General features: G+C 32.9%; 107 protein-coding genes, 5 tRNA genes and 3 other annotated features (1 of these 115 running past the window's edge). Of the genes, 78 read left to right on the top strand and 34 right to left on the bottom strand.

What is annotated here, in order from left to right; genetic code table 11:
* From N4T77_RS13295 to N4T77_RS13225, 15 genes are all read left to right on the top strand, one after another.
* Window positions 1-731, top strand: partial view of a M23 family metallopeptidase gene (locus N4T77_RS13295; RefSeq protein WP_261672295.1) — the 3' portion only. The gene continues 211 nt to the left of window position 1, outside the view; the window shows 731 of its 942 coding nt (coding positions 212-942); its start codon lies beyond the left edge, outside the window; its stop codon occupies window positions 729-731.
* A gap of 190 nt (window positions 732-921) precedes the next feature.
* Window positions 922-2,004, top strand: a complete 1,083-nt coding sequence (locus N4T77_RS13290; protein ID WP_261672294.1) for a nitronate monooxygenase family protein — start codon at window positions 922-924, stop codon at window positions 2,002-2,004.
* A 20-nt stretch (window positions 2,005-2,024) separates the two neighbouring features.
* Complete coding sequence (locus N4T77_RS13285; protein ID WP_261672293.1) at window positions 2,025-2,501, top strand: MarR family winged helix-turn-helix transcriptional regulator; 477 nt, start codon at window positions 2,025-2,027, stop codon at window positions 2,499-2,501.
* Entirely contained in the window at window positions 2,494-3,474 is a 981-nt protein-coding gene (locus N4T77_RS13280) for a beta-ketoacyl-ACP synthase III (RefSeq protein WP_261672292.1), read from the top strand. Before N4T77_RS13285 ends, N4T77_RS13280 begins: the two co-directional genes overlap by 8 nt.
* A gap of 24 nt (window positions 3,475-3,498) precedes the next feature.
* Window positions 3,499-3,723, top strand: coding sequence for an acyl carrier protein (acpP, locus tag N4T77_RS13275; protein ID WP_261672291.1), 225 nt, complete (start codon window positions 3,499-3,501; stop codon window positions 3,721-3,723).
* Window positions 3,724-3,780: 57 nt separating this feature from the next.
* Window positions 3,781-4,728 carry an enoyl-[acyl-carrier-protein] reductase FabK gene (fabK, locus tag N4T77_RS13270; protein ID WP_261672290.1) on the top strand — a complete coding sequence of 316 codons (948 nt, stop codon included), beginning with the start codon at window positions 3,781-3,783 and terminating at the stop codon, window positions 4,726-4,728.
* Window positions 4,729-4,742: 14 nt separating this feature from the next.
* The gene (fabD, locus tag N4T77_RS13265; protein ID WP_261672289.1) at window positions 4,743-5,678 is read left to right on the top strand and encodes an ACP S-malonyltransferase; all 936 of its coding nucleotides are present in this window, start codon (window positions 4,743-4,745) and stop codon (window positions 5,676-5,678) included.
* A gap of 15 nt (window positions 5,679-5,693) precedes the next feature.
* Window positions 5,694-6,440, top strand: a complete 747-nt coding sequence (gene fabG, locus N4T77_RS13260; RefSeq protein WP_261672288.1) for a 3-oxoacyl-[acyl-carrier-protein] reductase — start codon at window positions 5,694-5,696, stop codon at window positions 6,438-6,440.
* A 27-nt stretch (window positions 6,441-6,467) separates the two neighbouring features.
* The gene (gene fabF / locus N4T77_RS13255; RefSeq protein ID WP_261672287.1) at window positions 6,468-7,700 is read left to right on the top strand and encodes a beta-ketoacyl-ACP synthase II; all 1,233 of its coding nucleotides are present in this window, start codon (window positions 6,468-6,470) and stop codon (window positions 7,698-7,700) included.
* A gap of 1 nt (window position 7,701) precedes the next feature.
* Window positions 7,702-8,232, top strand: a complete 531-nt coding sequence (gene accB, locus N4T77_RS13250) for an acetyl-CoA carboxylase biotin carboxyl carrier protein (protein WP_261672286.1) — start codon at window positions 7,702-7,704, stop codon at window positions 8,230-8,232.
* 31 nt (window positions 8,233-8,263) lie between these two features.
* Complete coding sequence (gene fabZ, locus N4T77_RS13245) at window positions 8,264-8,719, top strand: 3-hydroxyacyl-ACP dehydratase FabZ (protein ID WP_261672285.1); 456 nt, start codon at window positions 8,264-8,266, stop codon at window positions 8,717-8,719.
* A 24-nt stretch (window positions 8,720-8,743) separates the two neighbouring features.
* A complete protein-coding gene (locus N4T77_RS13240) occupies window positions 8,744-10,090 on the top strand; it encodes an acetyl-CoA carboxylase biotin carboxylase subunit (RefSeq protein WP_261672284.1) in 1,347 nt (448 codons plus the stop codon).
* Window positions 10,091-10,128: 38 nt separating this feature from the next.
* Entirely contained in the window at window positions 10,129-11,004 is an 876-nt protein-coding gene (accD, locus tag N4T77_RS13235; RefSeq protein WP_261672283.1) for an acetyl-CoA carboxylase, carboxyltransferase subunit beta, read from the top strand.
* 30 nt (window positions 11,005-11,034) lie between these two features.
* Window positions 11,035-11,883 carry an acetyl-CoA carboxylase carboxyltransferase subunit alpha gene (locus N4T77_RS13230; RefSeq protein WP_261672282.1) on the top strand — a complete coding sequence of 283 codons (849 nt, stop codon included), beginning with the start codon at window positions 11,035-11,037 and terminating at the stop codon, window positions 11,881-11,883.
* 172 nt (window positions 11,884-12,055) lie between these two features.
* Window positions 12,056-13,003: a phosphoglycerate dehydrogenase gene (locus N4T77_RS13225; protein WP_261672281.1), complete on the top strand. Its 948-nt coding sequence runs from the start codon at window positions 12,056-12,058 to the stop codon at window positions 13,001-13,003.
* A gap of 95 nt (window positions 13,004-13,098) precedes the next feature.
* Here the strand turns inward: N4T77_RS13225 and N4T77_RS13220 are convergent, their stop codons facing one another.
* The 7 genes from N4T77_RS13220 to N4T77_RS13190 all read right to left on the bottom strand — a co-directional run bounded on the left by N4T77_RS13220 (window position 13,099) and on the right by N4T77_RS13190 (window position 18,917).
* The gene (locus N4T77_RS13220) at window positions 13,099-13,608 is read right to left on the bottom strand and encodes a ferritin (protein ID WP_261672280.1); all 510 of its coding nucleotides are present in this window, start codon (window positions 13,606-13,608) and stop codon (window positions 13,099-13,101) included.
* A gap of 209 nt (window positions 13,609-13,817) precedes the next feature.
* Window positions 13,818-15,017, bottom strand: a complete 1,200-nt coding sequence (locus N4T77_RS13215) for a S8 family serine peptidase (RefSeq protein WP_261672279.1) — start codon at window positions 15,015-15,017, stop codon at window positions 13,818-13,820.
* Between the two features lie 92 nt (window positions 15,018-15,109).
* The gene (locus N4T77_RS13210; RefSeq protein WP_261672278.1) at window positions 15,110-16,003 is read right to left on the bottom strand and encodes a selenium metabolism-associated LysR family transcriptional regulator; all 894 of its coding nucleotides are present in this window, start codon (window positions 16,001-16,003) and stop codon (window positions 15,110-15,112) included.
* 178 nt (window positions 16,004-16,181) lie between these two features.
* Window positions 16,182-16,613, bottom strand: coding sequence for a DMT family transporter (locus tag N4T77_RS13205; protein ID WP_261672277.1), 432 nt, complete (start codon window positions 16,611-16,613; stop codon window positions 16,182-16,184).
* A gap of 106 nt (window positions 16,614-16,719) precedes the next feature.
* Window positions 16,720-17,208, bottom strand: coding sequence for a dUTP diphosphatase (locus N4T77_RS13200; RefSeq protein WP_261672275.1), 489 nt, complete (start codon window positions 17,206-17,208; stop codon window positions 16,720-16,722).
* 245 nt (window positions 17,209-17,453) lie between these two features.
* A complete protein-coding gene (gene hydF, locus N4T77_RS13195; RefSeq protein WP_261672274.1) occupies window positions 17,454-18,653 on the bottom strand; it encodes a [FeFe] hydrogenase H-cluster maturation GTPase HydF in 1,200 nt (399 codons plus the stop codon).
* An 18-nt stretch (window positions 18,654-18,671) separates the two neighbouring features.
* Window positions 18,672-18,917: a TM1266 family iron-only hydrogenase system putative regulator gene (locus N4T77_RS13190; RefSeq protein ID WP_261672273.1), complete on the bottom strand. Its 246-nt coding sequence runs from the start codon at window positions 18,915-18,917 to the stop codon at window positions 18,672-18,674.
* Between the two features lie 350 nt (window positions 18,918-19,267).
* On the opposite strand from N4T77_RS13190, the gene N4T77_RS13185 reads away from it, so the two are divergent.
* Window positions 19,268-19,987 (top strand): alanyl-tRNA editing protein, encoded by a 720-nt coding sequence (locus tag N4T77_RS13185; protein ID WP_261672272.1) that lies wholly within the window; start codon window positions 19,268-19,270, stop codon window positions 19,985-19,987.
* A gap of 85 nt (window positions 19,988-20,072) precedes the next feature.
* Here N4T77_RS13185 and asnS read toward each other — a convergent pair whose 3' ends face one another.
* The 3 genes from asnS to adhE all read right to left on the bottom strand — a co-directional run bounded on the left by asnS (window position 20,073) and on the right by adhE (window position 25,120).
* Window positions 20,073-21,464 (bottom strand): asparagine--tRNA ligase, encoded by a 1,392-nt coding sequence (gene asnS, locus N4T77_RS13180; protein WP_261672271.1) that lies wholly within the window; start codon window positions 21,462-21,464, stop codon window positions 20,073-20,075.
* Between the two features lie 61 nt (window positions 21,465-21,525).
* Window positions 21,526-21,774, bottom strand: a binding site (T-box leader).
* Window positions 21,775-21,841: 67 nt separating this feature from the next.
* Window positions 21,842-22,309 (bottom strand): methylated-DNA--[protein]-cysteine S-methyltransferase, encoded by a 468-nt coding sequence (locus tag N4T77_RS13175; RefSeq protein ID WP_261672270.1) that lies wholly within the window; start codon window positions 22,307-22,309, stop codon window positions 21,842-21,844.
* Window positions 22,310-22,495: 186 nt separating this feature from the next.
* A complete protein-coding gene (gene adhE, locus N4T77_RS13170; RefSeq protein ID WP_261672269.1) occupies window positions 22,496-25,120 on the bottom strand; it encodes a bifunctional acetaldehyde-CoA/alcohol dehydrogenase in 2,625 nt (874 codons plus the stop codon).
* A gap of 750 nt (window positions 25,121-25,870) precedes the next feature.
* Here adhE and N4T77_RS13165 point away from each other — a divergent pair.
* Together N4T77_RS13165 and N4T77_RS13160 are read left to right on the top strand one after the other, a co-directional pair.
* The gene (locus N4T77_RS13165) at window positions 25,871-27,661 is read left to right on the top strand and encodes an indolepyruvate ferredoxin oxidoreductase subunit alpha (RefSeq protein ID WP_261672268.1); all 1,791 of its coding nucleotides are present in this window, start codon (window positions 25,871-25,873) and stop codon (window positions 27,659-27,661) included.
* 12 nt (window positions 27,662-27,673) lie between these two features.
* Window positions 27,674-28,243 (top strand): indolepyruvate oxidoreductase subunit beta, encoded by a 570-nt coding sequence (locus tag N4T77_RS13160; protein WP_261672267.1) that lies wholly within the window; start codon window positions 27,674-27,676, stop codon window positions 28,241-28,243.
* 109 nt (window positions 28,244-28,352) lie between these two features.
* On the opposite strand, the gene N4T77_RS13155 is transcribed toward N4T77_RS13160, so the two are convergent.
* From N4T77_RS13155 to yqeC, 6 genes are all read right to left on the bottom strand, one after another.
* The gene (locus tag N4T77_RS13155; RefSeq protein ID WP_261672266.1) at window positions 28,353-28,730 is read right to left on the bottom strand and encodes a RidA family protein; all 378 of its coding nucleotides are present in this window, start codon (window positions 28,728-28,730) and stop codon (window positions 28,353-28,355) included.
* A gap of 108 nt (window positions 28,731-28,838) precedes the next feature.
* Entirely contained in the window at window positions 28,839-29,858 is a 1,020-nt protein-coding gene (locus N4T77_RS13150; protein WP_261672265.1) for a molybdopterin-binding protein, read from the bottom strand.
* A gap of 40 nt (window positions 29,859-29,898) precedes the next feature.
* A complete protein-coding gene (locus N4T77_RS13145) occupies window positions 29,899-30,708 on the bottom strand; it encodes an XdhC family protein (RefSeq protein ID WP_261672264.1) in 810 nt (269 codons plus the stop codon).
* The gene (gene yqeB, locus N4T77_RS13140) at window positions 30,665-31,528 is read right to left on the bottom strand and encodes a selenium-dependent molybdenum cofactor biosynthesis protein YqeB (protein ID WP_261672263.1); all 864 of its coding nucleotides are present in this window, start codon (window positions 31,526-31,528) and stop codon (window positions 30,665-30,667) included. Before yqeB ends, N4T77_RS13145 begins: the two co-directional genes overlap by 44 nt.
* A gap of 12 nt (window positions 31,529-31,540) precedes the next feature.
* The gene (mocA, locus tag N4T77_RS13135; RefSeq protein WP_261672262.1) at window positions 31,541-32,116 is read right to left on the bottom strand and encodes a molybdenum cofactor cytidylyltransferase; all 576 of its coding nucleotides are present in this window, start codon (window positions 32,114-32,116) and stop codon (window positions 31,541-31,543) included.
* Window positions 32,109-32,861 carry a selenium cofactor biosynthesis protein YqeC gene (gene yqeC / locus N4T77_RS13130; RefSeq protein ID WP_261672261.1) on the bottom strand — a complete coding sequence of 251 codons (753 nt, stop codon included), beginning with the start codon at window positions 32,859-32,861 and terminating at the stop codon, window positions 32,109-32,111. Before yqeC ends, mocA begins: the two co-directional genes overlap by 8 nt.
* Before the next feature lie 376 nt (window positions 32,862-33,237).
* On the opposite strand from yqeC, the gene N4T77_RS13125 reads away from it, so the two are divergent.
* The 10 genes from N4T77_RS13125 (at window position 33,238) to N4T77_RS13080 (ending at window position 49,263) form a co-directional block, all read left to right on the top strand.
* A complete protein-coding gene (locus N4T77_RS13125) occupies window positions 33,238-34,989 on the top strand; it encodes a sigma 54-interacting transcriptional regulator (RefSeq protein ID WP_261672260.1) in 1,752 nt (583 codons plus the stop codon).
* A gap of 333 nt (window positions 34,990-35,322) precedes the next feature.
* The gene (dpaL, locus tag N4T77_RS13120) at window positions 35,323-36,534 is read left to right on the top strand and encodes a diaminopropionate ammonia-lyase (protein WP_261672259.1); all 1,212 of its coding nucleotides are present in this window, start codon (window positions 35,323-35,325) and stop codon (window positions 36,532-36,534) included.
* A gap of 27 nt (window positions 36,535-36,561) precedes the next feature.
* A complete protein-coding gene (locus tag N4T77_RS13115) occupies window positions 36,562-37,749 on the top strand; it encodes a YgeY family selenium metabolism-linked hydrolase (RefSeq protein ID WP_261672344.1) in 1,188 nt (395 codons plus the stop codon).
* A 15-nt stretch (window positions 37,750-37,764) separates the two neighbouring features.
* Window positions 37,765-39,351 carry an amidohydrolase family protein gene (locus tag N4T77_RS13110; RefSeq protein WP_261672258.1) on the top strand — a complete coding sequence of 529 codons (1,587 nt, stop codon included), beginning with the start codon at window positions 37,765-37,767 and terminating at the stop codon, window positions 39,349-39,351.
* Between the two features lie 29 nt (window positions 39,352-39,380).
* Window positions 39,381-40,703: a putative aminohydrolase SsnA gene (ssnA, locus tag N4T77_RS13105; protein ID WP_261672257.1), complete on the top strand. Its 1,323-nt coding sequence runs from the start codon at window positions 39,381-39,383 to the stop codon at window positions 40,701-40,703.
* Between the two features lie 18 nt (window positions 40,704-40,721).
* Window positions 40,722-42,083: a nucleobase:cation symporter-2 family protein gene (locus tag N4T77_RS13100; RefSeq protein ID WP_261672256.1), complete on the top strand. Its 1,362-nt coding sequence runs from the start codon at window positions 40,722-40,724 to the stop codon at window positions 42,081-42,083.
* 141 nt (window positions 42,084-42,224) lie between these two features.
* Entirely contained in the window at window positions 42,225-43,619 is a 1,395-nt protein-coding gene (gene hydA, locus N4T77_RS13095; RefSeq protein WP_261672255.1) for a dihydropyrimidinase, read from the top strand.
* A 3-nt stretch (window positions 43,620-43,622) separates the two neighbouring features.
* Window positions 43,623-46,178: a selenium-dependent xanthine dehydrogenase gene (xdh, locus tag N4T77_RS13090; protein ID WP_261672253.1), complete on the top strand. Its 2,556-nt coding sequence runs from the start codon at window positions 43,623-43,625 to the stop codon at window positions 46,176-46,178.
* A gap of 132 nt (window positions 46,179-46,310) precedes the next feature.
* Window positions 46,311-48,044 carry a 4Fe-4S dicluster domain-containing protein gene (locus N4T77_RS13085; protein WP_261672252.1) on the top strand — a complete coding sequence of 578 codons (1,734 nt, stop codon included), beginning with the start codon at window positions 46,311-46,313 and terminating at the stop codon, window positions 48,042-48,044.
* A complete protein-coding gene (locus N4T77_RS13080; protein WP_261672251.1) occupies window positions 48,037-49,263 on the top strand; it encodes an amidohydrolase in 1,227 nt (408 codons plus the stop codon). Before N4T77_RS13085 ends, N4T77_RS13080 begins: the two co-directional genes overlap by 8 nt.
* A 65-nt stretch (window positions 49,264-49,328) precedes the next feature.
* Here N4T77_RS13080 and N4T77_RS13075 read toward each other — a convergent pair whose 3' ends face one another.
* From N4T77_RS13075 to N4T77_RS13040, 8 genes are all read right to left on the bottom strand, one after another.
* Complete coding sequence (locus N4T77_RS13075; RefSeq protein ID WP_261672250.1) at window positions 49,329-49,679, bottom strand: DUF2200 domain-containing protein; 351 nt, start codon at window positions 49,677-49,679, stop codon at window positions 49,329-49,331.
* A 162-nt stretch (window positions 49,680-49,841) separates the two neighbouring features.
* Window positions 49,842-50,321 carry a 23S rRNA (pseudouridine(1915)-N(3))-methyltransferase RlmH gene (gene rlmH, locus N4T77_RS13070; RefSeq protein ID WP_261672249.1) on the bottom strand — a complete coding sequence of 160 codons (480 nt, stop codon included), beginning with the start codon at window positions 50,319-50,321 and terminating at the stop codon, window positions 49,842-49,844.
* Between the two features lie 102 nt (window positions 50,322-50,423).
* Window positions 50,424-50,927: an SEC-C metal-binding domain-containing protein gene (locus N4T77_RS13065; RefSeq protein WP_261672248.1), complete on the bottom strand. Its 504-nt coding sequence runs from the start codon at window positions 50,925-50,927 to the stop codon at window positions 50,424-50,426.
* A gap of 117 nt (window positions 50,928-51,044) precedes the next feature.
* Window positions 51,045-51,206, bottom strand: a complete 162-nt coding sequence (locus N4T77_RS13060; RefSeq protein ID WP_261672247.1) for a CxxH/CxxC protein — start codon at window positions 51,204-51,206, stop codon at window positions 51,045-51,047.
* Window positions 51,190-51,756, bottom strand: a complete 567-nt coding sequence (locus tag N4T77_RS13055; protein WP_261672246.1) for a GerMN domain-containing protein — start codon at window positions 51,754-51,756, stop codon at window positions 51,190-51,192. The genes N4T77_RS13060 and N4T77_RS13055 overlap by 17 nt, the downstream gene beginning before the upstream one ends.
* A gap of 13 nt (window positions 51,757-51,769) precedes the next feature.
* On the bottom strand, window positions 51,770-52,555 hold the full coding sequence (locus N4T77_RS13050) for an MBL fold metallo-hydrolase (RefSeq protein ID WP_261672245.1): 786 nt from the start codon (window positions 52,553-52,555) through the stop codon (window positions 51,770-51,772).
* Between the two features lie 20 nt (window positions 52,556-52,575).
* Complete coding sequence (locus N4T77_RS13045; RefSeq protein ID WP_261672244.1) at window positions 52,576-53,838, bottom strand: UDP-N-acetylglucosamine 1-carboxyvinyltransferase; 1,263 nt, start codon at window positions 53,836-53,838, stop codon at window positions 52,576-52,578.
* A gap of 237 nt (window positions 53,839-54,075) precedes the next feature.
* Entirely contained in the window at window positions 54,076-54,243 is a 168-nt protein-coding gene (locus tag N4T77_RS13040) for a DUF1540 domain-containing protein (protein ID WP_261672243.1), read from the bottom strand.
* A gap of 278 nt (window positions 54,244-54,521) precedes the next feature.
* Between N4T77_RS13040 and N4T77_RS13035 the strand changes: the two genes are divergently transcribed.
* The 7 genes from N4T77_RS13035 (at window position 54,522) to N4T77_RS13005 (ending at window position 61,138) form a co-directional block, all read left to right on the top strand.
* Window positions 54,522-55,070, top strand: coding sequence for a 2'-5' RNA ligase family protein (locus tag N4T77_RS13035; RefSeq protein ID WP_261672242.1), 549 nt, complete (start codon window positions 54,522-54,524; stop codon window positions 55,068-55,070).
* Window positions 55,071-55,244: 174 nt separating this feature from the next.
* Entirely contained in the window at window positions 55,245-56,177 is a 933-nt protein-coding gene (gene rbsK / locus N4T77_RS13030) for a ribokinase (RefSeq protein ID WP_261672241.1), read from the top strand.
* 3 nt (window positions 56,178-56,180) lie between these two features.
* On the top strand, window positions 56,181-56,576 hold the full coding sequence (rbsD, locus tag N4T77_RS13025; protein ID WP_261672240.1) for a D-ribose pyranase: 396 nt from the start codon (window positions 56,181-56,183) through the stop codon (window positions 56,574-56,576).
* Between the two features lie 21 nt (window positions 56,577-56,597).
* Window positions 56,598-58,097, top strand: a complete 1,500-nt coding sequence (locus tag N4T77_RS13020; RefSeq protein WP_261672239.1) for a sugar ABC transporter ATP-binding protein — start codon at window positions 56,598-56,600, stop codon at window positions 58,095-58,097.
* Window positions 58,098-58,136: 39 nt separating this feature from the next.
* Window positions 58,137-59,066 carry an ABC transporter permease subunit gene (locus N4T77_RS13015; RefSeq protein ID WP_261672238.1) on the top strand — a complete coding sequence of 310 codons (930 nt, stop codon included), beginning with the start codon at window positions 58,137-58,139 and terminating at the stop codon, window positions 59,064-59,066.
* 52 nt (window positions 59,067-59,118) lie between these two features.
* Complete coding sequence (gene rbsB / locus N4T77_RS13010) at window positions 59,119-60,039, top strand: ribose ABC transporter substrate-binding protein RbsB (protein ID WP_261672237.1); 921 nt, start codon at window positions 59,119-59,121, stop codon at window positions 60,037-60,039.
* Window positions 60,040-60,139: 100 nt separating this feature from the next.
* Window positions 60,140-61,138 carry a LacI family DNA-binding transcriptional regulator gene (locus tag N4T77_RS13005; protein WP_261672236.1) on the top strand — a complete coding sequence of 333 codons (999 nt, stop codon included), beginning with the start codon at window positions 60,140-60,142 and terminating at the stop codon, window positions 61,136-61,138.
* Between the two features lie 42 nt (window positions 61,139-61,180).
* Here N4T77_RS13005 and N4T77_RS13000 read toward each other — a convergent pair whose 3' ends face one another.
* Window positions 61,181-63,079, bottom strand: coding sequence for a glutamine synthetase (locus tag N4T77_RS13000; RefSeq protein ID WP_261672235.1), 1,899 nt, complete (start codon window positions 63,077-63,079; stop codon window positions 61,181-61,183).
* Window positions 63,080-63,374: 295 nt separating this feature from the next.
* On the opposite strand from N4T77_RS13000, the gene murI reads away from it, so the two are divergent.
* The 4 genes from murI (at window position 63,375) to N4T77_RS12980 (ending at window position 65,852) form a co-directional block, all read left to right on the top strand.
* Window positions 63,375-64,157 carry a glutamate racemase gene (murI, locus tag N4T77_RS12995; RefSeq protein ID WP_261672234.1) on the top strand — a complete coding sequence of 261 codons (783 nt, stop codon included), beginning with the start codon at window positions 63,375-63,377 and terminating at the stop codon, window positions 64,155-64,157.
* A 112-nt stretch (window positions 64,158-64,269) separates the two neighbouring features.
* Window positions 64,270-64,785, top strand: coding sequence for a peptidylprolyl isomerase (locus tag N4T77_RS12990; RefSeq protein WP_261672233.1), 516 nt, complete (start codon window positions 64,270-64,272; stop codon window positions 64,783-64,785).
* 11 nt (window positions 64,786-64,796) lie between these two features.
* Window positions 64,797-65,168: a DUF3783 domain-containing protein gene (locus tag N4T77_RS12985; RefSeq protein WP_261672343.1), complete on the top strand. Its 372-nt coding sequence runs from the start codon at window positions 64,797-64,799 to the stop codon at window positions 65,166-65,168.
* Between the two features lie 15 nt (window positions 65,169-65,183).
* Window positions 65,184-65,852, top strand: a complete 669-nt coding sequence (locus N4T77_RS12980) for a helix-turn-helix transcriptional regulator (protein ID WP_261672232.1) — start codon at window positions 65,184-65,186, stop codon at window positions 65,850-65,852.
* A 150-nt stretch (window positions 65,853-66,002) separates the two neighbouring features.
* On the opposite strand, the gene N4T77_RS12975 is transcribed toward N4T77_RS12980, so the two are convergent.
* Complete coding sequence (locus N4T77_RS12975) at window positions 66,003-66,902, bottom strand: radical SAM protein (protein WP_261672231.1); 900 nt, start codon at window positions 66,900-66,902, stop codon at window positions 66,003-66,005.
* 68 nt (window positions 66,903-66,970) lie between these two features.
* Window positions 66,971-68,020, bottom strand: coding sequence for a transporter (locus N4T77_RS12970; RefSeq protein WP_396125128.1), 1,050 nt, complete (start codon window positions 68,018-68,020; stop codon window positions 66,971-66,973).
* Window positions 68,021-68,188: 168 nt separating this feature from the next.
* Here N4T77_RS12970 and N4T77_RS12965 point away from each other — a divergent pair, with 168 nt between their 5' ends.
* The 3 genes from N4T77_RS12965 to N4T77_RS12955 all read left to right on the top strand — a co-directional run bounded on the left by N4T77_RS12965 (window position 68,189) and on the right by N4T77_RS12955 (window position 71,049).
* A complete protein-coding gene (locus tag N4T77_RS12965) occupies window positions 68,189-69,322 on the top strand; it encodes a hypothetical protein (protein WP_261672229.1) in 1,134 nt (377 codons plus the stop codon).
* A gap of 37 nt (window positions 69,323-69,359) precedes the next feature.
* Window positions 69,360-70,280 (top strand): TIGR01212 family radical SAM protein, encoded by a 921-nt coding sequence (locus N4T77_RS12960; RefSeq protein ID WP_261672228.1) that lies wholly within the window; start codon window positions 69,360-69,362, stop codon window positions 70,278-70,280.
* A 61-nt stretch (window positions 70,281-70,341) separates the two neighbouring features.
* Window positions 70,342-71,049: a 2-phosphosulfolactate phosphatase family protein gene (locus tag N4T77_RS12955; protein ID WP_261672227.1), complete on the top strand. Its 708-nt coding sequence runs from the start codon at window positions 70,342-70,344 to the stop codon at window positions 71,047-71,049.
* A 62-nt stretch (window positions 71,050-71,111) separates the two neighbouring features.
* Here the strand turns inward: N4T77_RS12955 and N4T77_RS12950 are convergent, their stop codons facing one another.
* Window positions 71,112-72,287: a class I SAM-dependent rRNA methyltransferase gene (locus tag N4T77_RS12950; RefSeq protein WP_261672226.1), complete on the bottom strand. Its 1,176-nt coding sequence runs from the start codon at window positions 72,285-72,287 to the stop codon at window positions 71,112-71,114.
* 165 nt (window positions 72,288-72,452) lie between these two features.
* Between N4T77_RS12950 and N4T77_RS12945 the strand changes: the two genes are divergently transcribed.
* Window positions 72,453-74,009, top strand: a complete 1,557-nt coding sequence (locus N4T77_RS12945; protein ID WP_261672225.1) for an ABC-F family ATP-binding cassette domain-containing protein — start codon at window positions 72,453-72,455, stop codon at window positions 74,007-74,009.
* Between the two features lie 91 nt (window positions 74,010-74,100).
* On the opposite strand, the gene N4T77_RS12940 is transcribed toward N4T77_RS12945, so the two are convergent.
* The 6 genes from N4T77_RS12940 to murC all read right to left on the bottom strand — a co-directional run bounded on the left by N4T77_RS12940 (window position 74,101) and on the right by murC (window position 78,890).
* Complete coding sequence (locus N4T77_RS12940; protein ID WP_261672224.1) at window positions 74,101-74,505, bottom strand: hypothetical protein; 405 nt, start codon at window positions 74,503-74,505, stop codon at window positions 74,101-74,103.
* A 133-nt stretch (window positions 74,506-74,638) separates the two neighbouring features.
* Complete coding sequence (locus N4T77_RS12935) at window positions 74,639-75,292, bottom strand: HAD family phosphatase (protein ID WP_261672223.1); 654 nt, start codon at window positions 75,290-75,292, stop codon at window positions 74,639-74,641.
* Window positions 75,293-75,395: 103 nt separating this feature from the next.
* Window positions 75,396-76,742 (bottom strand): [Fe-Fe] hydrogenase large subunit C-terminal domain-containing protein, encoded by a 1,347-nt coding sequence (locus N4T77_RS12930; RefSeq protein WP_261672222.1) that lies wholly within the window; start codon window positions 76,740-76,742, stop codon window positions 75,396-75,398.
* Window positions 76,743-76,908: 166 nt separating this feature from the next.
* A tRNA-Pro gene (locus tag N4T77_RS12925) sits at window positions 76,909-76,984 on the bottom strand.
* A gap of 133 nt (window positions 76,985-77,117) precedes the next feature.
* Window positions 77,118-77,432, bottom strand: coding sequence for a hypothetical protein (locus N4T77_RS12920; protein WP_261672221.1), 315 nt, complete (start codon window positions 77,430-77,432; stop codon window positions 77,118-77,120).
* A 72-nt stretch (window positions 77,433-77,504) separates the two neighbouring features.
* Window positions 77,505-78,890, bottom strand: coding sequence for a UDP-N-acetylmuramate--L-alanine ligase (gene murC, locus N4T77_RS12915; protein WP_261672220.1), 1,386 nt, complete (start codon window positions 78,888-78,890; stop codon window positions 77,505-77,507).
* A gap of 226 nt (window positions 78,891-79,116) precedes the next feature.
* On the opposite strand from murC, the gene purR reads away from it, so the two are divergent.
* The 35 genes from purR (at window position 79,117) to murD (ending at window position 114,933) form a co-directional block, all read left to right on the top strand.
* Window positions 79,117-79,932 (top strand): pur operon repressor, encoded by an 816-nt coding sequence (gene purR / locus N4T77_RS12910; RefSeq protein ID WP_261672219.1) that lies wholly within the window; start codon window positions 79,117-79,119, stop codon window positions 79,930-79,932.
* Between the two features lie 101 nt (window positions 79,933-80,033).
* Window positions 80,034-80,327, top strand: coding sequence for a septation regulator SpoVG (spoVG, locus tag N4T77_RS12905; RefSeq protein ID WP_261672218.1), 294 nt, complete (start codon window positions 80,034-80,036; stop codon window positions 80,325-80,327).
* A 191-nt stretch (window positions 80,328-80,518) separates the two neighbouring features.
* A complete protein-coding gene (glmU, locus tag N4T77_RS12900) occupies window positions 80,519-81,889 on the top strand; it encodes a bifunctional UDP-N-acetylglucosamine diphosphorylase/glucosamine-1-phosphate N-acetyltransferase GlmU (protein ID WP_261672217.1) in 1,371 nt (456 codons plus the stop codon).
* A gap of 20 nt (window positions 81,890-81,909) precedes the next feature.
* Entirely contained in the window at window positions 81,910-82,869 is a 960-nt protein-coding gene (locus N4T77_RS12895; protein ID WP_261672216.1) for a ribose-phosphate diphosphokinase, read from the top strand.
* Between the two features lie 246 nt (window positions 82,870-83,115).
* Complete coding sequence (locus N4T77_RS12890) at window positions 83,116-83,802, top strand: response regulator transcription factor (protein ID WP_261672215.1); 687 nt, start codon at window positions 83,116-83,118, stop codon at window positions 83,800-83,802.
* Window positions 83,803-85,212: a cell wall metabolism sensor histidine kinase WalK gene (locus N4T77_RS12885; protein ID WP_261672214.1), complete on the top strand. Its 1,410-nt coding sequence runs from the start codon at window positions 83,803-83,805 to the stop codon at window positions 85,210-85,212. It abuts the gene before it with no gap.
* Window positions 85,213-85,295: 83 nt separating this feature from the next.
* Window positions 85,296-86,477, top strand: a complete 1,182-nt coding sequence (locus tag N4T77_RS12880) for a S1C family serine protease (RefSeq protein ID WP_261672213.1) — start codon at window positions 85,296-85,298, stop codon at window positions 86,475-86,477.
* Between the two features lie 105 nt (window positions 86,478-86,582).
* Complete coding sequence (pth, locus tag N4T77_RS12875; protein WP_261672212.1) at window positions 86,583-87,146, top strand: aminoacyl-tRNA hydrolase; 564 nt, start codon at window positions 86,583-86,585, stop codon at window positions 87,144-87,146.
* Window positions 87,147-87,177: 31 nt separating this feature from the next.
* Complete coding sequence (mfd, locus tag N4T77_RS12870; RefSeq protein WP_261672211.1) at window positions 87,178-90,699, top strand: transcription-repair coupling factor; 3,522 nt, start codon at window positions 87,178-87,180, stop codon at window positions 90,697-90,699.
* A 78-nt stretch (window positions 90,700-90,777) separates the two neighbouring features.
* Window positions 90,778-91,800, top strand: a complete 1,023-nt coding sequence (locus N4T77_RS12865) for a peptidylprolyl isomerase (protein ID WP_261672209.1) — start codon at window positions 90,778-90,780, stop codon at window positions 91,798-91,800.
* 159 nt (window positions 91,801-91,959) lie between these two features.
* Window positions 91,960-92,514 carry a stage V sporulation protein T gene (spoVT, locus tag N4T77_RS12860; RefSeq protein WP_261672208.1) on the top strand — a complete coding sequence of 185 codons (555 nt, stop codon included), beginning with the start codon at window positions 91,960-91,962 and terminating at the stop codon, window positions 92,512-92,514.
* 202 nt (window positions 92,515-92,716) lie between these two features.
* A complete protein-coding gene (locus N4T77_RS12855; RefSeq protein WP_261672207.1) occupies window positions 92,717-94,252 on the top strand; it encodes a polysaccharide biosynthesis protein in 1,536 nt (511 codons plus the stop codon).
* Window positions 94,253-94,266: 14 nt separating this feature from the next.
* Window positions 94,267-95,718 carry a nucleoside triphosphate pyrophosphohydrolase gene (gene mazG / locus N4T77_RS12850; protein WP_261672206.1) on the top strand — a complete coding sequence of 484 codons (1,452 nt, stop codon included), beginning with the start codon at window positions 94,267-94,269 and terminating at the stop codon, window positions 95,716-95,718.
* A gap of 87 nt (window positions 95,719-95,805) precedes the next feature.
* The gene (locus N4T77_RS12845) at window positions 95,806-96,099 is read left to right on the top strand and encodes an HU family DNA-binding protein (protein WP_261672342.1); all 294 of its coding nucleotides are present in this window, start codon (window positions 95,806-95,808) and stop codon (window positions 96,097-96,099) included.
* Between the two features lie 77 nt (window positions 96,100-96,176).
* Complete coding sequence (locus N4T77_RS12840) at window positions 96,177-96,440, top strand: RNA-binding S4 domain-containing protein (RefSeq protein WP_261672205.1); 264 nt, start codon at window positions 96,177-96,179, stop codon at window positions 96,438-96,440.
* Window positions 96,441-96,488: 48 nt separating this feature from the next.
* Window positions 96,489-96,779 (top strand): sporulation protein YabP, encoded by a 291-nt coding sequence (gene yabP, locus N4T77_RS12835; RefSeq protein ID WP_261672204.1) that lies wholly within the window; start codon window positions 96,489-96,491, stop codon window positions 96,777-96,779.
* 8 nt (window positions 96,780-96,787) lie between these two features.
* Window positions 96,788-97,198: a spore cortex biosynthesis protein YabQ gene (gene yabQ, locus N4T77_RS12830; protein WP_261672203.1), complete on the top strand. Its 411-nt coding sequence runs from the start codon at window positions 96,788-96,790 to the stop codon at window positions 97,196-97,198.
* Between the two features lie 84 nt (window positions 97,199-97,282).
* The gene (locus N4T77_RS12825) at window positions 97,283-97,555 is read left to right on the top strand and encodes a septum formation initiator family protein (protein WP_261672202.1); all 273 of its coding nucleotides are present in this window, start codon (window positions 97,283-97,285) and stop codon (window positions 97,553-97,555) included.
* 63 nt (window positions 97,556-97,618) lie between these two features.
* The gene (locus N4T77_RS12820; protein ID WP_261672201.1) at window positions 97,619-98,029 is read left to right on the top strand and encodes a S1 domain-containing RNA-binding protein; all 411 of its coding nucleotides are present in this window, start codon (window positions 97,619-97,621) and stop codon (window positions 98,027-98,029) included.
* A 188-nt stretch (window positions 98,030-98,217) separates the two neighbouring features.
* Window positions 98,218-98,306: transfer RNA gene (locus N4T77_RS12815), tRNA-Leu, on the top strand.
* Between the two features lie 4 nt (window positions 98,307-98,310).
* A tRNA-Met gene (locus tag N4T77_RS12810) sits at window positions 98,311-98,386 on the top strand.
* An 11-nt stretch (window positions 98,387-98,397) separates the two neighbouring features.
* Window positions 98,398-98,474, top strand: a tRNA-Met gene (locus N4T77_RS12805).
* 332 nt (window positions 98,475-98,806) lie between these two features.
* Complete coding sequence (spoIIE, locus tag N4T77_RS12800) at window positions 98,807-101,194, top strand: stage II sporulation protein E (protein ID WP_261672200.1); 2,388 nt, start codon at window positions 98,807-98,809, stop codon at window positions 101,192-101,194.
* Between the two features lie 163 nt (window positions 101,195-101,357).
* Complete coding sequence (tilS, locus tag N4T77_RS12795) at window positions 101,358-102,746, top strand: tRNA lysidine(34) synthetase TilS (protein WP_261672199.1); 1,389 nt, start codon at window positions 101,358-101,360, stop codon at window positions 102,744-102,746.
* 1 nt (window position 102,747) lies between these two features.
* On the top strand, window positions 102,748-103,284 hold the full coding sequence (gene hpt / locus N4T77_RS12790; protein ID WP_261672198.1) for a hypoxanthine phosphoribosyltransferase: 537 nt from the start codon (window positions 102,748-102,750) through the stop codon (window positions 103,282-103,284).
* Between the two features lie 81 nt (window positions 103,285-103,365).
* Window positions 103,366-105,168 carry an ATP-dependent zinc metalloprotease FtsH gene (ftsH, locus tag N4T77_RS12785; RefSeq protein WP_261672197.1) on the top strand — a complete coding sequence of 601 codons (1,803 nt, stop codon included), beginning with the start codon at window positions 103,366-103,368 and terminating at the stop codon, window positions 105,166-105,168.
* A 122-nt stretch (window positions 105,169-105,290) separates the two neighbouring features.
* Window positions 105,291-105,677 (top strand): thioesterase family protein, encoded by a 387-nt coding sequence (locus N4T77_RS12780; RefSeq protein ID WP_261672196.1) that lies wholly within the window; start codon window positions 105,291-105,293, stop codon window positions 105,675-105,677.
* Window positions 105,678-105,842: 165 nt separating this feature from the next.
* Window positions 105,843-106,631 (top strand): type III pantothenate kinase, encoded by a 789-nt coding sequence (locus N4T77_RS12775; protein ID WP_261672195.1) that lies wholly within the window; start codon window positions 105,843-105,845, stop codon window positions 106,629-106,631.
* Complete coding sequence (gene dusB / locus N4T77_RS12770; protein ID WP_261672194.1) at window positions 106,631-107,608, top strand: tRNA dihydrouridine synthase DusB; 978 nt, start codon at window positions 106,631-106,633, stop codon at window positions 107,606-107,608. Before N4T77_RS12775 ends, dusB begins: the two co-directional genes overlap by 1 nt.
* A gap of 70 nt (window positions 107,609-107,678) precedes the next feature.
* The gene (locus tag N4T77_RS12765; RefSeq protein ID WP_261672193.1) at window positions 107,679-108,506 is read left to right on the top strand and encodes a hypothetical protein; all 828 of its coding nucleotides are present in this window, start codon (window positions 107,679-107,681) and stop codon (window positions 108,504-108,506) included.
* 171 nt (window positions 108,507-108,677) lie between these two features.
* Window positions 108,678-109,157: a transcription elongation factor GreA gene (gene greA / locus N4T77_RS12760; protein WP_261672192.1), complete on the top strand. Its 480-nt coding sequence runs from the start codon at window positions 108,678-108,680 to the stop codon at window positions 109,155-109,157.
* 15 nt (window positions 109,158-109,172) lie between these two features.
* On the top strand, window positions 109,173-110,681 hold the full coding sequence (lysS, locus tag N4T77_RS12755; RefSeq protein WP_261672191.1) for a lysine--tRNA ligase: 1,509 nt from the start codon (window positions 109,173-109,175) through the stop codon (window positions 110,679-110,681).
* Between the two features lie 173 nt (window positions 110,682-110,854).
* Window positions 110,855-110,929, top strand: a tRNA-Asn gene (locus N4T77_RS12750).
* A 141-nt stretch (window positions 110,930-111,070) separates the two neighbouring features.
* Window positions 111,071-111,237 (top strand) — a binding site (T-box leader).
* 85 nt (window positions 111,238-111,322) lie between these two features.
* Window positions 111,323-111,490 (top strand) — a binding site (T-box leader).
* Window positions 111,491-111,562: 72 nt separating this feature from the next.
* Window positions 111,563-112,954 (top strand): glycine--tRNA ligase, encoded by a 1,392-nt coding sequence (locus N4T77_RS12745; RefSeq protein WP_261672190.1) that lies wholly within the window; start codon window positions 111,563-111,565, stop codon window positions 112,952-112,954.
* A 602-nt stretch (window positions 112,955-113,556) separates the two neighbouring features.
* The gene (gene murD / locus N4T77_RS12740; RefSeq protein ID WP_261672189.1) at window positions 113,557-114,933 is read left to right on the top strand and encodes a UDP-N-acetylmuramoyl-L-alanine--D-glutamate ligase; all 1,377 of its coding nucleotides are present in this window, start codon (window positions 113,557-113,559) and stop codon (window positions 114,931-114,933) included.
* Window positions 114,934-115,343 lie beyond the last annotated feature (410 nt).

The following is a 115,343-nucleotide window of genomic DNA, read 5'->3' as shown; positions in this document are numbered from 1 at the left end:
ATAAATTAAAGGATAAAAATGAACTTAGAAAAGATATTGTAAAGGTTAGTAATACTACTATATCAGCATTTTTAATGAAGTCTGACGGGAAACCAGTAGGCATTCTTGCTAGTGAGGAAGAGATGAAAAAGGTTTTAGACACTATTAAAGATACATATTCACAAGGAAGTAGTGGTGAAAAGTTCAGGTTAAAAAGTAAAGTTACCTATATTAAGCAAAATGTTACTATATCTCAGTTACAAACTGTACAGGAAATTGTTAATAATCTAAAAGAAAGTAAAAATTCATCTATAATAGCATTTTCAAAGGAAAGTGATAAGGATAAATCACAAAATGTAAGACCTTCTAGATCCTCATCATTAACTAATATAATGCAGACTCCATCCAGAGGAGTTATAACTTCGAGCTTTGGTGCAAGATGGGGAAAGATGCATAATGGAATAGATATAGGGTCTCCTATGGGCGATCCTATACATGCAGCAATGGATGGTAAAGTATATTATGCTGGATGGGAAAATGGATATGGCAATATTATAAAAATAGAGCATGAATCCGGGATACAAACATTTTACGGTCACTGCAGTAAAATAAGTGTAAAAGAAGGGCAGTATGTAAAAAGTGGTGAAAAGATAGGGGAAGTTGGAAGTACAGGAAGAAGTACAGGACCACATGTACATTTTGAGGTAAGAGTTGAAGGCGTACCGAAGAATCCTCTAGCATACATAAAATAATTGATGTATTTTAATATTAATAAAAGTATCCTAGGTAGTTTAAGTTCACTATCGAAGATACTTTTATTAATGTAATATTTTTGAAATAATTCCTTTTTATGAAATTATGTTGACATAAAAAACATTTTCCTATATACTTTGATTATCAAAATATTTGATTATCAAAAATAATTTTAAAGGGGACGATTAAATGAAACTACCTCCATTAATTATTGGGGAGTTAAAGGCAGAAGTACCTATCATTCAAGGTGGAATGGGCGTAGGAGTATCTGGATGGAAACTCTCATCAGCAGTAGCAAATGAAGGTGGTATTGGTGTTATATCTGGAGTCCAAATAGGATACAGGGAGCCAGATTTTGAAACTAATACTAAAGAAGCGAATATTAGAGCGTTAAAAAAAGAAATTAGAAAGGCAAGAGAGATAAGTCCTAAAGGTATATTAGGAGTAAATCTTATGGTTGCCATTACAAATTATGATGATATGGTAAAAGCTTGTGTAGAAGAGCAAGTTGATATAATAATTTCAGGTGCAGGACTTCCTTTATCATTACCTAAGCTTGTTGAAGGAAGTAACACAAAGATAGCTCCTATAGTCTCCTCAGGTAAGGCAGCTATGGTTATCACTAAGCAATGGACTAAAAAGTACTCTAGAATTCCGGATGTCGTTATAGTAGAGGGACCAGAGGCAGGTGGGCACTTAGGATTTGATTTAGAACAATTAAGCAGTGGCAAAAGTTCCTTAAAAGACATAGTTCCAGAGGTAATAGAGGCTTTAAAGCCTTTTGAGGAGGAGTATGGAAAGAAAATTCCTGTTGTGGCAGCAGGGGGAATTTATACTGGTGAAGACATTGCTGAATTTTTAAAACTTGGAGCAGCAGGTGTACAAATGGCTACACGTTTTGTTGCAACTGAGGAATGTGACGCCGATATAAATTATAAAAAAGCTTATGTTAACTCAGATGAGAGCAATATTAAAATAATAAAAAGCCCTGTAGGTTTACCAGGAAGAGCTGTAAAAAATAATTTCATTGATCATGTAGAAAAAGAGAGAATCAAACCTGACAAGTGCTATAATTGCTTAAAAAAGTGCAACCCGAAGGATACTCCTTATTGTATTTCTAAAGCATTGATTGAAGCTGTAAAAGGTAATGTTGAACAAGGGCTTATATTTGTAGGAAGCAGTGCTTATAAAATAGACAAAATTACTACCGTAAAAGATTTAATCAGTGAGTTAGTTGGAGATGCTGAAAAGTATTTACAGAAAGGACTTTAAAGATTAAAGTGGTGATTCCGTTGAGTAAATGTATAACTATTTTAAATGAACTTTTAGTAGATACCTTCAATGACATACTAGAAATAGAGCAAAAAGCGCTTCAAGCCGGTGCGTTCAATGATTTATCAGTTACAGAAATGCATACTATTGAAGCAATAGGAATGTATAAACCGAGGACAATGACTGAAGTTTCCAGCGCTCTTAATATAACATTGGGAACTCTTACAACAGCAATAAGTAACTTAGTTAAGAAGGGTTATGTGGGAAGAAAAAGAAGTGAAGAAGACCGAAGAATAGTTCACATACAGTTAACTAAGAAAGGAAAACTTGCCTATAGAATTCATAAAAAGTTTCATTCAGATATGATTAAAGCGACTATAGAGGGACTTACAGAATATGAAGAGGATATCTTAGTTAAAGCTTTAGAAAAATTGAATGATTTTTTTAAGGAAAAATATAATTTAAAGCATAGCTTAAAGGAGATAGAGGATGAATAAGGTTCGCATTATAGGTACAGGAAGTTATGTGCCAGAAAAAATAGTAACTAATGAAGAACTATCCTGTATTGTAGATACTAGTGATGAATGGATAAGCAGTAGAACGGGCATAAGGGAAAGAAGAATATCAGAAGGGGAAGATACATCTCATATGGCTTCAAGGGCAGCGCTAAAAGCTATAGAGAATGCAGGAGTAAAGGCTGAAGATATAGATTTGATTATTTTAGCCACAGCAACACCTGATAGTTTTATTCCTTCTACAGCATGTATAGTTCAGGACAATATTAAGGCTATAAACGCTACCTGTTTTGATATATCAGCAGCTTGTTCTGGCTTTGTTTATGGCATAGATATAGCTACTCAATTTATAAGAACAGGGAGTGTAAAAACTGCATTGGTCATAGGTGCAGAAACTCTTTCAAAGGTTCTTAATTGGAAGGATAGGAATACTTGTGTGTTATTTGGTGATGGTGCATCAGCAGCTGTTTTAAAAGAATCTGATGTAGAAGGTGTTCTTTCTATTTATAGAGGCTCAGATGGCAGTAAAGGAAAGTTTCTAACTTGTAACGCAGTACCTGTAAAGAATCCATATATAGATAGTAAAGAGACTATGGGTGACATAGATAACGCAATAACTATGGATGGTAAAGAGATATTTAAGTTTGGAGTTAAAATTATAGTACAGGGTGTAGAAGAGCTTTTAAAGGACACAACATACTCTTTAAAAGACATAAAGTATATAGTGCCTCATCAAGCCAACTTTAGAATAATAGAGTCGGCTGCTAAAAGACTAGGTGTAAGTGAGGAGAAATTTTACTTGAACTTAGATAAGTTTGGAAATACATCAGCGGCTAGCGTTGGCATAGCGTTGGATGATATGGTACAAAAAAATTTACTACAATCAGGGGATAAAATTCTACTAATCGGTTTTGGTGGTGGATTGACCTATGGTGGTTTAATAGTTGAATGGTAAATATATTGTGTGGAGGAAAGAAAAATGGTATTTGAAAAAATAAAAAAAATTATGGCAGAACAATTAGGATTAGATGAAAATGACATAACTATGGATACTTCTTTCGAGGAACTTGGGGTAGATTCATTAGATCTTTTTCAGATAATAATAGAGATAGAAGAAGAATTTGGGCTTCAGATAGAAGATGCAGAAGCAATTAAAACTGTAAGTGAAGCAGTGAAGTTTGTTGAGGATAATATTGAACAATAGAAAGTAGTGTTGAGTGATAGAAGATTAGTTTATTATTGAGAGGCAGGAGGATGAATTATGATTAATTCCACGTTTTCTGATATGGTTGGAATAAAATATCCTATTATCCAAGGAGGAATGGCTTGGATTGCAGATAGTTCTTTAGCAGCTGGAGTATCAAATGCAGGAGGACTTGGTATTATTACAGGAAATGCTCCTGTAGATTGGGTAAGAGATGAAATAAGAAAGGCTAAAAGTTTGACAGATAAACCTTTTGGAGTAAACATAATGCTTCTAGGTGAAACTGCAGAGGCAATAGCAAAGCTTGTATGTGAAGAAGGAGTAAAAGTTGTAACTACTGGAGCCGGTAATCCAGGTAAGTATATAGAAATGTGGAAACAACATGATATCAAAGTTATACCAGTTGTTCCTTCAGTAGCATTAGCTAAGAGAATGGAGAGAGCAGGCGTAGATGCTGTTATAGCAGAGGGATGTGAATCTGGTGGACACGTGGGAGAGCTTACTACAATGGCTTTAGTTCCTCAGGTTGTTGATGCTGTAAATATTCCTGTAATAGCAGCTGGTGGTATAGGCGATGGAAGAGGAGCAGCAGCAGCATTTATGTTAGGAGCTTCAGGAATACAAGTTGGAACAAGATTTTTAGTTGCTCATGAGTGTACAGTTCATGATAACTATAAGAAAAGAGTAATAAGCGCAAAGGATATAGATACACAGGTTACAGGTAGACCTACAGGCCACCCTGTACGTGTTATAAGAAATAAACTAACTAGACAATTTCAATTACTAGAAAAAGAGGGAGCAGCATTAGAAAGATATGAGGAACTTGGAAGAGGTGCACTTTCAAAGGCTGCTCGTGAAGGTGATATAGATAATGGTTCTGTAATGGCTGGTCAGATTGCAGGATTAATTGGCAAAGAGCAGAGTTGTAGTGATATAATAGAAGAGATATTTAATGAAGCAGAAATAAACTTAAGAAGAGTAGAAAAGATATTCCAAATAGGATAATCTTGGAGGAAGATATGGGTAAGATAGCATTTTTATTCTCAGGTCAAGGGGCACAATATGTAGGCATGGGAAAAGAATTATATGAAAATATAGATGAATGTAGAAAGGTTTTTCAGGAAGCAGATACAGCTTTAGGATTTCCTATAAGTAAAATATGCTTTGAAGGCCCTGAAGAGGACTTAAATAGCACAGAAAATACACAGCCAGCTATATTAACTGTAAGTATAGCTGTACTTAAGGCTTTGGAGAGTAAAGGGATAAAGGCTGATGTTACTGCAGGATTAAGCCTAGGTGAATATTCTGCATTAGTTTATAGTGGTGTACTGGAATTTCAAGAGGCAGTTAAGTTAGTAAAAAAGAGAGGAAGATACATGCAGGAAGCAGTGCCACAGGGAATTGGTGCTATGGCAGCAGTACTTGGTGTAGATGAGGAAAAGATAAGAGAAGTCTGTAATGAATGTTCCAATCTGGGTGTAGTTGAACCTGCTAACCTAAACTGTCCAGGACAAATAGTAATTGCTGGTGAAGTGAAGGCTGTAGAGGCTGCCTGTGAAAAGGCTAAGGAAAAGGGAGCTTTAAAAACTGTAATGCTTTCTGTAAGTGGCCCATTTCACACATCAATGCTAAAGCCTGCAGCGGATAAGCTAGAGAAAGAATTAGACCATATTGTAATTAAAAATTTAGATATTCCTGTAATAACTAATGTTACAGGAGAAATTATAGATAGCAAAGAAGATATAAAACCATATTTAAAGCGACAAGTAATGAGCTCTGTATTATTTGAAAAGAGCATAAGAACCATGATGGACATGGGAGTAGATACTTTTATAGAGATAGGACCTGGTAAAGCTTTAAGTGGATTTGTTAAAAAGATAAATAGAAAAGCGGTTATTTTAAATGTTCAGGATCTAAAGTCTTTAGAGAACACTTTAGAGAAACTGGGAAAATAGAATGGAGAAGGAAGTATGGAAAGTTTGAAGGGAAAAACAGCTGTAGTAACAGGGGCAAGTCGTGGTATTGGTAAAGCTATAGCTTTAAGATTAGCAGAGTTAGGAGCAAATATAGTTATTAATTATAGAAGTAATTCAAGTTCTATTGAAGAATTGATAAAAGAAATAAGTGAAAAAGGAAGTAAAGCTATAGCAATCCAAGGGGATGTAAGCATTTTTTCAGAGGCGGAAGGTATTATGAAAAAGGCTTTAGAGACTTTTGGTACTATAGACATACTTGTTAATAATGCAGGCATAACAAAAGATGGATTAATAATGAGAATGAAGGAAGAGGATTTTGACAAGGTTATAGAAGTAAACCTAAAGGGTGCATTTAACTGTTTAAGACACGTAACACCTATAATGGTTAAACAAAAGGGTGGAAGGATCATAAACATATCTTCTGTGGTTGGTGTATCAGGTAATGCTGGTCAAGTTAACTATTCAGCAGCAAAAGCAGGATTGATAGGTATGACTAAGACCGCTGCTAGAGAACTTGCTTCAAGAGGAATTAATGTAAATGCTGTAGCACCTGGTTTCATTCAAACGGATATGACAGAAGTTTTATCAGATAAGGTAAAAGAGAGTACTTTAAATAATATACCTTTAAAGAAATTTGGTAGAGCTGAGGATGTAGCAAATGCAGTAGCGTTTTTAGCTTCCTCAAATTCAGACTATATCACAGGTCAAGTAATACACGTAGATGGCGGGATGGTAATATAAATTTAATTAAGGGTTGGTGAATTGTTTATGAAAAGAAGAGTAGTTGTTACAGGATTAGGAGCAGTAACCCCGGTAGGAAACGACGTAGAAACATTCTGGAATAATATAAAAAGTGGAGTTCATGGTATAGATTTTATAAAATCTTTTGATACAGAAAACTTCAAGGCAAAACTTGCTGCTGAAGTTAAAGATTTTGACCCTATAAAATATATTGATAAAAAAGAAGCTAAGAGAATGGATACATTTTGCCAATTTGCATTAGCTTCAGCTGTTCAAGCGGTAGAAAATTCTAAATTAGATTTAGAAAATATAAATCAAGATAGATTTGGAGTTATTGTTGGTTCAGGAATTGGTGGTATAGGAACTATAGAAAAAGAGCAAACAAAACTTCTAGAAAAGGGACCTGGAAGAGTTCAGCCACTATTTATACCTATGATTATAGGTAATATGGCTGCAGGTAATATAGCAATTAGATTTGGAGCTAAAGCAATATGCTCAACAGTAGTTACTGCTTGTGCTACAGGAACAAACTCTATAGGAGAGGCATATCGTACTATTCAAAATGATTTAGCAGATATAATGATAGCTGGTGGAACAGAAGCATCAATTACTCCATTATCTATAGCAGGTTTCACTTCGTTAACAGCTTTATCTAGAAGCACAGATCCTAATAGAGCATCAATTCCTTTTGATAAGGAGAGAAACGGATTTATTATGGGAGAGGGAGCAGGAATATTAGTACTAGAATCTCTTGAACATGCACAAAAAAGAGGAGCAACTATATATGCCGAAGTAGTTGGGTATGGATCAACTTGTGATGCATATCATATAACTGCATCAGATCCACAAGGTGCTGCAAAGGCTATGGAGCTTGCTATAAAGGAAGCTGGAATAAGCAAAGAAGAAGTATCTTATATAAATGCACATGGAACTAGTACTGAAGTTAATGACAAATCAGAAACTGGTGCAATAAAAATGGTGTTTGGAGAATTTGCAAGAAATATACCGATAAGTTCTACAAAATCAATGACAGGTCACTTATTAGGAGCTGCAGGAGCTATAGAAGCTATAGTATGTATCAAGTCTCTAGAGGAAGACTTTGTTCCTCCAACAGTTGGATATGAAGTACCAGACGAAGAGTGTGATCTTGACTATGTACCTAATAAGGGAAGAGCAGCGAAGGTTAACTACGCTATGTCTAATTCCCTTGGGTTCGGAGGCCATAATGCAGTAATTTTATTAAAAAAGTGGAGTGAGTAATATGGATTTTAAAGCGATTCAAGATATGATAAAAACTATGGATGACTCTAAATTAGGTTATCTAGAAGTTAACTGGCATGGAATCTCTATAGTTATGAGAAAAGAAGGAGAAGAAGACTTCTCAAGACAGCCAATAATACAGTCAAAGCTTGAAACAGAGGAACAAAATAGTCCTGAAAAAGAGATTATAGAGGATAAAATAAACTCTAGAAGGGAACTACAAAAAGAAGAAGTAACAGAAATTAAAAAAGAATATGTAGAAGATACTAATGCAAAGAATGTAGATGAAAATTTAGTAGAAGTAGCATCACCTATAGTTGGAACTTTTTATGCTTCTTCTGGTCCTGATAAGCCTCCTTACGCAAAGGTTGGTACAAAGGTTAAAAAAGGAGATACCCTCTGCATTATAGAAGCTATGAAGCTTATGAATGAAATTCAAAGTGAAATAGATGGAGAAGTGGTAGAGGTATTGGTAGAAAATGAGCAAATGGTTGAGTATGGTCAATTAATGTTCAAAATAAAAGCCCAATAGTAAATTATTATAGCATTTAGGAGAAATTAAAATGGAGAATACAGATTTTACTGTTAATTATAGCATAAAAGAAATACAAAAAATCATTCCTCATAGATATCCTTTCTTACTAATAGATAAGGTGACTTATATGGAGCCAGGTAAAAAAGTTACTGCCTATAAAAATGTAACAATGAACGAGTATTTCTTTCAAGGTCATTTTCCTGAAGAACCAGTTATGCCTGGAGTACTTATTATAGAAGCTTTAGCTCAAGCAGGAGCAGTAGCTATTCTAAGTGAGGAAAGATTTAAGGGTAAAATTGCCTTCTTTGGTGGTATAAATAAAGCAAAATTTAGAAAGAAAGTAGTACCTGGTGATACTTTAAGATTAGAAGTAGAGATTATAAAGATTAAAGGACCAGCAGGCATTGGAAATGCAGTGGCTTATGTAGATGACAAGAAGGCTGCTGAGGCAGAAATAATGTTTATGATAGGCGATAAAAACTAAAGTGCTGGGAGTGGAGATTTAAAAGTGTTTAATAAAATATTAATTGCAAATAGAGGGGAAATAGCAGTTAGAATAATAAGAGCCTGCAGAGAAATGGGAATAGAGACTGTAGCAGTTTATTCAGAAGCAGATAAAGATGCCATACATACTCAGATGGCAGATGAAGCTGTCTGTATTGGGCCACCTGCTGCAAAGGATAGCTATTTAAATATACAAAATATAATAAGTGCTACCGTTTTAACAGGGGCACAAGCTATTCATCCTGGATTTGGATTTTTATCTGAGAATAGTAAATTTGCAAAGATGTGTAAGGAATGCAATATAACATTTATAGGACCAGATCCAGAATGTATTGAGAACATGGGAAACAAATCTAATGCAAGAGAAATAATGATTAAAGCAGAAGTGCCTGTTGTTCCTGGATCAAAGGGTGTAATAGAGGATGAAAAGGAACTAATAGCAATTGCTAGACAAATAGGTTACCCTGTAATGATTAAAGCTTCTGCTGGAGGCGGCGGAAGAGGAATAAGAATAGTTAACGAGGAAAGTGAACTTATAAAGTCTTACGAAAATGCCAGAGCTGAAGCAAAGGCTGCCTTTGGTGATGAAACCATATATATGGAGAAATTCATAGAAAATCCAAAGCACGTGGAAATTCAGATATTAGGGGATAGTTTTGGTAATATCGTATATTTAGGAGAAAGAGACTGTTCAATGCAAAGAAGAAATCAGAAGGTTTTAGAAGAGGCTCCATGTCCTATTATGACAGAGGAACTTAGAAAAACTATGGGAGAAACTGCAGTAAGAGCAGCTAAGGCTGTAAATTATAATAATGCAGGGACTATAGAGTTTTTATTAGACAAAAACAATAAGTTTTATTTTATGGAGATGAATACTCGAATCCAGGTAGAGCACCCTATAACTGAAATGATTACAGGAATAGACTTAATAAAAGAGCAAATTAAGATAGCAGCTGGAGAAAAGTTAGATTTTACACAAGAAGATATAGTATTAAATGGTCATTCTATAGAGTGCAGGATAAATGCAGAAGATGTAAACAGAGGTTTTATGCCTTCACCTGGAAAGATAGAAGATTTATACTTACCTGGTGGATTTAATGTAAGAATTGACAGTTCAGTGTATTCTGGATATGTGATACCTCCTTATTATGATTCGATGATAGCAAAGCTTATAGTACATGGAAAAAACAGAGAAGAAGCTATATGTAAAATGAGAAGAGCATTAGGAGAATTTTTAATAGAAGGAGTTCATACTAATATAGATTTTCAATTTGAGCTTATAAATAGTGAAGCGTTTATAAAAGGGAATTATGATACTAAATTTATAGAGAAAAGTTTCAAGATTTCATAGCAAGCTTTCTATGGATTCCTGACTGGAGGTGAGCTAAGTTGTTAAATAAGTTTTTTAAAAAGACAAAATATATTACAGTAAGCCAAGAATCACTTCGAAGAAATGAGGAAGTAGATAAAAAGCCTAGTATTCCAGATGGAATGTGGGTAAAATGTGATGGGTGTGGAGAAGTACTATATAAAAGTGACCTTGAGGACAATAACAGAATATGTAGTAAGTGTAACCATCATTTTAGACTAACTGCTAAAGAGAGAATTAACCTTATAATAGATAAAGATACCTTTGTAGAATTTGATAAAGGCATGAAAACAGCTAATCCTATAGCATTTGAAGGATACGAAGAAAAAATTCAAAAAATGAATAGGAATACAAACATTAATGAAGCTGTGATAACAGGGACAGGAGATATTTTTGGAGAACAGATTGTAATCTGTGTTATGGACAGTTTCTTTATGATGGGAAGTATGGGATCTGTAGTAGGTGAAAAAATTACAAGAGCTGTTGAAAAGTCAATAGAACTAAAGCTTCCTTTAATTATATTTACGACTTCAGGTGGAGCTAGAATGCAAGAAGGAATGTTTTCACTTATGCAGATGGCTAAGGTAAGTGCAGCACTTAGTAAATTGGATAAAGAAGGACTATTATATATTACTGTATTAACAGATCCTACTACTGGTGGTGTTACAGCGAGCTTTGCCATGCTTGGAGATATTATTTTATCAGAACCAAAAGCTTTGATTGGTTTTGCTGGAAAGAGAGTTATAGAGCAGACCATAAGACAAAAGCTGCCAGAGGGCTTCCAAAAGGCAGAATTTTTACTAGAGCATGGATTTATAGATAAGATAGTTTCCAGAAATGATTTAAAGAATACATTAAAGAAAATTCTACTAATTCATAATAGAAGTAGGTATTGATTTATATTGTAAAGAAGGGGAGCTGTTGGTATGGAGAAATTAGAAAAAGTACAGCAAATGATAAGTAAGAAGCTTGACAATAAAACTGCATGGGAAAGATTATCCTTGGCAAGAATGATTGAAAGACCTACAGCACTTGATTATATTGAGAAAATATTTGACTCTTTTATAGAGTTTCATGGAGATAGATATTTTGGAGATGATCCTTCTGTAGTAGGGGGAATTGCCTTATTGAATGGAGATCCTATAACTATAGTAGCACATCAAAAAGGAAGAAATACCACAGAAAACATAAAAAGAAACTTTGGCTCTCCCCATCCAGAAGGTTACAGAAAAGGCTTAAGACTTATGAAACAGGCAGAAAAGTTCAATAGACCTATTTTATGCTTTGTGGATACACCGGGAGCTTTTTGTGGCACAGGTGCAGAAGAAAGAGGACAGGGAGAAGCTATAGCAAAAAACCTTATGGAAATGTCAAGTTTAAAGGTTCCTATTATAACCATAGTAATAGGAGAAGGTGGAAGTGGTGGTGCTTTGGCCTTTGCGGTGGCAGATAAGGTTTGGATGCTTGAGAACTCCATATACTCAATACTATCGCCTGAAGGATTTGCAAGTATACTATGGAAGGATGCCAGCCGTGCCAAGGAAGCTGCAGAAATAATGAAAATAACTGCTGGTGATCTAAAGGAATATGGTATTATAGATAAAGTTCTTAAAGAACCTTCCGGAGGAGCTCATAAGGATTTAGATAAAATGTCTGCAGTTATTAAAGGCGATTTAATAGAGTGCTTTGGAATATTAAAAAAACAGTCACCAGAAGAATTGGTAGAAAAAAGATATAACAAATTTAGAAATATGGGAAAATATATTGAAATATAATAACTGCAAATGAATTTTAACGTTTTTGCTTAAGATATCATTTAAGTTAGATATATCTAGTTTGTTGTAATATATATATTTAAGTGTTAAAATATAACATATAATTAGAGTTTTAAAGTAGCTTTTAATCAAAAGCTGCTTTATATTTTTATCTAAAAATGGGGTGATATATGTGAAAATTAAAGCATTGTTTACGTATGATTACGGAAAAGAAAACATAAAGAAGATTGAACAATTAGGATATGACATAAAAATTATAAATGAAAAAGAAGTTGTATATAGTGATGAACTAAAAGACATAGAAGTTTTAGTATGCTACAATCCCTTCCAAACTCTTGACATAGACAAAATGAAAAGGTTGAAGTGGATTCAGTTATCTAGTGCAGGAATAGATCAGCTTCCCTCAGGTTATACAGGAAAAAGTGATATCATTGTAACTAATAATAGAGGCGGATATAGTATTCCAATGGGAGAATGGATAGTATTAAAAATACTAGAACTATTAAAACATAGCGGTAAGCTTTATGATAATCAAAAAAATAAAGTTTGGAAAATGGATACTAATATTTTAGAACTTTACGGAAAGACTGTAGGGTTTATTGGTACAGGAAGTATTGCAGAAGAAGCTGCTAAAAGGCTAAGCGGATTTGATGTAAATATTATGGGTCTAAATACTAATGGACGGGACAGTAAGTATTTTCATAGATGCTTTCCAGCAAGTAGCATAGATGAAATGTTAGCTTTAAGTGATATTGTAGTAATTACCATTCCCTATACAAAGGAAACCCACCATATGATTAATGAGGATAGACTTAAGAGTATGAGAGAAGGGGTGTATATTGTAAATGTTGCTAGAGGTTCTATAATAGATGAAAAATCCTTAATAAAAAATATACAGAAGGGTAAAGTAGCTGGGGCAGCTCTAGATGTGGTAGAAGAGGAACCGTTAAGTTCCGATAGTCCTCTTTGGGAATTACCTAATGTAATAATTACTCCTCATAATTCATGGATATCTGAATTAAGAAATGATAGAAGGTTTAATTTAATATATAACAATATGGAGAGATATGCTAAGGGGCAGGGTTTAGTTAATCTAGTTAATCTAAATAAGGGATACTAGCAAAATAGTGGAGATGCAGTTACTGTGAAATCTTATAGTAAAGTATAAGTTTTTCACAGTAACTTTTTTATAACTAAAGGATAACTGCTGTTAAATTAGGCTGTTGTAGGGGGAGTAAATACTCTAGATGCAAGCTCTGCATCTAAAGCATAAAGGGCAGCGGCGTCTTCGGAAACTCTCTCAAGTCTTTTAACTATGTTATTGAAGGTAGTTTCTTCTTCTACCTGCTCATCTATGAACCACTTTAATAAGCTTATAGTAGCGTGCTCTCTTTCATCTGTAGCAATATCCATTAGATTATAAACTCTTTTAGTAACGTTCTTTTCATGTTCTAGTCCTTCCTTAAAAGCGTGAAGAATAGATTCAAAGTTATTTTCCGGTGATGGAAGTGCTTCTATTAAAACTCTACCGCCTACCTGATTTAAATAGTTAAAAAATTTCATAGCATGAAAATTTTCTTCCTGAGCTTGAACGTTAAAAAAATTGGCAAAGCCATCTAAATCTTTCGAAGCACAATATGCTTGCATAGCAAGGTAGGCATTTGCAGAGTAAAGCTCATAGTTTATTTGATCATTAATAGCCTTCATTAGGTTTTCACTTAACATCATATTTCCTCCAATTCATTATATAATGATTATTACGTAATATTTCGCATAATGATTATAATTATGCGCATTATGTAGTCCAAATATATTATTTATAATTCATTAAATTAGTATAACTAATTGGCCTTTAAAATATAATTAATTTTTTATTGGATAAACAGTAAAAGCAGCTAATGAATGGTTTCATCAGCTGCCTTTATAAAATTCCTTTATGGCAAGAGCTTGTTTAAATCTAAGATACCTGCACCTTGAATCCACTTAGACATATCTGCTAGGTTACAAGATACTTTCAATAAGGATAATAAGTCTTTAGGAGTTAAATCAGGGTTATTTTCATATAAAAGGGCGCAAACTCCAGCTACATATGCTGCAGAACAAGAAGTACCGCTTATATTTATATAGGGGGTGTCTAGAGAGCTAGGATATATCTTTAATCCATTTTTTTCAGAAATATAATCTGTGTTACTATTTGTAGATAATATGTTAACTGCCGCTGCTGATAAATCTGGTTTGTCTAATTTAGCAAAAGGGCCTGTTGATGAGTATTTGTAAGGTTTTGGTTGTATGTGACTAGTATCTATTCCAGCAACGGTAATACAATTCTCTAGTGTTGCAATCCCTATTATGCTTCCCTCATCATTCCCGTTATGACCTGCAGGAACTACAATAGTCACATTATAGCTTGCTGCTACATCAAATATTTTAGAAAATAAGGAAACAATAAAATAATCACTAGATAACAACTCAAAAGGAAGACATATTACCTTTATATTAAATTCTTCTCTATCATTTATAAGAGTTTCTATTGAATATAAAATATCAGATACATAACCTCTACCTAAACTATTAAAGGCCTTTATAACATATAGGTAACTATTTTCAGCAACGCCCCTATTTACTCCCTTTGAAAGATAACCACTGCCACCTAGGATACCAGCAATAGCAGTTCCATGACCGTTATCATCATAGGGATATCTACACTCACTTAACACATCAGTAAACTTTTTTATTCTGTTTCTAGGATTTAAAAAGTCTGCATGAGGATATACTCCGCTATCTATTAGACCTATGCAAATATTTTTTCCCGTTAGCTTGTATCGCTCTTGAAACATTATGCCATTAGAAGGTAAGACAGATTTTCCACCACATAATACTGCATAAGTATCTAAACTTATATAGTTTACTTGCGGAAACTCTAATACTCTTTCTATAGCAGTAGCAGATAAAACAGCACATATACAGTTTATTATAGGAATAAAGTGTACTACTCTACCTTTATAGCTCTTAATCTTTTTTTCAATGCTTTCCGGTAGGTTTTTACAGTGAATTATGACCCTATAATTTTTATAGTATTTTTTATCTATGGCTACTTTTAAATTAGGATCTAATTTGCTTTTAAAGGAAAACATCTGCCGCTCCTTAAAAATTAATTCCAATATATATTATAATATTAACGTAGAATATATGTGCTATTGGAAAATTAAATTTTATATATTTACAATTACTTCAGGTCAAAATGATCTTTACAGAGATTGAAGAATGCTTTAGCTGTTGGAGTAAGAGTTCTTTTAGAACTAGTAATTAAATAAATATATCTTTTAAGAAAAAGATTTTCTATCTTACTCTCTTTTATAAGACCAAGTGATATGTAATCTCTTAAAACATGTTTCGAAACTACAGATATACCTAGTCCACTTTTTACAAACTGAAAGAGGGTATCTAAATTATTTACCTCAAAATGAACATCTATTTCAGAAGGATCAAAGCCTTCTTTTCTAAGTGCATATTCGAAGGTTTTACGAGTGGCTGAGCCCTCTTCTCTTAAAATAAATTTATAATTTAAAATATCTTCAATATAAACTGAATCTGCAATATTAAGAGCAGGGGAGGAAATTATTACAAGGTCATCCTCTATAAGTTTATAACTTTTTATTTTCTCGTCATTTACCAATTCACCTACAAGTCCTATTTCACAATCAAATTTAATAATGTCTTCAATTATTTCGCCAGAACTTTGCTCAATAACATCAAATGAAACTTCAGGATATGACTTATAGAACTTCTTTATAAGTGAAGGTACTATAGTATTACAAGGTGTAGTGCTGGCAGCTAGCTTAAGCTTACCATTTATAGTTTCATTAAAATTCACAATGTTATAAATGGCTTTATCTCTAGTATTTAGTATATCCAAGGCATATTTTAGAAATGATTCGCCAGCTGGTGTTAAAAGAACTTCTTTAGAAGTTCTATCAAAAAGTTGAACATTCAAATCCTTTTCTAAGCTAGCAATATGAGAGCTTATAGCGGGTTGAGATAGAAAGCAGGAAGTTGCAGCTTTTGAAAAACTTTTAAATTTAGCTACATTAATAAAAGCTTCTATTTGTTTAAAATCCATAAGGTTATCCCCCCAAGTAAATCTATTTAAAATGTTATTTATTAAGTTACAATAAAATTGATCAAATAATAAACATTTACATAACTATTATATATATAGTTTGTTAACTTTAAAAGCAAATATTAAAAGTAATTATATAAAATAAATTAAGGCTAATAAGAGAATCAGCCTTAATTTATTAACACTTATATTTAAATATTAATATACCTATAACCATTATAATAACACCAATAATTTTTGTAGTGCCAAATTTAACTTGAGGACTATCAAAAAGACCAAAAGCATCGATTAGTGCTGCAGCTGTTAGCTGAGCTACTAGTATAATAGCGATAGAACAAGTTGGACCTAAGGATTTAATTCCCTGCATTACAGTGTATATTATTACAGCCCCAAGTACTCCACCTAGCAAGTATAGTTTGTTAGCGTTTTTTATATTCTTAAAATTACCATTACCTAATATAAGCATAATTACTACTGTTACTACTAACCCAATTCCCTGAACAAGTACATTAGTTTCCCAGGTACCTATTTTATCTCCTAATCTAGTGTTAAAAACTCCCTGAAAGCTCATGGCAATTCCAGCAATTATTGAGGATATTATACCAAACATTTTTTTATCACCTTCCCTAATCTAGTTTAACCACAGGGATAGGTTATTATTAAAAAATCCAAATAAAAAACCTATGCTAATCAATGCATAGGGATTTTTTCTTAGGTTAATATCCTTCAACTTGTCGTTTGTGGTTCACATCATTTTTTTTATAATATGCTTCTTCTATTTCACTAGGCATAAAGCTTAACATTTTGCCAAGTGTTATAAAGTCTTCAAAAAGTGTTATATATTGATCCCTAGAAGAACAGGTTACAAAGTCATTTATGTCTATATAGAGATTTAAAAATTGAGATGTTACATCATATTGGATAGGTTCTTTATTATCAAGCTGAACATCCGTGAATCCTTTTTCTAAACCTAACGTCAGGATGAAATGAAGACAATCAACATATTCTTCTAAGATAACTTCCTTATTAGATGGTTTTTTGTCGCTCCAAAATTTAAAACATCTTGTTTCATTAGCGAGTTCAGCAAGTTCTACTTGTAGAGCTAAGATTTTTTTTGAAAGTAATGATTGACCATAGAGATTATGTTTTTCTTTTATGTGTTCATCCAAGTTTTCCTGTAGTTCAAATAGTTTTGATAGATTCATATAGTAAGGCCGCCTTTCTATATCCTTATGGTAGATAAAACTTTATTATAGACGTACTTTTAATAATCAATACATCCTATATATATTTTATCTAAACTTAAGAAATATTGAAATATCGTACAATCGATTACATAAAATTTTTTTAAATTATTAAAAAGTTTTAACTTCTAACAAATATATCCATTAAAATTAAATAAAAAGTCGAAATCCTTCACAATAATTTGTAAAGGATTTCGACCTCTTATTTAATGGGAAATATTAAATGCTTCAATAACTCTAGGGAGCATCCCATTTAAATGAGCTATGGCTATCCCGTAATTAGTTATAGGTATGTTTTGTTCAGAAGCTCTTATAAGTCTTGTCATAAATTGCTTTCTATTAAACATACAAGAACCACAGTGAATTATAAGTTTATAGTCAGATAGGTCCTCAGGAAAATCGACACCAGCGTTAACGACTATATCTAAATCTCCTCCAACTTTATTCTTAAGCCAGTTTGGGATCTTCTCCCTACCTATATCATTTTTTAATGCATGGTGAGTGCATGCTTCTGATATTAATACCTTATCTCCTGGCTTTAGATTATCTATAGCCTTTGCACCTTTTGCTAGTATTTCAAGATCGCCTTTATACCTTGCCATAAGAATGGAGAAAGAAGTTAAAGGAACATCTTTAGGGATTAAATCATTAACTTTTTTAAAAACCTGGGAGTCTGTTACAACTAAATCTGGGTTTCTATTCAATGATTCTAATATATCAACAAGCTCTGTATCCTTAACAGTAAGAGCTAAGGCATCATTATCAAGTACATCTCTAATTACTTGAACCTGTGGTAGTATTAATCTTCCTTTAGGAGCCTGTATATCTTGAGGAGCTACAAGTACTATAAGATCTTTAGGTTTTATTATATCTCCTAGTATAGTTGGCAGCTCAAAATCCATAGGTGCATTAATTTGAATTGATTCTTTTAGTTTTCCTATATTTTTTTTATCTTTAGCACTAACCTTTATAAAAGGAATATCAAAGTATTGATTTAGATAGTCTAAATTTACATCTTCTAAATCTATTTTATTTATAACACCTATGACCGGTATTTCTCTTTCACGAAGTTCTTTAAACCATTCCTGCTCAAGAGATAAGTCATAACAATCAGGGGTGAAAATCAGTAGTGCCAGGTCTGTTTTATCCATAACTTCCTTAGTTTTCTTTACTCTAAGATCTCCAATTTCTCCGGTATCATCTAAGCCAGCGGTATCTATAATAACTACAGGGCCAATAGGTAGAAGCTCCATTGCTTTATACACAGGATCTGTAGTAGTACCAGCAAAGTTTGATACAACAGCTATGTCTTGTCCAGTTAATGCATTTATTAGACTAGACTTGCCAGCATTTCTTCTGCCGAAGATAGAAATATGAAGTCTATTAGCTTTAGGGGTATCTTGCATTTGTTTCCTCTCCTTTAATTACTTTTTTGTTATTGCAGATTTAACATTTACTCCTTCAATCTTTCCAAGTTTACCTGTCATAGCACTTATTTCATCAGAAGTACCATCTACTATTAATGATATAACTGATATACTTTTTTCTTTATAAGGGATGCCCATTCTTCCTACAATGATATGTGCAAAAGAATGCAATATGTCATTAACATTTGGGGCACTTTTAATATCCTCTATTACTATTCCTACTACACCAATTCTTTTATCCATAAATTACCCTCCAAAACAAAAAAACTTTGGCAAAAGGCCAAAGGTGTATTAATATTTCCTTCATCCTTTTTGCTTAGACTACTCCTTGCAATTAGGTTAGGTTACTTATTAAAATTGTATATCCAACATAATAGAAAAATCCATTATATTCGATTTATTATACTAATTATAGTTTATATTATTAATTGCTGTCAAACAAATAATAGGTTGTTATAGTAAAATTAGTGAATTTTTTAATTATTTGATTAATTATGAAAAAAGGTGATATAATGACTTTATATACAAATGGAACAGATTAAATAAGATACAGTTGAAGAATTAAATTTTACTTTATTGGAGGGATATTTACGATGACTGAACTACTTTATCAGAAGGATAGCTACCTAAAGGAATTTGAGGGAGAAATTATTGAAGTAAATCGTGAGGATAAAACTGTGATTCTTGACAAAACAGCCTTTTATCCCACTGGTGGAGGACAGAAAAGTGATACTGGAGTATTGGTTTCTGGAGATAAAAATTTTAAGGTTATTAATGTAAAGAAAAAGGGAGATAAGGTATTACATTACATAGAAGAAGAACTACCAACAGTAGGAATGAAGGTAATTGGCAAAATAAATTGGGATAACCGTTATAAGTTTATGAGAACCCATACAGCCATGCATGCACTTTGTGGAGTAATATGGAATGAATATAAAGGTGTAGTTACTGGTGGAGATATGGAACCACTAAAAGGAAGAATGGATTTTGAATTAGATAATTATAGCTTCGACAAAGCCTTTGTAGAAGATGTAGAAAAAAAGGTTAATGAAGAAATACAAAGAGACAGAGCAGTTAAAGTTAATATACTTCCAAGAGAAGAAGCCTTTAAGATTCCAGATCTAATAAGAACTAAGGTGAATCTGTTACCTGAGGGGATAACTGAAATAAGAACTGTGGAAATAGAAGGACTTGATTTACAGGCAGATGGAGGAACCCATGTAGCATCTACTAAAGACATAGGTAGAATTAAGTTAGTAGACTATAAGAGTAAAGGCAAAAATAATAAAAGAATTTATCTGGAGATAGAGTAGTTTTATTACATTACTCTTATGGTGCAAGTATTCAAATTATAATACCCCTAATATAATTTATATTAGGGGTTAACTATTAATAGTTTTAGAATTCAGCAGAACCAGTAGTTCTTGGGAATGGGATTACGTCTCTTATATTAGACATTCCAGTTAAATACATAAGTATTCTTTCAAATCCAAGACCAAAGCCTGAGTGCTTAGTTTCTCCATATTTTCTTAACTCCAAATACCACCAGTAGTCTTTTTTGTTTAAGCCCATTTCTTCTATTCTCTTCTCAAGTACGTCTAATCTTTCTTCTCTTTGGCTTCCACCTACTATTTCACCAACTCCAGGAACTAGTAAGTCAGCAGCTGCAACAGTTTTTCCATCTTCATTTACTCTCATATAGAAAGCTTTTATGTCTTTAGGATAGTCTGTAACGAATATAGGCTTGTTAAATACCTTTTCAGTCAAGTATCTTTCATGCTCTGTCTGAAGGTCGATTCCCCATTCAACAGGATATTGGAATTCATGACCGGACTTTTGTAATATATCAACTGCTTCTGTATAAGTTATTCTTCCAAAGTCTGAATTTGCCACATTATCTAGTCTTGTAAATAGGCCCTTATCTACAAAGGAATTAAAGAATTCCATCTCTTCAGGAGCATTTTCTCTTACGTATTTTATAATATATTTAACTAAGGCTTCAGCCACATCCATGTAATCCTTTAATTCTGCAAAAGCCATTTCAGGCTCAATCATCCAGAATTCAGCAGCGTGTCTTGCTGTATTAGAATTTTCAGCTCTAAATGTTGGACCAAAGGTATAAACATTTCTAAAAGCAAGAGCAAGAGTTTCAGCAGAAAGCTGACCACTTACAGTAAGGTTAGTTTCTCTTCCAAAGAAGTCCTGTGAAAAATCTATATTTCCTTCTTCTGTCTTTGGAACATTGTGCATGTCTAGTGTAGTTATTCTAAACATTTCACCAGCACCTTCGCAGTCGCTGCCAGTTATTATTGGAGTGTTAACATACACAAATCCATTTTCATTAAAGAATTTATGAACCGCATATGCTGCTAAAGAACGAACTCTAAATACTGCAGAAAAAGTATTACTTCTTGGTCTTAAGTGAGCTATAGTTCTCAAATATTCAAGTGTATGTCTTTTTTTCTGTAGAGGATAATCTGATGATGAAGTTCCTTCAACTGTTAACTTAGTTGCCTTTATTTCAAAAGGTTGTTTTGATTCAGGAGTAAGTACTACTGTACCTTCTACAGCTAATGTAGTGCTTATAGGAAGTCTAGTCATTTCTTTGAAGTTCTCTAAGCTATCCTCAAAAACTATTTGAACATTTTTAAAGAAACTTCCGTCATTTACTTCTATAAAACCAAAAGTTTTAGAGTCTCTTACTGTTCTTACCCAACCTGAAATCTTTACATTCTTATCTGCAAATTTCTCAGTTTCTCTGTAAAGTTGTTTTATTAATGTTAATTCCATTTGTTTTCTACCTCCGACATAAGATTATTTTATGTATAAAATAAAAAAAGCCTTTAATCCTCAAAGGGACGAAAGACTTAAATTTCGCGGTACCACCCAATTTGCCAAAATATGACCAACTTTAATAAACAAGTTTAATAACCTATTTCCCAATTGTAAGGTATTGGACACCTCTAGGCCTACTCTTAAATAATAATTTCGGTTAGAAACTCGGAGATGTTCTTCAATATAGCCTTAGTTATTGGTCTTGCACTATCACCAACTCGCTTTAAACAAGTTCTATACCTACTCTTCTCGTCATTGTTTTTAGGCATTATACTTTTATTTTAAAATTATAATATTTTTAGAATTATATGTCAATAACCTTGTTGATTTATTTACTTTTTAAAATTCTTCTCATGATTAAGGAGCCACTCTTTTCTCCAAAGGCCACCACCATAGCCAATTAAGTTGCCATCAGATCCAATAACTCTGTGACAAGGTATAATTATGCTAATTTTATTGTTATGATTAGCGCCACCTATGGCCCTTACTGATTTTGGATTTCCAATAGTTTTTGCAATGTCTAAGTAAGAACGAGTCTCACCATAAGGTATGTCGAGGAGTTTTTGCCATACCTTTTCCCTAAAAGCTGTTCCTTTAATATCTAGCCTTATTGTAAATTCTTCCCTAATGCCACTGAAATATTCATCCAGTTGGCTAAAACATTCCCTTAAACAATCATGTACTTCAGTATTTTCAAGTTTTTCTTCTATAAACTCTAATGAAGAAATACCTTGATTAGAACCTTTAAGTTCTATAGTACCAATTGGTGAAAGATAATAGGCTGTATATATTTCATTCATAATTTATCACCTGACTAACTTTAGATTTTAACAATAGTTTATAATAAAGAAAATAAAGTTGTCTATATGATTTTGCAAAAAAATAATGTTAATCATTAGTAAGAATGTGATTCTTGGCTTTTTGACGGATATATTATAACTTAAATGTAAAAGCTGAGGCAAAGCCCCAGCTCTTATGTTTGATTATTAATTTTCTTCTTTTGATATAGCAGCTTCTTCAATTACCGCAGCTTTATCAAAAACATTTATATACATTTGTTTAAGTTCACTTATTAATGGGTATCTTGGGTTAGCTCCTGTACATTGATCATCGAAAGCCTGCTCTGACATATCATCTAAACTAGCGTAGAATTTTTCTTCTGTAACTCCAGCAGCTTTGATAGTCATTGGAATATTAATTTTAGCCTTTAATTCATCTATAGCCGCGATTAATAATTCAACTTTTTCATCTTCACTATTTCCACCTAATCCAAGGAAATCAGCAATTCTAGCATATCTACTCTTAGCATTTGGATATTTGTATTGAGGGAATGCAGCTTGCTTTCTTGGGTTGTCTACAGCATTGAATCTGATAACTTCATTTATTAATAATCCGTTAGCAACTCCGTGTGGTATGTGGTGAGCAGCTCCTAATTTGTGTGCCATTGAGTGACATACACCTAAGAATGCATTGGCAAATGCCATACCAGCTATAGTTGAAGCGTGAGCCATTTTCTCCCTTGCTTCTATATTAGTTGTTCCTTCGCTATAAGCTATTGGCAAGTAGTCGAATATTAATTTTATTGCTTCTAGCGCTAAACCATTAGAGAACTCTGAAGCCATTACTGATACATAAGCTTCAAGTGCGTGAGTTAAAGCATCTATACCAGATGCAGCAGTTAAGCCTCTTGGCATACCCATCATTAATTCAGCATCAACGATAGCCATGTCTGGAGTTAACTCGTAGTCAGCTAGTGGATATTTAGCACCTGTTTTTTCGTCAGTTATAACTGCGAAAGGAGTAACCTCTGAACCAGTACCAGCGGATGTTGCTACTGATATCATCATAGCCTTTTCGCCCATCTTAGGGAATGTGTAGACTCTCTTTCTTATATCCATAAATCTCATTGCTAAGTCTTCAAATCTTACTTCTGGATGTTCGTACATTACCCACATGATCTTAGCAGCATCCATAGCAGAACCGCCACCAACTGCTATAATAGTATCTGGGTTGTAGTTTAATAACTCAGCAGCACCTTTTTTAGCTGTTGCTAAAGTTGGATCTGGTTCTACATCTGTAAATATTTTGTAGTCTACTCCGATTTCATCAAGAATTTTTGTAACTTTGTCAACATATCCTAACTCATAAAGAACTTTGTCTGTTACTATAAATGCTTTCTTCTTATTTAAGTCTTTTAATTCTTTTAATGCAACTCCTAAGCTGCCATATTTGAAGTAAACTTTTTCTGGAACTCTAAACCAAAGCATATTTTCTCTCCTCTCAGCTACACTCTTGATGTTCAATAGGTGTTTTGGACCAACGTTTTCTGATACAGAGTTTCCGCCCCATGATCCACAACCAAGTGTTAATGAAGGAGCTAGTTTAAAGTTGTAAAGATCACCGATAGCACCTTGTGCTGAAGGCATGTTTATTATTGTTCTTCCTGTTTTCATTGCAGCACCAAACTTTTCAACCTTATCTTTAGCTGTCATCGTATTAGCATATAATACTGAAGTGTGTCCAAATCCACCTAATTCAACAAGTCTTTCAGCTTTTTTAAGAGCTTCATCAAAATTCTTTGCTCTATACATAGCTAGTACTGGGGATAACTTCTCGTGTGAGAACTCTTCTTCTAATTCAACAGATTCTACTTCTCCGATAAGAACTTTGGCATCTTCAGGAACTTCAACAGCAGCTAGTTGAGCTATTTTGTAAGCTGATTGACCAACAATGTTAGCGTTTAGTGAACCATTTATTAATATTACTTTTCTAACCTTTTCTATTTCATCTTTCTTAAGAAGGTAAGCTCCTCTTTCTTCAAATTCTTTTCTTACTTGGTTGTATACTGAATCTAAAGCTATAACTGATTGCTCAGATGCACATATAACACCGTTATCGAAAGTTTTTGAAAGAAGTATTGAGTTTACAGCCATTTGAATATCCGCAGTTTCATCGATTATAGCTGGAGTATTACCTGCACCAACACCGATTGCTGGTTTGCCAGATGAATAAGCAGCTTTAACCATTCCAGGGCCTCCTGTAGCAAGTGTTATGTCTGCTTCTCTCATTACGATTTGTGAAAGTTCAACGGATGGCTCGTCTATCCATGCAACTATGCCTTCTGGAGCACCAGCTTGTACCGCTGCATCAAGAACTAATTTAGCTGCAGCAATAGTTGATTTTTTTGCTCTAGGGTGAGGTGAGAAGATTATTCCATTTCTAGTTTTTAAGGCTATTAGGGCTTTAAAGATTGCAGTGGAAGTTGGATTAGTTGTTGGAACAACAGCGGCGATAACCCCTATAGGTTCTGCGATTTTTTTCATACCGAAAGCTTGATCTTCATCTATAACTCCGCAAGTTTTCTCATCTTTGTATTTATTGTATATATATTCTGAAGCAAAGTGATTTTTTATAACCTTATCTTCAACTATTCCCATTCCAGTTTCTTCTACGGCCATTTTAGCAAGTCTTATTCTAGCACTGTTAGCTGCCATCGCTGCTTGTCTAAAAATTTCATCTACCTGTTCTTGAGTGTAAGTAGCAAATTGCTTCTGAGCAGCTCTTACCTCTTCTAATCTTTTCATTAATTGATCAACATTAGTTACCTTCATGAACAGCACCTCTTTCATATATTTATAATTAATATTTACGTTATTTTCGTTATGGTAATAAGGTAGGTATTCTGATTATAAAAATTGTCTAAAATATTTTTATCTTTTATGTTTTCTGTACTCAACCTTATGACATTATTATGCATCATAGTTTGTTAAATGTCAATCAATTTTCTAAAATATTTAACTAAATTATGTAAAAAACGTTTTCAAATTGTTTATCTAAGGGCTATAACATAGTTGTATATTTATTTATAACTTTATGCTAGGATGGCTAAAGAGAGACTTTAATAATGATGTTGAAAGTTAAAAAGAACCTATATGTCTGTTGAGTTATGCTAAATAGCGAAAAGGACTGTCTAGTAACTTTCGTATAGTTTTCTAAAAAATATATGGAGCAATCCTGAGCAGGAAACTAATCAATGAAATATTATTGTTAAAAAAATAACTACATATCTACTTTTAGTAGGTTAATAATTTAACAATAATACGCTGATTGGAATAACAAACTAGCTTTAATATACAGATCAATGTTTATTTTATTGCAATGATAAGTGATAAACTTAGTTATTTAAAGCTGTATTAATTTTAATAAAAAAGAATTATAGTTTTATCTTTATGATAAGTAATGCTAAAGCTTATTTAACTTTAAAACTACCGAATGTTATATAAAGTTATTTGCTTTAGAATAGTAATTTTTTGATAATATTAAAAATATCATATAAAGGTAGATTACATGGGGGTGTTATTTTGAATGAAAAAGCTGTTTTGACCGGAAATGAAGCTGTAAGTAGAGGCTTTTGGGAAGCCGGAGGAACCATAGCATCAAGTTATCCCGGATCACCAACGGTTCAAATTTTAGAATCCTTAGGTAATTATAAGGAGATTTTCAGTGAATGGGCTGTAAATGAAAAAGTTGCTTTTGAAATTGCTATGGGTGGAAGTTTTGCAGGAGCAAGAAGTATGGTCTCTATGAAACATGTAGGCATAAACATAGCATCTGATCCTTTTATGACATTTACAGAGGTAAAAACAAAGGGTGGATTTTTATTAGTGGTAGGAGATGACCCAGGGCTTACAAGTTCACAAAATGAACAGGATAGTAGATTCTGGGGTAAGTATGCCAATATACCTGTGATAGAACCTTCAAATCCTCAAGAAGTTAAGGAATATGTTAAAGAGGGTTTAAAAATAAGTGAGGACTTTAATACTCCTGTTTTAATAAAGCTTACTAGCAGGCTTTGTCATTGTAGAGGTATTGTAGAGTTAAATGAAAGACAGGAAAGAGAAATAGAAGGTTTTGTTGAAGATCAGTCAAGATATTGCATGCTGCCTCCTTTTGCTAATAAGCAGCAATACTTTATGAAAGAGAGAATGGAAAAACTTCAAGCATTTAACGATTCTACAACTTTAAATAAGCTGGAAGAAGCAGAAAATTCTCAAGTGCTTATTATTACTAGTGGTATGCCATATGAATGCTTAAAGGAAATAGAGCCAAAGGTTTCTGTACTAAAGCTTGCCATGGTATGGCCAATGCCTATAGATAAGATTAAGGAATTAAGTAAGAACTACAAGAGAGTTATCGTTATAGAAGAACTTATGCCGTTTATGGAAGAAACCTTAAAAAGTAATGGAGTAAAAGCAGAAGGAAAAGAGTATTTCTCCTTTACAGGAGAATTGACAGTAGATAGCATAAGAGAAGGTCTTGAAAAGGCTGGTGTATTATCTAATAGTGGAAAAGATATTCTACCACAAGAGGAGGGAAATATCCCACCACGGACACCTATGTTATGTTCCGGATGTCCTCATAGACCTATATTTCATATATTAAAGATGGCAAAAGCTACCGTAATGGGAGATATAGGCTGTTACTCTTTAGGAATACTAGAACCTTTTGAAGTTCATAAAACCAATATAAGCATGGGTGCTTCTTTGGGAAATGCACTAGGTGTTGCTGCGGCTCAGAGCAAGGCCGGAAAAATAAAGCCTATTGTTGCTACGATTGGAGACGGAACCTTCTTCCACTCTGGAATGACGGGAATTCTTCAATTAGCAAAGACAAAGGAAAATATAACAGTAATAGTTATGGATAACAGGACTACTGCTATGACTGGTGGTCAGGAAACACTTACAACTGGAGACTATTTTAAAGAAAGAGATATTTATAGTGTTAGTATTCCTGAGGTCTTAAAGACCTTTGGTATAAAAGACATAACAGTAGTAGATCAGTTCAAATATAAAGAAACTAAGGAAGCAATACATGCTGCAATGAAAAGAGAAGGCTTATCAATAATAGTCACCACAAGGCCTTGTGCTTTGAATTTTAAGATAAAGCAGCCGCATTTTTATGTAGATGAAAACATCTGTATTAGTTGTAGAAGTTGTATTAGAACAAACTGCCCTCCTATATCTATGAAGCTTTACCCAGGAAAGGATAAAAAGAACTCCTATATTAATCCAGATATGTGTGTAGGTTGTTCTGTTTGTTCTCAGGTCTGTCCTGTAGGAGCAATTAAAAGAAGTTCAGATGAGAATAATTAAGGAGGTAGTAGTATGGATATAACTAATATTCTAATTACCGGTGTTGGCGGACAGGGATTAGTAGTTGCTACAAAAATATTGGCTGAAACCGCATTTAGAGAAGGATATGATGTTAAGACTAGTGATGTTATAGGTCTTTCTCAAAGAGGTGGAATGGTATGGGGAAGTGTTAGATTCGGAAAGAAGGTTTATTCTGCATCAATGCCTAAAGGTCAAGGTGACATAATGGTTGCAATGGAGAGGCTAGAAGGTCTTAGGTGGGTTAAAGAAATGAAAGAAAATGCAAAAATTATAATGAACAATGAAACTACCTATCCTAACAGAGTGTTAATTGAGAAAGAAGAGTATCCAGAAGACATAGAAGAGGTATTAAAGAATAAAAGCTTTGAAGTCATACCTGTAGATGCAAAGGAGTTAGCCAGAAAGTCTGGAAATATAAAAACAGCTAATATAGCACTCTTAGGAGTTCTATCAAAATATCTGCCTTTCAAAGAAGAAAGTTGGGTTCAGGTAATTAAGGAGAATGTACCTAAGAGTACTATAGAAGTAAATATAACTGCATTTGATGCAGCAAGAAAGTAAAGTTTAAAAAGGCATCTTAAAGTAAATAATTACTTTGAGATGCTTTCTTATATAGAAAAGTATAAATTTTAATACTTTCTATTAGCACTGAAAAATTGGTTTTTTGTAATTAAACTAAAGCGATTACTTCTATTTCAACTAAAGCATCCTTTGGAAGTTTAACTTCTACGCAGGATCTTGATGGTAATTGTTTTTGAAAGTACTTAGCATAAACTTCGTTAACAGCAGCAAAGTCAGCCATGTTTTTTACAAATACAGTTGTTTTTATAACTTTTTCAAAGCTTGTACCAGCTTCCTCTAGTATTGCTTTAACATTTTCTAAAGATCTTTCTGTAGCTTTTGTTATGTTTTCTGAAACTAATTCACCAGTTGTAGGATCAAGTGGAATTTGACCGGATGTAAATAAAAGATTTCCCACCTTAATAGCTTGAGAATAAGGTCCTACTGCAGCAGGTGCTTTCGTTGTGCTTATTATTTGTTTTTCCATAATGTAAAAACCTCCTGTAATTTTGATAATTTGTTTTATATATTTAATTTACAAGAATGTTTTAGTAATCTTGTAAATATATTAAGCTAAGTATAAGTGTTAGTATAACTATACACCTTTACCGAAGGTGCAATTTGGAAATGTGCATTCTTCACATCCCATACATAATCCTCCGTGACCATAAGCAGCTAAGTCGCTGTGATTTAGCTTTTCACCTGCCAGTATTCTTGGGAATACTAAGTCAAAAGCAGTTCTTTTAGAGTGAATAGCTCCACCAGGCAAGCCTAACACAGGAATATCTCCGTTGTAAGCTAACAGAAACATAGAACCAGGTAGAATCGGAGTTCCATAACTTATGATTTCTGCTCCTGAGTTTCTTATAGCTGTAGGAGTAACATCATCTGGGTCTACAGACATGCCACCTGTACAGATAACTATTTCAGCACCTTTATCTATCCAATTATTGATGGCAGCTGTAATTTTATCTAGGTTATCAGGTAATATAGTTTGGCCTAATATTTCACAGTTATATTCTTCTGCCTTTTTCGATATAGTTGGTCCAAAGGCATCCTTTATTCTTCCATGGTAAATTTCATTTCCAGTTGTAACTATTCCTATTTTTTTAGGAGTGAAAGGAATAACCTTAACTATCTTTTCTTTAATAGTTTTTTCTGCAATTTTTATCTTTTCTTCCTCTATTAATAAAGGGACTACTCTTGTAACTGCAACCTTTTGCCCCTTCTTAACAGGTAGGTTATTATGAAGTGTAGATAATATAGTTTCACCTAAGGAATTTAATTGGAATAATTGCTGAACATTTACTTTTAGCAATCCATTTTCTGAAGCTATAAATTCTATTTTTCCCTCTTTAACATCACTAAAGCTCAAGCCCTTACCGGCAGTTAAGTTTTTTAATCGCTCAGCAGCATCATTTTCATGCAGCATTCCTTCCTCAGCTTCCCATACATAAATATGATCTTTACCAAGGGATAGTAAGAGTTGAATATCATCCTCTTTTATAACATGACCTTTTTTAAAAGCTACACCTTTTTTTCCACCAGGCACAATTTGTGTAATATCGTGGCATAGCACGAAACCTACAGCGTCCCAAGTGCTTATCTTTTTCATATTTTCATCTCCTGTATCAATTAGCAATTTTATACACTATCTATAGTTTAAGGTTTTTTAAATCTTTTCTGTGATTTAAAGAACCTTTATTTTTAATTAGCATTATTTCTGCTAATATACCGAAAGCTATTTCTTCTGGTGATTCTCCAGAAATATTTAATCCAATAGGGGTATATATCTTTCTTAATTCCTCTTTAGCTATACCTTCAGCAGATAGTTTTTCTGCAACTAGTATAGTTTTTCTAGCACTGCCCATCATTCCTATATATGCAGCACCTCTTCCAATTACTGCTCTAAGAGAATCAATATCAGTTTTATGACCTTTGGAAACAAGAACAATATAGGTATCTTCTGTTATATTGTAATTAGATAAGTTAGAGGCTAAGTCTCCGGCAATAATTTCATCTGCATCTTCAAATCTCTCTTTATTTGCAAATTCCTCTCTGTCATCAAAGATTGCAATATAAAACCCCATTGTTTTAGCTAGCTTAAACAAGTGTTTGCCAGTATGTCCACCACCAACTATTATTAGTCTTGGTTTGGGTTTGAAAACTTTTATAAAACCTTTGGCATCACCGCCGCACTGCATACCTAATTCTCCCTGTTCATTTAATTTGTAGTCAAAGTAAGTATCCTCATTTTTTTTCATACATTCCAGAGCTCTGGCTATAACTACGCTTTCAATTTTTCCACCACCTACAGAACCAAGAATTCTGCAATCTTCCCAGATAGCCATAATAGAGCCTGTTTTTCCAGGAGTGGAACCTACTGCTTGAGTTATAGTAGCTAAAGCTACTTTTTTCCCTTTACGAAGGCTTTCGTAGATTTGTATTAATATTTCCTCTTCCATAATCTATGCACCTCTCATAATTTTTCTCTGCTTGTAAATATAATATTGCTTCTAAAACTCCACCGGCAATAGCTCGGGCTTTATCCGAGATTGTGTAACAATTTTGCAGTTCAGATATTCTTGGATCTATATCAGCTATTTTAAGACCTATAGATACTTTGCTGTGGTCTCTTATAATGCCTCTAAGTAATCCATTCATGGTTGCACGTACCTCGATACCATTCACATAAGCAATAGGTTCACCAGCTTCAACTATATCACCAATTTCTTTAGCATTTTTTATAAGTCCGCTACTAGGGCTATATATAACTCTTTCCTTAGAAAACCCCTTTATTTCTCCAGGTACTCCTGTATTGGCAATGGCTTGTCTTTCAAAGATAAGTCTTCCAAGATTATGTCCACGCATAGTCTCTATAACTATATGGGCATCTTTACCTGCTTCAAAACCAGGTCCAAGAGCTATGGTAATATGGGACATGTCTATTTTGGTGCCTAAGTTTTTTTTAGCTAGTATTGCATCTACTACAACACTAGGCTTTATAGTATCTATATAAGTACCTTGTGGATCAATTACCACTGGTATCTTATTTTCATTCCAAGCATTTTCTATATCTTTTATATCTTTAGCAAAGACAGATGAAGTGTTTTCAACAGTAAATTCACCTTCGTATATACATTCGCTGTAACATACAGATCTTCTTATGGAGGTAGGTGATGGAACTTCAAGAACTAATACCTTAAAACCACTTCTATGGAGCTTTTGTATAGTACCTGAGGCGATGTCACCTCCACCTCTTATGATTACAATATCATTAAGCATATAATATCACCTCTAGATTATAGTAAGGAGAGTTTCGTAATCTTCAGGAGTATCTACATCAAAGAAAAAGTATTTGTCCGTAATATCAACAAAAGCTATTTCGTTTTTATGATTGTTGATGACAGCTCGCCCGCCAATATCACCTTCTAATTTTAATAACTCTTCTTTATATTTATTTGGAAAAATAACAGGGCTGCCTCTTCTATAATTGTATTTTGGTATTATAATTAAATCTTTGTTTTCTTCAAACTTTACTAAGAGCAATTTTATAAGTTCTGCTTGAATTAGAGGTTGGTCACCAGTAAAAAACATGTATCCACTGGAAGTAATGCTGTCTTTTATTCCTAACTTTACTGCTTCACTTTGTCCTTTTTCCGAACTTTTATTGATAATAGTTTTTATGCCTTTTCTTTTGCCTAAATTTAAAACATAGCTATCTTTACATATTAAAACGATATCATTAAAATTACAGCTTAGTACTACATCAATCACATGTTCAATTATAGGTTTATCTCTATAGGGAAGAAGAAGTTTATTTTCTCCCATTCTATTTGAGAAACCAGAAGCTAATATAATTGCGCTAATCACTGCATATCCTCCTAGGATACTTTTTGTAATTTTTATTCAATAAACTTCCTGAAATAATTCTGCTTAAACTAAAATTAGTTTGGGTACGTATCATTTCTAGTAGGTTGTTCGCTAATAATATTTCCTCAGAATTTTCAACCTTATTAATAAAAAGTATTTTCTCACCAAAGGAATTTTTAAATAAACCTTCTGGATGACATATTAGATTGAATAAGTGATTTATGGTTATAGGTTTATTTACATCAGCATTAGTTAGCATTATGAATTTATCTAATCTATGAACGTTAACTTCTTTTGCTAATTTTCCTACTACAGTTATATCTAAAACTCCAATAGTTTTATTTGTTTTAGCGTAAACTACAGGCTCATCTTTTCTCCAAGCTTTTATAGGTTTTTTCTTAGAGCCATCAGCTTCTATTAGTATGTAGTCAAAATACTGATAAATATTATCTAAATATGAAAAGTTAACTCCAATTATCTTATTTTCCTCATTTACACTACTTCCCAATAAGTAAGTTCCTTTAGATTTACTGTTTATATACAACTTATTTTCGTTTTTAGACATATGAGTAAAATCATAAAGTTTTTTATTAGGTATATAAATCTTTGTAGTTGTAGTAACCAAGACTTTATGAGAGTATCTTAACTCTTCGGCTAAAGAAAACATAAGAGTAGTCTTTCCACCAGCACCTACTATAGAAACTATATCACCTTTATTTAAATCTAATAATTTATTTAATTTCATAAATTACCTGCCTTTAGTGATAAGAATGTTTTATCTTACTATATAAAGGTATAAGCAAAAAGCATTCCAAATAACCTTAATTTATAATAAATGCTACTCATAAAGCTTGAAGAATAAGAAAAAGTCTGTGTTTTAGAAAAAAATATATATCAAGGTTTAAGCTAAAGGCATGTTAATAATTTTAATTTAAGAATAAAATCATTAATATTCTTATCATATTGATAATTTCGTATCATTTTGATAATATACTAAATAAGAAACAATTGAATAGAGAAATAATCTGTTTAAAATTATTATTTTGATAAATCATAGAATAATCAGATTAAGGTTTATAGACTGAATTAACTAAAGAGAATAAGGAGAAGAGGAAAACTATATGAAAGTATCATTATTAAAACAAATACAAGATTCTGTTATTAAATACGCTAATGTAATTGCTAGTGTAATAAAAGTAGATGTTGAAATTGTAGATAATAGTCTTATTAGAATTGCAGGTACAGGAATATATAAGGATAAGCTTAATGAAAATATATCTAGGAATGGTTTTGTTTATAGACATGTATTAAGTACTGGACAACCTCAAGTAATAGAGGAACCTGGTAAAAACTCATTGTGTACAAGCTGTGATGAAAGGGGATGTTGTAGGGAAAAAATGGAGACCTGTACTCCTATAAAGCTAAGTGGAGAAATAATAGGGGTTATAGGGTTAATTTGTTCAAGTGATGAACAAAAAGTTAGGTTAATAGAAAACCTAGAGTTTTACCTCCAATTTCTAGCTCAAATATCAGAGTTTATAAGTGCAAAGGCTTATGAGTTTTTAGAGAATGGGAGAAATCAATCTATGGTAAAACTATTAAATCAAGTTATTAACAGCGTAGATAAAGGGGTTTTAGTTATTAACAATAATAGTGAAATAGTGCACATGAATGATAGTGCTATAAAACAATTAAAATTAACTGAAGCTTATAGAACAAGGAAAATAGAGATAACTCCTACTAGTGAATATATAATGCAGGAAGAGACTTATATTATTAACATAGAAGGAAGGAAAATAAACTTGATTGGTCAGCTGATTCCTGTATTCCCTACGCTGCCCTCCTACGATAAAATCTTGATATTTAGTGAGTTAAAAAAGGTAAAATCAGAACTATATTCTAAAACCCATATTTGGCAGCCTATTAAGACTGAAAATATTATTGGAGAATCTAGGGCTATGTTTCAGTTGAAAGAAAAAATAAAAAAAGTAGCAAGTTCAAAGTCTACAGTTCTTATTACCGGAGAAAGTGGTACTGGTAAGGAACTTATTGCAAGAGCTATTCATTCAGAAAGTGATAGAAAGGGAAAACCATTTATCGCCATAAATTGTGGGGCTATACCAGATAACCTTTTAGAAAGTGAGTTGTTTGGTTATGTAAGAGGAGCCTTTAGCGGAGCAGATACAAATGGAAGAATAGGAAAGTTTGAATTAGCTAATAAGGGTGTTATATTCCTTGATGAAATAGGAGATATGCCTCTACATTTACAGGTAAAAATTCTAAGGGTTCTTCAGGAAAGGAAAATAGCTAGAATAGGATCAAATCAACTTATTGATTTAGATATAAGATTTGTAGCAGCTACTAATAAGGATCTTAAAAAGTTAATTTTAGAAAATAAGTTTAGGGAGGACTTATACTATAGGCTTAATGTCATACCTATTGAACTACCCTCTTTAAGGGAAAGGCGAGAAGATATAGAGATTATAGCTGCAAATTTAGTGGAAAAGTATAATAAGCTTTTTAATAAAGAGGCCTATTGCATAGACAAGGAAGCTATAGAGCTTTTAAAGAATTATGGGTGGCCAGGTAACGTTAGGGAACTTGAGAACACTATAGAATTTGCGATAAATTTAGTTGGTAATGATGGGGTAATTACTAAAGATATGCTTCCGAGAAGTATACTAGAGTATAGAAGTTCATCTGAGTTTGAAGGAGATAGAAGAACTGTAAAGCCTTTAGAGGAAATAGAGAAGAAATATATTTTAAAGGCTTTGGATATTTATGGTAATGATACAAAAGGAAAACAACTTGCTGCAAAGGCTCTAGGAATAGGGATAGCTACTCTTTATAGAAAGCTAGATAAGATAAGATGATTTTATCATAATGATAATGGAGTTCCTTTGCTAAGAATAGTTTTTCAAGTAAGTACAACTTATCTATCAAATTGGTAATTAATTATCGTATTGATAAAAAGTAATAGAAAAAATCTGTTTGTTATTAAATATTATAGTGTAAAAGTAAGTGCGAAAAAGGAGGAGTTTTTCGCACTATTTTTTTATTTTAAAAATTTTTTATTAGTGTAAATAATGTACTTTACATGATTGCTCTCAATTTACTCCCCAATTATTATATATATTTATTTTGCTTGGCATGATTGTTGCTATTATTGATTATTGTGAAAAATCAGTAAGAAGAGGGGTAATAAAATGGATCAAAAAATTAAATGGCAAGAAAATACTATGCTATCAAATAACAAAGTATCTGTTGACTTTTTAGGAGACAAGGAAATAGAGAAAGCTAAAAAGTTTCATCAAAGCTTTCCACAATATACAAAAACACCTTTAACAAATTTAGATAACCTAGCAAAGCAATTAGGTCTAGGTGGAATATATATAAAGGACGAATCCTATAGATTTGGGTTAAACGCTTTCAAAGTACTTGGTGGTTCTTTTGCTATGGGTAAGTATTTATCACAAAGACTAGATAAGGATATATCAGAGCTAAGTTTTGAAAAACTAACTTCAGATGAAATCCGTGGAGAACTTGGAGAGATAACTTTTGTAACAGCTACTGATGGAAATCATGGAAGAGGGGTTGCTTGGACTGCTAATAAGCTTAAGCAAAAATCAGTAGTTTATATGCCAAAGGGTTCATCCCTTACCCGTTTGGAAAATATTCGCGCAGAAGGTGCAGAGGCATCTATAACTGATATGAACTACGATGATGCTGTTAGACTAGCAGCAAAATATGCTGATGAACATAATGGAGTAGTAGTTCAAGATACAGCCTGGGAAGGATATGAGGAAATTCCTACTTGGATAATGCAGGGATATGGAACAATGGCTTCTGAAGCTCTAGAACAGTTAAGAGAAATGAAGATTGAAAGACCTACTCATATATTTGTACAAGCTGGAGTTGGTTCTTTAGCAGGAGCAGTTCAAGGCTATTTTGCATCAGTGTTTGGTAAAGAGTGTCCAACTACTGTAATCGTTGAAGCAGATGAAGCGGCTTGTTTATATAAATCAGCAGTGGCTGGAGATGGAAAAGCTAGAGCTGTAGGTGGAGATATGCCAACAATAATGGCAGGACTTGCTTGCGGAGAAGCTAACACTATAGGTTGGGAAGTTTTAAGAGACTATAGTACAGCTTTTGTTGCTTGTCCAGATTGGGTAGCTGCTAATGGTATGAGAATACTTGGAAACCCAATGAAAGGTGATGGAAAAGTAGTATCAGGAGAATCAGGAGCAGTAACTGCAGGACTTATATACTCAATAATGACTAGAGAAGATATGAAGGATTTAAGAGAAAAACTAAACCTAAATGAAAATTCAAGAGTACTTTTATTTAGTACAGAAGGGGACACAGATCCTGATAAGTATAGAAGTATAGTATGGAATGGAGAATATCCAAGTTTTTAATATAAGAATAGGAGGAATGTAGAGATGATGATGACAAATGAAAGAAGAGAAGAGTTAACTAAGCTATGCCAGGAGCTTTTAAGACAGCCAAGCGTTTCTGGTGAAGAAGGTAAGGTAGTAGAGGCTATAAAAAATGCTTTTACAGAAATGGGATTTGATGATTGTTTTGTGGATGCTTACGGAAATGTAATTGGTCATGTAAAAGGAAACAAACCAGGAAAAGCTATATTATTTGATGGACATATAGATACAGTTCCAGTTCCAGATGATTCAAAATGGGCACATGCACCGTTTGGTGGAGAATTAGTTGATGGAAAGATTTATGGACGTGGAGCTTCAGACATGAAAGGTGCAGTAAGTGCTATGATAGCTGCTGTTTCATATTTTGCTAAGGATACAAATAAAGATTTCGCCGGAGACCTTTATGTTGCAGGAGTAGTTCATGAGGAAATATTTGAAGGAATTGCTGCTCGTAAAATAAGTGAAAAAGTTAACCCAGACTATGTAGTAATAGGAGAAGCTTCTGAACTTAACTTAAAAATAGGACAACGTGGACGTGGAGAAATCGTTATTGAAACCTTTGGAAAACCTGCACACTCAGCAAATCCAGAAAAGGGAGTAAATGCTGTTTATAAAATGGCAAAAGTTATTGACAGAGTTCAAAAGCTTGAAGCCCCAGAACAGGATGGACTTGGAAAAGGAATATTAGTTCTTACAGATATTAAGTCATCTCCATATCCAGGAGCATCAGTAGTTCCAGATTACTGTAGAGCTACTTTTGATAGAAGACTTCTTGTTGGAGAAACAAAGGAAGGTGTACTTGCACCAGTTGAAGCTTTACTAAAAGAAATGATGGCAGAGGACTCAGAGTTAAATGCAAAGGTTTCTTATGCTATTGGAAGAGAAACTTGCTATACTGGGGAAACAATAGAGGGAGAAAGATTCTTCCCAGGCTGGTTATATGATGAGCAGGATGAATATGTTCAAGCTGCGTATAAGGGACTAAAGGAAGCAGGATTAAATCCAGAAATTACTCAATACTCTTTCTGCACAAATGGAAGTCACTATGCAGGAGAGAGAGGAATAAAAACTATAGGATTTGGACCTTCTAAAGAAAACTTAGCTCATACAATAGATGAATATATAGAGCAAGACCAGCTTTTCAAAGGTGCAGAAGGATACTATGGAATATTAAAGGCGGTTTATAATAAGTAAGGTCGGTGATTAATAATGAAGACTTTAATCAAAAATGGATTAATTATAGATGGTACAGGAGATAAGGCTGTAAAAGCCAATCTCCTTATAGAAAATGATCGTGTTGTAAAAATAGGTGAGGTTGAAGAAAAGCAATTTGACAGAGTGATAGATGCTGAAGGAATGATAGTTGCTCCAGGATTTATCGATACTCATAGCCATTCGGATTTAAAAATACTTGTAAACCCTTTTAATGAAACAAAAATACGTCAGGGAATAACCACAGAACTTTTAGGTCAAGACGGTATATCTATGGCACCGCTTCCACAAAAATATATAAGTCCTTGGAGAAAAAATCTAGCAGGGCTAGATGGAGATAGTGATGAAATAGATTGGACTTATGAAACTACAGATAACTATCTTAAGATGATGGAACAGAAAGGCATAGGTTTAAATGAGAGTTATTTAGTACCTCATGGAAATATCCGTATGGAAGTTTTAGGTCTTGATAACAGACAGCCAACAGAAGAAGAAATTCAAAAGATGTGTGAGGTTACCAGAAGAGAAATGGAAGCTGGAGCATATGGTCTTTCAACAGGTCTTATATATATGCCTTGTGCCTATTCACAAACTAAAGAGATTATAGAGATGTGTAAGGTAGTAGCTGAGTACGATGGAGTATTTGTAGTCCATCAAAGAAGTGAAGCAGATACTATCCTAGAATCTATGGAAGAAGTTATTCAAATAGGAAGAGAGTCAGGAGTAAAAGTTCACTTCTCACATTTTAAGGTATGTGGAAAGAAGAACTGGAAGTATATAGATGAAGTAATTAAATTACTAGAGAAGGCTAAGGAAGAAGGCATTAGAGTTTCCTTTGACCAATATCCATACGTAGCTGGCAGCACAATGCTTGGTGTAATTCTTCCACCTTGGGCTCATGATGGTGGCACAGATAAGCTTTTAGAAAGGCTTAAAAACCCTGAGTTAAGAGCAAGGATGGTAGAGGATATGGAAAACGGAATACCAGGCTGGGATAACTTTGTAGATTTTGCAGGGCTAGATCAGATTTTTGTAACCAGTGTAAAAACTGAGAAAAATGAGGATTTAGTAGGCAAAAACTTAGTGGAAATAGGACAAATAAGAGGTAAGAATCCATATGACGCTACCTTTAATCTTCTTTATGAAGAAGAAAATGCTGTAGGTATGGTAGATTTTTATGGTCTTGAAGAACATGTTATAAAGTTTTTAAATAGACCAGAACAAAATGTATGCACCGATGGTCTTTTAGCAGGAAAGCCGCATCCGAGAGTATTTGGAGCCTTTCCAAGAGTTCTTGGTAAGTATGTGAGAGAAGAAAAGGCTTTAACTTTTGAAGAAGCTATATACAAAATGACTAAAAAACCTGCAGAGGTCTTTGGAATTAAAGAGAGAGGAGTTCTAAAGGCAGGTAACTATGCAGATATAGTTATTTTTAATCCTAATACTGTTGAGGACAAAGGAACTTATGTTGACCCTATACAGTATCCAGTAGGTATAGATTACGTTCTTATAAACGGAAATATAGTTATAGATAACGGTGTATACAATAAAATATTAGCTGGTAAGGTATTAAGAAAAGGATAGGCTTAGCTGTCTAGACAAGGAGGAAAGAAATGCTGCTTGTAGGAAATGGAAGACTGGTTACTCAAGACCATAAGATGCCTTATGTTAAGGATGGCTGTGTAGCTATAGAAGGAAACATAATAAAAGAAGTTGGTAATACATCAGACATTAGAAAAAAGTATCCAGATGCAGAATTTATTGATGCAGAAGGAAAGGTAATTATGCCAGGAATGGTTAACACCCATATGCACTTTTATAGTGCTTTTGCTAGAGGAATGGCCTCAGCACCATCAACAAACTTTGTAGAAATACTAGAAAATCTTTGGTGGAAACTGGACAAAGCACTTACTCTTGAAGATGTAAAATATAGTGCTTTAGTAACAATAATTGATTGTATTAAAAATGGAACAACTACTATATTCGATCATCATGCCAGTCCGATGGCTATTACAGATAGCTTATTTACCATGGCAGAGGCTTCTAAGCAAATGGGCGTAAGAAGCTGCTTATGTTATGAGGTCTCAGATAGAGATGGTCAAGATATAATGGAAGAAGGCATAAGAGAAAACGTTAACTTTATAAAGCATGCTAATGTTGATGGTGAAGATATGATAAAGGGAATGTTTGGACTACATGCTTCAATGACACTTTCCAATGAAACAATGGAAAAGTGTGCAGCGGCAATGGAAGGGCTAAACAGTGGATATCATATACACACAGCAGAAGGAATAGCAGATGTTTATGATTCATTAAACAAATATGGAAAAAGGGTTGTCCAAAGACTAATGGACTTCAATATGTTAGGAGAGAAAACCATTACTCCTCACTGTGTTCATATCAATAATCTTGAAATGGAGATTTTAAAAGAAACTAACACAAATGTAGTTCATAACCCAGAATCAAACATGGGAAATGCAGTAGGATGTGCTCCTGTAATAGAAATGATGAGAAAAGGTTTAACTGTAGGTCTCGGCACAGACGGATATACTAGTGATATGTTTGAATCTATGAAAGTTGCAAACATAATACATAAACATAATCTTTCGAATCCAAGTGTAGCTTGGGCAGAAGTTCCTACAATGCTCTTTGACAATAATAAAAAAATAGCCTCAAACTACTTCAGCAGGCCAGTAGGAAGCATTGAAGCAGGAGCTTATGCAGATTTAATTATAGTTGATTATAATCCTCACACTTTAATGAACAGTTCAAATTATAATAGCCATATTTTATTTGGTATGACAGGTAGAAGCGTAGATACAACAATAGCAAACGGAAGAATTTTAATGAAGAATAGAAAACTCATAGGTGTAGATGAAGCAGAGATACTCTCTAAGTCAAGAGAAGCTGCAAATAAGCTGTGGAATAGAATTTAGGGTATAGAGGTGTAGGTTATGGAAAATCCAAAGATTTCAGTTGTAGAAAATGAAGAACAGAATAAAATTGCACCCGTTGATGAAAAACTTCCAATTAGTCAATTAATTATTTTTGGACTTCAACATGTTCTGGTAATGTGTGCTGGGGGAGTTGCGGTTTCACTAATTCTAGGAAACACTTTGGGGCTTAGTAAAGAGCAGATAGTATTTTTAATCAACGCAGACCTTTTAATGGCAGGTGTTGCTACATTAATACAAGGAGTAGGGCTTAAGGGTTTTGCAGGGGCAAAAGCTCCACTTATTGAAGGAGCTAGTATGGCAGCAGTAAACTCTATGGTAGCTATTGGATTAAGTTATAAAGGAGATCCATCATTAGCATTAGGAACAATATTTTGTGCTACTTTTATTTCAGGGTTAATTGGATTGCTAATAGCACCTTTTTTCGGAAAGCTGCTAAGGTTTTTCCCAAAGGTAGTAACAGGATCTGTTATAACAATAATGGGTATTTGTCTTATACCAGTAGCAATAAAATGGGCTGCTGGAAACAATCCAGCCTCCCCTGACTATGCAAGTCCTAAAAATATCTTTTTAGCACTATTTGTATTAGTAACAATACTAATACTAAGTAAGGTTTTAAAAGGGGTTTGGAACAATATATCTATACTGTTAGGTTTAATTATTGGAACTATAGTAGCTAGTATATTTAAGATGGTTGACTACAGTGGAGTTAGTCAAGCTGGTTTAATAGGGTTAGATATGCCATTTCGTTTCGGAAGTTTTCATTTTGATATAACAGCAGTTATTTCAATGACTTTGGTAATATTCGTTATCATGACCCAAGCAACTGGGAATATAATAGCCCTTCACGAAATAGTTGGGAAACCATTAGATGAGAAAAACCTTGTAAGAGGTTTAAGAGCAGAGAACCTTAGTACAATGATTGGGGGAGTTTTTAACACCTTCCCAAGAACCGCACTAGGTCAAAATATTGGTCTTGTAAATATGACAGGTATAAAAAGTAGATATACTGCAGTTTCTGCAGGAATTATACTTATAGCACTAGGATTTTTGCCAAAGGTAGCAGCATTAGTTGCAGCAATACCTTATCCAGTTTTAGGGGGAGCTGGATTCATGATGTTTGGAATGATTATGGTAGGCGGAATAAAATCCCTAGGTGAAGTTAAATTTGATGGCACAAAGAATGGAATAATAGTTGCTATAAGTATTGGTATAGCGATGATAACTTTAATAATTCCTGATTTTTATAAAGCATTTCCATCTTGGGTTAATACTATTTTCCAAAGTGGAATGACTACAGGAACTATAACTGCTATATTTCTTAATATAATATTCAATGAATTAGGCAATTCGAAGAAATAAACATGTGTAATAAGATGTCCTAAACACGCGCTAAGTATTTTTATATATAACTTAAAATAACTTTTACGTCAGATGCTTTATAAACATCTGACGTTTAAGTATATATTGAATTAAGCTGAAAATCTGAAAGGAGAGTGCTGCATGGGTATAGTACTAAAAGGCGGTAAAATTGTAACAGCAGTGGATACCTATGAGTCAGATATAAGAATAGAAGGAGAGAAGGTTATTTCTATTGGAAAGGACCTAGAGAAAGAGGGAGATGAGATAATATCAGTAGAAGGCTGTTATCTTTTACCTGGTGCTATTGATCCTCATACTCACTTTGATTTAGACACTGGTTCAACAGTTACAGCAGATGATTTTTGTAGTGGAACTAAGGCGGCTATAATAGGGGGCACTACTACTATTTTAGATTTTGCTACTCAAAATAAGGGGGAAAGCTTAAAGGAAGGTTTAAACAATTGGCACAAGAAAGCAGATAATAAGTCTTATTGTGACTATGGTTTTCACATGGCAATAACAGATTGGAATGAAAAGGTATGCGCTGAAATGGAGGACATGATAAAGGAAGGAGTACCTTCTTTTAAAATGTATATGGCATACAAGAATACTCTTCAAGTAGATGATGGGTCAATATTTAGTGCATTAAGAAAAGGCAAAGAGATAGGTGCATTAATTGGATTTCACTGTGAAAATGGAGATGTAATAGATACTTTAGTTAAAGAAGCAAAAAATAATGGAAATAATCATCCTAGGTATCATGCTATAACTAGACCGGCAGCGGCTGAAAGGGAAGCAATATCTAGAGTTATACAGTTAGCAGAAATGGCTGATTCGCCAGTTTATATAGTTCATTTAAGTACAAAAGATGGCTTGGAAAGTATTATAGATGGAAAGAAAAGAGGAATAAAAGTTTACTCAGAAACATGTCCTCAATACCTTTTACTAGATGATTCTTGTTATGAAAGTGAAGAAGGTAGTTTTAATGGAGCAAAGTATGTTATGTCTCCACCTCTTAGAAAGGATATAGATAAAGATGCTTTGTGGAGAGGAATACAAAACAGTGAGATAGACACTATAGCTACAGATCATTGTTCCTTTAATTATAAAGGACAAAAGGATATGGGAATTGATGATTTTAGTAAAATACCAAATGGAGCACCAGGGGTAGAGCATAGGTTATCATTACTTTATACAAATGGAGTTGTTAATGGAAAGATAACTATAAATGATTTGGTGGCTTTAACCTCTACCAATGCAGCAAAGTTATTTGGACTTTTTCCGCAAAAAGGAACTATTGCCGTAGGATGTGACGCAGATATTGTAGTGTTAAACCCAAAGGAGAGATGGACGGTATCTGCAGAGAATCAAACTCAAAGGGTTGACTATACACCTTATGAGGGTTTTGAACAAGAAGGAAGAATTAAAGATGTATTTTTAAGAGGAAAACAAGTAGTTAGAGATTCAAAAATAGTTACAGAAGAGCCAGTTGGAAAATACATTCCTAGAAAATCACTTTTAGAAAAAGGAGAATAAGCTATGTTTAAGTTTAATTTAAATGGAAATATTGTGACAGCAGGAGAGGATATAAATTTACTAGAGTACTTAAGAGAAAATACTAGACTTACATCTGTTAAAAATGGCTGTGGCGAAGGTGCTTGTGGAGCTTGCATGGTGCTAGTAGATGGAAAGGCTATGAGAGCTTGCATTTTAACTACAGCTAAAGTTGAGGGAAAATCAGTTTTAACTGTAGAAGGTATATCAGAAAGAGAAAAAGATGTATATTCTTGGGCTTTTGCAGATGCAGGAGCAGTACAGTGTGGTTTCTGTATACCGGGTATGGTTATAAGTGCAAAAGGCTTATTAGATAAAAACTTAAACCCAACTTCCCAGGAAATAAAGAATGCTTTAAAGGGAAACATATGCAGATGTACAGGATATGTAAAGATTGAGAAAGCAATAGCTATGGTAGCTAAGGCTTTAAGAGAAGGTTATATACCGCCAAAGGTTGAGTGCAAAGGACTTATGGGAGAAAATCTACACAGAGTAGATGCTAAAGAAAAGGTATTAGGTACTGCTGAATATGTAGATGATATGCAGGTAGAAGGAATGCTTTATGGTTCAGCTTTAAGGACTAAGTATCCTAGAGCTTTAGTAAAGAGTATTGACATATCAGAGGCAGAAAAACATCCAGGCGTTGTTGCTGTAGTAACTGCTAAGGATGTACCAGGAAAGAGATTTATAGGACACCTTGTTAAGGACTGGCCAGCTATGATTGCAGTAGGAGAAGAAACAAGATATGTAGGTGATTCAGTTGCATTAGTAGCTGCTACAAGCAAGAAGGCTTTAAAAGAGGCGTTAAACTTAATTAAGGTGGATTATGAAGAAAGAACACCTCTTACTTCTCCAACAATGGCTATAGAAGAAGGAGCAGCTAAAATACATGAAGGCGGAAACGTATTAAGAAAAGAGTTGTTAAAGAGAGGAAATGTAGATGAAGCTATAGCAAAAGCTAAATATGTGGTAACAGAAAAGTACTCTACTCCTTTTACAGAGCATGCCTTCTTAGAGCCAGAGTGTGCTTTAGCTATGCCAGATGGCGATGGGGTACTTCTATATACTGGTGGACAAAATATATATGATGAGCAGCATGAAATTTCAGATCTTTTAGGTCTTCCAGCAGATAAGATAAGAGTAATAAGCAAATATGTAGGTGGTGGCTTTGGTGGAAAAGAGGATATGAGTGTTCAACACCATGCAGCACTTCTTGCTTATGTTTCTAAAAAACCTGTTAAAGTTCTTTTAAGTAGAAAAGAGAGTTTAATGGTACATCCTAAGAGACATGCTGCTGAAATGGAAGTTACAACAGCTTGTGATGAAAATGGAATAATAACTGCATTTAAAGCAACAATCGTAACTGACTGTGGAGCCTATGCTTCACTAGCAGGTCCAGTACTTCAGAGAGCATGTACTCACGCAGCAGGACCTTATAATTTCCAAAATGTTCAGGTAGAAGGAATGACTGTCTACACTAATAATCCACCAGGGGGAGCATTTAGAGGTTTTGGAGTTACTCAGTCCGCCTTTGCTTCTGAGTGTAATTTAAACCTTTTAGCTGAAAAACTTGGAATATCTCCATGGGAAATTAGATTTAGAAATGCAATAGAGCCAGGACAAGTTCTTCCAAATGGACAAATTGCAGGGCCAGATACTGCTCTTAAAGAAACTCTTTTAGCTGTAAAAGAAGAGTTTGAAAAACATACTTATGCAGGAATTGCTTGTGCTATGAAGAACAGTGGACTAGGAGTTGGAGTTCCTGATGTAGGTAGATGTAGACTAACTGTAATAGATGGAAAGGTTCATGTAAGAACCGGTGCAGCTTGTATAGGTCAAGGTCTAGGAACTGTTACCACTCAAATGGTATGTGAAACTTTAAGAATATCACCTGAACTAGTTGTTGTAGATGCTCCAGATACTTCAATAACTCCAAACTCAGGAACTACTACTGCTTCAAGACAGACAGTATTTGCAGGAGAAGCTACAAAACAGGCTGCTTTAAAACTTAAGGAAGCATTAAAGGAAAAATCCCTTGGAGAACTTAGTGGAGAAGACTTCTATGGTGAATACGTAGGGGTTACTGATCCAATGGGGTCTGACAAAGCAAATCCAGTAAGCCACGTTGCTTATGGTTTTGCAACTCAGGTTGTAATTTTAGATGAAAATGGAATGCTTAAGAAGGTAGTAGCAGCTCACGATGTAGGAAAGGCTGTTAACCCAATAAATGTTGAGGGACAAATTGAAGGCGGAGTAACAATGTCTCTTGGATATGCCCTTACAGAAGATTATCCTTTAAAGGATGCAGTTCCTACAGCTAAGTTTGGTACTTTAGGATTATTTAGAGCTACAAATGTTCCTGAAATTCAACCAATAATTGTAGAGAAAAATAAAGACTCTCTTGCATATGGAGCTAAGGGTATTGGAGAAATTGTTTCAATTCCAACAGCGCCAGCGGTGCAAGGAGCATACTTCAGACTTGATGGTAATTTTAGAACAAAGTTACCTTTAGAGGATACTGCTTATAGAAAGAAAAAATAGATAGCACAGTTTAGGTTACTAGAGGACACCTAAATGCTTTAGGAGTCCTCTAATAACACCTAAATTTTAATTAGTAAAAATTTATACAATACTAATCAATGCAAGGTTTATTTGAGGAAAGGTGGAACAACCATGAGTGAAGTAATGAAAACAATGTCTTTTGAAACAATTCTTAAGAGAGCTCTTGAAGATTATTATACAAAAGGAAAAATATTTGAAATAGAGGAAAAGGACTTCTCTAAGGATATTGACAATAGTATAGAAATGGAGTTTTGTGGAGAATACTTAAGATACCCAGTAGGTCCTGCAGCTGGTCCTCACACACAGTTAACACAAAATTTCTTAGCAGCTTATCTAACAGGCTGTAGATATTTTGAACCTAAGACTGTTCAAATAGTAGACGGAAAACAAATGCAGGAAATGATAGCAAGACCATGTATCGATGTTAAAAATGTAGGATACAACGTAGAATGGTCTACAGAGTTAACAGTTGAAGAAGCAAAAGCAGAATATATAAAAGCTTCAGTATTAATGCAGGTTTTTGGTATTGAACTTGGACTATCAGATGTAAAGGACTTTATACTTAATATAAGTGTAGGATATGACCTTGAAGGAATTCAATCAAAAAAGATTTCTGACTTTGTTGATGACCTTAAAGATGCAAAGAATACTGAAACATTTAAAGAGTGTATAGAAGTATTAAAGAAAAATATAGATAAATTCAAAAGATTTAAATTAGAAGATATAGATAAGATTACTTCAAAGATTACCAATATAATTACACTTTCTACAATGCACGGATGCAAAGCAAGTGAAATTTTAAATATAGCATCTCATTTAATATCAAATAAAAAGATAAATACATTATTAAAATGTAATTCAACATTACTAGGATATGATGCTGTAAGAGAAATCTTAGATAACCTAGGATATAATGATATAGCATTAAAAAGAGAAGACTTCGAGCATGATTTACAATTCGATATGGCTAAAGAAATAATAGCTAAGCTATTAGAAACAGCTAAAGAAAATAATGTAACTTTCGGAGTTAAATTAACAAACACACTACCTGTAGTTAACACTAGAGGTGTTATGCCAGGGGAAGCTATGTACATGTCTGGAAAGCCGTTATATCCAATTGCAATAAATGTAGCTAAAAAGATTGCTAATGAGTTTAAGGATATAACTATGTCTATGTCAGGCGGAATAGATAAAAATAATGTATTAGATGTATTTAAAGCTGGAATTGCTCCTATTACTATATCAACGTTATTCTTACAACCAAAGGGATATACAAACAATAATGTTGTATTAAATGAAATGAAAAAAGCAGGACAAGCACCTGAGAAATTAGATCTTGAAGCTTTAAGTATTTTAGCTGACAAAGCAAAGAAGGATGCTAATTATAAAAACAAAGGAAATGGAAAAGTTTTAGAGGATAAGCTAGAAACTTTTGATTGTCTAAAGAGTTGTGGAATCTGTGTTGATGTATGCCCAAATAGAGCAAATATGAGAGTTGTTGTTGAAGGGCTAACAGCTAATTACCAAATAGCTCATATTGAAAATATGTGCAACGAATGTGGTAATTGTCATATGTTCTGTCCAAGAGGTGGCTACCCATATTATAAGAAAATAACTATCTATAAGAACTTAGAAGAGTATAAGGATTCAAAGAATACTGGTTTATTAAGAATTGGAGAAGATAAATTCTTATTAAGAGAAGATGGAAGAGAATATATCTATACAGCTAATTCAAAAGAAGATAAGAGTAAATTAGAAATGACTGTTGAAACAATTTTAAGGGATTATCCTTACTATGTTGACAAAATAAATATTTTAAGTGAAGAAGAATTAAAAAATGAGTAAAAGTTACTGGTTAAAAAATATATTACTTGAAGACGGATTTATATATGATGAAAATGATGTAGTAGGTACTAAAACAGCTATTTATAATATTCTTATTGAGGATGGTAGAATAAAGGATATTATAAAAGGAGAAGTAAATTGTAAAGAGTTAGATAGTATCGATGGAAAAGGGCTACTTATTCTTCCAGGTTTTAAGGAAAATCATATACATATAGATAAAACTTACTACGGTGATTCATGGAAGGCTTGTAGACCTTTTAAAAGTGTAGCTGGACGTATAGAAGAAGAAAAGATACTTTTAGTTGAACAGCTTCCAACATTAGTAGATAGGGCTGAAAAGGTGTTAAAACTTTTATCAGATAATGGTACAGTTCATGTTCGAACTCACTGTAATGTAGATGAGGTTTGTGGTTTAAGAAATGTAGAGGGTACCTTAAAGGCACTTCAGTCTTTTAAGGATAAGATGACTTATGAGATAGTGGCATTTCCTCAGCATGGTCTTTTAAAGGGAAATACAGTTTCACTTATAAAAGAGGCAATGAGCATGGGAGTAAATATAATGGGAGGATTAGATCCTGCCAATGTTGATGGAGATATAGAAAAGTCTCTAAATACTATAATGGATATAGCTACTAATTTTAATTCAGATATAGATATTCACCTGCATGACGGTGGTGAGTTAGGAATCTTTACTATAAAGAGGCTCATAAAGCTTGTAGAAGAAGCAAAGTGGCAGGGAAGAGTGAACATAAGCCACTGCTACTGTTTAGCTCACATTTCTAAGGAAGAGGCTTCTGCTGTGGCTAAAGCTATGGCAGCTAGTGGGATAAGTATATCCTCCTCAATTCCAATAGATGTTCCTGTTATACCTATACCTATGCTTAGCGAAAAAGGTGTAAAGATTGCGGCAGTAAATGATAGTATTACAGATCACTGGTTTCCTTTTGGAACGGGAGATATGCTTGAAAGAGCAACAAGATTATGTGAACGATTTGGCTGGATAGATGAATATTCCTTATCAAGGGGAATTAGTTTTATTACAGGTGGGAAAATCTCTTTAGATTCTAAAGGGAACAGAATATGGCCACAAATAGGAGATGAAGCCAGCTTTGTTTTAACTAAAGCTTCCTGCTCAGCGGAAGCAGTAGCTAGAAGAACTGAAAGAAAGGCTGTAATTTTTAAGGGAAAGATTGTTAAGAATAATTTTGACTTGGGTTAAAACCATATAAATAACACTGATTTTATATCTTACATATAAAATCAGTGTTTCTTCGTTTTTAATCATTATTTCCTCAAAATCTTATCCATCGCTTTTCCCTTTGCTAACTCATCGATTAGCTTATCTAAATAGCGAATTTCCCGCATAGTTGCTTCTTCAATGTCTTCCACTCGGACACCACAGACAACCCCTTTAATCAAAGTCCGTAAAGGATTTAGTTGAGGAGCTTCCGCAAAGAAAGTCTCAAAATCTGTATGGTTCTCCAATTGAACTTCTAACTCTTCCTGGCTATATCCTGTCAACCAGCAGATGATTTCATCGACTTCTGTTTTCGTGCGTCCTTTTTTCTCCGCCTTCATAACATAAAGGGGATAGACACTTGCTACGCTCATTGTATAGATATTATGTTTGGCCATGATATACCCTCTCTTATGCAATTTTCTTTATTATATCATAAAAAATAGTCGGTTCAAATGAAGGTTTGGCTTATCTTTTATTATCCCACCAGTTAAAAGAACGGATTCTGGATATAGGATATTTACACAAATAAAATCAATGGTTAAGACTATAAACCTCCTTTACTTATGGTATGGTTCACCGTTGATTATTCTAAACCCTCTATAAACTTGCTCTAGTAGAATAACTCTCATAAGCTGGTGGGGAAAAGTCATTTTGGAGAAACAAAGGCTGAAATCTGCTCTGTCTAAAACTGCCTTAGAAAGTCCAAGGGAGCCACCTATAATAAAAGCTATGTTACTATTACCTCTGACACCAGAATCTTTTATAAAGCTTGCTAGTTCCTCAGAGGAGAGCATCTTACCCTTAAGGTCTAATGTTACTACGAACATATTATCTTTTATATGCCTTAGTATATTTAATCCTTCTTTCTCTTTTATCATAAATTCTTCTTTTTCAGAGGCATTATCTGGTGTCTTTTCATCAGGAATCTCTATAATATCAAGTTTACAGTATCTTGATAGACGCTTAGAATATTCATCTATAGCTTGCTTTAAATACTTTTCCTTAAGTTTGCCTACACATATTGTGGATATGTTCATAACTTTATCTCCAATCTGTTAATAAATTTTAATGATTTCATAAAGTTTGTTTATAACATAAGTAAAAAATCCTTACACAATAGTGTAAGGATTTTAATTAAATTAAGCGTTTTTTCCGCAACATTGCTTATACTTTTTGCCACTTCCACATGGACAAGGATCATTTCTTCCTACCTTGTTTTTGTTGACAATAGTCTTAGAAGCTACCCAGCTTTGACGAATTTCTTTTCTTTTCTCTGGTGAGAATATAGCTTCCCATTGAGGAAGTCCATAAAGATAATCAGCCTTAGCATCTAGCATGTTAAAGTATAATTTTTCAAAGTTTACTTTAGCATTGATTTCAGAAGTTTCTTCTAAGTTTTCAAGATCTAAAGACTCTACAAGACTATCATTTATTCCATCAAGGAATCCCATGAAAAATACAGTTGTTGTTTCGTATTTTTCAGCTAAGTCTTTTATAGTGCCATTTATAGCGTCATTATGTTCAGCTAAAAGTTTAGAATAAATATGCTTTTCAATAGAACCATATTCTTTCCAAAATTCAGCCTCTCCTCTAGTCTTTACAAATTCTATAACCATATCTGTCCAGTTTTTATACAAACTCATAGTAAATTCTCCTTTTGAAAATATATTATTATTTAACAATATACATTACTTCAAATATTATAATAAAAATTATAATATTTTTCAACAACTTTTGTTATAATCAACGTATATTAGTCATTAACTAGGTAGCTTAAGAACATATTCTGCTTTCTTATTACAATAGCTGCATTTACTGTCCTCTGACTTCTCTAAGCAAGGAAATGTTTCTTTTTCTACTAAAAAGTCATCAAATGCCATGTCAACATGATCCTCACAACAATATTTATTTTCTTTTAACATTCAACAGGTCATCCTTTCCTAGTGGTTTGGATAAATCATAGTGGCCTCCCCAAAGTTCTGTATCTTTATTGTCTATTAAAATTTTCACCTTTTCAACAGAAGAAATCTGGGTTAGGGACCAAATAATGCTTTTAAGGGATGTTTCTGCTTTTAGTGGGGTCATTGCTACATTTGCCTCTTTGCTAAGATTAACATAACCAATGTTGTCTTTTATTGAAAAACTTATTAGTCTAGTCTCCTTAGGTAAAACTGGCTTAAGATTGCTTTTCACTGAAGGTCCTTTAATCAATTGGTTAACAATAGTTTCACCAAATATTTCATCCTTTTTCATGACCCTTTCTTCTTTAGAAATCTCTGAATTAATATTATCTTTAGAAGAATCAAAATAAATATTCAGGTCTAATAAATTATCTTTTTCTTTTGATAATACAATCTGCTTCTCTTTTTCAGTCGAATTAAGGCTTAAACTATCTTTCTTTTCGCATCCAGTTAGGCTTAATGTTGAAAACATTATTGTAGAACAGATAAATAGACCAAAAATCTTTTTCATATTCCTCACCTTTTTAGAATTCTATATAGTTGCTTGGCATATCTCGCTTTGCCATATATAAAGATAAATCTTTATCCAACTTAACATTGGAGTCATTTAATACATTTACTACAGTCTGATATGCAAGCTCAGGGTAATTATTTGTTTTACTTAGATGACCTAAGATTACCTTTTTAAACTTATTATTTGTAATACCTACTACAGCTTTTCCGCAATCTTCATTGGATAGATGACCAATATTGCTTAGGATTCTTCTCTTTAGATTATAAGGATAAGGTCCAAACTTCAGCATTTGAACATCATGGTTGCTTTCTAGAAGTATTACATCAGCGTCTTCCAATATTTTTTGCACCTCATTAGAAAACTCACCTAAATCTGTTGCTACACATGCCTTTTTATTTTTACTTATCAGTGAATATCCAGAAGGATCAGCCGCATCATGAGATATTTTATAGCTAATTACATCCATGTCTTTAATATTTACATAACTATTATCAATTATTTTAATGTTATGTTCTTTTATTTTACCTACGGTTTTTGACATAGCATTCCAGGTAGATAAATTTGCGTATACAGGAATATCATATTTTCTCGATAGCACACCTACGCCTTTTGTATGATCAGTATGTTCATGGGTAACAAATATTCCATCAATATTTGTTGGATTTTGTCCAATATCTACGAGAGCCTTTTCAATACTTTTCCCTGGAAGTCCAGCATCTATTAAAACTTTAGCACCGTCAGATGATACAAATATGCTATTTCCACTACTACCACTATATAAAGGACAAAAAATCATAGCAATTCTCCTATCTAGAGCTATTCGCTATAAGAAGCTCTTTTTATATCAGCGCCTAAAGCTTTAAATTTATCTTCGATATTAGGATATCCTCTATCTATATGCTCAATATTTAAAACTTCAGTGATTCCGTCTGCAATCAAGCCTGCTATTACCATAGCAGCTCCAGCTCTTAAGTCAGTTGCTTTTACAACAGCGCCTGTAAGTTTATTTACTCCATCTATAATAGCTGTTCTACCTTCAACTTTTATATTAGCACCCATTTTCTTTAGTTCATCTACATGCTTAAATCTGCTTTCCCATATGCTTTCATTAATAATACTTCTACCTTCAGATGCTGTTAAAAGCGTACTCATTGGTTGTTGAACATCTGTTGGGAATCCAGGATAAGGTTGAGTCTTTATATTTACCCCTTTTAATTTACCACTAGATTTTACAGTTACAGAGTCACCATCTTCTCTTATTTCTGCTCCCATCTCTATAAGTTTTGCAGAAATAGACTCAAGATGCTTAGGAATAACATTTTCTATAGTTACTTCACCACCACAGGCAGCAACAGCAATCATATATGTACCGGCTTCTATCTGGTCAGGAATAACACTATAGGAGCAGCCCTTTAGCTCTTCTACACCAAACACCCTTATTACATCTGTACCAGCACCTTTTATATTAGCACCCATGCTGTTAAGGAAATTTGCTACGTCTACTACATGTGGTTCTTTTGCTACATTTTCAAGAGTAGTAACTCCTTCAGCTAGTGTTGCTGCTAACATGACGTTTATTGTAGCACCAACGCTTACCACGTCAAAAAATATATTAGTACCTATTAGTTTATCAGCTTCAACTGTTACACAACCATGTTTAATCTCAACTTTTGCACCTAAAGCTTCAAAGCCTTTTATATGCTGATCTATAGGTCTAACACCTATAGGACATCCACCTGGAAGTTCTACTGTTGCTCTTTTAAATCTTCCTAAAAGGGCACCAATTAAGTAATAAGAAGCTCTCATTCTTCTAACATCTTCAGTATTTGCATTCACGTTATTTATAGCAGTGCTATCTATTACAACTGAGTTCTTTCCTCTAACTAATTTACAGCCTAATCCTTCAATTATTCTCTCTATACAGTGAACATCTTCAATATCAGGTATGTTATCTATGTTACAGGTACCTTTACTGGCCATTATAGCAGCAGGAAGTATTGCTACAGCAGCGTTTTTAGCACCATTTATCTCAATACGACCAGAAAGTGAGTTACCACCATTAATTACTAATTTATCCATTCCCGCATCCATCCTTATCATAAATTAAAAATTATATTCAAGTTTAGAAATCTTGATTTCAAATTATTACACAAACCTTATTATAACATAATTCTATAATATTTTAACACTAATTTTAAAAATGTGAATAGGTTGATTATAAATTGCATAAAGTTTCCTAGAATTTATCATATATTTATGCTTTATATATTGAACTATAATACTAAAAAAAGCACCATAACGGTGCTTTTTTTAGTATTATAGTTCAGATTCAAAACTACCACAATCAGTGCATTGTTTAGTTGTAGCTTTTGACTCATGTTTTGTAACCTGAATTTTGTTTAATGTACAATAGTTTTGGTCTTTTGCATGAAATTTACATTCAGATACTATACATCCTATACTATCATTTGGTCTTTCGTTCATAGATTCGTACCTCCATATTATATTATTTATTATTTCAAACAGTATTATTTTTTCATTTTTACTTTTTTATATGTATGGTATAATATTGAAATTAGGTTTTACTTAACTTAATTTTAATATGAATATATAACCTATATAACATCAATACAATTTTTTAATGGACTTTTATTTAGTAGATTTAAGAATATGTTTAAGTAAGAAAATGATAATATGATATAATAATATTCAGGTTATATATTTGTGTTTTAAGACTATTAGTTTTGGGGGATTATAAAAATATGAGATATTACTTAGTAGCTTTATTTGATAAGCAATCATATTCCTATATGGAAGAAATACAAAGAACTATATGTAAAAAGTATAAGATATATAAAAATATGCCTATGCTTCATATAACTTTAGAGGTTATAGGAGACCCTGATATGGAGAAATTAACGAAAATAGTTTCAGATATGTTGAAACCTTATAAGAAATTTAAAGTAGAGGTCAATGGTGCAATCTGCTTTGATCCACCTTATAAATCTGTTAATTTAAAGATAGAAAATAAAGGTTATATTATTAGATTAGCTAGGCAGATAAATGATACTCTAAAGCTGCATGGCTTTGATGTAAGGGATAACATAAGTAAGTGGGACCTGCATGTTTCCTTAGCAAATACTAATTATGCTGCAAGAGAGTGGAGTGCTAAAGAATACATAGCAGCCTGTGAAAGCACTAAAAAAGAAGATATTCACAGAATGGCTAAAATTGATAGAATAGAACTTTGGAAACCAATAAACAGTAGAAGAGATATGGTAGTAAAAAGTTTTCCACTTAGAGATTTTTAAGGACAATTTATAAAGTAATTCTAGGAATCCTCGTGTATGGTTATACATGGGGTTTTTTTTAATATTTAACTGAATGAAAACAATTACTTTAGTAATTGACATTAGATTAATAGTAATATAAAATATACTTAACCGGTTAAATAAACCGGTTAAGTAGAGAAGAGGTGATTTAAAGTGGAAAGTATTTGTATCTTAGGAAGTATAAATATGGACTTAGTATTAAGAGTAAATAGAATGGTTCAACCAGGGGAAACTATTTTATCAAAGGACTATAAAAAGATTTTTGGGGGAAAAGGTGCAAATCAAGCAGTAGCTGCAAGAAGGTTAGGAGCCAATGTGAATTTCATAGGACAAGTTGGCAGAGATGAAAACGGTTACGAAATACTAGAGGCTTTAAAAAAGGATAACATAGATGTAAATTATATAAGGCATAGTGATAACAGTCCTACTGGAATGGCTATAATTACAGTAGATGATGAAGGAAGAAACTCAATTGTAGTAGTTCCAGGTGCCAATATGGATATTAGTAAGCAGTGGATAAGAGAAAGAGAAGATATTATAAGTGAATCAAGAATGCTTATATCACAGTTTGAAACACCATTAGAGGCTACAATAGAAGCATTCAGGGTAGCTAAGGAAAAGGGAGTAATTACAGTTCTAAATCCTGCACCGGCGAAAGAGATTCCAGATGGATTATTAAAGCTTACAGATATTATAATTCCAAATGAAACTGAAGCATTTGAACTTACAAATACTAAAGTTGATGATGAGAAAAGTATTAAAGAAGCAGCAAGTAAGTTCATGGAAAAGGGTGTAAAGTTTGTAATAATTACATTAGGAGAACGAGGGGCTGCCTTAGTTTCAAAAGATAAGTTTAATATCATACCAGCATATAAGGTAAAAGCAATAGATACTACAGCAGCTGGAGATAGTTTTATTGGTGCACTAGCAAGTAAACTTCAAAATGAAGAAAATATAGACTTTGAGCAAATTGAAAAAGCTATTAAATTTGCTAATAAAGTTTCATCAATAGTTGTACAAAGACAGGGAGCTCAACCATCACTGCCTTATTTAGAAGAAGTTGAAGCAATATACGGGGAGGAATAAAGTATGAGAAAAACTACATTGCTAAATTCAGGTATATCGGAAGTTATATCAAGAATGGGACATACAGATGGATTGGCAATAGGAGACTGTGGATTACCTATTCCAGAGGGTACTAAAAGGTTAGACATAGCACTCATAAAAAATGTTCCAGGATTTATAGATACATTAAAAGCTATTTTAACAGAACTTGAAATTGAAGAGGTTGAAATAGCTAAGGAGACAGCAGAGGTTAGTCCCCATATATATGAAGAAATAAAAAAATCAATAGGTGATGTTAAAATAACTTTAATTAGCCATGAACAGCTTAAAGAAAAGTTAAAAGACTGCAAGGCAGTTATAAGAACAGGAGAACAAACTCCTTATGCTAATGTTATTTTAAGATCGGGAGTTGTTTTTTAGAAAAGTTTAGGAGGAAGGAATATGACTGATAACAAACCTTTTTTAGAAATGGTTAACATATCAAAGTCTTTTCCAGGTGTAAAAGCACTCCAAGATGTAAATTTAAAGGTTCATAAAGGAGAGGTTTTAGCACTTCTTGGAGAAAATGGAGCTGGAAAGTCTACTCTAATGAAAATATTAAGCGGTGTTTATAAAAAGGATACTGGTAAAATTTTAATAGAGGGCAATGAAGTTAACATACAAGGAATTAAACAGGCAGAAGAGTTAGGAGTCACAATTATTCACCAAGAGCTTAGTGTACTTCCTAATTTAACAGTAGCGCAAAATATATTTTTAGGGAACGAAAAATACAGTAAAGGTACTAGAAGAATAAATAAAGGGTGGATGAAGGAAAGAAGTAAGAGTTTTCTAGAGCAGATAGGGTGCAGCGTTGATCCTAATACTCTAGTAAAAGATATAAACGTAGGCGAAATGCAAATGATAGAAATTGCAAAGGCGTTAAGTAAAAATTCAAGTCTTATCATTATGGATGAACCTACTACAGCTCTTACTGATGTGGAAACAAAAAAGCTTTTTGAGGTAATCAGAAAGTTAAAAGAAAAGGGTATAGCTGTAATATACATCTCCCACAGAATGGATGAAATTTTTGAAATTTGTGATTCTATAACAGTACTAAGAGACGGAAAATACGTTGGGGATGTAGCTACTAAAGATGTAACTAAAGATGAGTTAATAACAATGATGGTAGGGAGAAAGCTTGAGGAACAGTTTCCTTATAAAGAGGTAGAAAAAAGATCAACTTTACTAAAGGTAGAAAACCTATCATTGAAAGACAAGGTTAGAAATGCTAGCTTTGAGATAAAAGCAGGTGAAATTTTAGGCTTTGCTGGACTTATGGGGGCTGGTAGAACGGAGTTAGCAAAAACTATCTTTGGAGACTACAAAAAGAACTCAGGTGAAATTTATATAGAAGGAGAAAAGGTTAATATTAGTTCTCCTAAGGATGCTATTGAGCAAGGAATCTGCTATCTTTCAGAGGACAGAAAAAAAGAAGGCTTAATTTTAGGAATGTCTGTAAAAGAGAATATGACACTTTCTAATTTACAGAGTTATGAAAATAAGTTTATGAGAATAAACAAAAAGTCAGAGAAAGAAGAAGCACAGACATATATTAAAAAGCTTTCTATAAAAACTCCTAGTGAAAATCAAATAATTAAGAATTTAAGTGGAGGAAACCAGCAAAAAGTAATTTTGGCAAAATGGCTTATGCTTTCGCCTAAGGTTCTTATTATAGATGAGCCTACTAAGGGTATAGATGTAGGTGCAAAAAAGGAGATCTATGAAGTATTAAATGAATTAAAAAGTATGGGTAAGGCGGTAATAATGATTTCTTCAGATATGGCAGAAGTAATAGGTGTTAGTGACAGGGTAATAGTAATGCACGAAGGTAAGATAACTGGAGAACTAAAAAGGGACGAACTTACTCAAGAAAATATAATGAAGTATGCAGTAGGAATATAATTTTATAAATTAAACTTCAACGACAAAGGGGTGTTAAAGTTGGAAAAGGACGTTAAAAGTTTACTTTTTAAGTATAGATCTTTAATAGGACTAATAGTACTTTGCATTATTATATCTGTGGTTACACCTAGATTTTTAACTGTTACAAATGTACTCAATGTACTAACACAGGTTTCTGTTAATGCTATAATTGCCGTAGGAATGAGCTTTGTAATATTAACAGGGGGCATAGACTTATCAGTTGGCTCCACACTAGCTATAACAGGAGCAGTTGCAGCAGTCATGGTTAAGGCAGATATAAACGTTGTGCTAGCATTGATGGTAGCTCTAGTGATTGGTGGATTAGTTGGGTTATTTAATGGAGCATTAGTGTCTAAAGGAAGAATTCAAGCCTTTATAGTAACCTTAGCTACAATGACTATATTTAGAGGAGTTACTTATGTTTACACAAAAGGAACTCCTGTATCAGGACTTGGTTCAGATTTTATGGTGATTGGAAATGAAAAGATAGCAGGTATACCTTTACCAGTAATAATAATAGTAATTGTAGCCTTAGCAGCTTGGTATGTTTTAAATCAAACAAGGTATGGTAGATATGTATATGCAGTAGGAGGAAACGAGGATTCAGCAAGATTATCAGGGATTAATACTGATAAAATTAAAGCTTTAGTATATGTTGTTTCTGGTGTAACAGCGGCATTAAGTGGTGTAGTTGTAACCAGTAGAATAGGATCAGCATCTCCAAATGCCGGTGTAGGATTTGAACTTGATGCAATTGCAGCAGTTGTTCTTGGAGGCACAAGTCTTTCTGGTGGAGAAGGATCTGTAACCGGTACAATAATAGGTGCCATGATAATAGGTGTATTGAATAATGGATTAAACCTAATGAATGTTTCTCCATTCTATCAATCAATAGTAAAAGGGTTAGTTATTTTATTAGCAGTAATGCTTGATAAGAAGAACAAATAAGCTGTATATAAATAAAATTTATATAAATAAAACTAAGGGAGGACTATTAATCATGAAGAGAAATCGTTTAAAAATGTTATCATTAGCTTTGACAGGAGCACTTGTTATAGCAGGATTTACAGGTTGCGGCAGCAAAACTGAGCAAGGAGCTCAAGGTGGTGGGGACAAAAAGAAAATAGGAATGGTAGTGTCTACGTTAAATAATCCATTCTTCGTATCCATGAAAGAGGGAGCTGAAAAGAAGGCTAAAGAATTAGGTTATGATGTAGTAGTTCTAGATTCACAGAATGATGCTGCAAAAGAAAGATCTAACGTTGAAGACCTTTTACAACAGGGGGTATCAGCTCTTATCATAAATCCAACAGATAGTGATGCAGTTGGAAACTCAATTGCAGTTGCAAACGACAAAAAAGTACCAGTTCTAACTGTAGATAGACAAGCAAATAAAGGAGAAGTTGTTGCACATATAGCTTCAGACAATGTTGCTGGTGGAAAAATGGCAGCAGACTTTATACTTGAAAAACTAGGTGGAAAAGCTAACATAGTTGAGCTTCAAGGAATACCAGGAGCATCAGCTACAAGAGATAGGGGACAGGGATTCCACCAAGGCGTTGACGGAAAAGCAGATGTTAAGGTTGTTGCAAGTCAGGCAGCAGATTTTGATAGACAAAAAGGTTTAAATGTAATGGAAAACATAATGCAAGCTACACCTCAATTTGATGCGGTATTTGCTCACAATGATGAAATGGCTTTAGGAGCAGTTAAAGCATTAAAAGGTAAGAAAGCATTAGTTGTAGGTTTTGATGGAAATGACGATGCTAAGAAAGCAGTTGAAAGTGGAGAAATGGCAGCTACAGTTGCACAGCAACCAGATTTAATGGGAAGCTTAGGTATAGAAAATGCTATAAAAGTTATTAAAGGAGAAAAGGTAGAAAAACAAATACCAGTAGATTTAAAATTAATAAAGAAATAACAAAATCCAGGGTTAGCACCCTGGATTTTATAAAGTATAATTAAAGATAATAGCATGAAGAATGTCAATATTTTAAATTTGATTTATATGAGGTATTACAATGAAAAAGGTTACGATGCTGGATATTGCAAAACAAGCTGGGGTATCTAAAGCTACTGTTTCTATGGTATTAAATAAAAGAGACGAAAGTATAAGTGATGAAACTAAAAATAAGATATTAAACTTGGCTAAAGAATTAAACTACATTCCTAACTCATTAGCTAGAGGATTAAGTACAAAGAAAACAAGAACAATAGGGATAGTTTTACCGGATATTACAAACCCTTTTTTCTCATCTATCGCAAGGGCTATTGAAGATAGTGCTAGCTCTTCTGGGTATAATGTTATATTTTGCAATACAGATAATGAAATGGGAAAAGAACAAGAATACATTAAGCTTCTTATAAGCAAGTTGGTGGATGGGGTTATTTTTGCAACTGGTGGAGAAAGTTGCAGTAGCGTAAATATGTTAAAGCATAACAGTGTACCTTTCGTTTTAGTAGATAGATATATAGACGGATATGAAAAGGAATACGGAGTTTATTCCTTGAATCAAGAAGGTGTTATGGAAGGTATAGACTACCTACATAGTATAGGTAGTAGGAAAATAGCATTTGTTAAAGGAAATGAAAACCTTCAAATATCTAATGAAAGATTAAAAGGCTATAAGAAGGCTATGGATAAGTACTGTATATATGATAAAAATCTTATATTTTCAGGTGACTTTACTATAGAAGGTGGAATTAATGCTACAAAGCAGATATTAGACCATATTGGTAATATAGATGCAATTTTTTATAGCAATGATATGATGGCTTTAGGAGGTATGAAGGTACTACTTAGAAACGGACTTAAAATTCCAGAGGATGTAAAGATCATGGGATTTGACAATATAGATATATGTGAAATTTTTGAACCAGAGCTAACTACTATAGCTCAACCTATTTATGACATGGGAAAAGAAGCTTGCAATCTATTGATAGATATAATAGATAATAAAGACATTGAGAAGAAACAAGTTTACTTTAAAACCAGTTTGGTAATTAGAAAAACAACTTAAAAGTCCCCCCTGCATCTTTAAATGTGCAGGGGGGTTCTCTTATTATATATCTAATAGATTTTTCTTATATGAGGAGTAGAGATCTCTTAATTGTTTCATCTTTTCATCAAGTTCTATTTGAAGAACTGATACTTCTTTATAATTTTTAGCATCTGTAGCATTCTTTATTCTTGTAAATAAGCTTTGTTTTGAATAAGAGTCTTTCATTATATAATGTCTTAATTCGTTTATTTTCATCCAACTAGCTACATCAAGGTCTAGTGCTTTATCTATTGAATGAAGCATCTTATAACTTCTTATCTCATCAGAGTAGTTAGATATTATTCGGTTATTTATTTCTACAAGCCATCTTGTGGTTGTACCAAGTCTAAAGCTGTTTATGATTTTTTCATTTAGTATGTCTCCAGCCATAAGGGTAGCCGTCTTTTCAGGATACACATCGAAGGCTGTGAGATTTTCATAAACTGTAGCAGGAGCTTTACCGAAGAACTTTATCCTTTCCTCTTCAGTAAAGTCTTCGAAGACATCCTCTTCACTTCTATAAGCTCTTCCTTTTTCTAGATAAGCACTATCATCCTCAGGTTTTTTAGAAAGCTCTTCTAAAAGTTCGTCTTCCGTTCTATTGTTAGTTATTGCATACTTTATACCATCTATCATAGTCAGATAAAGGGCAGCTACTGAAAGATAAGTATTAGTATGAGGGTTTGGTGCTCTAAGCTCAAATCTTGTAGACAGAGGGTTTTGTAAGTCTCTTATAACACCTACAAGTATTGTTCTATTTCTAGAAGGTACTTCAACAGAATTTCCTAATGATGTTACTATACAAACTGGAGCTTCAAAACCTGGTTTTAATCTTCTAAGAGAATCATTAGTAGAAGATACGAAAGGATTTATAACCTCATAATTCTTAAGTATGCCCATTATGGAAGCATAGCCTAAAGTACTTAAGAAATGATGTTTTGGAGCTGAAAATAGGTTTACCCTTTTTCCATTTTTTAATTTTAATGCTATACCTATATGAGTATGCTTTCCACTACCGGCAACTCCTTCTATAGGCTTTGCAAGGAAAGTAACATCTAACCCATTTCTTCTAAAGGTTTCTTTAACTATAGTTCTTACCAAAAGCTCATTATCTGCAGCTTGTACTGCAGTTGAATATTTCCAGTCGATCTCAAGCTGCTCCATTATGTGGGTAAAGTTTCCAGACTGATCAAGTTTAGCTTTAACTCCCCCTACTTCCTTATGCCCCATTTCTGGCTCTAATCCATATGCCTCCATCAAAAGCAAAGATTGCTCAAGAGCTGTTCTTACAGCACCTTTTGTTCTAGTCCAATATTGTTCATGCAGAACCTGAGAGGTTGATAACTCTTCAACGTGAGCCTTATCATTAGGCGTTTGAACCCAGAACTCTAATTCTGTTGCACAGGTTGCAACAATCTTGTCTATATCATCATAATTTACTCCGAAAGGTAATAGTGACTTAGGATATTTTTTAAATAAATCTAGAAGAGTTTCTTTGAAATGTTCAATGGATCTCTTTAAAATATATCTTGAGTCAACAGCTTTATTTTCATGATATAAAAAACAAGGGATTCTTAAAGTACCTATAGGATTGCCGGTTTGAGGATCTATGTGCTCGTAATTATATTCTATAAACCAGTTAACATCTGTATCAGCTAGCATATCAACTTTTGCATTATTTAGACTTGCAATTCCAGGGAGAACAACAGAAGAGCCGTCAGTTTGAATTGCTCCTTTTAGAAAAGTAGAAATATCCTCTAGAAAGATTTTAATGGGAATTTTTTCATCAGTATCATTTCCAGATAAGTCTATACCAACTAGGGATACAAATTTTATTTCTGGATGAGATATTAGTATCTTTTTCAGGTCTTCTTCTGAATGTTTTTCCTTCGGTATAACGTAGATTAAGTCCTTTACCATGTCCTTACCTCCTAAAAATAATATAAAGAAAACATAAAATATGTTTTCCTCCAAGTTTTGTGTATATCTAACATTATTAATATGATAATTATATTATTTGTATTTTAATATATTCATGATTTTATAATTAATATACACTGATGTCAATAGCAAAGGTGAAAGTTATAATATAAAAAATTGCAGTATTCAGTTGTTTTTAGAATATACTTTTTATTATAAATTTGTGTACTTAATACCAATATTATATAATATAAAATATATATACATATGTTAACTAACACAATGAGGTGGTACAGTGAAGGTAGAAGATAGACCTATCGGTTTTTTTGACTCAGGAGTAGGAGGCATTAGCGTTTTAAAAGAAGCTATAGATCTCCTGCCAAAGGAGAATTTCATTTATTTTGGGGATTCTGCAAATGCCCCTTATGGGACGAAAACTGTAGATGAAGTTAAGGATTTAACTTTTAAAGCTGTTGATTTTTTTATGGAAAAGAAAATTAAAGCTTTGGTTGTTGCATGCAATACTGCTACTAGTGCGGCAATAATAGATCTAAGGGAAAGGTATGCTAAGTACATGCCTATAATAGGAATAGAGCCAGCATTAAAGCCAGCGGTAGAATATAGGAGAAAAGGGAAAATTCTTATAATGGCAACTCCTATGACTTTAGCTGAGACTAAGTTTAATAAGCTTATGAATAATTATAAGAATGAGGCTGAAATTGAACCTCTTCCTTGTCCTGGGCTTGTAGAATTAATAGAAAGGGGAGAATTTGAAGGAGAACAAGTAAATAGTTATTTAAAAGACAAGGTAAATACCTTTGGTAAGGATGGGATTGCCGCCATTGTTCTTGGATGTACTCATTACCCTTTTATAAAAAAGGAATTATTTAAGGTAATTCCTAGAGATGTACCGGTTATTGACGGAAGTAGAGGAACAGCAAAACAGCTAAAAAGACAGCTAACTGAGTATAATATACTCAATAAAGGTAATCAAAAGGGTAGTATAGAAATTTATAATTCTTTAAATAGTGATGAGATTATAAATCTAAGTCGTAAATTGCTAGGACTAATGGATTAGGAAATTTTGAATTGATTTGTTTAATAACTTAAAAATAGAAAATAATATAAAATATGATATAATTCAAAGTATATAATAAGATTTTATTACAAATTGAAGGGAGAAAACAACTATGAATCCTATAGTTACAATTAAGATGAAAGATGGAGGAGTAATGAAAGCGGAACTTTATCCGGAGATTGCTCCAAATACAGTTAATAATTTTATAAGCCTTATAAGAAAGGGGTTCTACAATAACCTTATATTCCACAGAGTAATTCCTGGATTTATGATTCAAGGAGGATGTCCTGAAGGAGCTGGTACTGGTGGACCAGGATATAAAATAAGGGGTGAATTTAACAATAATGGATTTAAAAATGATCTAAAGCATACAAAGGGAGTACTATCTATGGCAAGAGCTATGTTCCCTAATTCTGCAGGTAGTCAATTTTTTATAATGGTAGAAGATTCCCCACATTTAGATGGCCAATATGCTTCTTTTGGAAAATTAATAGAGGGAATGGATGTAGCTGAAAAAATTGTGAGTGTAGATAGAGATTTTAGAGATAAACCTTATGAGGATCAAGTTATGGAATCTGTTACAGTTGAGACCTTTGACAAAGAATACTCTGAACCTGAAAAACTTTAAAATACAGGGTGGTGACATTGTTGGAAAATAATAAGGTTGCTCTAGTTTATGGATTTGGAGAGGCTGAGCAAAGTATTGTTTCTGAGATATTAAAGGGAAAGTATAAAGTTATAGATGAATCAATGGGAAAGATGAAGATAGGAGATATACTTAATGGTATAAAACTAGAGGTTTATAACTGTCATCTTCCTAGTGAAAAGGTGGTTTTATTTAATAACTTTGAAGATGAAGAACTAAAAAACACAATGAGAGCCATTAAAGCTAGTATTCAGCCTTCTCCTATTTTTGCTATAGTTACAGATACTTCTATAGATTGGACCTTTGAATATTTGTTAGAGCATTTAGTTGAAGAAAGAGAATGGTACAAAAAGCATGGCAGATAAAAGCGGGGGGAAAGTATGAGCAGAGTTGGAGAGAAAATTAAGAGTATAAGAAATAGTAATGGTATGAGTCAAAAACAATTAGCCAAAAAGTTAGGAGTAGCAGAAAGTTTTGTTAACGAAGTGGAGTCCGGTAGAAAAGTTGCAAATCAAAATTTAATTGATAAATTATCAAAGATTTTTGGCAAGGATATAAATGATATAACTATGTCTTTTGAAGAGCAGGTATTTAAGGAAGATAAAAACCAAAAGTACGTAGCAGAACCAAAGAAGGAAAGCATAAAAGATGTATGGAATGAAGCTTTTGGGTCCGTATTAAAGAATGTGCCAGTTTATAAGTATGATTTGCAAAAAGCTATATCCACAAAGCAACTCCCGTTAATAAATAATAAAGTAGAAGGATATTCTCAAGATAAAGTACTATACCTAGAAGTAGAAGATGAGGATATGATAGGATTTAGAATTGGAAAAGGAGACTTAGCTTTTGGTCATATAACGCATGAAGTAGAGAATAACTCTATATGTCTTATAGAATATAACAATTCTAGGGCATTAAGACAGATAAAGAAACTAGATAACAGTAAGGTTCTCCTTATAAGCAATAGGGGGACTTTAAGAACAGAGACAGTAGGAATTAAAGATTTAAAAGTAATAGTAAAACTGGATAGGATTGAAATAAGACTATAGGTTTTAGATACTTTTTATAAGAAAGAGGTGTATTGCAGTTGAACGCAGTACACCTTTTGTCTTATAAATTTAGTATAGTGAGAGTTAAGTAAATACCTAATGTGATTTTAACTTCATGTCTATAATATTGTTAGCTTTATGCTTGTATCACTATATTCCTCTTAGGTCAAACTCAGGAATAAAGCTTTCCGAACAGGTGCCACTTTCTTGAATAAATGCATTTTTTATTCCTAGAGATAGACAATAGTCTATCATAGAATCATAATGCTTTGAATTCAGTGGTCTATCTATTTCCGGAAACTTGCTTGAATTATGTGCAGGAGTATATTGATTCATAATGCTTATATAAACTGAATGACCAAAGGTTTTATATACATAGTCCATAATTTTTTTTGAATCAAATAAAAGGCTAGGCATCATAAGATGGCGTATAATTATACCTTTTTTTATCAATCCATTATCATCAAATTTTACCGCTCCCACTTGAGAAAACATTTCCTCAATAGCTTTAGATGCATAATTAAAGTAATTAGGAGCATTAGAGTATCTGAGAGAAAACTTATCGTCGAAATATTTAAGGTCTGGAAGATAAACATCAATATACCCGCTAAGTGTTTTTAAGGTATCAATGTTTTCGTAGCTGTTAGTATTATAAATAATAGGTATAGCAAGTCCATTAGACTTGGCAATATCTAAAGCTTCAACTATATGAGGAACGTAGTGAGTTGGAGTAACTAGGTTTATATTATGAGCACCTCTTTGTTGCTGCTCTAAAAATATTTCACTTAACCTTTTTACCGATATTTCTTTGCCAACTCCTTCAGAGCTTATTTTGTGATTTTGGCAAAAGGAACATCTTAAATTACAATTAGAAAAAAATACAGTTCCTGATCCACTAGTACCAGATATACAAGGCTCTTCCCAGTGGTGAAGAGAAACCCTCGCAACTCTGAGTTCTCTTCCGGATTTGCAAAATCCTAAAGCATTTTCCAGTCTGTTAACACCGCAGTTTCTGGGACATAAATTGCAACATTTAAGCAAGTCTAACATTTATAACACCTCTGTTTTTATGGTAGTTCTCAAACAATTATACAATTATATATGTACAATTGTACAGCTTATGATTTTCTTCTAAAATAGAAAATTAGGCATTGAATCATAAATATAAAACTAACTACTGCAAAAGCTGGGTATAAGAAGTTTATAAGCTTCACGAAACCTACTTGTGATACAGGTATTGCTAAGAGAATAATTAAAATAACAGACTTTCTGTAGGATATATGAAATAACTCTTCTAGATTTTTGCTAACGCTATATATATTTGAAACTTCTGTAGAAAACATTTCTAGCCAAATTATGCATAAAAGCAGCATTTGTATTGGTTTACCAAACCTGTTAGCAATATAAAGAAGGGGAATTTCATATTTAAAAATATAAGGAACGTTTAGCAACAATAGAAGATTTATAATCAGGGCAAGGAAAGTAAGGCCTATGGACCCAATTATAACTCCTAGCACAAGATGTCTTTTTTTCTTAATTTCTAAGCATAAAGGTACAAGAACTCCGCTGCAGCACAATACATTAAAGGCACCATATATTAATGAGGATAACATCCAATTGTTTCTATAAAACGGAATGGTTTTAAGATAAGATACATTTATATCCTTATAAAAAGCTATATACAGAATAAATAGAGTTGTTATAACTATTATTAAAGAGGGTACTATAAAAGAATTTACTTCTATAAGTCCCTTTGTATCTCTATATAGCGCTACAATAGATACAAAAATCATTATGATTATACCAACCCATTTTGAAACTCCAAAATATTGATGGATGAGAGCGCCGCTGCCAGCTAAGATTGTAGCAGCACCTCCTATTAAAAAGATAGTAGTTAAAAAGTTTGTAGCATGTCCCAAAATACCTGGACTTACAAGGGCAATAAGGCCGTCATAAGAATTCAGCTTATATTTTAGGCTTAAGTCTATAATTATACTGCCCATAGCTATGTAAATAAAGCAGCAGATAACTATGCCTATAAAACTCTTGTATCCATAGGAAGTAAAAAATTGATTTATTTCTTGTCCTGATGCAAGACCTGCACCAACTACTGTTCCTATAAAAACAGCACCTATTTGAAAGATTAGAGCTAAGTTTTTCTTCAAGATATCCCTCCTAAAATTTTTTTGAATTACTCATAAGCTAGCAAGTAATCATTCTTTTATAAATATATAGATATAAAGCTAAAATGATGATTTATAAATTAAATTTTATTTTGAGGGAAAACTAAATAAAAATCTAATCTGCAAGAAATTTACATAAACGGAGGGAAGGCTATGAAGAAGATAGATAGTAAGTGGGTAAATAGCATTATAATAATAATTGTGATTATATTTGTTAGCTGTGCACTTGTAGGATGTAAATCTAATAAAAAGGAACAGGCAAAAGAAAGCACAGAAACTTTTGATATGAAGGCTGCTACAAATGTAACAGAAACATATATGAAGTATTTGATGAAAGGCGATATAGAGAATAGTAAAAAGTTCTATTCTAAAGAACTTTTAAAGTCTTCAGCACCAGAAGAAAATAAGAGTTTAAAGATTTTTGGTTATAATTTGTCTGACACAAGTGAGGTTGGAAAGTCTGGAGTATTTAAGCTGAGAGTTTCCAGGTCAGATGTTACAAAACCTTTTGCATCTTTAGATGAATATTCTATTAAAATATCAAAGGAAGACACCGATTATAAGATAAATGAGACTAATAATAATGTACAAAAGGAAGCATTTATAGAGGGTGATCAAATAAGATTAAGAAATAAGAACAATGTAAGCACAAACTTAGTGATAGACCTAGGCAGCATACCCAACTTTGCTTTTTCTAAAGATGATAAAAGTAATATAGATAAAATACCAGTACCAAGAGCTAAATTTAGCATAATTAATTTCGCCTATGGTGGAGATAACTTAGCATTAGCTACTGAAGATAAGGATTCCTACATTGCGTTAATAAAAATAGATGAATCCCTAGCCGTACAGTCAGATAAAGGCGGCGGCGGTGATGAACAAGGTGGTGGCGGAAACGGAGGTGGAGCTAAAGCAGGTCAAGATACCGGTGGCTCCAAAACAAAAGAAAAGCCTATCGGAAAGGAAATTACTACTTTAGACTTATTAAGAGATTCAAGAGTAGAATTAATAAGTTTTTCTCCAGAAGAAAAACATATTACAGTTCAATATACTAAGCCTGGTGTTGGGCATTGCATACGTATTTATAAGATGGATGGTGGAGATATGATACCTTTTAAGTTTGAGGAAAAGTACCCATTAGATAAGGTGGATGTGGTTATTTCTTCATATGATAAGGACACTATAAACTATGATGTGATACCTAAAAAAGCAGGAGACAAAACTGTTAACAATATTATAGGGAAGTGGCAATTGAGTCTTAAGGATTTTAAAGAGAAGAAAATGTGATATAATTAAAGATAAAAAGTATAATTGGAGAGTAAATATGCTGTGGGGAGACAAAAGATATTATAATTTAAATTATTTTTTAAGACAAAAGTTTGGAAGTAAAGTATTTAAGATATCCTTGGATGCAGGGTTTTCTTGCCCTAATAGAGATGGTACTATAAGTAAAGGTGGATGCCTTTTCTGCAGTGAAAGAGGTTCCGGTGACTTTGCAGGAAATAGATGCTTTTCTATAAAGGAACAATTTAAAGATATAAAAACAATGATGAACAACAAGTGGAGAGAAGGAAAGTACATTGCTTATTTTCAGGCATATACAAATACTTATGCGCCTGTAGAGGTATTAAGGCAGAAGTATGAAGAAGCAATAAGCGAAGAAGGTGTTGTAGCATTGGCAATAGCTACAAGGCCAGATTGCCTTAGTGAAGAGGTACTAGAGCTTTTAGATGAATTTAATAAAAAAATATATACCTGGGTAGAGCTTGGGCTTCAAACTTCTAATGAAATAACAGCAAAAAAAATAAACAGAGGTTATAGTTTAGATGTATTCGAGAGAGCAGTAAACAATTTGAGAAAGATAAATATTGATGTAGTGGCCCATGTAATATTTGGATTACCAGGTGAAGCTAAAGAAGACATGATGAATACTGTAAAATATGTTTCGAAGATAGGTGTTCAAGGAGTAAAGTACCATCTCCTACACCTGATGGAAAATACGCCTTTGGTGAGCTTATATAATAGAGGGGAACTTAAATTCTTAGAGCAAGATGAGTATATAGATATAATATGTTCAGCCATATCTATTACCCCACCTGATGTAGTAATTCATAGGCTAACAGGAGATGCACCAAGAAGTTTACTAATAGGTCCAAAATGGAGTTTAAAAAAATGGGAAGTATTAAATTCCATTGACGCTAAGCTTAAAGAAAAAGATATATATCAAGGAATACACTATAAATAACTAATTTTAGGTTCTCTACTTCTTAAATAAGGTAGAGAACTTTTTAATGGGGGAAAGTTTTATGAAGATTGATTTAATAATTTCCGCAGATGATATAAAAAGAGAAAAGGTTGAAGGAAAATCAGTAGTAGTTATAGATATGCTTAGAGCTACATCTGTAATAGTTACTGCTATAAATAACGGATGCCAAGGAATAATACCAGTACTTACAGTAGAAGAGGCTTTTACCATAGCAAATAGGGATAGAAAGGTATATGTATTAGGAGGGGAGAGAGAAGCGTTAAAAATAGATGGATTTAACTTTTCAAATTCTCCATTAGAGTATAAAAGAAATTCTGTGGAAGGAAAAAACTTAGTAATAACCACTAGTAACGGCACTAGGGCAATCAGAGGAAGCGTAGGAGCTAAGAATATTTTAATAGGAGCATTAATCAATGCTAGAGCTGTTGCTGACAGATTGATTGAGTTAAATAACGATATAGTTATAGTTAATGCTGGAACTTATGGGCAGTTTTCCATGGATGATTTCATATGTAGTGGTTATATAATACACTGTATAGCTGACAAAAAGTCTGATATAGAACTGACGGATATTTCAAAGACAGCTAGCTATATATATGGTGAAAATAAAGATGTGTTAAGATTTATAAAAGGAGCAACTCACTATAAAAGAATGAAAGAATTAAAATTAGACCACGACTTAAATTACTGCTGTCAAAAGGATATTATAGAAGTCGTACCAGAATACAGAGATGGGTTAATATCTTAAATTTAAAATTAGTGATGACTTTCAATAGATTATATTGAAAATCATCACTAGCTATAAAACTATTAAACCACTTGAAATATATAAAACTTTAAGTAGTATGACTCGTCAGAATTCCATAGTATTGGATGGTCTGAAGCTTGTGTTCTAAATTCCACTTGCCTTAACATTCTTCTAGCATCTTTAGCAGCATCAGCTATTGTATCCTTGAAAAGCTCTGGATTCATAAAATGTGAGCATGAGCATGTAACGAGAAAACCACCTGGCTTAACCATTTTTATGCCTCTTAGATTAATCTCTTTGTAGCCTCTTACAGCACTATTTATAGTTGACCTAGATTTTGTAAAAGCAGGGGGATCTAGTATTACTACATCATATTGTCTTCCCTCTCTTACCCATTGTGGAAGAGCATCAAAAGCATTGTGACATTCAAACTTAACTACATCTGAAAGCCCATTTAACTCGGAGTTTCGGGTTGCTTCGTCTACAGCAAGTTGAGATATATCAAGTCCTAATACACTCTTAGCACCAGCTACACCAGCATTTAGCGCAAAGGAACCTGTATGAGTAAAACAATCTAATACATCAGCATCTTTGCAAATTTTATGTATAGCATATCTATTTTCTTTTTGATCTAAGAAAAAGCCGGTCTTTTGACCATTTTCTATATCAACAGTATACTTAACACCGTTTTCTACAATTTGTATTTTCGTTTCAAAGGGTTCAGTTAAAAATCCTTTTGTTTGCTCCATACCTTCTAATTCACGTACTTTTACATCGCTTCGTTCATATACACCTTTAGCAGCAAAGTCTTCCTGCAGTATTTTAACTATTATCTGTTTATATTTATCTATACCTAATGAAAGAGATTGTATTACGTAATAATCTTCATATTTGTCTATTATAAGACCAGGTACAAAATCTGCTTCTCCAAATAGGAATCTACAGCTTGAAGTAGCTATAACCTTCTTTCTATAATTCCAGGCATTATGTAACCTTTTTCTGAAAAATTCTTCGTCTATTTCTTCATTAATGTCACGAGTCATCATTCTTATAGTGATTTTTGATAAGTCATTTATGTAACCCTTTCCTATAAAGCTTCCTTTAAAATTATAAACTTCAACAATATCACCATTTTCATAGGTACCATCGTAACCTTCTATCTCGCTAGTGTATATCCAAGGGTGACCATTTTCAGCCTTTCTTCCCATACCTTTATGTAAATAAAATTTGCATGTCATTATAGCATTACCTCCCTGTTTTTTCATTATGTAGTATACCACAATTAAAAAGTTAATAATACTTAAAATTCCTTTGACATAAGTCATGATAATAAATTAAACTAGTTCTTGTATTATGTTTAAGAATTTTTATATTTTAAATATAGATATTTAAGGAGAGAAGATATGAGTATACTAACAGTTAAAAATGTAAATCACGGTTTTGGAGACAGAGCAATATTTGAGGATGTATCTTTTAGACTTCTCAAAGGAGAGCATGTTGGACTTATAGGGGCAAATGGAGAAGGAAAATCAACTTTTATGAATATAATAACAGGAAAACTAGCTCCTGATGAAGGAACAATTGAATGGTCTAATAGAGTAAGAGTTGGATACATGGATCAGCATGCCCAATTACAAAAAGGACAGACTATAAGGGACGTACTAAAAGGTGCTTTTCAATATCTTTTTGATCTTGAAAAGGAAATGTTAGAGATAACAGATAAAATGGCAGATGCATCCCCAGAAGAGTTAGAAAAGTTACTAGATGATATGGGAAATATTCAAGACTTACTTGATAACAATGGTTTTTATGTTATAGATGTGAAAGTAGAAGAAGTGGCTGGCGGACTTGGACTTAGAGATATAGGACTTGATAAAGATGTTGCTGACCTAAGTGGTGGACAGAGAACTAAAGTTCTTTTAGCAAAGCTTCTTCTTGAGAATCCCGACATTTTACTTTTAGATGAGCCTACTAACTACTTAGATGAGAAGCATATTGAGTGGCTGAAGTTTTACCTTCAGAATTATGAGAATGCATTTATACTTATTTCTCATGATATTCCTTTCTTAAATAGTGTTATCAATTTAATATATCATGTTGAAAATAAGAAGCTTACAAGATATGTAGGAGATTATGATAACTTTATTAGAGTATATGAAGCAAATAAGAGACAATTAGAATTGGCATTTGAAAGACAGCAAAAGGAAATAGCTAAGCTTGAAGATTTTGTGGCAAGAAACAAGGCAAGAGTTGCTACAGTGGGGATGGCCAAATCAAGACAAAAGCAACTGGATAAAATGGAGAAAATAGAATTAACAAAGGAAAAGGTAAAACCAGAGTTTAATTTTAAGTCTGCTAGAGCATCTGGTAAGCTTATATTTGAGACTACAGACCTAGTAATAGGATATGATGAACCACTTTCTAAACCATTGAACTTAACAATGGAAAGAGGAGATAAAATTGCTTTAGTAGGTGCTAATGGTCTTGGGAAGACTACTCTTTTAAAAAGTCTTATGGGAGAGTTAAAGCCTTTATCAGGAAAGGCGGAACTTGGAGATTACCAGTATATCGGATATTTTCAGCAGGAAATAAAAGAATCTAACTATAATACTTGTATAGAAGAAGTGTGGAGTGAATTCCCATCATTTACTCAATATGAAATAAGAGCTGCTTTAGCAAAGTGTGGTCTTACTACGAAGCAGATAGAGAGCAAAATAGTGGTTCTTAGTGGTGGCGAGCAAGCTAAGGTAAGACTATGTAAGATATTAAATAGGGAAACCAATATTTTGATTCTGGATGAGCCTACCAACCATCTAGATGTTGATGCAAAGGAAGAGTTAAAAAGAGCATTAAAGGAATATAAGGGAAGTATTTTACTAGTTTGTCACGAACCAGAGTTTTATAGAGATGTAGTTACAGATATCTGGGATTGTGAGCAATGGACAACTAAGATAGTATAAAGCATCACTTGAATTTATGTAAGTGATTATAGTCTATTATAATAATGAAAGTGACAAGAAAATCTATATGTTTCTTGTCACTTTTTTAGGTTTATGGATTACTTTCATCACAAAGGCTTACAAAATCTTCCTTTATCCAACCTTTCGAATTAGTTCTATCGTTAGAGCTTATAGATACTTCGTACCATACCTGATTATTAATTTTCCCACTATCATGTATTTCAATAAGCATGTCTTCTTTTAATAAATTTAGCGACGGGGAGTTAAGAAGAGGAGACATTAACAGTTCACATTTTTTCTTAACAATGCCTTTGTTGGTTGTTGGATACATATACTCTATGGTTACTTTTTTATCTGCTTTTGTTAATTGCTTCAGGTTGTTATTTTGATATTTTAGAAGCAAAATCTGTTTTCTTTGAGCTGACATTTTATTTGTAAAGTAATAAGATGCACATAAGGCTGCAACTACTAATACTATAAATAAAAAGGTTAACATGTCACATACCGCCCCCAGATAATATTATTTAATAACAGTATATTCAATACAACTATAAAAACTGTCAATTAATAAAATAATCGAGTAGAAGGTAGATAAGACTGTTATCTGCTTCATACTCGATTATTTTAAGTTAAACCGCTTTTGTTAGCTCATCATACTCGGAAATATACATATCAGCATGATTTATTATATCTTGTTTTTGATACTCAGAGTATAGATCATGGACACCTATAACTACCATACCTGCTGACTTCGCTCCTTTAACAGCAGGAAGGATGTCTTCAAACACCGCACATTCTTCAGGCTGTAAGTTAAGCTTTTTAGCAGCAAGCAGGTATATATCCGGAAAGTCTTTTCCTCTTATAACTTCATCAGTAGTACTTATAGAATCAAAAAAGTGATATATATCATTATTCTTCAAAGCAATTTCTATAAGAAGTTTGCAATTGCTGGTAGCTAGTCCTATTTTTATTCCTTTGGATTTTAAAAGGGATAAAAATTCTTTTGCACCGGCTTTTAGTTTCACATCATGAGTATAGTGATGTATAGCCATATGATTCCATTCACTTTGAATTTCTTCTATACTGTCAGGAAGATCAAATCTATTTTTAAAGTATTGAGCAACTTCTGAAAAACTCATATGCTCTATTTCTTCTTTTAGATTATCAGGTAACTTTATATTCCTTTTTTCCAGATATTCCTCATCTACCTTAGTCCATACCCACATAGAGTCGATAAGTGTTCCATCCATATCAAATATAGCACCTTTAATATTTTTTAGCATTATATCACCCCATTTTCTAGTATAACATTAAAGAAACAAATAAAACAGCACCTCATTTTAAATTAGGTGCTGTCTATATAAGTATTGGTATGTATTACTAATACTAAAATTTTCTTTCAAATATTTCTATCTTTTTTTCATCTTTGAAGTCTTCTATAGATTCAATTCCTATATCACTTAGAATTTTATTCATACAGTCGCTATCTACAGATACCTTAATAGAGGAGTTATCGGCTAAGTGATCTACATGCTCTTTACCTTTTTCACGAGGTAAAATAGCTTTAGGACCACCAACACAGCCGCCTATACAGCCCATTCCTTCAATAAAATTAGCATCTATATCTCCATTTTTAGCTTTTTCAAGTATTGCTCTACATTCTTTTACACCATTTGCTTGAACTGTTCTTATAAGTTGATACTTTTCAGGAAATAGTCTTTCTACTGCTTCAGTTACAGCGGTAGATACACCACCGGTACGAGCATAAAGCCTTCCACCCCTTGAAGCATATTCTGTAGAAGAATCTTCATCTAGCTCTGCAGGATTAATATTTAATGATTCAAATATATCTTTTACCTCTGCAAAAGTAAGAACAAAATCTATATCGCCTAAAAGATCTTTTTCCTTAGCTTCTGCTTTTTTAGCAACACAAGGTCCAATAAATACAACTTTACAGTCGGGATTTAACTCTTTCATTACTCTTCCCGATGCAATCATTGGGGATACAGAAGGTGAAACATATCTTACTAAGTCATTATATACTCTCTTAAGCATACCTACCCACATAGGACAGCAACAGGAGGTTATCATTAGGTCTTCACGTTTCTTTACAAAGTGGTCGAATTCTACTGCTTCTTTTAAAGTAAGCATATCTGCAAAAAATGCTACTTCTATCATATCTGTAAAGCCTATTTTTTTAAAAGCGGCTCTTAGTTGATCAATAGTAATCATATCTCCAAATTGACCAATAATGGCTGGAGCAACTGCAGCTATTACAGGGTGACCACCTTTAAGCAGTTCTAGTAGTGGTATAAATTCTACTCTATCCAATATTCCCCCTGTTGGGCATGCCTCTACGCAAAAACCGCAGTCTGTACATTTGTCATTATCAATTACACTTGTATTCTTTTCAGTATCTATAAAAATTGCATTAAAGGGACAGGATTTTTGGCACATGGTCTCACCATTTACATCCACACAATCCATAGAACAATGCTTGATTTTGTTTACTATTTTGTGATTAGTTTCATATGAGCTTATTGCTTCTTTCAGTTCTTCTACAAAGTTGTCACTATAAGTTATACCTGTTCCGCAAAGGGAGGATATAACTCTACTGAGAGATTCCTTATCCACAGATTCCTGTGAAAGAATTTCTTTTACCTTTTCTTCAAAATTACCTTCATAATAAGCATTTACTATACTCTTAAACAAATCGCTATATTTTGCCTTCATCTTAACACTCCTCTTAACGTTCCTCGGAAGATTTAGAGTAAAATGGTATTTTGTACTATACCGCTGTTAAATATAAGTTGCCCTAAAATTAAAATTTAATTCGGATAATCTTGGATATGGTTATGTTAAAATTATATGAAAAAAGGACAAGATAATCTTGTCCTTTTGGTCGGGGTGACAGGGATTGAACCTGCGACCTCATGGTCCCAAACCACGCGCGCTCCCATCTGCGCCACACCCCGTTACAATTTAATTATATGTAATATAATGGGATAAGTCAAGTGTTAATTATATTTTTGTGTGAAATTTTAAAATATAATATATAAAGCTGACAGCAATAAAACCTTAAGGTGTCAGCTTTATATAGACATAAAATTATTCTTTAGCCTTGTCATCCCCGGCTCCTTTAGTAGGCACTGTAGATATAAGAAAACCTACCAGTATAGATACTAATGCAGGGGCTATTATATTTATATAGGCTATAAACCAGGTTCTATAGAGTATAAGAGCAGTAAGACCAGTTATAGCTATTGTAACTAGAAAGACATAAATTATAAATTTAGCAAAAGAACTAAAAAATTTCTCATAAAGTCTGTGTCTTGTAGGACCACTTATTATTTTTCTAAAGAAAAAGTATGAAACTAAGATTAGAACTATATCTACAGCAGCAGATATTAAAAAGTTTCTCATAGTAAAACACCTCCAACAGGTTATCAATTATATTATTGCCATGTTGGAGGATTTTACACATATTTATATTTTTTAATTATCTTGGTCTAGATACATTTCACCTATTTTATAGACATCTCCTGCACCTACAGTTAAGACTATGTCTCCAGCCTCTACGTTTTTACGTAAGTGAGATACGATTTCATCAAAGTTATCAAAGTTACAGCATTTTACTTCTCTTTGTTTTATTTTGTCTGCTAACATACTAGAACTTACTACTCCAGTATCTTTCTCTCTTGCAGCATATATATCTGCAAGAATAACTTCGTCTGCATCATCAAAAGCTTCAACGAACTCATCAAATAGATTTAGAGTTCTTGAATATGTGTGAGGTTGAAACACGCAAAACATCTTTTTGTGAGGATAGTTTTTAGCTGCACTTAATGTAGCTTTTATTTCTGTTGGGTGATGTGCATAATCATCTATAACTGTAACATTATTTTTTGTACCTTTTATTTCAAATCTTCTGTGGGTACCATTAAAACTTTCCAGTCCCTTAACAATGTTGTTTTTAGGAATATCTAAGCTAAGAGCAGTGCATATACTTGCTAAAGCATTTAGAACATTATGTTTACCAGGAACATTTAGTTGCACAGATAAAATTCTCTCACTTTCCTTATATGCATCAAAATAAGCACATCCATTTTCATTAAATACTATATTTTTAGCTCTTATATCTCCAGCATCTATTCCATAGGTTAGTGTGTTGCATTTAGCATGAGATACAATATTATTTACTCTCATATCATCAGCATAACCTATTAGGTATCCATTTGTAGGGATAAGCTTAGAAAAGTTTGCAAAGGCATTTTCAATATCATTTATATCCTTATAATAATCTAGATGGTCTGCATCAATATTTAGTATTACACCTATATAAGGGAAAAACTTTAAGAAGGAGCCTTTATACTCACAAGCTTCAGTTATAAAGTAATCACTATTACCTGGACGTACATTACCATTTATAATATCTAATTGTCCTCCAACAAGTATTGTAGGATCTAGTTCTGCATTCAAACATATATGAGACACCATAGAAGTAGTAGTAGTTTTTCCATGGGTCCCTGAAATCGCTACATTATATTTGTGACCCTTCATTATATATCCTAAAAATTCTGCTCTTGTTATAGTTGGAACATTTAATTCCTTTGCCCTTAAAAGCTCAGGGTTATCTTCGGATATTGCAGCAGTATATACTACTAAGTCGATATCTTCAGTTATATTATCTCCTGATTGACCTATATTAATTTGAGCGCCATTTTGTTTTAAGGTATCTGTTATGGCAGAAGCTTTCATATCAGAGCCAGATACTTTGAAGTTTTGTTCTAATAGAATTTCAGCTAATCCGCTCATACTAATTCCACCTATTCCTATAAAGTGGATTTTCTTGTTTCTATCTTTTATAAAATCAAATGACAATAAAATCATCTCCCTGTATTAATCAAATTTATCTCATTTAATAATTATATACAAAAATGAATCAAAAAAACACATTTACATAATTTTATTTTAGTATCTTAATCTTGTAATCTACTAATTATTAATAATTAAGTATTGATTATGTATTGGTTTTATCATAGAATATGAATAATAACATATAGTTTTAGAAAGAATATTCGTAAATTTAATATAGATAGGTGATGTAATGGAGAAATTTAGTAGAAATCAAAGAGTGGCAACTATAACAAAGATTTTAATAGAAAATCCTAATAAGGTGATAAATCTTAATAATTTTACAGATATGTTCAATGCTGCAAAATCTACCATAAGCGAAGATTTAGTTGTAATCAAGGATATTTTGATGAAACTTTCCATGGGGAGAGTGGAAACTATATCAGGTGCCGCTGGTGGAGTAAAATATATATGTGGATTATCTGGAGAAAAAATTAAGGAATTTGCTGAAAGACTATGTATTATTTTGAAAAATAGAGAAAGAATAATACCAGGGAATTTTCTATACATGACAGATATAATGTTTAACCCTCAAATAATTCATACAGCTGGGGTAATATTAGCATCAGCCTTCAATGATAAAAATGTAGACTATGTGGTTACTGTTGAAACAAAGGGGATTCCGTTAGCCTATGAAGTAGCAAAGATGTTAGGTGTACAGCTCGTAGTGGTTAGGAGAGAAACAAAAGTTACAGAAGGTTCTACACTAAGTATAAATTATGTATCCGGTTCTACTGGTAGGATTCAAACTATGTCTTTATCTAAAAAAGCTATGAATAAGGGAAGCAAGTGCATATTCATAGATGACTTCATGAAAGCGGGAGGAACCGCTATGGGCATAATAGATCTTTTAAAGGAGTTTGAAAGTGAGCTTTTAGGAATTGGAGTACTGATAGATAATGTAGAAACTCCTAAAAAGTTAGTTGAGGACTATGTGTCAATTGTAGACTTCAAGGGTATTGACGAAAAGGGAGAAGCGCTATTATTTCCTTCAGAAATGTTCAAATAATAAAATTTTCAAAAAATTTATTGTTTTTTTGAAAAGCAAGAAGGAAAAATATAAAATTTAGAGAATATTATATACATAAGCATCTTGGAGGTGGATTTTATATGCAAATTACAGACGTTAGAGTTAGAAAGATTGCCGCAGAAGGCAAGATGAAAGCTATAGTTTCAGTAACCTTTGATAATGAATTCGTAGTTCACGATATAAAGGTTATAGAAGGTCAAAATGGGCTTTTTATAGCAATGCCAAGTAGAAAAACTCCAGACGGAGAATTTAAAGACATTGCACATCCAATCAACACTCAAACAAGAGAAAAGATACAACAAGCAATTTTAGAAGAATATGAAAAAGTAAAAAATGAAGAAACTGTTTCTGATGACAGAGTAGAAGAAGAATAATAAAAAGGAGTAAAATTACTCCTTTTTATTATTTTTAGATTATTAACAGTGAAATATATCAATTTATGAAATTCCTTATAAAAATTAACTATAAGGTTGAAAATACTTTTTATATAAAATATAATATTAAGGGATGTTTTTATAAAATAAGATAGAAAAATGTAAGTTTATGACCATAAAGAGGTGTTATAATGTATAATTGTGCTATAATATTAGCAGCTGGTGAAGGAAAAAGGATGAAATCGTCTACGCCTAAGGTACTTCACAAAGTATGTGGAAAAGAAATGGTTAACGTAGTAATAGATGTTATTAAAAATGCAGGAATAAAGGACATAAATGTAGTTGTTGGAAGAGGAGCAGATAAGGTAAAGGAAGCTACTGAGGTAAATGGAGTATTTTATGCTCTACAGGATAAGCAGCTAGGAACTGGGCATGCAGTTATGTGTGCAAGGGAGTTTCTAACAGGTAAACAAGGTACGGTAGCGATTTTTACAGGAGATGCTCCTTTAATAACAAAGGAAACAATAGAAAAGCTTACTCTTTTTCATAGAGAAGGTATGTATAAGGCTACCTTATTGACTTCTATAGTAGACAATCCTTCAGGATATGGAAGAGTAATAAGAGGAAATAATGAAGATGTAGTAAAGATCGTTGAGCATAAAGACTGTACAGAGCAGGAACTTAAGATAAATGAAATAAATTCAGGTATGTACTGTTTTGATATAGAACATCTGTTAAAAAGCCTAGACAGACTAGATAATAATAATGCTCAAGGAGAATACTATTTGACAGATGTTATAGGAATTTTAAAGAGCGACGGAGAGAAGATTGGAGCATTGCCAATACCTTTTGAGGAAACAATGGGTGTAAACTCTAGAGCTCAACTTGCAGATGCAGAAAAGGTTATGAGAAAGAGAATAAATTTAAAACATATGGAAAATGGAGTTACATTAATAGACCCTGATAATACCTATATTGATATAGATGTTGAGATTGGTAACGATACTATAATTTATCCTGGAAATGTGATCTCAGGAAAAACCATTATCGAAGAGGGTTGTACTATATATCCTAATTCCAGAATAGAGAATAGTCTTATAGGAAAAGGTGTTAATATTCAAAACTCTGTCATATTACAGAGTAAGGTAGGAGAAGGCACCTCAGTAGGACCGTTTGCCTACATAAGACCAGAGAGTGTTATTGGTAAATCTGCTAGAATTGGAGATTTTGTTGAGATTAAAAAGTCTGTTATAGGAGATAAGACTAAGGTTTCTCATTTAACTTACATTGGAGATGCAGAGGTTGGAAGTGGATGCAACTTCGGTTGTGGTACTGTTGTTGTTAACTATGATGGAAAGAAAAAGCATAAAACTATAATTGGAGATAATGCATTTATAGGATGTAATGTAAACTTAGTTGCTCCAGTTAAGATTAATAATGACACATACATTGCAGCAGGCTCAACTATATTAGAAGAAGTGCCAGAAGGTGCCTTGGCCATTGCAAGAGCAAAACAGGTAAACAAAGAAGGTTGGGTAGAAAAAAAAGGATTAAAGAAATAAAATTTTAGGAGGATTACATAATGATAACCCATGGTAAAAACATTAAAATTTTTGCAGGTAATTCACACCCAGATTTAGCTAAGGATATTGCAGATATGTTAGGATTATCCGTAGGAGATGCAAATGTATGCACGTTTAGTGACGGTGAGATATCTGTAAATATTAATGAAACAGTAAGAGGAACAGATGTATTCGTAATTCAGTCAACTAATCACCCTGTAAATGACAACTTGATGGAATTACTAATAATGATTGATGCCTTTAAAAGAGCATCTGCTGGAAGAATAACAGCAGTAATGCCTTACTATGGATATGCAAGACAAGACAGAAAAGCAAAGGCAAGAGATCCAATTACAGCAAAGCTTGTTGCTGATATACTAACAGCAGCTGGTGCAGATAGAGTCCTAACAATGGATTTACATGCTGCACAAATACAAGGATATTTTAATATACCTCTTGACCACTTATTAGGTGCACCTATACTTGCAAAATACTTTGTACAAAAAGGATTTGCAGAGAGAGAGGATATTGTTGTTGTTTCACCAGACTTAGGAAGTGTAACAAGAGCTAGAAAGTTTGCAGATAAATTACATGCACCTATTGCTATTATCGATAAGAGAAGACCAAAGGCAAATGTATCAGAAATAATGAATGTTATAGGCGATATTCAAGACAAAACTGTAATATTAATTGATGATATGATAGACACAGCTGGAACTATAACAAATGGAGCTAATGCCCTAGTAAAGATGGGTGCGAAGGAAGTTTATGCTTGTTGTACACACGCTGTATTATCTGGTCCAGCAATCGAGAGAATTAATGAATCAGCTATAAAAGAGCTAGTAATGCTAAATACTATTAAGTTACCAGAAGATAAGATATTAGATAAGTTTAAAACTTTATCAGTAGCACCTGTATTTGCAGAAGCGATAAAGAGAATATACGAAGATATTTCTGTAAGTAAGTTATTTGAAGAATAGAATGATGAAAAGCATGTGGAACAAAAATTCCACATGCTTTTTATCATGCTGTTAAACATTAAGGTAATATACTATACAATAGAATAAGCATAAGTACTTTTTATGTTAGTAGAATAAAATATAGTAAATTATTTGTAACTTTTTAAGGATATACTACTATTATACATGTTATATATGATAAATTTAATATAGGTAGATATAATTAAAACAAATAACTACTCAATTTAGAGAGAGGGGATGTAGTTAATGGAAGGATCAATAGGAAAAGTTTTGATAGTAGATGATGATGAAAATATATGTGAAGTAATAAGAATGTATGTTGAAAGTGCGGGATACGATACAAAAGTTTGCAATGATGGCAAGGCAGCTCAAGAGGACTTCTTAGAATATAAACCGGATTTAGTTTTATTAGACATAATGCTACCTCATGTTGATGGTATAGATGTGCTTAAGTGGATAAGAAAAGATTATGAAACCCCTGTTATTATGCTTACAGCTAAAGGGGAGACCTTTGATAAGGTATTAGGTCTTGAATTAGGTGCAGATGACTATATAGTGAAGCCTTTTGAACCTAAGGAATTGCTTGCTAGAATCAAGGCTGTTTTAAGAAGGTATAATGTAGATAATGAAAATAAGGAAGTATTAAAATTTGAACAATTAACAGTTGATATCAATTCTTATACTGTGGTATACAAAGATGAAGAGATAAAAATGCCTCCGAAAGAGTTTGAACTTCTATATTATTTATCTAGTAATAAGAACAGAGTATTTACAAGGGAGCAACTTTTATGTGAAGTTTGGGGTTATGACTATCCGGGGGACTCTAGAACTGTAGATGTGCATGTTAAAAGACTTAGAGAAAAGCTTCAAGGAGGACCTAATTGGCAAATAGAGACGGTTTGGGGAGTTGGGTATAAGTTTGAGGTGAAATAAATGAAGAAAGGGTTATTTTCAAAGCTAGTAGCTACTTTTGCAGTGATAATTGCTGTAAGCTTTATTATAACAGCAGCCTTCTTATCCTATTGGTTTGAAAGTTACTATTTTGAACAAAGAAAGGGTCAGTTAGAAACAGAATCTCAGTTTATCAGTACTGCTGCAGAGCAATATTTACAGGGAAATGTTTCGCCGGACAAAATAAATGAGACCTTAACATATATAGGAAACTACTTATCTACATATATATGGCTTGTAGATAATTATGGCTATGTATATGCAGTTTCAGATAGTGAACATAAAACTCTAATAGGAACACAAATAATAACAAAAGAGTTAGAGGAATTGAGGCTTGGACATACCGTTGAAAAGAGAGAAGTCTACCAAAATATTTTCAAGGGACCTGTACACACCTTTGAAATTCCTATCTTCTCAAAAGGGATATTTAAAGGGTCAATGTTACTGCACACTTCCATAAGTGAATTAAGGGAACCTTTGAAAAGAGTTTACGAAATAATATGGATGTCAGCAATACTGGCTATTGTAGTTTCCTGTGTAGTAATATACTATCTTTCTCAAAGAATAATAATCAAGCCCCTAGAACAGATTAACTATGTAGCTGATAAGATATCAAAAGGAGAAGTGGACAAAAGGGTAAGTATAGAGTCTAAAGATGAAATCGGGACTTTAGCTAGGTCCTTTAATTCTATGGCAGATTCTCTAGAAGCAGTTGAGAAAAATAGAAGAGAATTTATATCCAATGTATCTCATGAAATTAGATCTCCTATAACTTCAATAAAGGGATTCATAGGTGGAATATTAGATGGGGTTATTCCTAAAGAAAAAGAGAATTATTATCTCTCTGTTACTTATGGAGAGATTCAAAGACTTACAAGATTAGTAAATGACTTACTAGACTTATCAGCTATAGAGGCTGGACAGTTTAGACTTAGAATAGAGGAGTTAGACATTAATGAGATCATTAGGTTATCTGTAATAAAGTTTGAAACCAAAATAAGAGAAAAAGGATTAAAAGTAGATGTACTAATGCAGGATGATGAACTTTACGTTGCGGCAGATAAGGATAGGATAACGCAGGTAGTAACGAATCTTATAGATAATGCCATAAAATACGTAGGAGAGGGTGGAACTGTAAGAATTAGTACAAAAACTAAGGGAGATAAGGCCCTTGTATCTGTATTCAATGATGGACCCTCTATTTCTAAGGAAGATTTGAAGCATATATGGGATAGATTTTACAAGGCTGATAAGTCAAGAACAACAAAGCTGAGTACAGGACTTGGTTTGTCAATCGTCAGAAGTATACTAACTCAGCTTGGGGAGGATGTTTGGATTGAAAATAAAGAACCTCAGGGAGTAAAATTTGTTTTTACACTAAAGAGGATTTAAACAATGATTACATTTTATTCATATTTACGTAAAGAAGTTTGTTTATAATATCTCTAAATTGATGGATTATGAGGTGCGAGTAAATGGATGATAACAGATTGGATGAAGTAAAGGACGTTAGGTGGGAGAGTGCAGAATGTTCAAAGGGAGAGATAAACTTTACTAGTAGAAGGAGAAAATCTAGGATTAAAAAGTTACTTAATGGATTAGTTTTTGTGCTTATAGCAGCAATTTCAGGTGGTGCATCAGGAGCCTACGTAATAAGCAAGAAATATCCAAATAATTATTCGTCAATTAACCAACCCTCGCTGGAACCAAAAAAAGAGGTTAATAAAGTGGAGACTGCTGACATACCCAAAAATGCCATAACGAAAGTGGCAGAGGTAGTCGGACCAACAGTAGTTGGTATAAGCAACCGAGCTGAAGGCTTTTTTGGATTGCAAGATTTGGGGGGCGGTTCGGGAATAATATTTGATTCAAATGGATATATAGTTACCAACAATCATGTAGTAGAAGGTGCTGCTAAGGTTACTGTAAAACTCTCCAGTGGCAAAACATTACCAGCAACTATAGTTGGCACTGATTCAAGATCAGATTTAGCTGTTATCAAAGTAGATGCTCAAAACTTACCTACTGCTAAATTAGGAGATTCATCTAAGGTAAAAGTAGGTGACATAGCTATTGCCATAGGTAATCCATTAGGAGAGGAATTTTCAGGCTCAGTTACAGCGGGAATAGTTAGTGCTTTGAATAGAAGAATACAATATGCAGGAGCTATATATAAAGTACTTCAAACAGATGCTGCCATTAATCCAGGAAATAGCGGTGGACCACTTTGCAATGAAGCCGGAGAGATTATAGGAATAAATAGTTTGAAGATGGGCTCTGATCAGAATGCTGAGGGAATGGGTTTTGCTATTTCTATAAATGAAGCAAAAGATATAATTAAGTCTCTAATGGACTATGGGAAGGTTGCTAGGCCATTCCTTGGAATATATGGTCAAGGTGTCGTTTCAGAGAAAAATAACATTAAAGGTATTTACGTTAGAGAAGTTGTACAGGGAAGTGGAGCTGCATTAGCTGGGGTTAAACCTACAGATATAATATTAGAACTAGATGGAAAGAAAGTTACAAAATTTGAAGACCTGGCAGACATTTTGGATAAACATAAAATTGGTGACTTGGTAGTGTGTAAAATTTGGAGAAGTGGAGAAACTATAGAAGTAAATATAACTCTTTCGGATGTAAGAGAAAAAAGTAAGTAAAGAGACTTTTAAGTCTCTTTATTATTTATGTCATTTAGTATAATATATAATATAGTGTAAGTTTGAAAAAAATGTATGATATAAGATATAGTAGGGAGTGAAGAGATGTTTTTAGTAGTGGGACTAGGAAACATAGGTAAACAGTACGAGCATACTAGACATAATGTAGGATTTGATGCTATAGATTTAATTAGTAACAAGTATAATATAGCTGTTAATAGGGAAAAATTTAGAGGAATGTATGGTGAAGGGAATATATGTGGTAGTAAGGTAATCTTGTTAAAGCCAAGTACATATATGAATCTTAGTGGAGAAAGTGTAAGAGAGGTTGTTAACTTTTACAAGATAGAAAATGAAAATATCATAGTTTTATATGATGATATAAGCCTAGATATAGGTCGACTTAGAATAAGAAGCCAGGGAAGTGCTGGTGGCCATAATGGAATAAAAAATATTATATCTAATTTAGGCACAGATGTTTTTCCTAGAGTTAAGATAGGAGTAGGACAGCCTAATGGAGAACTAGTAGCCCATGTCCTAGGAAGGTTCTCTAAAGATGATGCAGAAAAGCTTAAGGAAGTCTTTATAGCAGCTGTAGAATCGGTAGAGGTTATTATAGATAAGGGGATAAAGGAAGCTATGAATAGGTTTAACGGTTTTAAATTATAAATTATGTAAAGTTGATAGGGTGGTTGTTGAAATGAGACTAGATGGACTTTTTAAACCTCTTAAGAGTAGTAGGGAGTTTAAAAACATAATTAGTGGTATAGGGGGAAATAAGTTTCCAATAGGAATATTTGGTCTCTCGGAGTCTGCTAAAAGTTATTTAATAGATGGAGTGTTTAATGAATTAGACAAGCCTTTCCTCGTACTCACTCACAGCGATGTAGAAGCTAGAAAGTTGTATGAGGATTTATCTTTTTATATACCTAAAGTCTACTATTTCCCTAATAAGGAAGTAGTTTTCTATAATATTGATGCTATATCTGGGGACTTGAGGTGGGAGAGGCTTAAAGTAATCAGGGAAATGCTGAATAAGGAAAAAAAGGTAATAGTTACAAGCATAGAAACTCTAGCTTCAAGTTATATACCAGTAGATTTGTATAGGGAACATACCTTTACTATGTCTGTGGGTAAAACCTTGGATTTAGAAAAATTAAGTGAAAAACTGGTACAGTGTGGATATGAAAGAGTTGAAATTGTAGAGGCTAAAGGACAATTCTCTGTAAGAGGAGGGATAATGGATGTATATTCCCCTATATCTGCAGAACCTTATAGAGTTGAATTGTTTGGAGATGAAATTGACTCTATTAGAAGTTTTAATTTAGAATCACAGAGAAGTATAGAAAAGGTAAAAGAGATTGAGTTATTTCCAGCAAAGGAAATAATTTTAGATAGTGACAAAATCAGAAAAGGGTATGACAACATAGAAAAGGACTTAAATATTATTTCAAGTAAGTTCAAAAATAGTAAAAATAAAGAGGCTATGGAGAAAATACAGGGAATAATAAGAAAAGATTTGGAATCATTAAGAGAGAGTTGGAGTTTTGAAACTATAGATAGTTTTCTTCCATATTTCTATGATAAACCATCTTCTTTTTTAGATTATGTTAAGGATTATTTTATAGTCATAGACGATGTTCAAAGGTGCGGTGGAAAGATAGATAGTGTCTACTTTGAATTTGAAGAAAACTACAAAGGTTTCTTGGAAAGAGGAAATATCTTACCGAGACAAATTGAACTTTTAATACACAAGCAAGATATATTTGGAAGATTAAAAGGCGAAATGACAATGACACTAGATTCTATAGCTAAATCAAATAAGGTTTTATCTCCTAGAGCTATAGTAAATTTCTCTCAAATAACACTGCATAATTATCAAGGGCAAATAGACTTACTTATAGAGGATATAAAAGAGAAAAAAAATAGAGGATATAAAATAGTTATCCTCTCCGGTACAAGACCAAGAGGAGAAAGACTTGTAGATACTTTAAGAGATAGGGGAATAGAAAGTAACTATAGAGATGTAATACATGAAATTCAGTCAGGAGAGGTAGTAATAACCTTTGGAAGCCAGCTAAAGGGATTTGAGTATCCAGAAATGAAGATATGTGTTATTTCTGATAAGGAAGTTTTTGGAGAAGCTAAAAGAAAGACTGTTAATAAAACAACTAAAAAAGGTGTAAGTAAAATCAAAAGTTTTACAGAACTAAAACCAGGAGATTATGTAGTACATGTAAACCATGGTATAGGGGTATATAAGGGAATAAGACAACTAGAGTTAGAAGGTCATAAGAAGGATTATCTTGAGGTAATATACGATTCAGATGATAAGTTATATGTACCAGTAGAACAGTTAGATATGGTACAAAAATATATAGGTAGTGAAGGTAAAAATCCAAAGGTAAACAAGTTAGGAAGCGGAGAATGGGTTAAAGCTAAAAGAAAGGTCAAAAAGTCAATAGAGGCAATAGCTGAGGATTTAGTTAAGTTATATGCAGTTAGGTCTACGTTAAAGGGGTACAGATATTCAAGGGATACTCTTTGGCAGAAACAATTTGAAGAAGAATTTCCTTATGAGGAAACACCAGATCAGTTATCCGCTATAATTGATATAAAAAGAGATATGGAATCAGACAAAGCTATGGATAGGCTGTTATGTGGGGATGTAGGTTACGGAAAAACAGAAGTAGCTATAAGGGCTGCATTTAAAGCTGTAATGGACGGAAAACAGGTTGCTATTCTAGTTCCGACAACTATACTTGCACAACAACATTACAATAACTTTGTACAGCGATTTTCTGACTTCCCAGTTAGGATAGATATGGTAAGTAGATTTAGAACAACAGCACAGCAAAAATCCACTATTAAAGCAGTGAAGGATGGGGAAGTAGATATTCTTATAGGAACTCATAGAGTTTTGCAAAAGGATATTCAATTTAAGGATTTAGGTCTTTTGATAATAGATGAAGAGCAAAGGTTTGGGGTAGCCCACAAGGAAAAAATTAAAAAGTTTAAGAAGAATATAGATGTATTAACGCTTAGTGCAACACCTATACCAAGGACGCTTCATATGTCTCTTGTAGGAGTTAGAGATATAAGCGTTATTGAAACGCCGCCAGAGGAAAGATATCCAATACAAACCTATGTGGTTGAATATAATGATCAACTAATAAGGGATGCTATACTAAGAGAACTGAATAGAGGAGGACAGGTTTATTTTGTTCATAATAGAGTTGAAAATATTAAGGATATAGCTGCCTATGTATCAAAATTAATTCCAGAAGCAAGAGTGGCTGTAGCCCATGGACAGATGCAGGAAAGAGAACTTGAAAACATAATTGTAGATTTTATGAAAAATGAATATGATGTTCTTGTTGCCACTACCATTATAGAGACAGGGATGGATATCCAAAATGTTAATACCATGATAATATATGATGCAGACAAGATGGGCTTATCTCAGTTATATCAGCTAAGAGGGAGAGTTGGAAGAAGTAATAGAATGGCATACTGTTATTTGACCTACAGGAAAGACAAAGTTCTAACTGAAGTAGCTGAAAAAAGGCTTAAAGCTATAAAAGACTTTACAGAATTAGGTTCAGGTTTTAAAATAGCTCTAAAAGATTTAGAAATAAGAGGAGCTGGAAACATGATGGGAGGCTCTCAACATGGGCATATGGCATCCATAGGGTATGATTTATATTGCAGGATGTTGGAAGACACTATTAAGTTGGTAAAGGGAGAGATAGATCAAGAACCGGTAGAGACCACAGTAGAGTTAAAGGTGGATGCATATATTCCAAGTGAATATATAAAGGATGAAGTTCAAAAAATAGAAGTGTATAAAAAGATAGCAGCAATTGATTCCTATGAGGATATGATGGATATCAAAGAGGAAATTGAGGATAGATTTTCTACAATACCTGCCTCAGTTTCTAACCTTATGAACATATCTTATATAAGAAGCATGGGAAAAAGGCTTGGTATAGAAGAAATAAAAGAAAGAAAGGATGAGGTAATTTTCCAATTTGAAAGTCAAGGAAGAATTGATGGAAATGTTATGAAGGGTTTATTAAAGGATTTTAGTAGAAAGATAACACTAAAGATGTCAGATAAACCGGGCTTTGGATATAAGCTTAAGGATGTGAAACGAGAGGAACTAATATCAAATATAAAAGAAATGATGGAATATATGATAAAAATGCAGCTAAAAAAATAATTTTGTAGTAAAAATAGTTTTATGTTAAAATAATTTTATGTTGCTTAAAAACACTAGAATAGAGTGGGGGAATAAATTGTGAAAAATATAAAAAAGTTAGTTAGTACAGCATTAATAACCATGTTTGCATTTTCAGCTGTTGGTTGTAATATGATAGAAAAGACACCAGAGGCTATAGCTAAAAGTCCTGTAGCAGTTGTAAATGGAGAAAAAATTACTAGGGGAGAGCTAGATAAGAGTGCAGATATGATGGGTGTTGTAGCTCAACTTAAGCAGAAGTATGGTGAAAATTACGATAAAAATGATGAGGCTAAAGAGATATTAAAGACTGAAAGACAAAAAGTAGTAGATAAGATGGTTACTGAAAAAGTTATAGAGCAAAAGGCGAAAGAACTAAAACTAATGCCAGATGAGTCAAAGTTAAAAACAGAAGTTGACAAACAATACAATGACACCAAGCAACAATTCGAGAGCAGCGGAGCTAAATTTGATGAAGTTTTAAAGAAGGAAGGATTTACAGAGCAGTCCTTAAAAGACTTTTTCTTAGCTCAGACAAGAAATAATGAGATCTTTAAGAATGTCACAGATAACTTGTCAAAAGACATTAAAATTGATGACAAAAAAGTAGGGGACTACTATAACTCTAACAAAAATCAATTTACTGAAAAGCCTAATAAGATACATGTAGCTCATATATTAGTAAAGACAGAAGACGAAGCTAAAAAGGTGAAGGAAAGACTAGACAAAGGAGAAGAATTCGGGAAAGTAGCTAAGGAAGTTTCAACAGACCCAGGTTCAAAGGATAAGGGTGGAGATTTAGGAACAGTTCCTTATGTTGATTCTGGATTTGATCCTAAGTTTATGGAAGCTGCTATAGCTCTAAAAGAGGGAACTATATCAGGTCCAGTTCAAACAAGCTTTGGATATCATATAATAAAGGCTATCAAAAAAGAGGAATATCCAGTTAAGAAACTTGATTCAGTGAAAGACCAAATAAGAAAACAGCTTGAGGATGAAGAAAAGCAAAAAGTTGTTTCACAAAAAATTGAAGAGTGGAAAAAAGCAGCTAAAATAAAAACATATGAAAAAAATCTTCAGTAATAGGTAAACATAAAACCGTGGTATATAATATACCGCGGTTTTATTTTATTTGAAAAAGTGAAATCTAATTTAAATAACAATTGTGTATAAAATTTCATATTTAGAAAGATAATATTAACACAAGTGATACTTATATTATTTTTGAGGAGGTACAACATAATGAAAGCAACAGGTATTGTTAGACGTATAGACGACTTAGGTAGAGTAGTTATACCAAAGGAGATAAGAAGAACACTTAGGATAAGAGAAGGAGATCCACTTGAGATCTTTACTGATAGAGAAGGAGGAGTTATATTAAAGAAATATTCTCCAATAGGAGAGTTAAGTGACTTTTCAAAGGGATATGCAGAATCTCTCCAACAAACCATGGGTCACATAGTTATTATATGTGATAAAGATAGCATAATATCCATAAGTGGATCACAAAAAAAGGAATACTTGGAGAAGAAAGTTAGCAGTGATCTTGAAAAGATAATAGAAGAAAGAAAAACTATCTCTTTTGGAGAAGGTGGAGAAAAATCCATTGCACTATATGATGATGAAGAAATAGAAGGAAAATATTCAGCACAAGTAGTTTCACCTATTATAGCCGAAGGTGACGCAATTGGAGCCGTAATTATAGTATCTAAGGAAGAAGGAACTAAGTTTGGAGATGTGGAAGTAAAATTAGCTGAAACTGCGTCATCCTTCTTAGGAAAGCAAATGGAGCAATAGGCAGTGGCAGCATAGCTGCCATTACTTATTTGTCCATAAAAGATTATTGACACAAATAATAAAAATATTCACTTGTAAAGTAATAATACCCCTAAACATTAAATAATTATAGACATAGAGGTAAATCCTTTATTGATTTAGTTTTAAAGTGGAAAACATTAAGGCAAGGTAATTGTCATCATACTGTTTCGGGGGTATTTTTATGAAAAAACAATCACTTATAAGAGGTACTGTTATTTTAGGAGTGGCAGGAATTCTATCCAAATTCTTAGGTCTATTCTTTAGATGGCCACTGCAGATGCTTATTGGAGATGAGGGTATAGGTTATTACCAAATGTCCTTTCCTCTTTATATGTTTTTTATTGCAACAGCATCTGGTATACCTGTAGCCATATCTAAGATGGTTTCTGAAAGAAAGGCTTTTAATGATGATGAAGGAGCGATTTTGGTTTTTAGGAAAGCCATGCTTCTTATGGTTATTATGGGGATAGGATTTACTGCAGCTCTCCTAATATTTTCAAGACCAATTATTGAATTTCTAAAGTGGGATAATAAATCTTATTACTCGCTAATAGGTATTGCTTTCGCACCTATATTTATATCAATAATGAGTGCTTTTAGAGGTTTTTTTCAGGGACTGCAAAACATGAATTATACTGCAGTTTCACAAATTATAGAGCAGATTGGAAGAGTGGTAGTAGGAGTTGGACTTGCATACTTGCTATTACCTAGAGGAATTGAATATTCTGCAGGCGGTGCCGCCCTTGGTGCTGCAGCTGGGGGAATATTTGGAGGAATATATCTTCTGATAAAATATGTTGGCGTAAGAAAAGAGTTTAAAGTAAAAAGGATTAGGGATAATGTAGATGTTTTAAGTAAACTGTTATATATAGCAATTCCTGTATCCTTAGGAGCAACTGTAAGCAGTGTAATGAGCCTTATAGATTCAGCATTGGTTCCTCAAAAACTACTAGAGGCTGGATTTACGTATAGAGAGTCAACTATATTATATGGACAACTTACCGGCAAGGCTTTTATTTTAACTAACGTTCCACTTACTCTATCTGCAGCATTGTGTGCATCTCTTGTGCCGATAATTGCAGAATCATATATACTCAATAAAAGATTTGAGGTAGTGGCTAAAGTAGACTTAGCTCTTAAAACTTCTATGATTATAGCATTACCTTCTTGTCTAGGACTATTTAGTCTTGCTTATCCTATTTTAGATTTAATATTTCCAGGACAATCTGACGGATTCAGAATACTACAATACTCTGCACTAGCTGTTCCTTTTATAATAATTGCACAGACTTCCACATCTATTCTACAAGGAGTAGGCTTATATATACTTCCTGTAATAAACTTAGGGATAGGTTGTATAATAAAAGTATTTATAACATTATTTATGGTACCGATGAGTCATATTAATATATATGGGGCTATAATAGGAAGTACAGCAGGATATATTGTTGCCTCTGCTTTAAATATAAGATTATTAAAAAGAAAATTAAAAGTAGATATCAAGACATTTGAAATAGTGGTAAAGCCATTATTTGCAGCCCTTTTAATGGTAATAGCTGTTGTAATTATTTATATGAATGTCTATAATTATACCATAAGTAGTAGAATAGCCTGTTTAGCAGCTATTCTTTCGGGAGTAGTTGTATACTCGGTGTTAGTAGTTGTATTTGGGATATTCAAGTACAGCTATATAAAAAATAGGTTTCTTAAAAGGTAAAGGAGAGAATACAGATGATTAAAATAGTAGGCTTAGGACCAGGAGACAAAGACGCTCTTACTATAGGAACAGTAGAGGCACTTAGAAATTCATCAAGAGTATATCTAAGAACAGAAAAGCATCCCACTGTAGAATATTTAAAGAATAACAATATAGAGTTTCAAAGTTATGATTACCTATATGATAAATCGGAAAGCTTTGAAGAAGTATATAACTCTATTGCAGAAGACTTAATAAGTGCTCATGAAGAGTTCGGCAATATAGTATATGCTGTACCCGGTCATCCACTAGTTGCAGAAAAGTCTGTAAGTATACTAATAAAACTCTGTGAAAATAGTAGTGTAGCAACAGAATTGATGACTGCAGTAAGCTTTGTAGATGCACTTATGGAAAGTTTAAAGATAGATCCTGTAGAAGGACTTAAAATAATAGATGCCTTTGACATAAGGAGTCAAGTTTTAGATAAGAGAGTTGGAACAGTAATAACCCAGGTATACGATAAATTTATTGCTTCAGAGGTAAAACTTGCATTAATGGAATACTATAAAGATGATATGGAGATATATTTTGTTAGGGCTGCTGGTATAAAAGGCATGGAGAGCGTGAGAAAGATTCCTCTGTATGAGTTAGACAGGCAGGGTGACATAGATTACCTAACCTCTCTATATATACCTAAAGACCTAAGTTCAACAAATGATTTTAATGATCTATTGGTTATAATGGATACCTTGAGGTCAGAGGAAGGATGTCCTTGGGACAGGGAACAAACACATGATAGCCTAAAGAAGTATCTTGTAGAAGAAAGTTATGAAGTTTTAGAGGCTATAGATGAAAAAGATGATGATAAGCTAGTGGAGGAGTTAGGAGATGTATTGCTTCAAGTGGTATTTCATGCTCAAATAGGTAGGGAAGAAGGGTTCTTTAACATAAATGATGTAATTAAAGCTATATGTAGTAAAATGATAGGAAGGCACCCGCACGTTTTTGGAACATTGAGTGTTAACAATTCTGAAGAGGTATTAGAAAATTGGGATGAGATTAAAAAGAAAGAACAGGGACTTGAAAGTTACACAGATGAATTAAAACATGTTGCTAAGAGTCTTCCTGCTTTGATAAGAGCAGAGAAGATTCAAAAAAAGGCTGCAAAGGTTGGTTTTGACTGGGATAGAGTAGAGTGTGCACTAGAAAAAGTTTTAGAAGAATATTATGAAGTAAAGAATGTATATAAAGGGAAAAACAGGGCAAAAATAACAGAAGAAATAGGGGATTTGATATTTGCTTCCGTAAATGTTGCAAGATTCCTTGACATAGACCCTGAGTTTGCATTAAATTATACTATAGAGAAGTTTATAAATCGTTTTGCATACATAGAACAAATAGCAAAGTCCAGAGATGTTGATATGGCAGATATGACACTTCAACAAATGGATGAGCTTTGGGAAGAGGCTAAGTGTAAGAAAATTTAGATTTATATGCAAAAACTCTATAAAAAAGAAGGATTTTTAAAATCCGTGCAGAATAAGCTAGTATGCTGGTGTATAGGCATACTCAATATTAAGGAGGTAAAAAAGGTGAATAAGTCAGAATTAATTGCAAGCATAGCAGAAAAGTCAAAAATAACAAAAAAAGATGCAGAAGCAGCTTTAAAGGCATTTATAGAAAGTGTTGAAGAGACACTTGAGAATGGAGATAAGGTTCAGCTAGTTGGATTTGGTACTTTCGAAACAAGAAAAAGAGCTGCAAGAGTTGGCAGAAACCCAAGAACTAAAGAAGAAATAACTATACCAGAATCAACTGTTCCAGTATTTAAAGCTGGTAAGGAATTTAAAGATAAAGTAAATAAGTAATTTGCTAATTTTGAGAGTATTTTCAGAAAACCTGGGTGTAAATCTAGGTTTTTTGTTTTAGATAAGGAGAATTTGAGATGAGACTAGATAAATATTTAAAAGTATCCAGAATAATAAAAAGAAGAACAGTAGCAAAGGAAGCTTGTGAAGGTGGTAGGGTTAGTATAAATGGCAAAGTAGCAAAGCCAGGAACAGAGGTTAAGGAAGGAGATATTATTGAGATACAATATGCTAATAGGGTACTAAAGGCTAAGATTAAGAACATAGCACAGCATGTAACCAAGGAAAATGCCCAAGGAATGTATGATATTATCGCTGGTGAGGAAGAGGAGGAAGAGTAATAATCTAACATACCTTCGCATATATTAGTTACAAGTGGAGGGGATGTTATGGAGAAAAAAGAAACAAAGTTAGAAGAAAAAAAGAGTGTTCTGAATCTTGAAAATAGAAAAAGATTAATACTAAACGGAGTAGTAGAGGTAATAAGCTTTAATGAAGAGCAGATAGTACTAAATACTAACCTAGGGAGTCTTAATATCAAAGGAGCAGGACTTAAGATGAATAAATTAGACGTTCAAAATGGGGATGTTATAATAGTAGGCACTATAAATTCCTGTATTTATACTAATAGTGAAATTAAAAAAGAAAAACAAAGCTTAGTTTCAAAACTATTTAAATAGGTGCAACTATGATAATCTCAATAAGTGAACAATTTAGGTTAGTTATATTTAGCCTAATTGCAGGAATAATAACTGGTGTATTATTCGATTCTTATAGACTAATAAGAGGATTTAGTAGTGTAAACAAGATAATAACTTTTATTGAAGATACCTTGTTTTGGATATTTACAGCTGTTGTAGTATTTATATTCCTGCTATACACAAATTATGCATACATAGGTGTATATGTCTATATGTGCATAGCTATAGGTATATATCTTTATATTAAATTGTTAAGTCATATTTTCATAAAATCTCAATATAAGGTATTAGGAATACTAGGAAAGGTGCTTAGAATTAGCAGAAACTTAATACTATACCCTTTTCAAGTTATAGTTTATAGCATTAAAAGAAAAAATAAAGGAAATTATAAAAAATAGCTTGAAGAAAATTGAAAATCAAATTAAAATATAGATATGGCCTTTATAAAAATAATCTCCTTTGAGGGAATATGGTGATTACACATGAATAATAAAATCAAAGGAAAAAGTATAATCATTGTTTTAATAATCTGTTATGTATTTTATATATTTATAAGCCAACAGATAACTATGCATAAGATAAAAAGCCAAATATCAGATAAAAAGATAGAGGAACAAAAGGTAAAAGAAAAAAATCAGAAATTACAGGATGAAGTTAAAATGTCCAAATCAGACATGTATATAGAGAAGCTAGCAAGAGAAAGACTAGGTCTTATTAAACAAGGTGAGACTCCTGTAATAGATAGTAAAAATTAATACTTAGGTTTAAATTATAATTTAATATAAACATTATTTTATTTAAGGAGGAGTCTTTTTAATATGACCTTAAAGGCAGGAAGCATACTAGAGGGGATAGTAGTTAACATTACTAGTTTTGGAGCTTTTGTAGAAATTGATGGTAAAACAGGTTTAGTCCATATATCTGAGGTGTCAGATACTTATGTGAAAAATATAAGGGATCATCTAAAAGAAAAGGACAAAGTAAAGGTTAAAGTAATTTCAGTAGATGATAATGGAAAGATAAGCCTATCAATAAAACAGGCTATGCCAGAGAAAAAAACCTTTAAACCAGCTGAAATAGATTGGTCAAAGGAAAAAGGTAAGCAATCCCAAGGGAATTTCGAAGATAGACTATCTAGGTTCTTAAAAGATAGTGAGGAGAGATTTCAGGATTTGAAAAAGCACCAAGACACAAAAGGTAGAGGATATAGAAGAACTTCAAATTATTAGTTTATAAGAGGCTATGTATTAGCCTCTTTTATGTTATTCAATATAACAAAGCTAAATAATACTTACTAAATAGAACATATTTTAACCTTATAAATAATATAAAAAATAAAGTTAAAAAAGTTGTTGACAATAGTAGATATATATAATATAATTTATTATGTCGTCAGGGAATAACAAGTGATGACAATGCTGAAGTGGCGGAACTGGCAGACGCACAGGACTTAAAATCCTGCGGGCCTTAAAACCCGTACCGGTTCGATTCCGGTCTTCAGCACCAATATCGCGGGGTGGAGCAGTTGGCAGCTCGTCGGGCTCATAACCCGAAGGTCGTAGGTTCAAGTCCTACCCCCGCAACCAATTTAAAACGTGGCGGAATAGCTCAGCTGGCTAGAGCATTCGGTTCATACCCGAAGTGTCGTAGGTTCAAGTCCTATTTCCGCTACCAAAACCTGTGGTTTAACCGCAGGTTTTTTTATTTTGCTTATCTTATAATCTTCCCAGATAAATTTCGAATAAAAAACAATAAATCTTAAATTCTAATTTAAAATTAAAATTTATATATTATAATGTTGAAATATAAAAAAAACTATTTCATGCGACATGGAATATATTGGAAAATATTTTTTTTGCCCTTTAATTGTCTAAATATCATGATTATAAAAAAACATAGAAATATATGTCCTAAAAAAAATATATACACACATCACCTTATGACATTTATTTCCAATTACGATTGCTATAATAAAGAAAGTAATTCTATAAGGTGGGTGGTATGTAATGCAGTACGGAGTAGAGCTTTTTCCGTATCAAAGAATTGGAAAATTAAAAGGTGAGGGAAAAAAATATAGGCTTAAGGATTTACCAATAATAATGACGTTAAGTATTTATTTTTTATCAGCTTTCCTTATTGGCAGAGTACTTATGATAAATCTTATGGCTCCATTTGGATTAGCATTCCTAGTTGCAGTAATTGTTTCAGAGGAGCGAAGGATAGCATTAGTATCAGGTTGTGGTACGTTATTAGGATATGTTTCGTTATATAACAATGTTAAGAATTTGCCTATGTATTTTATAATAACTGCTTCTTTAATGCTCTTAACTCATATAATAAAGTGTATGGATAGAAAAAGGAAATTATTACTAATATTTGGTGTTGCTTTTATAGAAATTTTATTTTATAAGTTACTTATTGTTAAAATTGCATTTGTAATAGCTTTTTTAAACTCTTTTTTTGAAGTCATGTGCATATTTCCGCTATATTTTATTATTAATTATTCTATAATATGCTTCAAGGAGTTAAAAACTAGACATTTATATAGTAATGAAGAAATAATCAGTATGTGTATAACTATATCCTTAGCTATTGCAGGAACATGGGGGACAAGTATTCAAGGGGTATCTTTAAGGAATATAATAGCTTTAACATTTATTCTAGTAGTTGGGTACATAAAAGGAAGTTCTTCTGGTGCAGCTGCGGGAGTAGCTATGGGTACCATAATTGGTGTGACATCTAATGATATGATTACCTTTATTGGCGTTTACGGTTTGTGTGGATTAATATCTGGTATATTTAGGGAGACAGGAAAATTGATGAGCGCCTTAGCTTATTTAGTAGCCTTTGCAGTACTCAAGATGTATTCGGATATAGGTGTACAATTCAAGATCATAGAGGTTGTTCTGAGCAGTACAGTATTTATTGCTATTCCTGAAAAATTCTATAAAAAGTTGGAGTTAGAATTAGACTGGCAGAAAAAAGAGGAACATCTCAGAGAAAACTATGCTGAAAAGATTAAAGAAATATTAATGGACAAACTAAATAGTTTTGCAGATGTATTAGGTAACATGTCCCATACTCTTGAAAAACTAGCTGACAACGACAAACTTACTCTAAAGAATAAGAGTAGTGCGTTAATAGAAAATCTTGCGGACAGAGTTTGTGCAGATTGTAATATGAAATCCATGTGCTGGAGAAGAGAAACTTTTTATACTTACAACGCTTTCGGAGAATTGATACAAAACTATCAGGAAAGCAAGAAAGAAATACCTTTTGAAATAGAGCGAAAGTGTACAAGACGTTCTGCACTTATAAAGAATACAGAAGAAATCGTAAATAACTATATAATTAATGAGATGTGGAGAAGTAGGCTAAGTGAGTGTAGAGAACTGTTATCGCAGCAGATTAGTAACATGGGTAACTCTGTATCTGAGATAGTAGAAGAGTTTAATGTTGATATAAAATTTAATGTTGACATTGAAAATAGTATAAGGAGAATATTAAATAAAAATAATATCACATATAGGGATGTATTTTGCTTTAACAATAAAAATGATAGACTAGTGATAAATATATCTATGGAGGCTTGTGGCGGAAGTCAATTATGTATAAAGAAAGTTCTACCTTTAATTAACGAGGTCACAGGAAAATGTATGTGTATAAGTGATGAGGGATGCAATATAGATCCTCTAATGAAGTCCTGTAACGTGACCTTCGAAGAAACCCCAAAATATCATGTAGCAGCATATGTTAGCAGAAAGAGTAAAGAAGGGGAAAAATGTAATGGGGATAGTTATAGTTTTGGAAAACTTTCAGATGGAACTTATATGACAATAATTAGTGATGGAATGGGGTCAGGTCCCCAGGCAGGACAGGAAAGTAGCGCTGCAGTAGAATTAATAGAGAGGTTTGCTAAGGTAGGCTTTAATAAACTTACAGCTATAAATACCGTTAATTCTTTAATGAGCATAAAGTTCTCTGAGGATGAGAAATTTTCTACCCTAGATTTAAGTAGTATAGATTTATATGAGGGAGAGATAGACTTCATGAAGGTAGGTGCTGTGGCTAGTTTTATAAAAAGAGGAGATGAGGTTGAGGTAATAAAATCTAAGACATTACCTATAGGCGTTTTGGACAAACCAGATATTGACATAACTAAAAAGAAAATAAAAAATGGTGACTTTATAATAATGATAAGTGATGGAATACTTGATTATGAGAGTGAAGCGGCAGGTAAGGTAGACTGGATGGTTGATTTTTTAAAAAATGCAAAGTTTAATGATGCAAGGGAACTGTCTGAAGCAATAATAAGTAAGGCGAAGGAGTTGAGCGGCGGAAGAGCAAAAGACGATATGACTGTAGTTGTAGAAAAGGTCTATAGTCTATACTAAATAAGGGCTCAAGGACTAAATCTACATTATTATAATGTATATTTAGTTCTTGAGGATTTAACAGATTCAAAATTTATTAGAGGTTACTCTACATTATTAATTTATTATGGTATAATAAAGTACATATTGTTGTTAAAAAAAACTATTTTAGGAAGTGTTTGCTTTGATAGATAAGGTCTTGAAAACTATAAAAGATAATAATATGTTTCAAAGAGGAGATAAAGTAATAGTGGCTGTTTCTGGGGGACCAGATTCTATAGCGCTTTTAAATATTTTACATGAACTTAAAAAGGATTTACAAATAGAAATTTGCGCTGCTCACGTCAACCATTGTCTAAGAGGAGAGGAAGCAGATGCAGATGAAGAATATGTAAGAAGATTTTGTGAAAATTTAAATATAAATTTTAAGAGTAAAAGAGTTGATATAAATGAATTGGCAAAGGCTAGAAATATATCATCTGAAACTGCAGGTAGAGAAGTTAGATATGAGTTTTTTCGGAAGCTAAGGGAAGATATTAAAGCTCAAAAAGTAGCAATAGCACATAATGCCAATGATCAAGCAGAAACTGTTTTAATGAGGATTATGAGAGGGACAGGATTAGAAGGTTTAATAGGAATAAGACCTGTTAGAGATGAAATTTTTGTAAGGCCAATAATAAATAACACCAGAGAAGAGGTAGAAGAGTATTGTAGAAAAAATAAGCTTAACCCAAGAATCGATAAAACAAATTTTCAATCTATATATTCTAGAAACAAGATAAGACTAGAATTGATACCTTATATCCAGCAGAACTTTAATAAAGATATTATAAGTGTTTTAAATAGATTAGCTGATACTATAAAAACAGACAATGATTACTTAGAGATAATATCCAAAGAGAAATATAAAAAATATTGTGAAATTAGTGAAAAAAAAGTTATAATATCTAAAGAAGCCTTTCTAGAACATCAGTCTATAATTACTAGGATTATAAGATTAGCTCTATATAATATAACTGGTAGTCTGAATAACTTTGAAAAAATTCACATTTATGATGTTATGGATATTCAAAAGAACACTACTGGTAAAAGAATATGTCTTCCAAAGGATGTATACATATTAAATAATTACGGAGATATAATTGTTCATGATGGCAGTAGCTATAATAAAGAGGTGAACACTAAAGAGTACTTGTTAAGGGAAGGGGTTAACAAGTTAAAGGAGCTTAAACTAAGAGTTGCTATTAGAATAATTGATGCTGAGAGTAGGATGAACTTTAGAAGTACGGAACTTATAAAATATTTTGATTATGATAAGATTGGTGGAAATATGACACTAAGATTTAGAAGGGACGGAGATAGAATTATACCTTTAGGTATGGTTGGAAGTAAAAAATTAAAGGATTTATTTATAGATTTAAAAATTCCTAAAGAACAGAGGAATGAGATACCATTAATATGTTTTAATGATCAGATAGCATGGATTGTTGGATATAGAGTAAGTGAGTCTTTTAAGATTAGTAAGAATACAAGAAAAGTTTTAGAAGTAAAAATTGAAAGTGAGGAGTTTTAGAATGAGGAAGGATATAAAGCAGGTATTATTTGAAGAAGAGCAGTTGAGAAACAGAATAAGAGAATTAGGTAATGAGATAAGTAAGGATTATGAAGGAAAGGATTTATTGCTTATTGGGATTTTGAAAGGGTCTGTTCCTTTTATGGCTGACTTGATAAAAGAAGTAACTATTCCATGTAGTATAGATTTTATGGCAGTTTCCAGTTATGGAAACTCAACAAAAACTTCTGGTGTAGTAAGGATTTTAAAGGACTTAGACTTTGAAATAGAGAATAAACACATATTAATAGTAGAGGATATAATAGACTCGGGAATAACTCTCAGATATTTAACAGAGTATCTGAAAGGAAGAAAAGCTGCTAGTATTGAAATAGCTGCACTTTTAAGCAAACCTGAAAGAAGGACAGAGGAAGTAAATGCTAAATACATAGGGTTTAATGTTCCTGATTACTTTTTGGTGGGATATGGACTGGATTATAGTGAGAAATACAGAAACTTGCCTTACATTGGTATATTAAAAGAAGAAGTTTATAGATAATTAATATTAAATTTATTGTAAAGAAAATTTCGTTATGATACAATTTTACATTATAAAGCTAGAAAGAAAGGGGGGCCTGTAGTGAAGAAGTTTTCAAGCGCAACGGCCTGGGTTATAGTATTTGTGTTTGTAATTCTTGCAGCTATGATGCTTGTAAGAACTAATGAAGGTTCAACAGCTATTAGTTTTAATGAATTTCAAAAATATTGGTTAGATAACAATATAAAAAGTTTCCAAGTAAGAGAAGATAAGATGACTGTAATAGGTAATTTGAAAGATGGTACACAATATGAAACTGTAGTTCCCTCAGAAAGATTATTTCAGTTTATAGGAGATCATCCTAAGAATGGAGACATAAAGGAGATATATGTCAAACCTGCAACGGTTCCTATGTGGATACAATATCTACCTACCGTTTTATTAATACTTATGCTCGTCGCTTTTTGGTTCATGTTTATGCAACAGTCCCAAGGCGGTGGTGGTAACCGGAATGTAATGAATTTTGGGAAGAGTAGAGCTAAAATGGCAACACCGGATAAAAAGAAGGTAACTTTTGATGATGTTGCAGGAGCTGATGAGGAAAAAGAGGAACTAGCTGAAATAGTAGATTTCTTAAAACAACCTAAAAAATATATAGAGATGGGAGCTAGAATACCAAAAGGGGTTCTTTTAGTTGGACCTCCTGGAACAGGTAAAACTCTACTTGCAAAAGCTATAGCAGGAGAAGCAGGAGTACCTTTCTTTAGTATATCAGGTTCTGACTTTGTAGAAATGTTTGTTGGGGTTGGAGCTTCTAGGGTTAGGGATTTATTTGATCAGGCTAAAAAGAACTCTCCTTGTATTATATTTATAGATGAAATCGACGCAGTTGGAAGACAAAGGGGAGCTGGTCTTGGTGGTGGTCACGATGAAAGAGAACAAACTTTAAACCAGTTACTAGTTGAGATGGATGGATTTGGTGCAAATGAAGGAATAATAATGATAGCAGCAACAAATAGGCCAGATATACTAGATCCGGCGCTTTTAAGACCAGGAAGATTTGACAGACAAATATTGGTCGGTGCTCCAGATGTTAAGGGAAGAGAAGAGATTCTTAAAGTACACTCTAAAAATAAACCTTTAGCAGAGGAAGTTAAATTAGATATTTTAGCAAAAAGAACACCAGGCTTTACTGGTGCAGATCTAGAGAATTTAATGAACGAATCAGCACTTTTGGCTGTTAGAAAAGATAGAAACCTAATAGGTATGGATGAGTTAGAAGAGGCTGTAACTAGAGTAATAGCAGGACCAGAAAAGAAAAGTAGAGTTATTGCAGAAGAGGATAGAAGACTTACTGCTTATCATGAAGCTGGTCACGCTGTAGTAATGAAACTATTACCTACTGCAGATCCAGTTCATCAGATAAGTATAATACCAAGAGGTATGGCAGGTGGGTATACAATGCATCTTCCAGAAAAGGATACAGCTTACATGTCTAAAACGAAACTTGAGGATGAAATAGTTGGACTTCTTGGAGGAAGAGTTGCGGAGAAACTCATAATAGGAGATATTAGCACTGGTGCAAAAAATGATATTGATAGAGCAACTACAATAGCTAGAAAAATGGTTATGGATTATGGTATGAGTGACTTAGGTCCAATAGCCTTTGGATCAGGACATGATGAAGTTTTCCTAGGAAGAGATTTGGGAAAAGGTAGAAACTTTAGTGAAGAAGTAGCCTTTGAAATAGATAAAGGAATTAGAAAATTTATAGACGATGGATATAAGAAGGCAGAGACTTTGCTAACTGAAAATACGGCAAAGCTTCATGCGGTTGCTAAGGCTCTTCTTGAAAAAGAAAAGCTTGAAGCTGACGAATTTGAGGAAATATTTAATAACGCATAAAATAGAGGCAAATTTGCCTCTATTTTTTATTAACAAATTATATATTAAAGTTACTCTTCCGTGATATAATTGATGTGTATGTGTGAGATTATGGAAAATTTTAAAGGAAATGAGATGATCATGTGGAGTTTAATGTAAAAGAAGGAATGACCGCTACCATGGAGATATGCGTAACTGAAAATGATACTGCTAGCAAACTTGGGTCTGGCAATTTAGATGTTTTTTCTACGCCTTCAATGATAGCGCTTATGGAGAATACCTGTAAGAGTTCTGTAGATTTACATCTTCCTTTTGGATATACTACAGTCGGTATAGAGTTAAATGTAAGACATATAAAAGCATCACCTATAGGTGTGAAAATAAGATGTAAGGCTTCTCTAATAGAAGTGGATAGAAAGAAATTGTTATTTAATGTTAGAGCTTGGGACGAAAAAGGTATAATTGGAGAAGGAGTTCATGCAAGATACATAGTGAATAGTGAGGAGTTTATGAGAAAGGTTAAGCTATAAATTGGTAAAATTGATGTTGGCTTGACAAATATAATTTAGCTGATAAAATTAAATTATTAAATTGACAGTGTTTTGGGTATACTAAAGGGCAGCTCTAAAGCTGCTCTTTAATTATGTAAAGTATTTATTATAAATTTTGTATTATTAAGAAAGGTGGGATATACTGTGATTTTAGTCTTAGATGTAGGAAACACCAATATTGTATTAGGAGTTTATGAGAATAAGGAGCTTATTGCAAGTTGGAGGTTATCAACGGACTCTAAAAGAACTGCAGATGAGTACGGTGTTCAGGTAACACAATTATTTTTGCAAAGTAAACTAGATCCGACAGATGTAGAAGGAGTTATAGTATCTTCAGTAGTTCCTAACATCATGTATTCATTAGAGCATATGATAAAAAAGTATTTTGAAATAGATCCGTTAGTAGTTGGACCGGGAGTAAAAACTGGTATAAATATAAAATATGACAATCCAAAAGAAGTTGGTGCAGACAGGATAGTTAATGCGGTTGCTGCTTACGAAATGTATAAAAAGCCAATTATTATAATAGATTTTGGAACAGCTACAACTTTTTGTGCTATAACAGCTAAAGCAGATTATTTAGGCGGTACTATATGTCCTGGTATAAAAATATCTTCAGAAGCGTTATTTGAAAGAGCGGCTAAATTGCCTAGAGTTGAACTTACAAAGCCATCAGGTGTAATATGTAAAAATACAGTTTCAAGCATGCAGGCTGGTATAATTTATGGATATATTGGACAGGTTGATTACATAGTAGATAAGATGAAAAAGGAAATGATGCAGTTAGGTGAGGAAGAGCCGGTAATTATAGCAACGGGAGGATTGGCTAAACTTATAAGTGAAGAATCTAAATTTATAGATAATATAGATCCAATACTAACCTTAAAAGGATTAAGAATAATTTATGAAAAAAATAAAGAGCAGGTGTTGTAATGAAGATAAGGGAGTTAGAATTCAAGAACAATGTGTTCTTAGCTCCTATGGCAGGAGTTACTGATATAGCTTTTAGAGGTATATGTAAAGAGATGGGGTGTGGACTTGTTTATACTGAAATGATAAGTTCAAAAGCCTTATTTTACGGAAGTGAGAATACAAAGAGTATGCTGAATATCTCTGCTAAAGAAAGTCCGGTGGCAGTACAAATATTCGGTTCAGATCCTGCTATTATGGCTAAGTCCTGTGACTTTTTCAATGATAACAAGGATATATGTATTGTTGATATTAATATGGGATGTCCAGCCCCTAAGATTGTCAAGAATGCAGAGGGGTCTGCTTTGATGAAGAACCCTAAGCTAGCTGCTGAAATAGTCAAAGAAGTAAAAAGAGCCTCATTGAAACCTGTAACTGTTAAATTTAGAAAAGGATTTGACGCTAATAACATCAATGCAGTTGAATTTGCTAAGATTTTAGAACAGGCAGGTGCAGACTGCATAACAGTCCATGGGAGAACTCGTGAACAGATGTATGAAGGAAAGGCAGATTGGGATATAATAAGGCAGGTCAAGGAAGTGGTTAAGATTCCTGTTATAGGAAATGGAGATGTAGTTACTGCAGAAGATGCCATCCGTCTCTTCAAAGAAACAGGTTGCGATGGAGTAATGGTAGGAAGAGGTTCCATGGGAAACCCCTGGATATTTAGTCAAATACAACAGGGCATTAATGGAGAAGAAATAGTTTATCCTTCTGCAGAAGAAAAGATAGATATGTGCATAACCCATTATAAAAGAGCTCTTTATTATTTAGAAGAGATTACAGCTGTAAGGGAAATGCGAAAACATATAGGATGGTACTTAAAAGGAATTGAAAACAATAAAGAAATAAAAGATAAGGTTAACTATGAGAAGGAAAGTGCTAGTGTTTTAAATATCCTAGAAGAATATAAAAAGCTTATAGTAAATAAGCACCAGTAAAAACTGAATGTAATTTTTAATTACCAGGTAGAATACAATAGTAACGTAAGTAATAATAGAGGATTCATTAATGAAACCAATAGTATATGTTAATGCTGACGTCACAAGGTGCTATGAGGATAGTAGTCTTTTAGGTAGAATAAAAGATAGATTTAAAATTTATTATCACAAAAAGAGTTTTATTAAGGAGCTAAATTTAAGTATAGTTAGTGTTAAATTTCCTCCTAATTTTAGTGAAAAGGCATACTACGGTAATTTAAGTATTGTAAAAAAGCCTTTTAAAAGCAAAGATTTTCAATTAGCGCCTAAAACATATAGAAAATTAGATTATGGTTTGTTTAATACATTCCAAAAGGAACTTATGGCCTATGGAATAGTTAGAAGTATAAAACTTATATTAAGAACTAGGCATAAGACTATAAGAGATAGTTGTATAGTTATATATGATGCAGCAGATGATATGAATTTTAACGTAATTTGTAGTCTAGCTAAAGAGGCTAAATATATAATATTGCTATCTAAAAATATATTAAAAACTAATGTAATAGGAGAGTACATTATTGCTAACTATGGAATAACACCAGTTATAACTAGTGATATGGAGTACTCATTTAATAATGCGGATTTTATTATAAATTCAGAGGAAATAGAAGTGAATGGAACAGCAGCTGTATGGTATATAAATAATAGAATTAATCCGATAAATAATAGCAGAACTATTATAAATGATGTAACTTATAGTGTGCCATGGGCATTGGATGAATATACTATGTCTACAGAACTTTTAGGATCAATATTATGTCAGATGGAAGAAAAAGACATAGAAAAGTCTCTACAATATAACGGAATATTTTTAGATAAGATAAAGTTTAACAAAGACACTTGGGAGTTAGGGTAGTCAGCTGCCAGTTTATAGACAGGGTAAAATGAGTTTGAAAATGTTGACATTAATAATATGCTGTTTTATAATTACTTAAATGATTATTAAACTAAACTATTCCATCATAAAAGGGTTGAAAAATATTGACATAGGAAGTTTTTTGATAAATTATTAAAAGGGGAGAATAAAATGAGTGAATCAAGAAAGTATGTAATGACTTATGAGGGAGTAAAGAAATTAGAGGAAGAGTTAGAATATTTAAAAACAGTCAAAAGAAAGGAGATAACTGAGAAGATCAAGGTTGCACTTTCTTTTGGAGATTTAAGTGAGAATTCAGAGTATGACGAAGCTAAAAATGAACAAGCATTTGTAGAGGGAAGAATTGCTCAATTAGAAAATATGCTAAAAAATGCTACTATAGTAGATCAGAGTGAAATACCAACAGATATTGTAAGTATAGGTTCTATTGTAAAGTTAAAAGATTATGAATTTGACGAAGAGGTAGAATATATAATAGTAGGTTCTGCAGAAGCTGATCCTATTAACAACAAAATATCTAATGAGTCACCGGTTGGTAGAGGACTAATAGGTAAGAAAGTTGGAGATATTGTGGAAATACAAGTGCCAAATGGAGTAAGTAAGTACGAAATACTTGGCATAAGAAGATAATTGGAGGTTAGTTAAATGTCAAATGATGAAAAGAACATAAACCAATTAGAAGAAGAGTTTAATGAACTGATAAGAGAAAGAAGACAGAAGTTCTTCAATCTTCAAAAGGATGGCAAAGATCCTTTTGATGTTTATAAGGTAGAAAGAACACATACATCTAAAGAGATAAAGGATAATTATGAAGAACTTGAAGGAAAAACAGCTACTGTAGCTGGAAGACTTATGTCAAAGAGAGTTCATGGAAAAGCTGGTTTCTCTGATGTGCATGACAGATATGGAAAAATTCAATTATACATAAAAATAGATAATGTAGGAGAAGAGAAACTTAAGGAATATAAAACCTACGATATAGGAGATTTGTTATCAGTAACAGGTACTGTGTTCAAAACAAAAACAGGAGAAGTATCTCTTCAAATTACTGATTTTCAGCTTATAGGAAAATCTCTAAAACCACTTCCAGAAAAGTGGCATGGACTAAAGGACCCAGATTTAAGATACAGACAAAGATATGTTGATTTAATAATAAATCAAGATGTTAGAGATACTTTTATGAAAAGAACAGCTATAATAAAAGCTGTGAGAGAGTTTTTGGATAACAGAGACTATCTAGAAGTTGAAACACCAGTGCTTTCACCAATAGCAGGTGGAGCAGCAGCTAGACCTTTTGATACTCATCATAATGCTTTAGATATAGATATGTACTTGAGAATAGCTACAGAGCTTTACTTAAAGAGACTTATAGTTGGTGGATTTGAAAAGGTATATGAAATTGGAAAGAACTTTAGAAATGAAGGAATAAGTGTAAGACATAACCCTGAGTTTACTATGATAGAATTATATGAAGCTTTTGCAGATTATAATGATATGATGGAGATTACAGAGAATATGATAGCTTACGTATGTGAAAAGGTTCTTGGTACCACTAAGGTTATGTATCAAGGAACGGAGATAGACTTCGCACCACCTTGGAGAAGAGTTACAATGGTTGATGCTGTAAAAGAATATGCTGGTGTAGATTTTAATGAAATAAAGACTGATGAAGAAGCAAGAGAAATAGCAAAAGAAAAGCATCTTAAGTTTAAAAAAGAATTAAAGGATTGTACAAAAGGTGAAATTTTAAATATGCTATTTGAAGAGTTTGGCGAAAGTCAATTAATTCAGCCTACTTTTATAATTGATTATCCTGTAGAAATATCACCTCTTACTAAGAAGAAGAGAGGAAACCCTGATTTCACTGAGAGATTTGAAGGATTCGTATTTGGAAGAGAATTATGTAATGCTTACTCAGAATTAAATGATCCTATAGTTCAAAAAGATAGATTTATCCAACAGCTTAAAGAGAGAGAGCTTGGAGATGATGAAGCCTACATGATGGATGATGACTTCATTAATTCATTAGAAATAGGTATGCCGCCTACAGGTGGACTTGGTATAGGTATAGATAGACTAATAATGTTCCTAACTGACGCTGCGTCTATCAGGGATGTTATATTATTCCCAACGATGAAACCAACACATCAATAATATAAGAGAAACTTATGGTATACACAAAGACCAACAACTTAAGGCTGTTGGTCTTTTTATTAAGAAATATTTATTAATTATATATGCTGTAAGTAAAAAAATATAAAGATATTAAAAAAAACTATTGATTTTTTTAATATCTTTGATATAATAATACATGTAAGTTAAGTTATTCCGTGGTAGCTCAATGGCAGAGCATTCGGCTGTTAACCGAAGGGTTGGAGGTTCGAGCCCTCTCCACGGAGCCATTTTTATTTTTTGTAATAAATGATGAATGTATATAATTTTAAATATTGTTGATAATAAGAATATATAAAGCTTAAAATCAATAGTTAATGTTGACAAATTGTGGAGATATGGTAAAATAAGTATAAGCAGAAGATAATTAAATATTCACTATGATAAAGAAGAGTAATAATTAATATCCTTTAAGAGAGATTGTGGTTGGTGAGAACAATCAGGGGTTGTTATGAAGGGAACTTTTGAGTGATAACTGTTAAAAGCAGGGCTTATGCCAAGAAGGGTGGAACCGCGGAATTAAAATTTCGTCCCTTAGCAGAAGGTCTTTTTTTTATACCTAAAAAGGATTATTTATAATTATCCATATCAATGATTGTTAAGTTTAGTGTTTGAAAATTAAATAGTTCACTATGATAAAGAAGAGTAGTAATTAATATCCTCTAAGAGAGATTGTGGTTGGTGAAAACAATTAGGAGTTATTTATGAAGGGAACTTTTGAGTGATAATTGTGTAAAGTAGGGCTCGTGCCAAGAAGGGTGGAACCGCGGAATTAAAATTTCGTCCCTTTATGGCAAGGGCTTTTTATATTTTTACAAAATATGTTAACAATAATTATATAATAGGAAATAGGAGGTAGTTTTATGTCAGTAGAAAAAACAATGGATAAAGTAGTGGCGTTAGCTAAAAACCGAGGATTCGTATATCCGGGATCAGAGATATACGGAGGACTTGCAAATACTTGGGATTATGGTCCTTTAGGTGTAGAGTTAAAAAATAATGTAAAGAGAGCTTGGTGGCAAAAGTTTGTTCATGAGAGCAAGTATAATGTCGGTATAGATGCAGCTATTCTTATGAACAAGGATGTTTGGGTTGCTTCAGGTCACGTAGGTAATTTTTCAGATCCTCTTATGGATTGTAAAGAGTGTAAAGCTAGATTTAGAGCAGATAAGCTAGTAGAAGAGCATATGACAGCTCAAGGTATAGAGAAAGCTAGTGCTGATGGTTGGAGCAATGAAAAATTAAAGAGTTATATAGACGATAATGGAATAGATTGTCCTACTTGTGGAAAACATAACTTTACAGATATAAGAAAGTTCAATTTAATGTTTAAAACATTCCAAGGTGTTACTGAGGATACTCAAGCAGAAATATTTTTAAGACCTGAAACAGCTCAGGGTATATTTGTAAACTTTAAAAATGTTCAAAGAACTTCAAGAAAAAAAGTTCCTTTTGGTATAGCTCAAATAGGAAAGTCTTTTAGAAATGAAATAACTCCTGGTAACTTTACTTTTAGAACTAGAGAGTTTGAACAGATGGAGCTTGAGTTTTTCTGTCAGCCAGGTACAGATTTAGAGTGGCACAGTTACTGGAAGGAATACTGTTGGAATTTCTTATTAAATCTTGGAATTAAAGAAGAGAATATAAGATTTAGAGATCATGATAAAGAAGAATTATCACACTACAGCAATGCGACTGCGGATATTGAATACTTATATCCTTTTGGATGGGGTGAATTATGGGGTGTAGCTGATAGAACTGATTATGACTTAAAGCAGCATCAACAACATTCTGGAAAGGATTTATCTTACCTTGACCCTGTTACAAATGAAAGATATATGCCTTATTGCATAGAACCTTCCGTAGGTGCAGATAGATTAACTTTATCATTTTTAGTAGACGCTTATGATGAGGAAGAATTAGAAGGCGGAGATGTTAGAACAGTAATGCGTTTCCATCCAGCTATTGCTCCATTTAAGGTGGCTATACTTCCGCTTACTAAGAAACTTTCTGATAAAGCTTTAGATATTTACGATAATTTAAGAAAAGAGTTTAACGTAGATTATGATGAAGCTGGAAGTATAGGAAAGAGATACAGAAGAGAAGATGAAATAGGAACTCCTTACTGTATAACTGTAGACTTTGATACTTTAGAGGATAACACTGTTACTGTTAGAGATAGAGATACTATGGAACAGTTTAGAATAAGTATAGATGAGATTAAAAGCTTCATAAAAGAGAAGATGGAATTCTAATATTACAAAGATTATATTCTAGTAACCAGTTTAGGTTTTTAGAATAAGTGAATTTTTATGTAGTATATAGCAAAAGCACTATGAATGAGATGGAGATTCATAGTGCTTATTTGTACTTGATAAGATAAAATACTAAATGATTAACTGAATTTTACAATCAAAAAGTTTTTTGGGTTTATAACCTTAGTAAGTATGATTTATGTATTAATATAATATTATTTAATGAAAACACAAAAAAATTAAAAAAATAACCGGATATTAATATCCGGTAAATAGGGTTTAATCATGGGGATATGTTATATGTTTAATTAAAACTTGGGGAATTATATTAATGTTTCCTTACGGCACACACATAGTATAGCATATGAAGACAATAAAGTTCAATAGATAGCAATAAAGTTTATAAATTAAATATTTTCTATCAATTTCGACTTAGTTCAACAAAAATCTATTATAATTATATTTTAGTAAGTATAATTAAATAAACTGTCAAATAAATAATCAAAAATAACTAGAGAAAGTAAGTTATTTTTTTTATAAAGTGGTATAATTTAATATACAGATTAATTATATAGACAGGTTTTAGTTTTGGAGGGTTTTTAATGAAAAGAAACTTTGAGAATTTTAAAATTTTTATAAAAGACAAAAAGACAGCAGTAGTTGGAATAGGCATAAGTAATACGCCATTAATAAACTTTTTAGTAGATTTAGGAGCAAAGGTTACTGCTTTTGATAAGAAAACTGAAGAACAAATAGGAGAAGTCGCTAAGGAATTTAAGAATAGAGGAGTAGAATTAATATTAGGATATAACTATCTAGATGAGTTAAAAGGCTTCGATGTAATATTTAAAACTCCATCTATGAGAATAGATAGTCCTGCTATGCTCAAAGCCAAAGAGGAAGGAAGTTATATTACTTCTGAAATAGAGGAGTTTGTAAGATATTGCCCAGCAAAATTATATGGAGTAACAGGTAGCGATGGAAAAACAACTACTACAACTTTAATTTATAACATGCTTAAACAGGAAGGATATAATACATGGGTTGGAGGTAATATAGGAACACCCTTATTTACTAAAATAGAAGATATAAAAGACAGTGATAGAGTAGTCTTAGAGTTGTCTAGTTTTCAGCTTATGACAATGAATGTATCTCCGGAAGTGGCTGTTATAACAAATTTAAGTCCTAACCACTTAGATATTCATAAAGATATGGAGGAATATGTTGATGCTAAAAAAAATATATTTAAGCATCAAAGCGAAAATGATTTACTAGTATTAAACATGGACAATGAGATAACAAACTCTATGGTAAGAGAATCTATAGCAAAGATTAGTAGGTTTAGTGTGAAAAACAAGGTAGAGCAAGGTGCATATTTTCAAGACAGTAAGTTATATGTAAAAGGAAAAGAAGTATGCGCTTTAAATGAAGTTAAGATAAAGGGAATGCATAATGTTGAAAATTTACTGGCTGCATTTTGTGCATTAAGTGATGATGTAAGTATACGTAGTATGAGAGAAGTATCTACTACTTTTACTGGAGTAGAGCATAGATGCGAATTTGTAAGAGAATTAGATGGAGTTAAATACTATAATGACTCTATAGCTTCTAGTCCTACTAGAACAGTAGCTGGACTTAAGGCCTTTGATAAACCTGTGATTTTAATAGCCGGAGGATACGATAAAAATATACCTTTTCAATCCCTAGCGGAAGAAGGGCATTCAAAAATAAAGACTTTAATTTTAATTGGTGATACAAAATATAAAATAAAAGAAAGTTTTGAAGAGTTCAAGGTGAGAACTGGGAAAGATTTAAATATAATTATCGAGGAAAACTTAGAGTCTGCTGTACTGAAAGCAAAAGACATATCAGAAGGTGGAGACATAGTAACGCTTTCACCTGCATGTGCAAGTTTTGATATGTTCCCTAACTTTGAGGCTAGAGGTAATAGATTTAAAGAAATTGTGAAAAATTTATAGGATATATATCAGATTGAATAAAATCCACTAAGAAGGTTTGTTTATATGCCTTTTTAGTGGATTTTATATATTAACGTATCCTAGTGTATCAATGCATATATTAGTTAGAAATAGATAGATTTAAGTAGTAATTTAAAGATATTTGCTAAAAATAAAAGATATAATCCGAATCGATGCTCATTAATGTGATAAGATAATACATGTCCTTCGGTGAAAGGACAACTTAATTATAGAAACTATTTACTACTATCTACAATAAAGTAGATTCTAAGAACTAGTTTATAAATAACTAATTTTAAAACATTAAAATTAGGGGTTGACAATAACATTGGAATTTGATAAAATTCATAATTGTCAGTAGGAAATGATCCTTGAAAATTAAACAGAGTAAGGTAAGTAAAACTTATCTA

It is taken from the genome of Clostridium sp. CX1, from assembly GCF_025398335.1.
In the GTDB taxonomy this organism is placed as follows: Bacteria; Bacillota; Clostridia; order Clostridiales; family Clostridiaceae; genus Clostridium_AM; species Clostridium_AM tanneri.
Note: the sequence above shows the minus strand (reverse complement) of the source record. Positions and strands in the feature narration are given on the sequence as shown.

What these genes read in the sequence shown, in the direction of transcription:
- N4T77_RS13290 (WP_261672294.1), top strand. Translation starts at nt 922, where the DNA reads ATGAAACTACCTCCATTAATTATTGGGGAGTTAAAGGCAGAAGTACCT.
- N4T77_RS13280 (WP_261672292.1), top strand. Translation starts at nt 2,494, where the DNA reads ATGAATAAGGTTCGCATTATAGGTACAGGAAGTTATGTGCCAGAAAAA.
- acpP (WP_261672291.1), top strand. Translation starts at nt 3,499, where the DNA reads ATGGTATTTGAAAAAATAAAAAAAATTATGGCAGAACAATTAGGATTA.
- fabK (WP_261672290.1), top strand. Translation starts at nt 3,781, where the DNA reads ATGATTAATTCCACGTTTTCTGATATGGTTGGAATAAAATATCCTATT.
- fabD (WP_261672289.1), top strand. Translation starts at nt 4,743, where the DNA reads ATGGGTAAGATAGCATTTTTATTCTCAGGTCAAGGGGCACAATATGTA.
- fabG (WP_261672288.1), top strand. Translation starts at nt 5,694, where the DNA reads ATGGAAAGTTTGAAGGGAAAAACAGCTGTAGTAACAGGGGCAAGTCGT.
- fabF (WP_261672287.1), top strand. Translation starts at nt 6,468, where the DNA reads ATGAAAAGAAGAGTAGTTGTTACAGGATTAGGAGCAGTAACCCCGGTA.
- accB (WP_261672286.1), top strand. Translation starts at nt 7,702, where the DNA reads ATGGATTTTAAAGCGATTCAAGATATGATAAAAACTATGGATGACTCT.
- fabZ (WP_261672285.1), top strand. Translation starts at nt 8,264, where the DNA reads ATGGAGAATACAGATTTTACTGTTAATTATAGCATAAAAGAAATACAA.
- N4T77_RS13230 (WP_261672282.1), top strand. Translation starts at nt 11,035, where the DNA reads ATGGAGAAATTAGAAAAAGTACAGCAAATGATAAGTAAGAAGCTTGAC.
- N4T77_RS13220 (WP_261672280.1), bottom strand. Translation starts at nt 13,608, where the DNA reads ATGTTAAGTGAAAACCTAATGAAGGCTATTAATGATCAAATAAACTAT.
- N4T77_RS13215 (WP_261672279.1), bottom strand. Translation starts at nt 15,017, where the DNA reads ATGTTTTCCTTTAAAAGCAAATTAGATCCTAATTTAAAAGTAGCCATA.
- N4T77_RS13210 (WP_261672278.1), bottom strand. Translation starts at nt 16,003, where the DNA reads ATGGATTTTAAACAAATAGAAGCTTTTATTAATGTAGCTAAATTTAAA.
- N4T77_RS13205 (WP_261672277.1), bottom strand. Translation starts at nt 16,613, where the DNA reads ATGTTTGGTATAATATCCTCAATAATTGCTGGAATTGCCATGAGCTTT.
- N4T77_RS13200 (WP_261672275.1), bottom strand. Translation starts at nt 17,208, where the DNA reads ATGAATCTATCAAAACTATTTGAACTACAGGAAAACTTGGATGAACAC.
- hydF (WP_261672274.1), bottom strand. Translation starts at nt 18,653, where the DNA reads ATGCAAGATACCCCTAAAGCTAATAGACTTCATATTTCTATCTTCGGC.
- N4T77_RS13190 (WP_261672273.1), bottom strand. Translation starts at nt 18,917, where the DNA reads ATGGATAAAAGAATTGGTGTAGTAGGAATAGTAATAGAGGATATTAAA.
- N4T77_RS13185 (WP_261672272.1), top strand. Translation starts at nt 19,268, where the DNA reads ATGACTGAACTACTTTATCAGAAGGATAGCTACCTAAAGGAATTTGAG.
- asnS (WP_261672271.1), bottom strand. Translation starts at nt 21,464, where the DNA reads ATGGAATTAACATTAATAAAACAACTTTACAGAGAAACTGAGAAATTT.
- N4T77_RS13175 (WP_261672270.1), bottom strand. Translation starts at nt 22,309, where the DNA reads ATGAATGAAATATATACAGCCTATTATCTTTCACCAATTGGTACTATA.
- adhE (WP_261672269.1), bottom strand. Translation starts at nt 25,120, where the DNA reads ATGAAGGTAACTAATGTTGATCAATTAATGAAAAGATTAGAAGAGGTA.
- N4T77_RS13160 (WP_261672267.1), top strand. Translation starts at nt 27,674, where the DNA reads ATGGATATAACTAATATTCTAATTACCGGTGTTGGCGGACAGGGATTA.
- N4T77_RS13155 (WP_261672266.1), bottom strand. Translation starts at nt 28,730, where the DNA reads ATGGAAAAACAAATAATAAGCACAACGAAAGCACCTGCTGCAGTAGGA.
- N4T77_RS13150 (WP_261672265.1), bottom strand. Translation starts at nt 29,858, where the DNA reads ATGAAAAAGATAAGCACTTGGGACGCTGTAGGTTTCGTGCTATGCCAC.
- N4T77_RS13145 (WP_261672264.1), bottom strand. Translation starts at nt 30,708, where the DNA reads ATGGAAGAGGAAATATTAATACAAATCTACGAAAGCCTTCGTAAAGGG.
- yqeB (WP_261672263.1), bottom strand. Translation starts at nt 31,528, where the DNA reads ATGCTTAATGATATTGTAATCATAAGAGGTGGAGGTGACATCGCCTCA.
- yqeC (WP_261672261.1), bottom strand. Translation starts at nt 32,861, where the DNA reads ATGAAATTAAATAAATTATTAGATTTAAATAAAGGTGATATAGTTTCT.
- N4T77_RS13125 (WP_261672260.1), top strand. Translation starts at nt 33,238, where the DNA reads ATGAAAGTATCATTATTAAAACAAATACAAGATTCTGTTATTAAATAC.
- dpaL (WP_261672259.1), top strand. Translation starts at nt 35,323, where the DNA reads ATGGATCAAAAAATTAAATGGCAAGAAAATACTATGCTATCAAATAAC.
- N4T77_RS13115 (WP_261672344.1), top strand. Translation starts at nt 36,562, where the DNA reads ATGATGACAAATGAAAGAAGAGAAGAGTTAACTAAGCTATGCCAGGAG.
- N4T77_RS13110 (WP_261672258.1), top strand. Translation starts at nt 37,765, where the DNA reads ATGAAGACTTTAATCAAAAATGGATTAATTATAGATGGTACAGGAGAT.
- ssnA (WP_261672257.1), top strand. Translation starts at nt 39,381, where the DNA reads ATGCTGCTTGTAGGAAATGGAAGACTGGTTACTCAAGACCATAAGATG.
- N4T77_RS13100 (WP_261672256.1), top strand. Translation starts at nt 40,722, where the DNA reads ATGGAAAATCCAAAGATTTCAGTTGTAGAAAATGAAGAACAGAATAAA.
- hydA (WP_261672255.1), top strand. Translation starts at nt 42,225, where the DNA reads ATGGGTATAGTACTAAAAGGCGGTAAAATTGTAACAGCAGTGGATACC.
- xdh (WP_261672253.1), top strand. Translation starts at nt 43,623, where the DNA reads ATGTTTAAGTTTAATTTAAATGGAAATATTGTGACAGCAGGAGAGGAT.
- N4T77_RS13085 (WP_261672252.1), top strand. Translation starts at nt 46,311, where the DNA reads ATGAGTGAAGTAATGAAAACAATGTCTTTTGAAACAATTCTTAAGAGA.
- N4T77_RS13080 (WP_261672251.1), top strand. Translation starts at nt 48,037, where the DNA reads ATGAGTAAAAGTTACTGGTTAAAAAATATATTACTTGAAGACGGATTT.
- N4T77_RS13075 (WP_261672250.1), bottom strand. Translation starts at nt 49,679, where the DNA reads ATGGCCAAACATAATATCTATACAATGAGCGTAGCAAGTGTCTATCCC.
- rlmH (WP_261672249.1), bottom strand. Translation starts at nt 50,321, where the DNA reads ATGAACATATCCACAATATGTGTAGGCAAACTTAAGGAAAAGTATTTA.
- N4T77_RS13065 (WP_261672248.1), bottom strand. Translation starts at nt 50,927, where the DNA reads ATGAGTTTGTATAAAAACTGGACAGATATGGTTATAGAATTTGTAAAG.
- N4T77_RS13060 (WP_261672247.1), bottom strand. Translation starts at nt 51,206, where the DNA reads ATGTTAAAAGAAAATAAATATTGTTGTGAGGATCATGTTGACATGGCA.
- N4T77_RS13055 (WP_261672246.1), bottom strand. Translation starts at nt 51,756, where the DNA reads ATGAAAAAGATTTTTGGTCTATTTATCTGTTCTACAATAATGTTTTCA.
- N4T77_RS13050 (WP_261672245.1), bottom strand. Translation starts at nt 52,555, where the DNA reads ATGATTTTTTGTCCTTTATATAGTGGTAGTAGTGGAAATAGCATATTT.
- N4T77_RS13045 (WP_261672244.1), bottom strand. Translation starts at nt 53,838, where the DNA reads ATGGATAAATTAGTAATTAATGGTGGTAACTCACTTTCTGGTCGTATT.
- N4T77_RS13040 (WP_261672243.1), bottom strand. Translation starts at nt 54,243, where the DNA reads ATGAACGAAAGACCAAATGATAGTATAGGATGTATAGTATCTGAATGT.
- N4T77_RS13035 (WP_261672242.1), top strand. Translation starts at nt 54,522, where the DNA reads ATGAGATATTACTTAGTAGCTTTATTTGATAAGCAATCATATTCCTAT.
- rbsD (WP_261672240.1), top strand. Translation starts at nt 56,181, where the DNA reads ATGAGAAAAACTACATTGCTAAATTCAGGTATATCGGAAGTTATATCA.
- N4T77_RS13020 (WP_261672239.1), top strand. Translation starts at nt 56,598, where the DNA reads ATGACTGATAACAAACCTTTTTTAGAAATGGTTAACATATCAAAGTCT.
- rbsB (WP_261672237.1), top strand. Translation starts at nt 59,119, where the DNA reads ATGAAGAGAAATCGTTTAAAAATGTTATCATTAGCTTTGACAGGAGCA.
- N4T77_RS13005 (WP_261672236.1), top strand. Translation starts at nt 60,140, where the DNA reads ATGAAAAAGGTTACGATGCTGGATATTGCAAAACAAGCTGGGGTATCT.
- N4T77_RS13000 (WP_261672235.1), bottom strand. Translation starts at nt 63,079, where the DNA reads ATGGTAAAGGACTTAATCTACGTTATACCGAAGGAAAAACATTCAGAA.
- N4T77_RS12990 (WP_261672233.1), top strand. Translation starts at nt 64,270, where the DNA reads ATGAATCCTATAGTTACAATTAAGATGAAAGATGGAGGAGTAATGAAA.
- N4T77_RS12980 (WP_261672232.1), top strand. Translation starts at nt 65,184, where the DNA reads ATGAGCAGAGTTGGAGAGAAAATTAAGAGTATAAGAAATAGTAATGGT.
- N4T77_RS12975 (WP_261672231.1), bottom strand. Translation starts at nt 66,902, where the DNA reads ATGTTAGACTTGCTTAAATGTTGCAATTTATGTCCCAGAAACTGCGGT.
- N4T77_RS12965 (WP_261672229.1), top strand. Translation starts at nt 68,189, where the DNA reads ATGAAGAAGATAGATAGTAAGTGGGTAAATAGCATTATAATAATAATT.
- N4T77_RS12960 (WP_261672228.1), top strand. Translation starts at nt 69,360, where the DNA reads ATGCTGTGGGGAGACAAAAGATATTATAATTTAAATTATTTTTTAAGA.
- N4T77_RS12955 (WP_261672227.1), top strand. Translation starts at nt 70,342, where the DNA reads ATGAAGATTGATTTAATAATTTCCGCAGATGATATAAAAAGAGAAAAG.
- N4T77_RS12950 (WP_261672226.1), bottom strand. Translation starts at nt 72,287, where the DNA reads ATGACATGCAAATTTTATTTACATAAAGGTATGGGAAGAAAGGCTGAA.
- N4T77_RS12945 (WP_261672225.1), top strand. Translation starts at nt 72,453, where the DNA reads ATGAGTATACTAACAGTTAAAAATGTAAATCACGGTTTTGGAGACAGA.
- N4T77_RS12940 (WP_261672224.1), bottom strand. Translation starts at nt 74,505, where the DNA reads ATGTTAACCTTTTTATTTATAGTATTAGTAGTTGCAGCCTTATGTGCA.
- N4T77_RS12935 (WP_261672223.1), bottom strand. Translation starts at nt 75,292, where the DNA reads ATGCTAAAAAATATTAAAGGTGCTATATTTGATATGGATGGAACACTT.
- N4T77_RS12930 (WP_261672222.1), bottom strand. Translation starts at nt 76,742, where the DNA reads ATGAAGGCAAAATATAGCGATTTGTTTAAGAGTATAGTAAATGCTTAT.
- N4T77_RS12920 (WP_261672221.1), bottom strand. Translation starts at nt 77,432, where the DNA reads ATGAGAAACTTTTTAATATCTGCTGCTGTAGATATAGTTCTAATCTTA.
- purR (WP_261672219.1), top strand. Translation starts at nt 79,117, where the DNA reads ATGGAGAAATTTAGTAGAAATCAAAGAGTGGCAACTATAACAAAGATT.
- spoVG (WP_261672218.1), top strand. Translation starts at nt 80,034, where the DNA reads ATGCAAATTACAGACGTTAGAGTTAGAAAGATTGCCGCAGAAGGCAAG.
- glmU (WP_261672217.1), top strand. Translation starts at nt 80,519, where the DNA reads ATGTATAATTGTGCTATAATATTAGCAGCTGGTGAAGGAAAAAGGATG.
- N4T77_RS12895 (WP_261672216.1), top strand. Translation starts at nt 81,910, where the DNA reads ATGATAACCCATGGTAAAAACATTAAAATTTTTGCAGGTAATTCACAC.
- N4T77_RS12890 (WP_261672215.1), top strand. Translation starts at nt 83,116, where the DNA reads ATGGAAGGATCAATAGGAAAAGTTTTGATAGTAGATGATGATGAAAAT.
- N4T77_RS12885 (WP_261672214.1), top strand. Translation starts at nt 83,803, where the DNA reads ATGAAGAAAGGGTTATTTTCAAAGCTAGTAGCTACTTTTGCAGTGATA.
- N4T77_RS12880 (WP_261672213.1), top strand. Translation starts at nt 85,296, where the DNA reads ATGGATGATAACAGATTGGATGAAGTAAAGGACGTTAGGTGGGAGAGT.
- pth (WP_261672212.1), top strand. Translation starts at nt 86,583, where the DNA reads ATGTTTTTAGTAGTGGGACTAGGAAACATAGGTAAACAGTACGAGCAT.
- mfd (WP_261672211.1), top strand. Translation starts at nt 87,178, where the DNA reads ATGAGACTAGATGGACTTTTTAAACCTCTTAAGAGTAGTAGGGAGTTT.
- spoVT (WP_261672208.1), top strand. Translation starts at nt 91,960, where the DNA reads ATGAAAGCAACAGGTATTGTTAGACGTATAGACGACTTAGGTAGAGTA.
- N4T77_RS12855 (WP_261672207.1), top strand. Translation starts at nt 92,717, where the DNA reads ATGAAAAAACAATCACTTATAAGAGGTACTGTTATTTTAGGAGTGGCA.
- mazG (WP_261672206.1), top strand. Translation starts at nt 94,267, where the DNA reads ATGATTAAAATAGTAGGCTTAGGACCAGGAGACAAAGACGCTCTTACT.
- N4T77_RS12840 (WP_261672205.1), top strand. Translation starts at nt 96,177, where the DNA reads ATGAGACTAGATAAATATTTAAAAGTATCCAGAATAATAAAAAGAAGA.
- yabP (WP_261672204.1), top strand. Translation starts at nt 96,489, where the DNA reads ATGGAGAAAAAAGAAACAAAGTTAGAAGAAAAAAAGAGTGTTCTGAAT.
- yabQ (WP_261672203.1), top strand. Translation starts at nt 96,788, where the DNA reads ATGATAATCTCAATAAGTGAACAATTTAGGTTAGTTATATTTAGCCTA.
- N4T77_RS12825 (WP_261672202.1), top strand. Translation starts at nt 97,283, where the DNA reads ATGAATAATAAAATCAAAGGAAAAAGTATAATCATTGTTTTAATAATC.
- N4T77_RS12820 (WP_261672201.1), top strand. Translation starts at nt 97,619, where the DNA reads ATGACCTTAAAGGCAGGAAGCATACTAGAGGGGATAGTAGTTAACATT.
- spoIIE (WP_261672200.1), top strand. Translation starts at nt 98,807, where the DNA reads ATGCAGTACGGAGTAGAGCTTTTTCCGTATCAAAGAATTGGAAAATTA.
- hpt (WP_261672198.1), top strand. Translation starts at nt 102,748, where the DNA reads ATGAGGAAGGATATAAAGCAGGTATTATTTGAAGAAGAGCAGTTGAGA.
- dusB (WP_261672194.1), top strand. Translation starts at nt 106,631, where the DNA reads ATGAAGATAAGGGAGTTAGAATTCAAGAACAATGTGTTCTTAGCTCCT.
- N4T77_RS12765 (WP_261672193.1), top strand. Translation starts at nt 107,679, where the DNA reads ATGAAACCAATAGTATATGTTAATGCTGACGTCACAAGGTGCTATGAG.
- greA (WP_261672192.1), top strand. Translation starts at nt 108,678, where the DNA reads ATGAGTGAATCAAGAAAGTATGTAATGACTTATGAGGGAGTAAAGAAA.
- lysS (WP_261672191.1), top strand. Translation starts at nt 109,173, where the DNA reads ATGTCAAATGATGAAAAGAACATAAACCAATTAGAAGAAGAGTTTAAT.
- N4T77_RS12745 (WP_261672190.1), top strand. Translation starts at nt 111,563, where the DNA reads ATGTCAGTAGAAAAAACAATGGATAAAGTAGTGGCGTTAGCTAAAAAC.
- murD (WP_261672189.1), top strand. Translation starts at nt 113,557, where the DNA reads ATGAAAAGAAACTTTGAGAATTTTAAAATTTTTATAAAAGACAAAAAG.